Annotated in this window: 103 protein-coding genes, 2 tRNA genes and 1 pseudogene (1 of these 106 running past the window's edge); 75 read left to right on the top strand and 31 right to left on the bottom strand. The window is 63.5% G+C overall.

What is annotated here, in order from left to right:
- On the top strand, positions 1-1,831 hold the 3' portion of the coding sequence (gene nrdE, locus B0E55_RS27860) for a class 1b ribonucleoside-diphosphate reductase subunit alpha (RefSeq protein ID WP_029255087.1). It extends 353 nt beyond the left edge of the window; 1,831 of the gene's 2,184 nt are visible here — the last part of the coding sequence; its start codon lies off the left edge, out of view; its stop codon occupies positions 1,829-1,831.
- Positions 1,832-2,013: 182 nt separating this feature from the next.
- On the opposite strand, the gene B0E55_RS31725 is transcribed toward nrdE, so the two are convergent.
- The 3 genes from B0E55_RS31725 to B0E55_RS27845 form a co-directional block, all read right to left on the bottom strand.
- Complete coding sequence (locus B0E55_RS31725; RefSeq protein ID WP_155250626.1) at positions 2,014-2,187, bottom strand: hypothetical protein; 174 nt, start codon at positions 2,185-2,187, stop codon at positions 2,014-2,016.
- A gap of 144 nt (positions 2,188-2,331) precedes the next feature.
- Positions 2,332-2,544 carry a hypothetical protein gene (locus tag B0E55_RS27850; RefSeq protein WP_080910895.1) on the bottom strand — a complete coding sequence of 71 codons (213 nt, stop codon included), beginning with the start codon at positions 2,542-2,544 and terminating at the stop codon, positions 2,332-2,334.
- Positions 2,545-2,556: 12 nt separating this feature from the next.
- Positions 2,557-3,474: an SPFH domain-containing protein gene (locus B0E55_RS27845; protein ID WP_080910894.1), complete on the bottom strand. Its 918-nt coding sequence runs from the start codon at positions 3,472-3,474 to the stop codon at positions 2,557-2,559.
- Between the two features lie 170 nt (positions 3,475-3,644).
- Here B0E55_RS27845 and nrdF point away from each other — a divergent pair, with 170 nt between their 5' ends.
- Entirely contained in the window at positions 3,645-4,610 is a 966-nt protein-coding gene (gene nrdF, locus B0E55_RS27840) for a class 1b ribonucleoside-diphosphate reductase subunit beta (protein WP_003944744.1), read from the top strand.
- Between the two features lie 75 nt (positions 4,611-4,685).
- Here nrdF and B0E55_RS27835 read toward each other — a convergent pair whose 3' ends face one another.
- The 3 genes from B0E55_RS27835 to B0E55_RS27825 form a co-directional block, all read right to left on the bottom strand.
- The gene (locus B0E55_RS27835; protein WP_080910893.1) at positions 4,686-5,159 is read right to left on the bottom strand and encodes an NUDIX hydrolase; all 474 of its coding nucleotides are present in this window, start codon (positions 5,157-5,159) and stop codon (positions 4,686-4,688) included.
- Positions 5,160-5,225: 66 nt separating this feature from the next.
- Positions 5,226-6,320, bottom strand: coding sequence for an iron-siderophore ABC transporter substrate-binding protein (locus B0E55_RS27830; RefSeq protein WP_080910892.1), 1,095 nt, complete (start codon positions 6,318-6,320; stop codon positions 5,226-5,228).
- Positions 6,321-6,369: 49 nt separating this feature from the next.
- Positions 6,370-7,365, bottom strand: a complete 996-nt coding sequence (locus B0E55_RS27825; protein ID WP_080910891.1) for an ABC transporter substrate-binding protein — start codon at positions 7,363-7,365, stop codon at positions 6,370-6,372.
- A gap of 349 nt (positions 7,366-7,714) precedes the next feature.
- Here B0E55_RS27825 and ctaD point away from each other — a divergent pair, with 349 nt between their 5' ends.
- The 4 genes from ctaD (at position 7,715) to yczE (ending at position 12,438) form a co-directional block, all read left to right on the top strand.
- Positions 7,715-9,505: an aa3-type cytochrome oxidase subunit I gene (gene ctaD, locus B0E55_RS27820; RefSeq protein WP_020907234.1), complete on the top strand. Its 1,791-nt coding sequence runs from the start codon at positions 7,715-7,717 to the stop codon at positions 9,503-9,505.
- Positions 9,506-9,621: 116 nt separating this feature from the next.
- A complete protein-coding gene (gene serB / locus B0E55_RS27815; RefSeq protein ID WP_020969288.1) occupies positions 9,622-10,842 on the top strand; it encodes a phosphoserine phosphatase SerB in 1,221 nt (406 codons plus the stop codon).
- Positions 10,839-11,606 carry a peptidyl-tRNA hydrolase gene (locus B0E55_RS27810; RefSeq protein WP_080910890.1) on the top strand — a complete coding sequence of 256 codons (768 nt, stop codon included), beginning with the start codon at positions 10,839-10,841 and terminating at the stop codon, positions 11,604-11,606. Before serB ends, B0E55_RS27810 begins: the two co-directional genes overlap by 4 nt.
- A 37-nt stretch (positions 11,607-11,643) precedes the next feature.
- Entirely contained in the window at positions 11,644-12,438 is a 795-nt protein-coding gene (gene yczE, locus B0E55_RS31990; protein WP_029255092.1) for a membrane protein YczE, read from the top strand.
- Here the strand turns inward: yczE and glgX are convergent.
- Positions 12,351-14,393: pseudogene (gene glgX, locus B0E55_RS27800) on the bottom strand (glycogen debranching protein GlgX); the annotation flags it as partial. The gene yczE and the pseudogene glgX overlap by 88 nt on opposite strands.
- A 51-nt stretch (positions 14,394-14,444) precedes the next feature.
- On the opposite strand from glgX, the gene B0E55_RS27795 reads away from it, so the two are divergent.
- From B0E55_RS27795 to B0E55_RS27775, 5 genes are read left to right on the top strand one after another with little or no spacing between them, the layout of a single operon-like run.
- On the top strand, positions 14,445-15,266 hold the full coding sequence (locus B0E55_RS27795; protein WP_003944728.1) for an ABC transporter ATP-binding protein: 822 nt from the start codon (positions 14,445-14,447) through the stop codon (positions 15,264-15,266).
- 56 nt (positions 15,267-15,322) lie between these two features.
- Entirely contained in the window at positions 15,323-16,141 is an 819-nt protein-coding gene (locus B0E55_RS27790) for an NUDIX hydrolase (RefSeq protein WP_080910888.1), read from the top strand.
- A 10-nt stretch (positions 16,142-16,151) separates the two neighbouring features.
- On the top strand, positions 16,152-16,931 hold the full coding sequence (locus B0E55_RS27785) for an enoyl-CoA hydratase/isomerase family protein (protein ID WP_003944701.1): 780 nt from the start codon (positions 16,152-16,154) through the stop codon (positions 16,929-16,931).
- A 53-nt stretch (positions 16,932-16,984) separates the two neighbouring features.
- Positions 16,985-18,001: a class I SAM-dependent methyltransferase gene (locus B0E55_RS27780; RefSeq protein WP_003944733.1), complete on the top strand. Its 1,017-nt coding sequence runs from the start codon at positions 16,985-16,987 to the stop codon at positions 17,999-18,001.
- Between the two features lies 1 nt (position 18,002).
- Entirely contained in the window at positions 18,003-19,160 is a 1,158-nt protein-coding gene (locus tag B0E55_RS27775; protein ID WP_080910887.1) for a THUMP-like domain-containing protein, read from the top strand.
- Position 19,161: 1 nt separating this feature from the next.
- Here B0E55_RS27775 and B0E55_RS27770 read toward each other — a convergent pair whose 3' ends face one another.
- Positions 19,162-20,469, bottom strand: a complete 1,308-nt coding sequence (locus tag B0E55_RS27770) for an outer membrane protein assembly factor BamB family protein (RefSeq protein WP_080910886.1) — start codon at positions 20,467-20,469, stop codon at positions 19,162-19,164.
- A 137-nt stretch (positions 20,470-20,606) separates the two neighbouring features.
- Between B0E55_RS27770 and B0E55_RS27765 the strand changes: the two genes are divergently transcribed.
- On the top strand, positions 20,607-21,371 hold the full coding sequence (locus B0E55_RS27765) for an acyltransferase (protein ID WP_080910885.1): 765 nt from the start codon (positions 20,607-20,609) through the stop codon (positions 21,369-21,371).
- 97 nt (positions 21,372-21,468) lie between these two features.
- A complete protein-coding gene (locus B0E55_RS27760) occupies positions 21,469-22,104 on the top strand; it encodes a maleylpyruvate isomerase family mycothiol-dependent enzyme (protein ID WP_019747902.1) in 636 nt (211 codons plus the stop codon).
- Positions 22,105-22,114: 10 nt separating this feature from the next.
- On the opposite strand, the gene B0E55_RS27755 is transcribed toward B0E55_RS27760, so the two are convergent.
- From B0E55_RS27755 to B0E55_RS27745, 3 genes are read right to left on the bottom strand one after another with little or no spacing between them, the layout of a single operon-like run.
- The gene (locus B0E55_RS27755) at positions 22,115-23,359 is read right to left on the bottom strand and encodes a glycosyltransferase family 4 protein (RefSeq protein ID WP_020969294.1); all 1,245 of its coding nucleotides are present in this window, start codon (positions 23,357-23,359) and stop codon (positions 22,115-22,117) included.
- Positions 23,356-24,891, bottom strand: a complete 1,536-nt coding sequence (locus B0E55_RS27750; RefSeq protein WP_080910900.1) for a 1,4-alpha-glucan branching protein domain-containing protein — start codon at positions 24,889-24,891, stop codon at positions 23,356-23,358. Before B0E55_RS27750 ends, B0E55_RS27755 begins: the two co-directional genes overlap by 4 nt.
- A 29-nt stretch (positions 24,892-24,920) precedes the next feature.
- Complete coding sequence (locus tag B0E55_RS27745; RefSeq protein ID WP_044479608.1) at positions 24,921-25,715, bottom strand: class I SAM-dependent methyltransferase; 795 nt, start codon at positions 25,713-25,715, stop codon at positions 24,921-24,923.
- Between the two features lie 271 nt (positions 25,716-25,986).
- On the opposite strand from B0E55_RS27745, the gene B0E55_RS27740 reads away from it, so the two are divergent.
- The 9 genes from B0E55_RS27740 (at position 25,987) to B0E55_RS27700 (ending at position 35,775) form a co-directional block, all read left to right on the top strand.
- Entirely contained in the window at positions 25,987-26,787 is an 801-nt protein-coding gene (locus tag B0E55_RS27740; RefSeq protein ID WP_019747906.1) for an electron transfer flavoprotein subunit beta/FixA family protein, read from the top strand.
- A gap of 48 nt (positions 26,788-26,835) precedes the next feature.
- Positions 26,836-27,792 (top strand): electron transfer flavoprotein subunit alpha/FixB family protein, encoded by a 957-nt coding sequence (locus B0E55_RS27735; protein ID WP_003944698.1) that lies wholly within the window; start codon positions 26,836-26,838, stop codon positions 27,790-27,792.
- Positions 27,793-27,926: 134 nt separating this feature from the next.
- Entirely contained in the window at positions 27,927-28,763 is an 837-nt protein-coding gene (locus B0E55_RS27730) for a GNAT family N-acetyltransferase (RefSeq protein ID WP_080910884.1), read from the top strand.
- Positions 28,763-29,662, top strand: a complete 900-nt coding sequence (locus B0E55_RS27725; RefSeq protein WP_080910883.1) for a lysophospholipid acyltransferase family protein — start codon at positions 28,763-28,765, stop codon at positions 29,660-29,662. Before B0E55_RS27730 ends, B0E55_RS27725 begins: the two co-directional genes overlap by 1 nt.
- 52 nt (positions 29,663-29,714) lie before the next feature.
- The gene (locus B0E55_RS27720; RefSeq protein WP_019747909.1) at positions 29,715-30,944 is read left to right on the top strand and encodes a cysteine desulfurase family protein; all 1,230 of its coding nucleotides are present in this window, start codon (positions 29,715-29,717) and stop codon (positions 30,942-30,944) included.
- The gene (gene mnmA / locus B0E55_RS27715; RefSeq protein ID WP_003944736.1) at positions 30,944-32,056 is read left to right on the top strand and encodes a tRNA 2-thiouridine(34) synthase MnmA; all 1,113 of its coding nucleotides are present in this window, start codon (positions 30,944-30,946) and stop codon (positions 32,054-32,056) included. The genes B0E55_RS27720 and mnmA overlap by 1 nt, the downstream gene beginning before the upstream one ends.
- A complete protein-coding gene (locus B0E55_RS27710) occupies positions 32,053-33,075 on the top strand; it encodes a methionine synthase (protein WP_042951487.1) in 1,023 nt (340 codons plus the stop codon). Before mnmA ends, B0E55_RS27710 begins: the two co-directional genes overlap by 4 nt.
- Before the next feature lie 82 nt (positions 33,076-33,157).
- Positions 33,158-35,239 (top strand): NAD-dependent DNA ligase LigA, encoded by a 2,082-nt coding sequence (gene ligA / locus B0E55_RS27705; protein ID WP_232252717.1) that lies wholly within the window; start codon positions 33,158-33,160, stop codon positions 35,237-35,239.
- A 47-nt stretch (positions 35,240-35,286) separates the two neighbouring features.
- Positions 35,287-35,775, top strand: coding sequence for a GNAT family N-acetyltransferase (locus B0E55_RS27700; RefSeq protein ID WP_080910881.1), 489 nt, complete (start codon positions 35,287-35,289; stop codon positions 35,773-35,775).
- 13 nt (positions 35,776-35,788) lie between these two features.
- Here the strand turns inward: B0E55_RS27700 and B0E55_RS27695 are convergent, their stop codons facing one another.
- Entirely contained in the window at positions 35,789-36,439 is a 651-nt protein-coding gene (locus B0E55_RS27695) for a hypothetical protein (RefSeq protein WP_020969299.1), read from the bottom strand.
- Between the two features lie 301 nt (positions 36,440-36,740).
- Here B0E55_RS27695 and gatC point away from each other — a divergent pair, with 301 nt between their 5' ends.
- Positions 36,741-37,040: an Asp-tRNA(Asn)/Glu-tRNA(Gln) amidotransferase subunit GatC gene (gene gatC / locus B0E55_RS27690; protein ID WP_003944747.1), complete on the top strand. Its 300-nt coding sequence runs from the start codon at positions 36,741-36,743 to the stop codon at positions 37,038-37,040.
- The gene (gene gatA / locus B0E55_RS27685; protein WP_021343887.1) at positions 37,037-38,515 is read left to right on the top strand and encodes an Asp-tRNA(Asn)/Glu-tRNA(Gln) amidotransferase subunit GatA; all 1,479 of its coding nucleotides are present in this window, start codon (positions 37,037-37,039) and stop codon (positions 38,513-38,515) included. Before gatC ends, gatA begins: the two co-directional genes overlap by 4 nt.
- A gap of 57 nt (positions 38,516-38,572) precedes the next feature.
- Here gatA and B0E55_RS27680 read toward each other — a convergent pair whose 3' ends face one another.
- Positions 38,573-39,973 carry an alpha/beta-hydrolase family protein gene (locus tag B0E55_RS27680; protein ID WP_080910880.1) on the bottom strand — a complete coding sequence of 467 codons (1,401 nt, stop codon included), beginning with the start codon at positions 39,971-39,973 and terminating at the stop codon, positions 38,573-38,575.
- Entirely contained in the window at positions 39,970-40,644 is a 675-nt protein-coding gene (locus B0E55_RS27675) for a hypothetical protein (protein WP_080910879.1), read from the bottom strand. Before B0E55_RS27675 ends, B0E55_RS27680 begins: the two co-directional genes overlap by 4 nt.
- Positions 40,645-40,808: 164 nt before the next feature.
- Between B0E55_RS27675 and B0E55_RS27670 the strand changes: the two genes are divergently transcribed.
- From B0E55_RS27670 to gatB, 4 genes are all read left to right on the top strand, one after another.
- Entirely contained in the window at positions 40,809-42,083 is a 1,275-nt protein-coding gene (locus B0E55_RS27670; RefSeq protein ID WP_060938659.1) for a sensor histidine kinase, read from the top strand.
- A gap of 9 nt (positions 42,084-42,092) precedes the next feature.
- Positions 42,093-42,755, top strand: a complete 663-nt coding sequence (locus tag B0E55_RS27665) for a response regulator (protein WP_007729374.1) — start codon at positions 42,093-42,095, stop codon at positions 42,753-42,755.
- Positions 42,756-42,870: 115 nt separating this feature from the next.
- Entirely contained in the window at positions 42,871-43,902 is a 1,032-nt protein-coding gene (locus B0E55_RS27660; RefSeq protein WP_019747919.1) for an ATP-dependent 6-phosphofructokinase, read from the top strand.
- Between the two features lie 25 nt (positions 43,903-43,927).
- Positions 43,928-45,439: an Asp-tRNA(Asn)/Glu-tRNA(Gln) amidotransferase subunit GatB gene (gene gatB / locus B0E55_RS27655; RefSeq protein WP_019747920.1), complete on the top strand. Its 1,512-nt coding sequence runs from the start codon at positions 43,928-43,930 to the stop codon at positions 45,437-45,439.
- 89 nt (positions 45,440-45,528) lie between these two features.
- On the opposite strand, the gene B0E55_RS27650 is transcribed toward gatB, so the two are convergent.
- Positions 45,529-46,575, bottom strand: coding sequence for an NAD(P)-dependent alcohol dehydrogenase (locus tag B0E55_RS27650; protein WP_019747921.1), 1,047 nt, complete (start codon positions 46,573-46,575; stop codon positions 45,529-45,531).
- Positions 46,576-46,714: 139 nt separating this feature from the next.
- On the bottom strand, positions 46,715-47,845 hold the full coding sequence (locus B0E55_RS27645) for a PQQ-dependent sugar dehydrogenase (protein WP_080910878.1): 1,131 nt from the start codon (positions 47,843-47,845) through the stop codon (positions 46,715-46,717).
- A 90-nt stretch (positions 47,846-47,935) separates the two neighbouring features.
- Here B0E55_RS27645 and B0E55_RS27640 point away from each other — a divergent pair, with 90 nt between their 5' ends.
- On the top strand, positions 47,936-48,763 hold the full coding sequence (locus tag B0E55_RS27640) for a DoxX family protein (RefSeq protein WP_019747923.1): 828 nt from the start codon (positions 47,936-47,938) through the stop codon (positions 48,761-48,763).
- Between the two features lie 68 nt (positions 48,764-48,831).
- On the opposite strand, the gene B0E55_RS27635 is transcribed toward B0E55_RS27640, so the two are convergent.
- The 3 genes from B0E55_RS27635 to B0E55_RS27625 form a co-directional block, all read right to left on the bottom strand.
- Positions 48,832-50,367 (bottom strand): amino acid permease, encoded by a 1,536-nt coding sequence (locus tag B0E55_RS27635; protein WP_020907256.1) that lies wholly within the window; start codon positions 50,365-50,367, stop codon positions 48,832-48,834.
- A gap of 806 nt (positions 50,368-51,173) precedes the next feature.
- The gene (gene ilvD / locus B0E55_RS27630) at positions 51,174-53,015 is read right to left on the bottom strand and encodes a dihydroxy-acid dehydratase (protein WP_080910877.1); all 1,842 of its coding nucleotides are present in this window, start codon (positions 53,013-53,015) and stop codon (positions 51,174-51,176) included.
- A 72-nt stretch (positions 53,016-53,087) separates the two neighbouring features.
- Entirely contained in the window at positions 53,088-53,609 is a 522-nt protein-coding gene (locus tag B0E55_RS27625; protein WP_042951494.1) for a PH domain-containing protein, read from the bottom strand.
- 266 nt (positions 53,610-53,875) lie between these two features.
- On the opposite strand from B0E55_RS27625, the gene B0E55_RS27620 reads away from it, so the two are divergent.
- From B0E55_RS27620 to B0E55_RS27575, 10 genes are all read left to right on the top strand, one after another.
- Positions 53,876-55,816: an acetolactate synthase large subunit gene (locus B0E55_RS27620; RefSeq protein WP_019747929.1), complete on the top strand. Its 1,941-nt coding sequence runs from the start codon at positions 53,876-53,878 to the stop codon at positions 55,814-55,816.
- The gene (ilvN, locus tag B0E55_RS27615; protein WP_003944718.1) at positions 55,813-56,316 is read left to right on the top strand and encodes an acetolactate synthase small subunit; all 504 of its coding nucleotides are present in this window, start codon (positions 55,813-55,815) and stop codon (positions 56,314-56,316) included. The genes B0E55_RS27620 and ilvN overlap by 4 nt, the downstream gene beginning before the upstream one ends.
- A 53-nt stretch (positions 56,317-56,369) precedes the next feature.
- Positions 56,370-57,371, top strand: a complete 1,002-nt coding sequence (gene ilvC / locus B0E55_RS27610; RefSeq protein WP_198538460.1) for a ketol-acid reductoisomerase — start codon at positions 56,370-56,372, stop codon at positions 57,369-57,371.
- 250 nt (positions 57,372-57,621) lie between these two features.
- Positions 57,622-59,214, top strand: a complete 1,593-nt coding sequence (gene serA, locus B0E55_RS27605; protein WP_003944758.1) for a phosphoglycerate dehydrogenase — start codon at positions 57,622-57,624, stop codon at positions 59,212-59,214.
- A gap of 74 nt (positions 59,215-59,288) precedes the next feature.
- The gene (locus B0E55_RS27600; RefSeq protein WP_080910875.1) at positions 59,289-60,302 is read left to right on the top strand and encodes a 3-isopropylmalate dehydrogenase; all 1,014 of its coding nucleotides are present in this window, start codon (positions 59,289-59,291) and stop codon (positions 60,300-60,302) included.
- 84 nt (positions 60,303-60,386) lie between these two features.
- Positions 60,387-61,160 (top strand): fumarylacetoacetate hydrolase family protein, encoded by a 774-nt coding sequence (locus tag B0E55_RS27595; RefSeq protein ID WP_019747932.1) that lies wholly within the window; start codon positions 60,387-60,389, stop codon positions 61,158-61,160.
- Between the two features lie 389 nt (positions 61,161-61,549).
- Positions 61,550-62,710, top strand: a complete 1,161-nt coding sequence (locus tag B0E55_RS27590) for an alkane 1-monooxygenase (protein ID WP_080910874.1) — start codon at positions 61,550-61,552, stop codon at positions 62,708-62,710.
- 73 nt (positions 62,711-62,783) lie between these two features.
- Complete coding sequence (gene gltX, locus B0E55_RS27585; RefSeq protein WP_080910873.1) at positions 62,784-64,259, top strand: glutamate--tRNA ligase; 1,476 nt, start codon at positions 62,784-62,786, stop codon at positions 64,257-64,259.
- A gap of 156 nt (positions 64,260-64,415) precedes the next feature.
- Positions 64,416-64,487: transfer RNA gene (locus B0E55_RS27580), tRNA-Gln, on the top strand.
- A gap of 95 nt (positions 64,488-64,582) precedes the next feature.
- Positions 64,583-64,655: transfer RNA gene (locus B0E55_RS27575), tRNA-Glu, on the top strand.
- 139 nt (positions 64,656-64,794) lie between these two features.
- Here the strand turns inward: B0E55_RS27575 and B0E55_RS27570 are convergent.
- The 3 genes from B0E55_RS27570 to B0E55_RS27560 form a co-directional block, all read right to left on the bottom strand.
- A complete protein-coding gene (locus tag B0E55_RS27570; RefSeq protein WP_007729345.1) occupies positions 64,795-64,992 on the bottom strand; it encodes a DUF5302 domain-containing protein in 198 nt (65 codons plus the stop codon).
- An 89-nt stretch (positions 64,993-65,081) separates the two neighbouring features.
- Positions 65,082-65,579 carry a pyridoxamine 5'-phosphate oxidase family protein gene (locus B0E55_RS27565; protein ID WP_021333071.1) on the bottom strand — a complete coding sequence of 166 codons (498 nt, stop codon included), beginning with the start codon at positions 65,577-65,579 and terminating at the stop codon, positions 65,082-65,084.
- A gap of 55 nt (positions 65,580-65,634) precedes the next feature.
- A complete protein-coding gene (locus B0E55_RS27560; RefSeq protein WP_007729342.1) occupies positions 65,635-66,336 on the bottom strand; it encodes an IclR family transcriptional regulator in 702 nt (233 codons plus the stop codon).
- 178 nt (positions 66,337-66,514) lie between these two features.
- Between B0E55_RS27560 and leuC the strand changes: the two genes are divergently transcribed.
- The 3 genes from leuC (at position 66,515) to B0E55_RS27545 (ending at position 69,417) form a co-directional block, all read left to right on the top strand.
- The gene (gene leuC / locus B0E55_RS27555) at positions 66,515-67,936 is read left to right on the top strand and encodes a 3-isopropylmalate dehydratase large subunit (RefSeq protein ID WP_019747936.1); all 1,422 of its coding nucleotides are present in this window, start codon (positions 66,515-66,517) and stop codon (positions 67,934-67,936) included.
- Between the two features lie 28 nt (positions 67,937-67,964).
- On the top strand, positions 67,965-68,573 hold the full coding sequence (gene leuD, locus B0E55_RS27550; protein WP_019747937.1) for a 3-isopropylmalate dehydratase small subunit: 609 nt from the start codon (positions 67,965-67,967) through the stop codon (positions 68,571-68,573).
- 157 nt (positions 68,574-68,730) lie between these two features.
- Positions 68,731-69,417 carry an HU family DNA-binding protein gene (locus tag B0E55_RS27545; RefSeq protein WP_020907264.1) on the top strand — a complete coding sequence of 229 codons (687 nt, stop codon included), beginning with the start codon at positions 68,731-68,733 and terminating at the stop codon, positions 69,415-69,417.
- 165 nt (positions 69,418-69,582) lie between these two features.
- Here the strand turns inward: B0E55_RS27545 and B0E55_RS27540 are convergent, their stop codons facing one another.
- Genes B0E55_RS27540 through cofC form a run of 3 tightly spaced genes read right to left on the bottom strand, consistent with a single transcriptional unit; the run spans position 69,583 to position 73,571 of the window.
- A complete protein-coding gene (locus B0E55_RS27540; protein WP_019747939.1) occupies positions 69,583-70,509 on the bottom strand; it encodes a bifunctional NUDIX hydrolase/histidine phosphatase family protein in 927 nt (308 codons plus the stop codon).
- Between the two features lie 17 nt (positions 70,510-70,526).
- Positions 70,527-72,770: an RNA degradosome polyphosphate kinase gene (locus B0E55_RS27535; protein WP_003942685.1), complete on the bottom strand. Its 2,244-nt coding sequence runs from the start codon at positions 72,768-72,770 to the stop codon at positions 70,527-70,529.
- A gap of 51 nt (positions 72,771-72,821) precedes the next feature.
- Positions 72,822-73,571, bottom strand: coding sequence for a 2-phospho-L-lactate guanylyltransferase (gene cofC, locus B0E55_RS27530; protein WP_080910872.1), 750 nt, complete (start codon positions 73,569-73,571; stop codon positions 72,822-72,824).
- Between the two features lie 126 nt (positions 73,572-73,697).
- On the opposite strand from cofC, the gene B0E55_RS27525 reads away from it, so the two are divergent.
- The 3 genes from B0E55_RS27525 (at position 73,698) to B0E55_RS27515 (ending at position 77,023) form a co-directional block, all read left to right on the top strand.
- Positions 73,698-74,696, top strand: a complete 999-nt coding sequence (locus B0E55_RS27525) for an NAD(P)H-dependent glycerol-3-phosphate dehydrogenase (protein WP_019747941.1) — start codon at positions 73,698-73,700, stop codon at positions 74,694-74,696.
- Positions 74,693-75,844 carry a cystathionine gamma-lyase gene (locus tag B0E55_RS27520; RefSeq protein ID WP_080910871.1) on the top strand — a complete coding sequence of 384 codons (1,152 nt, stop codon included), beginning with the start codon at positions 74,693-74,695 and terminating at the stop codon, positions 75,842-75,844. Before B0E55_RS27525 ends, B0E55_RS27520 begins: the two co-directional genes overlap by 4 nt.
- A 72-nt stretch (positions 75,845-75,916) precedes the next feature.
- The gene (locus tag B0E55_RS27515) at positions 75,917-77,023 is read left to right on the top strand and encodes a D-alanine--D-alanine ligase family protein (protein WP_024487352.1); all 1,107 of its coding nucleotides are present in this window, start codon (positions 75,917-75,919) and stop codon (positions 77,021-77,023) included.
- Here B0E55_RS27515 and B0E55_RS27510 read toward each other — a convergent pair whose 3' ends face one another.
- A complete protein-coding gene (locus B0E55_RS27510; protein ID WP_080910870.1) occupies positions 77,024-77,716 on the bottom strand; it encodes a DUF3515 domain-containing protein in 693 nt (230 codons plus the stop codon). It abuts the gene before it with no gap.
- Between the two features lie 89 nt (positions 77,717-77,805).
- Here B0E55_RS27510 and B0E55_RS27505 point away from each other — a divergent pair, with 89 nt between their 5' ends.
- From B0E55_RS27505 to B0E55_RS27495, 3 genes are read left to right on the top strand one after another with little or no spacing between them, the layout of a single operon-like run.
- Entirely contained in the window at positions 77,806-78,807 is a 1,002-nt protein-coding gene (locus B0E55_RS27505; protein WP_080910899.1) for a thiamine-phosphate kinase, read from the top strand.
- 9 nt (positions 78,808-78,816) lie between these two features.
- Complete coding sequence (locus B0E55_RS27500; RefSeq protein WP_007729328.1) at positions 78,817-79,338, top strand: gamma carbonic anhydrase family protein; 522 nt, start codon at positions 78,817-78,819, stop codon at positions 79,336-79,338.
- Positions 79,338-80,009, top strand: a complete 672-nt coding sequence (locus B0E55_RS27495; protein WP_020907272.1) for a uracil-DNA glycosylase — start codon at positions 79,338-79,340, stop codon at positions 80,007-80,009. The genes B0E55_RS27500 and B0E55_RS27495 overlap by 1 nt, the downstream gene beginning before the upstream one ends.
- 66 nt (positions 80,010-80,075) lie before the next feature.
- Here the strand turns inward: B0E55_RS27495 and B0E55_RS27490 are convergent, their stop codons facing one another.
- Together B0E55_RS27490 and rpmB are read right to left on the bottom strand one after the other, a co-directional pair.
- The gene (locus tag B0E55_RS27490) at positions 80,076-80,870 is read right to left on the bottom strand and encodes an enoyl-CoA hydratase-related protein (RefSeq protein ID WP_019747947.1); all 795 of its coding nucleotides are present in this window, start codon (positions 80,868-80,870) and stop codon (positions 80,076-80,078) included.
- A 131-nt stretch (positions 80,871-81,001) separates the two neighbouring features.
- Positions 81,002-81,193 (bottom strand): 50S ribosomal protein L28, encoded by a 192-nt coding sequence (rpmB, locus tag B0E55_RS27485; protein WP_003942669.1) that lies wholly within the window; start codon positions 81,191-81,193, stop codon positions 81,002-81,004.
- A gap of 333 nt (positions 81,194-81,526) precedes the next feature.
- Between rpmB and B0E55_RS27480 the strand changes: the two genes are divergently transcribed.
- The 24 genes from B0E55_RS27480 (at position 81,527) to trmD (ending at position 109,874) form a co-directional block, all read left to right on the top strand.
- Positions 81,527-83,236, top strand: coding sequence for a DAK2 domain-containing protein (locus B0E55_RS27480; RefSeq protein ID WP_020907273.1), 1,710 nt, complete (start codon positions 81,527-81,529; stop codon positions 83,234-83,236).
- Between the two features lie 73 nt (positions 83,237-83,309).
- On the top strand, positions 83,310-85,571 hold the full coding sequence (gene recG, locus B0E55_RS27475) for an ATP-dependent DNA helicase RecG (RefSeq protein WP_029255116.1): 2,262 nt from the start codon (positions 83,310-83,312) through the stop codon (positions 85,569-85,571).
- 120 nt (positions 85,572-85,691) lie between these two features.
- Positions 85,692-89,096 carry a pyruvate carboxylase gene (locus tag B0E55_RS27470; protein ID WP_080910869.1) on the top strand — a complete coding sequence of 1,135 codons (3,405 nt, stop codon included), beginning with the start codon at positions 85,692-85,694 and terminating at the stop codon, positions 89,094-89,096.
- Positions 89,093-89,659 carry a 16S rRNA (guanine(966)-N(2))-methyltransferase RsmD gene (gene rsmD, locus B0E55_RS27465; RefSeq protein WP_003942746.1) on the top strand — a complete coding sequence of 189 codons (567 nt, stop codon included), beginning with the start codon at positions 89,093-89,095 and terminating at the stop codon, positions 89,657-89,659. Before B0E55_RS27470 ends, rsmD begins: the two co-directional genes overlap by 4 nt.
- Positions 89,656-90,150: a pantetheine-phosphate adenylyltransferase gene (gene coaD / locus B0E55_RS27460; RefSeq protein ID WP_003942776.1), complete on the top strand. Its 495-nt coding sequence runs from the start codon at positions 89,656-89,658 to the stop codon at positions 90,148-90,150. Before rsmD ends, coaD begins: the two co-directional genes overlap by 4 nt.
- 131 nt (positions 90,151-90,281) lie before the next feature.
- Positions 90,282-91,043: a DivIVA domain-containing protein gene (locus B0E55_RS27455; RefSeq protein ID WP_003942696.1), complete on the top strand. Its 762-nt coding sequence runs from the start codon at positions 90,282-90,284 to the stop codon at positions 91,041-91,043.
- A gap of 189 nt (positions 91,044-91,232) precedes the next feature.
- Positions 91,233-91,793, top strand: coding sequence for a YceD family protein (locus tag B0E55_RS27450; RefSeq protein ID WP_080910868.1), 561 nt, complete (start codon positions 91,233-91,235; stop codon positions 91,791-91,793).
- Between the two features lie 2 nt (positions 91,794-91,795).
- Positions 91,796-91,978: a 50S ribosomal protein L32 gene (gene rpmF, locus B0E55_RS27445; RefSeq protein ID WP_007729318.1), complete on the top strand. Its 183-nt coding sequence runs from the start codon at positions 91,796-91,798 to the stop codon at positions 91,976-91,978.
- Between the two features lie 19 nt (positions 91,979-91,997).
- On the top strand, positions 91,998-92,771 hold the full coding sequence (gene rnc, locus B0E55_RS27440) for a ribonuclease III (RefSeq protein ID WP_019747952.1): 774 nt from the start codon (positions 91,998-92,000) through the stop codon (positions 92,769-92,771).
- Between the two features lie 8 nt (positions 92,772-92,779).
- Complete coding sequence (mutM, locus tag B0E55_RS27435) at positions 92,780-93,649, top strand: bifunctional DNA-formamidopyrimidine glycosylase/DNA-(apurinic or apyrimidinic site) lyase (RefSeq protein ID WP_019747953.1); 870 nt, start codon at positions 92,780-92,782, stop codon at positions 93,647-93,649.
- Positions 93,650-93,690: 41 nt separating this feature from the next.
- Complete coding sequence (locus B0E55_RS27430) at positions 93,691-94,143, top strand: OsmC family protein (RefSeq protein WP_020907278.1); 453 nt, start codon at positions 93,691-93,693, stop codon at positions 94,141-94,143.
- Positions 94,143-95,066, top strand: a complete 924-nt coding sequence (locus B0E55_RS27425) for an SMP-30/gluconolactonase/LRE family protein (RefSeq protein WP_080910867.1) — start codon at positions 94,143-94,145, stop codon at positions 95,064-95,066. The genes B0E55_RS27430 and B0E55_RS27425 overlap by 1 nt, the downstream gene beginning before the upstream one ends.
- A 5-nt stretch (positions 95,067-95,071) precedes the next feature.
- Complete coding sequence (locus B0E55_RS27420; protein WP_019747956.1) at positions 95,072-95,356, top strand: acylphosphatase; 285 nt, start codon at positions 95,072-95,074, stop codon at positions 95,354-95,356.
- A gap of 26 nt (positions 95,357-95,382) precedes the next feature.
- Complete coding sequence (gene smc, locus B0E55_RS27415; RefSeq protein WP_020907282.1) at positions 95,383-98,970, top strand: chromosome segregation protein SMC; 3,588 nt, start codon at positions 95,383-95,385, stop codon at positions 98,968-98,970.
- A gap of 42 nt (positions 98,971-99,012) precedes the next feature.
- Complete coding sequence (gene ftsY, locus B0E55_RS27410; RefSeq protein ID WP_029255121.1) at positions 99,013-100,476, top strand: signal recognition particle-docking protein FtsY; 1,464 nt, start codon at positions 99,013-99,015, stop codon at positions 100,474-100,476.
- A 247-nt stretch (positions 100,477-100,723) separates the two neighbouring features.
- Positions 100,724-101,983 (top strand): ammonium transporter, encoded by a 1,260-nt coding sequence (locus tag B0E55_RS27405; protein WP_042450902.1) that lies wholly within the window; start codon positions 100,724-100,726, stop codon positions 101,981-101,983.
- 56 nt (positions 101,984-102,039) lie between these two features.
- The gene (locus tag B0E55_RS27400; protein ID WP_003942772.1) at positions 102,040-102,378 is read left to right on the top strand and encodes a P-II family nitrogen regulator; all 339 of its coding nucleotides are present in this window, start codon (positions 102,040-102,042) and stop codon (positions 102,376-102,378) included.
- Positions 102,368-104,875 (top strand): [protein-PII] uridylyltransferase, encoded by a 2,508-nt coding sequence (locus B0E55_RS27395; protein WP_069146078.1) that lies wholly within the window; start codon positions 102,368-102,370, stop codon positions 104,873-104,875. The genes B0E55_RS27400 and B0E55_RS27395 overlap by 11 nt, the downstream gene beginning before the upstream one ends.
- Before the next feature lie 115 nt (positions 104,876-104,990).
- The gene (gene ffh / locus B0E55_RS27390) at positions 104,991-106,568 is read left to right on the top strand and encodes a signal recognition particle protein (protein WP_003942713.1); all 1,578 of its coding nucleotides are present in this window, start codon (positions 104,991-104,993) and stop codon (positions 106,566-106,568) included.
- A 3-nt stretch (positions 106,569-106,571) separates the two neighbouring features.
- Positions 106,572-107,654, top strand: a complete 1,083-nt coding sequence (locus B0E55_RS27385) for an amidohydrolase family protein (protein ID WP_080910866.1) — start codon at positions 106,572-106,574, stop codon at positions 107,652-107,654.
- A 209-nt stretch (positions 107,655-107,863) separates the two neighbouring features.
- Positions 107,864-108,334: a 30S ribosomal protein S16 gene (gene rpsP, locus B0E55_RS27380; protein ID WP_003942818.1), complete on the top strand. Its 471-nt coding sequence runs from the start codon at positions 107,864-107,866 to the stop codon at positions 108,332-108,334.
- Positions 108,331-108,573 carry an RNA-binding protein gene (locus B0E55_RS27375; RefSeq protein WP_003939023.1) on the top strand — a complete coding sequence of 81 codons (243 nt, stop codon included), beginning with the start codon at positions 108,331-108,333 and terminating at the stop codon, positions 108,571-108,573. The genes rpsP and B0E55_RS27375 overlap by 4 nt, the downstream gene beginning before the upstream one ends.
- Positions 108,574-108,587: 14 nt before the next feature.
- Complete coding sequence (gene rimM / locus B0E55_RS27370) at positions 108,588-109,160, top strand: ribosome maturation factor RimM (protein WP_020907286.1); 573 nt, start codon at positions 108,588-108,590, stop codon at positions 109,158-109,160.
- Between the two features lie 9 nt (positions 109,161-109,169).
- The gene (gene trmD, locus B0E55_RS27365) at positions 109,170-109,874 is read left to right on the top strand and encodes a tRNA (guanosine(37)-N1)-methyltransferase TrmD (protein WP_019747962.1); all 705 of its coding nucleotides are present in this window, start codon (positions 109,170-109,172) and stop codon (positions 109,872-109,874) included.
- Here trmD and B0E55_RS27360 read toward each other — a convergent pair.
- The gene (locus B0E55_RS27360; protein WP_046378394.1) at positions 109,871-110,446 is read right to left on the bottom strand and encodes a dihydrofolate reductase family protein; all 576 of its coding nucleotides are present in this window, start codon (positions 110,444-110,446) and stop codon (positions 109,871-109,873) included. The two genes, trmD and B0E55_RS27360, sit on opposite strands and share 4 nt — an antisense overlap.
- Before the next feature lie 68 nt (positions 110,447-110,514).
- Between B0E55_RS27360 and B0E55_RS27355 the strand changes: the two genes are divergently transcribed.
- Positions 110,515-111,093 (top strand): TetR/AcrR family transcriptional regulator, encoded by a 579-nt coding sequence (locus tag B0E55_RS27355; protein ID WP_019747964.1) that lies wholly within the window; start codon positions 110,515-110,517, stop codon positions 111,091-111,093.
- 5 nt (positions 111,094-111,098) lie between these two features.
- Here B0E55_RS27355 and B0E55_RS27350 read toward each other — a convergent pair whose 3' ends face one another.
- Together B0E55_RS27350 and B0E55_RS27345 are read right to left on the bottom strand one after the other, a co-directional pair.
- Positions 111,099-111,545: a GtrA family protein gene (locus tag B0E55_RS27350; protein ID WP_020969332.1), complete on the bottom strand. Its 447-nt coding sequence runs from the start codon at positions 111,543-111,545 to the stop codon at positions 111,099-111,101.
- Positions 111,542-113,740: a hypothetical protein gene (locus tag B0E55_RS27345; RefSeq protein WP_080910865.1), complete on the bottom strand. Its 2,199-nt coding sequence runs from the start codon at positions 113,738-113,740 to the stop codon at positions 111,542-111,544. The genes B0E55_RS27350 and B0E55_RS27345 overlap by 4 nt, the downstream gene beginning before the upstream one ends.
- A 172-nt stretch (positions 113,741-113,912) precedes the next feature.
- Between B0E55_RS27345 and B0E55_RS27340 the strand changes: the two genes are divergently transcribed.
- Positions 113,913-114,899: a glycosyltransferase gene (locus B0E55_RS27340; RefSeq protein WP_019747967.1), complete on the top strand. Its 987-nt coding sequence runs from the start codon at positions 113,913-113,915 to the stop codon at positions 114,897-114,899.
- Positions 114,889-115,343 (top strand): aminotransferase class I/II-fold pyridoxal phosphate-dependent enzyme (locus tag B0E55_RS27335; RefSeq protein ID WP_133053452.1); only part of this gene is annotated, 455 nt, incomplete at its 3' end. The genes B0E55_RS27340 and B0E55_RS27335, both read left to right, overlap by 11 nt.

The following is a 115,343-nucleotide window of genomic DNA, read 5'->3' as shown; positions in this document are numbered from 1 at the left end:
ATTCAAGTACTACACCTCCTACACGCTCAAGACCTTCGACGGTAAGCGCTACCTCGAGCGTTTCGAAGATCGTGTCTGCATGGTTGCGCTCACCCTGGCCGCAGGCAACGAAGACCTGGCCGTCGAACTCGTCGACGAGATCATCGCCGGACGCTTCCAGCCCGCCACCCCGACGTTCCTGAACTCGGGCAAGAAGCAGCGCGGTGAGCCCGTGTCCTGCTTCCTGCTTCGTATCGAAGACAACATGGAGTCCATCGGTCGCTCCATCAACTCGGCACTGCAGCTGTCCAAGCGTGGTGGCGGAGTTGCCTTGCTGCTCACCAATGTTCGTGAGCACGGCGCACCGATCAAGAAGATCGAGAACCAGAGTTCGGGTGTCATCCCGATCATGAAGCTTCTCGAGGACTCGTTCTCCTACGCCAACCAGTTGGGTGCGCGTCAGGGCGCCGGCGCCGTGTACCTGCATGCGCACCACCCCGACATCTACCGCTTCCTCGACACCAAGCGTGAGAACGCCGACGAGAAGATCCGCATCAAGACGCTCTCTCTCGGCGTCGTGATCCCGGACATCACTTTCGAACTGGCGAAGAAGAACGAGGACATGTACCTGTTCTCGCCGTACGACGTCGAGCGCATCTACGGAGTTCCGTTCTCCGACATCAACGTCTCCGAGAAGTACTACGAGATGGTCGACGACAAGCGAATTCGCAAGTCCAAGATCAAGGCTCGCGAGTTCTTCCAGACCGTCGCCGAATTGCAGTTCGAATCGGGCTACCCCTACATCATGTTCGAGGACACGGTGAACCGGGCAAACCCGATCGAAGGCAAGATCACTCACTCGAACCTGTGCTCGGAGATCCTGCAGGTTTCGACGCCTTCACTGTTCAACGACGACCTGTCCTACTCGAAGGTCGGCAAGGACATCTCCTGCAACCTGGGTTCGCTGAACATCGCGAAGACCATGGACTCGCCCGACTTCGCCAAGACCATCGAAGTGTCGATCCGCGGATTGACGGCAGTGTCCGACCAGACACACATCTACTCGGTGCCATCGATCGAGCAGGGCAACAACGACTCTCACGCCATCGGCCTCGGTCAGATGAACCTGCACGGATACCTCGCTCGTGAGCGGATCTTCTACGGCAGCGAAGAAGGCATCGACTTCACGAACATCTACTTCTACACCGTGCTGTTCCACGCACTGCGTGCGTCGAACAAGATCGCCATCGAGCGCGGCTCGTACTTCAAGGGTTTCCCGGAGTCGAAGTACGCCTCGGGTGAATTCTTCGACAAGTACACCGACCAGGTCTGGGAGCCGGCAACCGACAAGGTTCGCGGACTCTTCGCCGATGCGAAGCTGCACATCCCCACCCAGGACGACTGGCGTGAGCTGAAGGCTTCGGTTCAGAAGCACGGTATCTACAACCAGAACCTTCAGGCCGTCCCGCCGACCGGCTCGATCTCGTACATCAACTACTCCACCAGCTCCATCCACCCGGTGGCGTCGAAGATCGAGATCCGCAAGGAAGGCAAGATCGGTCGCGTCTACTACCCGGCGCCCTACCTGACCAACGACAACCTGGAGTACTACCAGGATGCCTACGAAATCGGGTACGAGAAGATCGTCGACACCTATGCTGCGGCAACGCAACACGTCGACCAGGGCCTGTCGCTGACGCTGTTCTTCAAGGACACCGCCACCACCCGCGACATCAACAAGGCGCAGATCTACGCGTGGCGTAAGGGCATCAAGACGCTGTACTACATCCGTCTGCGTCAGATGGCACTCGAAGGCACCGAGGTCGAGGGCTGCGTTTCCTGCATGCTGTAGGTCGCACACAAGATTTCCTGCGACGGAATCATCTACGGAGCAGAGAAAACGAGGGGCTCGATCGCGTCAACGATCGAGCCCCTCACGCCCCGACAAGCGAGGCACCTCTGGAAGAGGTCTTCAGCTTATACGAGTTTCGAATCGTTCCTGTTCGTGGGACGAGCTCGGTCGGGGCAGAGCCTTTAGGAGGCACTGGCAATGACCGGAAAAGTAAATCGCAGCACCATCTCGGGCCGATTCATCAGCAACGCAGCTGCTGCGCGTTGGCCTGCAACGACGGTCCGTGAATCGGTTGGCAACGGAACATCGAATGCCATAGCGGTGACTCGATCGAGTTCGACCGGAAGGTTTGTCACCAGCCGAAATGGTGATGGAAATCCTCGCGGCACGATGCGGCAGCGTGTCTAAGTGATGACGGTGGGCGGGGCGACTGTTCCCCGCCCACCCATCGCGTTTGTGCTCTTCCGTAGCGAAAATGCGAATCGGGGATCATTCGATTGCTACGAGGGCGGGCGGCCTGGACCGTGCATCTTGCTGGCGTTCTTCGGCATTCGACCGTGCTCGGTGAGTGCGCACCGAAGGAGAAACTCGATCTGGGCGTTGGTACTTCGGAGATCGTCGGCGGCCCAGCGGGCAAGAGCGTCGTGCACCGCTGGGTCCAACCGAAGCAGGATCTTCTTACGCTCCGATCTCGGAGCTGGATCCGTGGCCATGTGGCCTTTCCTTTACTGGTAGAGCGAACCGGTGTTCAGCACCGGTTGTGCGTCGCGGTCGCCGCACAGCACGACCAGAAGGTTACTGATCATTGTGGCCTTGCGTTCCTCGTCGAGTTCGACGACGTGCCTTTCCTCGAGCTGCTTGAGTGCCATGTCGACCATGGACACCGCGCCTTCGACGATTTGCTTGCGGGCGGCGATCACTGCACCCGCTTGCTGGCGCCGAAGCATTGCGCTGGCGATCTCGGGTGCATACGAGAGCCTGTTGATGCGTGTCTCGATAACTTCGACACCCGCCGCACGCACGCGGGCGTGAACCTCCTCCGACAAGGTGGTGGTGATGATATCGGCGTTCTCGCGCAACGAGACTCGGCCTTCGGCGTCGTACGGGTAGCTGCCGGCGATATGGCGGACTGCCGCCTCGGTCTGCACCGAGACGAACTCCTCGTAGTCGTCCACCTGGAATGAGGCGAGCGCTGTGTCGGCAACTTGCCAGACGACCACCGCCGAGATCTCGATGGGATTTCCGTCGGCGTCGTTCACTTTCGCCTGACCGGTCTCGTGGTTTCGTATGCGCGTCGAGATCGATCGACGGACCGTCAGCGGATTTGTCCATCGCAGGCCCGGCGTGCGCAGGGTGCCGCTGTACGAGCTTCCCAGGAGTTGAAGGACTCGGGCTTGATTCGGTTGCACCAAGGTCAGGCCCATCAGCAGGGGGAGTGACGCGATGAACAGCACCACACCGACCGGAATCAGGGCGAAGAGTCCCAGAACTCCGCCAACGACGGACAGCGCGATTCCGGCCAGGAAGAGAAGTACGCCGCCGAGGAGCATCCAGCTGCCGGACAGGTCCCAGCCTGGGCGTTCGGCGATCGTTGTGGTGGCGACTCCGGTCGGTTTCTCGGCCACGGTGGGTGTGCTGGTCATGCGGGACTCGCTTTCCATCGGTAAGTGATATTTAATTGATATCACATTTTTTGTACTCGTGGAGGGGCGCGTGCGACACATGTTGTTGTGTTGGCATCGCGGACCCGACACAACGGGTAGTGTTCAGGCAAGCCAACATTCGGCAGTATCTCTCTCGCTAGGTAGGAATTATGGTCAAGCTGGTCAGTCGCGTTTCCGCCATCAACTGGAATCGCGTCCAGGACGAGAAGGACGCCGAGGTATGGGATCGCCTCGTCAGCAATTTCTGGCTGCCCGAAAAGGTGCCGGTCTCCAACGACATCCCGTCCTGGGGAACGCTGACCGCGCAGGAGCAGCAGCTCACCATGCGCGTCTTCACGGGCCTGACGCTGCTCGACACCATCCAGGGAACGGTCGGCGCCGTCAGCCTCATCCCGGACGCGATCACTCCCCACGAAGAAGCGGTGTACACCAACATCGCCTTCATGGAATCGGTGCACGCGAAGAGTTACAGCTCGATCTTCTCGACGCTGTGCTCCACCCCGGACATCGACGACGCGTTCCGCTGGTCGGAGGAGAACCCCAACCTGCAGCGCAAGGCGCAGATCGTTCTCGACTACTACAACGGCGAGTCGCCGCTCAAGCGCAAGGTCGCCTCGACGCTCCTCGAGAGCTTCCTCTTCTACTCCGGCTTCTACCTGCCGATGTACTGGTCCTCGCGAGCCAAGCTCACCAACACCGCAGACCTCATCCGCCTCATCATCCGCGACGAGGCCGTGCACGGGTACTACATCGGCTACAAGTACCAGAAGGGCCTCGAACAGCTCACCGAGGCCGAGCGTGAAGAGCTCAAGAACTACACGTTCGAGCTGCTCTTCGAGCTCTACGAGAACGAGGTCGACTACACGCAGGACCTCTACGACGGCGTCGGCCTGACCGAGGATGTCAAGAAGTTCCTGCGCTACAACGCCAACAAGGCGCTCAACAATCTCGGCTACGAAGGCCTCTTCCCGAAGGACGAGACGGACGTCAATCCGGCTATCCTGTCGGCACTTTCACCGAATGCGGACGAGAATCACGACTTCTTCTCCGGCTCGGGAAGCTCCTACGTCATCGGCAAAGCCGTCAACACCGAAGACGACGACTGGGATTTCTAGAGCGACCCTGCACCCAACGAAGCCCGACTCCTGCACACGCGGGAATCGGGCTTCGGTCGTCGATGGGGGAGTGGGTCAGCGCAGAAACCACGCTTCCGGCTTGTCCAGCAATGCTTTTGCGAGGCGCAGACGCGAGGTTTCCGTCATGTCTGAAGGCAATTCGCTCGGCGCGAACCACGCGACCTCGAGGTTTTCGTCGTCCGCCACGTGTGCATCTCCGCCGGTCCACCTGGCCAGGAAGCAGACGTCGAGGTACTGAGTCACGTCACCATTGGGGTACGTAATGGGTTCTGTGACATCGACACTCGTGATCCGAATCAATTCGGCGTCGACGCCGGTTTCTTCCTTCGCCTCCCGCACCGCCGCCGCCGACGGTTCCTCGCCGGGCTCGAGAACGCCGGACACGACGGCCCACTGACTGTTGTCGGCGCGGCGGGTGAGCAGGACCCGGCCGTCGTCGTCGCGGATCACGACGCTCACGCCGGACAGCCAGAGCGGCGCATGACCGACCTTCTCGCGCAAAGCGACAATGAATTCCGGGATCGGCATGATCAGAACCCGACCGTCACAGTTGTGGCGAGCCGCCTCGCATGTGGGAGTAGTGGTTCGTTCCAGTCAGCTCGCATATCCGTTCAAGGTTCCCTTCAAGTCCGCCAATACGGCACGGGCGGCAGTCATCCCGTTTCCGTTCCAGATTTCGTCTTCAGCGACGAACACACGCCGGTCGGTGGCGGCGGCGAGGTCCTGCCACTGGTCGCTCTTCATGATCTCGGTGCCGTAGGTACGGCCGTTCGGCCCGCCGAAGAGTACGTAGATCAAGTCACCTTCGGCGGCGCTGAGATCGTCGGCCGGAATCGGTGCTGTGGTCGCATCGGTCAATCGCTGCGCCGGTGGGCGCCGGACGCCGACGTCGCTGAGGATCTGTCCGGCGAAGGATGCGGGACCCTCGATCTGCAGGTCCTTCGAACCGAACCGAACCACTGATGCCTGCGTCTGTGATGCATTCAATGCGTCGCCGAGCTGCACGACGTCCTGCTGGTAGCGGTCCAGCTCCGTCGCAGCCGCGGACGAACGGCCAAGTGCCTGGCCGGCGAGGGCGAACTGCGCTTTCCAGTACACGGGATCCGAGCCGGCGAACACGGTGGGGGCAATGGCGTCGAGTTGCCCGTACAAACCGTCGGACGCCGGACTGGACCCGAGGATCAAGTCCGGCGCGGCGGCCTTCACGGCGTTGACGTCGGGTGCGCTCACGGGGCCGACGCTCGGAATCTCCGAGATGCCGAAACCGAGGTACGACGGTTGAGGCGAGTCGACACCGGTCGCGGCGCCCACTACCCGCTCCCACAGACCGAGGGCGCACACGGCGTCCATCGAGACGCTGTCGAGGACCACGATCCGTTGGGGATCGGAAGGAACCTCAGTTTCACCCGCAGTGTGTACGACTCGACGCTTCACCCCGGGGCCCGCTCCCGGGTCGGCTTGCGTCGGCGTCGGGCACGCGGTGGCGGTGTCGCGTTCGATACCCATCACGCCGGCACCGGCGATCGACGTAGTGGTCCGGACGATAGTGCTCGCGGGATCGTCCGACGAGCCGGACGAGCAACCACCGAGGACGAGCATCGTGGCAGCGATCCCCAGGATCGAGACACGACGAATGGACGTGCGGGCGGTCGTGTGTGAGAGAACAGACGTGCGTGAGAGAACAGACAAGTCGACGGCTTCCTGTGTGAGCGGGCGCCGTTCAGGTTAGCTGTTCGACTCAGCTGTTCTGCTTGTCCACCTCGAACGTGTCCGAGAGGTCGTCGAGGATCATGTGGGCGCCCTGGATGCTGACCGGCGACATCCAACGTGAATCGTCCACGTCGACCTTGCGTCCTCGAAGGGTCTGCCACAGCGGGCTCTCGAGGAACGGCTTCGCAGCTTCGGCGCTCTTGCCCTCGGCGTCTTGCCAGGTGCTGATGAAGATGACGTCCGCGTCGGCTTCGTTGATCAGCTCGGGGCTGATCTTCATCATGATGTTTCCGGCATCGGCGGGGTCAGGTCCCTGGTTGTTCGGGCGCTTCAATCCGGCGTCCTGAAGGACGATGCCGCTGAACGAGGTGGTGCGGTAGAGGCGTGCCGTCGGTTCACCGGCGAATCGGACTACCGAGATGACCGGGTTGTTCGCCTTCTCGTTGATTTCCTTGCCGACGGTGGCTGCGCGGGTTTCGTACTCGGTGATCTTCGCCTCGGCCAGTGACTCCTTGCCCAGCGCTTGACCGACCAGGCGGATGTTGTCCTTCCACGTCGGGCCGGTCGTCTGAGTGAAGACGGTGGGTGCGATTGCGGACAGTTGTTCGTAGTTCTTCCCGTCGCGGACCTCGGCGGAGATGATGAGGTCCGGCTGCAGTGCGGCGATCTTCTCGAGGCTTGCACTGCTGACCGTGCCGACCGAGACGGCGTCCGCGGCGAATTCCTCCCGGGAGGATCCGAGGTAGTCGGGCAGACCGGGCTCGCGGTAGTCGACGTAGCCGACGAGCGGGGATTCGAGGAGAAGGACGGCGTCGGTGAAGCTGTTGTCGAGCGCGACGATCCGCTGGGGTGCTGCCGGGATTTCGGTGCTTCCACGGAAGTGTTCGATCGTGCGGGGGAATGCGCCCGACTCGGTCGAGGTGGTGGTTGCAGCGGGCTCGTCGTTACTCGAGCAGGCTGGAACGACCAAGGCGATCGAGGCTGCGACGGCTACCAGCGCGGCGCGGCGGGGAAAGAATTTCACTGAATACTCCTGAGGTGAGTTAGGCGAGGGTGACCTTATCAGTGGAGGAGATGGCCGAAAACGGACACCGGCCGAATTCTTCGACGGGTACGACACGCCGATTCGGATGTGGGTTCGGACTCCCGAGGGAACATAAACCGCAGGTCGTTCGTTTGGTGCCCCCAAAAACGGATGCTCGAGTACGACGCAGAGTAGGACCGGGTCGCGGTGCCTCGGAGTCACGGTCTACGATTCGATGAGCGCAAGCCAGAAGCCGTTGTCCGCAGCCCGGGCGACGGACCCTGCGGGCGCAACCAAGGGCTCTTTGACGGAGTCTGCGGAGCGACCAAAGGCACATTCAGGAGGATCAGTGACTGCCGTAGCGCCCCAGCCAGTCCCCACGATAGCGCCGGCCAGGCCTTACCCGCCGCGGCAGGGACCCAAGGGCTCATTCATTTTCAAGATGATCACGACCACCGATCCCAAGGTGCTCGGAATCATGTACTTGGCGACTTCCATCGCCTTCTTCCTCATCGGTGGCCTCATGGCACTGATGATGCGTGCCGAACTTGCTGTACCCGGCATGCAGTTCCTTTCCAACGAACAGTTCAACCAGCTGTTCACCATGCACGGCACGATCATGCTGCTGCTGTACGCGACCCCGATCGTCTTCGGCTTCGCGAACTACATTCTTCCGCTCCAGATTGGTGCACCTGACGTCGCGTTCCCGCGTCTGAACGCGTTCAGCTACTGGCTGTACCTGTTCGGCGCGATCATCACGACGGCCGGTTTCGTCACGCCCGGTGGCGCAGCAGACTTCGGTTGGACGGCATACACGCCGCTGACCAGCGCGCTGCACAGCCCCGGCGTCGGTGCCGACCTGTGGGTCTTGGGTCTGGCTGTCGCCGGCCTCGGCACCATCCTCGGTGGCGTCAACATGGTCACCACCGTGATTTGCCTGCGCGCACCCGGTATGACCATGTTCCGCATGCCGATCTTCACCTGGAACATCTTCATCACCAGCATCCTGATCCTGCTGGCGTTCCCACTGCTGACCGCTGCATTCATGGGCCTGTTCGTCGACCGCCATCTCGGTGGACACATATTCGACCCGGCAACGGGCGGTGTGCTCCTGTGGCAGCACCTGTTCTGGTTCTTCGGTCACCCCGAGGTGTACATCATCGCGCTGCCGTTCTTCGGCATCGTCTCGGAGATCTTCCCGGTCTTCAGCCGTAAGCCGATCTTCGGCTACAGCGGCCTGGTGTACGCAACGTTGGCCATCGCCGCTCTGTCGATCGCTGTGTGGGCTCACCACATGTACGCAACAGGCGCTGTTCTCCTGCCGTACTTCTCGTTCATGACATTCCTGATCGCTGTGCCGACAGGTGTGAAGATCTTCAACTGGATCGGAACGATGTGGAAGGGGCAATTGACCTTCGAATCGCCGATGCTGTTCTCGATCGGCTTCCTGATCACCTTCCTCTTCGGTGGTCTGTCGGGCGTCATCCTCGCGAGCCCGCCGCTCGACTTCCACGTCACGGACAGCTACTTCGTCGTCGCCCACTTCCACTACGTGGTCTTCGGTACGGTCGTGTTCGCCACGTACGCCGGTATCTACTTCTGGTTCCCGAAGATGACCGGCCGCATGATGGACGAGCGCCTCGGCAAGTGGCACTTCTGGACCACGTTCGTCGGCTTCCACGGCACGTTCCTCGTCCAGCACTGGCTCGGTGCCGAAGGTATGCCGCGTCGTTACGCCGACTACCTGCCCTCGGACGGGTTCACGGTTCTGAACTCGGTGTCCACGATCTTCGCGTTCGTACTCGGTGCCTCGACGCTCCCGTTCATCTGGAACGTCTTCAAGAGTTACCGCTACGGCGAAGTGGTCACCGTCGACGATCCGTGGGGCTACGGAAACTCGCTCGAGTGGGCGACAACTTGCCCGCCGCCGCGTCACAACTTCACCGAGTTGCCGCGCATCCGCAGCGAGCGTCCGGCCTTCGAGCTGCACTACCCGCACATGGTGGAGCGGATGCGCGCAGAAGCGCACGTCGGCCCCGGTCACGGTGGGAAGAACGCCAGCACCGTGCTCGAAGATGCTCGTCACGAGCCGCTCACAGTCGGGGACGAAGGCGACCCCGGTACCGACAGCCGCTCCTGAGCGAAGTAACACACTGAAGTAATCAGCGAAGGCCCCGCCCGAGTAACGGGTGGGGCCTTTCGCTTGGCACAATAGTGACGATCAAGACGCGAACGAAGAAACGATCGGAGTTTTCGGTGGGTGCCTCTGACACCACTGTTCTGGTGACTGTGACCGGGCCGGACCGCCCTGGCGTCACCTCGGTACTGTTCGCGGCGCTGTCGCGGCACGATGTGCGTCTACTCGACGTGGAGCAGGTGGTGATTCGAGGTCGACTGACACTCGGCGTCATGGTGGCCTGCCCGAACGATCCCGAAGCCCTTCAGGAAGAGCTCGAACAGGCGATGGCGACGGTCGGAATGAACGTCGACATCGAAATCGGTGCCGATCCAGGTCGACCTGCAGTGTCCACTCACGCGGTCGTTGTTCTCGGCAGCCCCGTCAATGCCCGCGCAATGCGCTCGGTGGCACGCGAACTCGCGAAGCAGGGCGCCAATATCGACTCCATCCGTGGTGTCGCCGACTATCCGGTCACCGGCCTCGAACTCAGCGTCAGCGCAGCCGATACTGTCGACGGCGACGCGAAGCTTCGTACCGGACTCGCCGAGGTCGCCGCTCTCGAAAACGTCGACATCGCAGTCGAGCGCGCAGGACTGGCTCGCCGGGCCAAGCGTCTGATCGTGTTCGACGTGGACTCGACGCTCGTTCAGGGCGAGGTCATCGAGATGCTCGCCGCGAAGGCCGGTGTCGAGGACGAGGTCCGCGCCGTCACCGAAGCTGCGATGCGCGGCGAGATCGACTTCACCGAATCACTGCACCAGCGTGTGGCGACACTGGCCGGTCTCGACGCCTCCGTCATCGACGAGGTGGCAGAGAGCATCGAACTGACGCCGGGGGCGCGCACCACGATCCGCACCCTGCGCCGCCTCGGATTCCACTGCGGTGTGGTGTCCGGCGGTTTCCGCCAGGTCATCGAAGGCCTCGCACACGAACTCGAACTGGACTTCGTGCACGCCAACACCCTCGAGATCGTCGACGGCAAGCTGACCGGACGTGTGATCGGTGAAATCGTCGACCGCGCTGCGAAGGCCGTCGCGTTGCGCAAGTTCGCCGATCAGGTCGGTGTGCCGATGGAACAGACCGTCGCCGTCGGTGACGGTGCCAACGACATCGACATGCTCAACGCCGCGGGACTGGGTGTGGCGTTCAACGCCAAGCCCGCGTTGCGGGAGGTCGCGGACGCGGCTTTGTCGCATCCCTTCCTCGATGCTGTGCTGTTCATTCTCGGTGTGACCCGCGACGAGGTCGAGGCTGCGGACGCCGTCGACGGTGGCGTACGACGCGTACCGATTCCATGAGTTCCGATCCAGCAGTCAGTTCCGATCCCGATTCTCGCTGGCGCGAGCGCCACGCGGTGTTGGCCGCTGGGTACGGTGGGCGAGACGATCCCGCGGATCCGGCACTGGTGTTGGCGATGCCGATCATTCTCCACATCCCGAAGGCAGACCCGCCGAAGCGCACTGCACTGCTCGAGGCCGCCGCAACGGCGGCAGTGGCGCTGTGCCTGGACGAACGCGTCGGGTTCACCGAAGACGGGGAGCCCGGCCCGTGGCACGAGGACTATTCGGCGTGGGTGGGTGCCCGGATCCGGAAAGTGTCTCGCCGAGCGCGTGGAGCCCAATGGCTCGCCGCGCAAGAGGTACCGGGAATCACCGTCGACGTGGATGGCGCCCAGGCGCGGGCTCTGGTTCCCGGGCCGGTCGGAGAACTGGACCCGCGAATCAAGAAGTTGCAGATCGGTGGCACCGACCTGGAGCACGACGAGCCTGGCCAGCCCGAGCCCGGTCTTCCGGTGCTGTGGATCGACTCGGAGCTCGAGATGACGGTAGGCAAGGCGTCGGCACAGGTAGGGCATGCCTCGATGTTGTTGGCAGCGGCCATGTCCGAGAAACAGTGCTGGGTATGGGCGCAGAACGACTTTCGCTGCTCGGTACGCGACGCAAGTCCGAAACAGTGGGCCGAGGCAGTAGACCGATTGAAGCGGTCGGAGGCTGTCGCGGTTCGTGATGCGGGCTTCACGGAAGTGGCACCAGGCTCCATGACAGTCATCGCGGTTCCGTAGAGACCTAACCGACCAGTCCAGTATCGACAACTTGGCTATGGATGAACAGTCCAGTGGCCTTCAAGATGGTCGAGTGTTGATACGGAGATTCGCCTCGCTGTTCGTTGGTCTGTGGTTGTACGGCTTCTCGATGGCCATGATGATCACAGCCGGCCTCGGACTGGACCCCTGGGATGTGTTCCATCAGGGCGTGGCCGAGCATGTTTCGCTCAGTTTCGGCGTGATCACTGCGATTACCGGTGCGGTGGTACTGCTGCTCTGGATTCCGATCCGTCAGCGGCCAGGGTTCGGCACGGTCGCCAATGTCGTGGTCATTGCAATCTCGGTGGATACTTCACTGGCCTTCTTGCCGGTCTTTGATTCCATGCCAGTTCGCGCCGCGATCATGGTCGCGGGAATCCTCCTCAACGGACTGGCCAGCGTTCTCTACATCGGGGCAGGCATGGGGCCGGGTCCCCGCGACGGGTTGATGACAGGACTGGTGGCGCGCACCGGCTTGTCGGTCAGGCTCGTGCGTACCAGCATCGAAATCGCGGTCCTCGCTACCGGATGGCTCCTCGGTGGAACGGTTGGCGTCGGAACAGTGTTGTACGCCTTCGGGATCGGGCCGACGATTCAATTACTGATCAAGGTGCTGCCGGATTCCATGACAGCAGCGGTTACCGGCGGACGTGTCACGGAACGTAAGGCCAAGACCGTGGGTCCGGTCAATGAGATCTCCGTGCCGACGGGAACTTCGGCCGTGGAGGCAGGTTCGCCGGTCGGTGACGCCGAATCGAACGATGCAGTCAATGTGCCGTCGAACCATTCCGGAGTGCCGACGGTGACCTGAACCGGTCCACCGGAATGCAGGATCAGGAGCCAACTGTCGTCACCGAGTGGGCGCCCGGTCCGAGTGTGAGACCGAACGTCGGCTCCGTCGATCCAGGCCTGCAGCGTTCGGTGACTCTCGTCGTACCATGCGGTGTCGTCGAACTCGACGCCGGCAGCGTCGAACCAGACGAGGTCCGGGTGCTCCAGTCTTCTTCTGCCTTCGAAGAATTCGGGCTGACGCAACGCCGGTGCCGCTCGGCGTAATCCGAACGCTCGGGAGACGAACTGCACCAACGACTGATCGGCCGCCGTCCAGTCCAGCGCCCACGAATCGGCTGGGGAGGCAAGTGTGGGAACACAATACGCGTTGTTGTTTCCGCCGAGACTGTGGCCGAACTCGTCTCCGGCGGAGAGCATCGGTGTGCCTGTCGACAGCACGAGCGTGGCCAGTAGCGCCCGTACATGACGTGCCCTGGCGTCCTGAATCTCGGGATCGGTGCTGGGGCCTTCGATTCCGTGGTTGAACGAATCGTTGTGATCGGCGCCGTCACGATTGTCTTCACCGTTGGCTTCGTTGTGCTTGTGGTTGTACGCGACCAGATCGGCGGCGGTGAACCCGTCGTGCGCTGTGACGAAGTTGATCGACGCCCATGGGCGACGGCCGCTGCCGGCAAAGATGTCCTCGGAACCGGCGAGGCGCGACGCGACCTTCCGGACGCTGGAGCCGCCGTTCCAGAACTGGCGAATAGTGCTGCGGTACTTGTCGTTCCATTCCGACCATTGGAGTCCGAAGTTTCCGACCTGGTAACCGTCGGCAGTGGCATCCCACGGTTCGGCGATGAGCTTGCACCGGGTCAGTACCGGATCGGAGGAGATGGCCGACAAGATGGACGCCCGCTGGTCGAAGCCGCCGCCGCGCGGCCTACCCAACGCGCTCGCGAGATCGAATCGGAAGCCGTCGACACCCATTTCGGTGGCCCAGTAACGGAGGCTGTCAGTGATCATGCGGACGGCGATGGGGGAGCAGGCGTCGACCGTATTGCCGCACCCGGTCAGGTCGATGTCGCGGCCGTCGCCGTCGAGAAGGTAGTAGCCGGGGCCGTCCAAACCTCGCCAGCTGACGCTGATTCCGTCGACACTCTGCTCGCAGGTGTGGTTGTAGACGACGTCGAGGATGACCTCGATGCCTGCCGCGTGTAGTCCGTCGACCATGATCCGGAACTCGGTGACTTCGCCGCCCGGAGTTGCCGCGTATCCGGGATGCGGGGCGAAGTACGACGCCGTCGAGTATCCCCAGTGGTTGCGCATCCCTCGCTCGCGGACGCTCTGTTCGGTCAGAAACGCCTGTACGGGAAGCAGTTCCACGGCGGTGACGCCGAGTGAGACGAGGTGATCGATCACGGCCGGTGCCGTCAGGCCGAGGTACGTTCCGCGGTGGGCGGCGGGTACTCCTGGATGACTGGCGGTGTACGCGCCCACATGCAGTTCGTAGATCACGCTTTCCTCCCACGGCGTCTCGAGGCGGGCTCCGGCGGGCACGAGGCCGGGAGTCACCACGGACAGCGGCACGTGGCCGAGCGAGTCGAGGGTAGACGGGTCGCCGAAAGGATCGTCGGCGTACGACAGGAGGGCACGGTGGTCACCGAGTTCCCCCTCGATGCGGCACGCCCACGGATCGATGAGCAGCTTGTGTGGGTTCAGTCTCAGTCCGGCGCGCGGATTCCACGGGCCGCTTGCCCGAATTCCGTATCGCTGCCCCGCACCGATCGCGGCGATGATCCCGTGCCAGATTCCGTACGTGTGTTGCCGGAGTTCGACGCGATCTTCGTTTCCGTCCTGGTCGATCAGGCAGATCTGGACGCTCGACGCAGCTGGTGCGTGGACCGCGAACTGGGTTCCGGAGTCCACGATGTTGGCGCCGAGTGGGAACGGAGACCCGGGCGTCGGGGTGCGAGTTTCGATGAGAGGCGACACGCAAGATGATCCTGCCGTGAACGGCCGGAGAATGTGCGGGAAGATGTTCGGGTGCCGCTACCTGATCCAGATCTGCTCATCGATTTCGACAACGTACTCATCCGTCGGGGAGGGTCCACTCTGGTGGGGCCCGTCACCTGGAAAGTGGAGCTGGACGAGCGATGGGTGGTGCTCGGACCCAACGGTGCCGGCAAGACCTCGCTGCTGCGCATCGCGGCCGGTGAGACTTTCCCGACCAGTGGTTCTGCCCACCTCCTTGGCGAAGTTCTCGGCAAGGTCGACGTCAACGAGTTGCGCCCGCGAATCGGTTTGTCCTCGTCGTCGTTGGCGAACCGCGTGCCCGGCGACGAGAAGGTCAGCGACCTAGTCGTGTCGGCGGGCTACGCCGTTCTCGGTCGGTGGCGCGAGGAGTACGAATCCATGGACACCTCGCGCGCTGTGGAGATGCTCGAAAGCCTCGGCGCCGAGCACCTGGCGGATCGCACGTACGGGACGCTTTCCGAAGGCGAGCGCAAGCGCGTCCTCATCGCGCGAGCCTTGATGACCGATCCCGAACTACTTCTCCTGGACGAGCCCGCCGCCGGGCTAGATCTCGGTGGCCGTGAGGAACTTGTGGCCAGACTCGCCGAACTGGCTGCCGATCCGGACGCCCCGGCTACCGTGCTGATCACCCATCACGTCGAGGAAATTCCGCCAGGATTCACTCACGCACTCCTTCTCAAGGAAGGGGAGGTCGTCTCTCAGGGCCTTCTGGACGACGTCATCACCGCCGAAAATCTGAGCGCGGCATTCAGCCAGTCCATCAGCCTCGACAAGGCGGACGGCAGATACTTCGCACGACGTGCGAGGCCGTCCGGGGCTCATCGCGCGTGAGCTTCAGTGGGACCTGAAATGCGGCCCAGATCACAGATCGCGTAGGTTCGCGAAGCATGGCTAACGAGAATGCAAACGCTGTCCCCGAGCCCAAGGATGCGTCGACCGTCATCTTGGTGCGCGATGCCGAATCCGGGATCGAGATCTTCCTGCTTCAACGAGTACAGGGGATGGCGTTTGCCGGGGGCATGACGGTCTTCCCCGGCGGAGGCGTCGACAAGTCCGATGCGACGGCAGAGGTCGAGTGGGCCGGACCGTCGGTCGAGTGGTGGGCCGAGCGGTTCAGCACGGATGTGGCTCGGGCGAAGGCTCTCGTCTTGGCTGCGGTGCGGGAAACGTTCGAGGAGTGCGGCGTTCTGCTCGCCGGACCGACCGCGGACACCGTCGTCGCGGACACGGCCGGCTACGCACAGGACCGAGTAGCTCTCGAAAAGCACGAGCTGTCGTTCAGCGATTTCCTGAAGAAGGAGAACCTGGTCCTGCGAACGGATCTGCTGCGGCCGTGGGCGAACTGGATCACGCCGGTGGGCGAGACCCGCCGCTACGACACGCGCTTCTTCGTCGCAGCGTCACCGACCGGACAGATCGCGGACGGGGTCACCTCCGAGGCCGCCGAGGTGCGTTGGCAGAGCCCGCGGGACGCGCTGGCGCATTGGCGGGAGGGTGGCAGCATCCTGTTGCCGCCGACGTGGAGTCAGCTGACCGAATTGGCCAAGTTCAGTTCGGTGGCGGAGATACTCGCAGCCGAGCCGGAGATTCCCGTCATCCTGCCTACGTTGATCACCGACGAGGAGACTCTGCGCGTCGAGTTCCCGAATCAGGACGGTTACTACGTCGCCGGGCCGCATCCGTGGTCGGTCAAGGCGGCAAAGTAACCTCTCGATCATGGCTGAATTTGTGACTCTCGAGGTTTCCGAAGGCATCGGCACCATCCGTCTGGCGCGCCCGCCCATGAACGCTCTGAACCGTCAGGTCCAGGACGAGTTGGCTGCTGCCGCACACGCTGCGACCGTCGACAAGGCAGTCAAGGCCGTCATCGTCTACGGCGGCGAGAAAGTCTTCGCAGCCGGTGCCGACGTCAAGGAAATGGCCGAGATGGACTATGGCCAGATCCGTGACGCCATCGGTGGCATGCAGGCCGGACTCGGCGCCGTGGCGTCCATCCCGAAGCCGACCGTTGCCGCGATCACCGGATACGCACTCGGTGGCGGACTCGAAGTTGCACTCTCGGCCGATCGCCGGATCGTCGGAGACAACGCCAAGCTCGGAGTTCCGGAGATTCTGCTCGGAATCATTCCCGGTGGCGGCGGAACGCAGCGCCTGGCTCGTCTGATCGGACCGGCCAAGGCCAAGGATCTGGTCTTCACCGGCCGTTTCGTCGGGGCTGACGAGGCGTTGGCCATCGGTTTGGTCGACGAGGTCGTCGCTCCCGACGACGTGTACACCGCCGCTCGCACGTGGGCCTCGCAGTTCGTCGGGGGAGCGTCACGTGCGTTGGCTGCTGCCAAGGCAGCCATCGACGAGGGTCTGAACACCGACCTGGAATCCGGGCTCAAGATCGAGCAGCATCTGTTCGCCGGATTGTTCGCGACCAAGGATCAGGCGATCGGCATGGAGTCGTTCATCGCCAACGGTCCGGGCAAGGCCGAGTTCACGGGCGAGTAGGCTCCCCTAAACTAGAACTTGTTCATCTCTTACCAGCGAGTAGGATAGCCGCCATGACAGCCAGCCCGAATGACGACGCAACCGTCACGCCGCCCGCCGCTACCGACACCTCGGTAGTCGACCCCGCGCCGCGGCCGCACGCCACGGCCGAAGAGGTCGAGGCCGCTCGTAAGGACACCAAGCTCGCCCAGGTGCTCTACCACGACTGGGAAGCCGAAACCTACGACGACAAGTGGTCCATCTCGTACGACGAGCGCTGCATCGACTACGCACGTGGTCGTTTCGACGCCGTCGCGGGCGATCAGCCGCTCCCGTACGAGCGCGCCCTCGAACTGGGTTGCGGCACCGGATTCTTCCTCCTGAACCTGATGCAGGGTGGAGTCGCCAAGACCGGTTCGGTCACCGACCTCTCGCCCGGCATGGTCAAGGTCGCACTGCGCAATGCAGAAAGCCTCGGCCTTCCGGTCGACGGCCGTGTTGCCGATGCCGAGACCATTCCGTACGAGGACAACACCTTCGACCTGGTCGTCGGCCACGCCGTGCTGCACCACATTCCCGACGTCGAGAAGTCGCTGCGCGAGGTCCTTCGTGTCCTCAAGCCCGGCGGCCGTTTCGTCTTCGCCGGTGAGCCCACGACTGTCGGTAACTTCTACGCCCGCTGGCTCGGCCGCGCGACGTGGGAAGCAACCACACGCGTGACCAAGCTGCCGTTCCTGGCAGATTGGCGTCGCCCGCAGGAAGAGCTCGACGAGTCCTCTCGCGCAGCAGCGCTCGAAGCAGTCGTCGACATCCACACGTTCGACCCCACCGACCTCGAGAACATGGCGAAGTCCGCGGGAGCCGATCAGGTCCACGCTGCCACCGAGGAATTCGCCGCGGCGCTTCTCGGATGGCCGGTCCGTACCTTCGAAGCAGCTGTTCCGCCGGAGAAGCTCGGTTGGGGCTGGGGACGTTTCGCTTTCGGTGGTTGGAAGACGCTCAGCTGGGTCGACGAGAAGGTGCTCCGCCACGTCGTTCCTCGCGGATTCTTCTACAACGTCATGATCACCGGCGTGAAGCCCGGCAACTGAATTGGGTTATGACTTCACCCTCGGCGACGTCGACTATCTCGGAAGTGATTCCGGCGTAGCTGCCTTGGCCGAGGTGGATCAGCTCGAACTGTCCACGCGTACGCGTCTGGCCGACATCGGCCGGGCGCGTACGCGTTTCGGTGATCACATGCCTGCGCTCGTGGACACCGTCCTGCTTCGACGCAAGGCCGCTTCGAAACTGCCCGGCAGTGATCAGTGGTTGTTCACGGACGACGCGATGCAGCAGGCCACTCCCGGTGTTGTGGCGGCGCACCGCGCGCAGCGTCTGATCGGGCGCGACGTCCACGACGTGACGTGCTCAATCGGCGCCGAACTGCATGCCTTGACCGGAGTTGCGCATCGCGTGATCGGCAGCGACATCGATTCCGTTCGCCTGGCGATGGCACAGCGCAATGTGCCGAGCGCAGCGTTGTTGCGGGCCGACGCGCTCCGCCCGACGACACGCGACACCGTCGTACTGGCGGACCCCGCCCGGCGATCGGGCGGTCGCCGCACTCACGATCCGGCAGCGTTGATGCCGCCGCTACCGGACCTCGTCGAGGCGTACTCCGGCCGTGATCTCGCGGTGAAGTGTGCTCCCGGACTCGATTTCGACAATCTGGGCTGGGACGGGGAAGTCGAGGTCGTCTCGCTCGACGGCGGCGTCAAGGAAGCATGCCTGTGGTCGACGGGACTGGCCGAGTCCGGCGTCACGCGTCGAGCTTCGGTGCTTCGCTCCGACGGGAGCGGGTGGGCGATCACCGACGCCGAGGACGACGTGATTCCGGAGCAAGCTCCGGGGGAGTGGATCATCGACCCGGACGGAGCGGTAGTGCGCGCAGGCCTCGTGCGCCACTACGCGGCCAGACACGGCCTCTGGCAGCTCGATCCACGCATCGCTTATCTGACCGGTGACAGCGTCCCTGAGGGAGTTCGCGGATTCCGGATCCTCGAGCAGATCAAGTACTCGGAGAAACTGCTCAAACAGACACTGTCCAAGCGGGACTGCGGTGTGGCCGAAATTTTGGTGCGAGGAGTCGACGTGGACCCGGCAGTGCTGCGTCCACGGCTCAAGCTCAAGGGCTCGCGTGCACTGAGCGTCGTGATCGTGCGGATCGGACGATCGGCGTCGGCCTTCATCTGTGAGGCTTCCCGCTAGCTCACTTGAAGACGAACAGCTCACCGATTGCGCTGGGCGTCAACACTTCGCCCTTGGGGCCGATCGAGGTGCCGACGGTGAAGCCGACTGCTCCCGGCAACGTGTCCTGATCCACCGTCTCACCGGTTTCGGTGTCGAAGGTGATCAGGCTCAGTCCGTTCTCACCCTCACGGACGACGGTGTATCCGGTGTTGCCGGCGGTCTGCGCCGGAACACCCAGTTGCAGAAGGTCTTTACGTTCCCAGGCCAGTTCGGCGTGATCTCCCTCGTCGCGCACGGCAAGGAGGTGGCCCTTGTCGCCGCCGGCGGGAATGATCAAACCGTCGTCGGACGTCGAGGCACTACCGGCCGAGTTGAAGCCGATGTCGTAACTCCACCTGGTGTCACCGGTTTCGGCGTTCACTGCCCAGAGAGATCCGTTGTTGTCGGTGGCGTACACGGTCTTGCCGTCCTTCGACAGGTCCGGGCTCGACGCCGTTCCACCGGGAAGCGCGTCGGTGGACCACTCGCGGGTGATGGACGGATTGTCGCCGCCCGTGTACTTCATGGCGACCAGATCGGCTGCCCGAGAACTGGGTCCGTAGAAGGTGAAGTAGAACTTGCCGGTGCCCAGGTCCACTGCCGGCGTATTGGCCACCGGGCAGCCGGACGTGCCGAGGAAGCACTCGTTCAAACCCTTGTTGTCGGGAATGAGTTCTGCATTTGCGCCCTGGTCGATCGACGGCGGCGGGATCAGGTCGAACGACGGAACCACTTTGGCGCCGGTCTGCGGGTCGAGCACGTTGATCTGACCCAATTGGGTGATGAACAACAGGTTTCCGTCGCCGGTGAACTGCGACGAGAGAGGAGTGCCCACAACGAGCGTGCGCCAACGCAATTGACCAGTCTCGGTGAAGGACATCATCGCGCCGCTCTCACCGACGTAGACATTGGTGGCCGTGTCGACGACGGGAGTCGAGGCGACGACTCCGTCGTTGAGTCGAGCGCACCACTTCTTGCGACCCGTATCCATCTGGAACGAGAAGAGATTGCAGCCGTTCTCGGTGCGGGCGGTGACGAAGCTCTGGCCGTTCGCGGCCACCGAGGCGTACGCGGCAACCGGACCGCCGAGAGGGCGTGACCATGCGAACTCGACATCGCGTGATCCGGTGACCGGGCTCGTGTCGCTGTTGCGGGCGTCGGCATGCATGGCCGGCCAACCCGCCGACGCGTACCGGTCCACCCGTCCGTCGTCGCTGCCGCAACCGGCGATCAGGGCCGCAGCGATCGCCGTCGACACCATCACGGACGACCGTAGGACCCGCCGCATCACAATCTCCCTGCCTTCACTTGATCAAGAGCCCTCGGTAACTGCACAAGCCCGGACCAGAGACTATCCCGACCGGGGCAACGTGACGGGGCACACCCCGAGGGTCGGTGAGTCGGCCCCACGTAGGCTGAACACTCATGACGAGCATGTGGGGCGCACCGTTGCGCACTCGATGGCGGGGATCACGCCGAGGCGACAGCGATCAGGCCAAGTTCTTGACGGTCGATTCCCTCAAATGGGTTCTGGCGAACAAGGCGTACACACCCTGGTATCTGGTGCGGTACTACCGTCTCGTCAAGTTCAAGATGGCCAACCCGCACGTGATCCTGCGTGGCATGGTGTTCCTCGGCAAGAACGTCGAAATCCATTCGACCCCCGACCTGTCCCGCCTCGAGATCGGGCGCTGGGTACACATCGGCGACGGCAACGCGATCCGTTGCCACGAAGGTTCGCTGCGCATCGGCGACAAGGTCGTCTTCGGCAAGGACAACGTCGTCAACACCTACCTCGACATCGAAATCGGTGCGTCGACGCTCGTAGCCGACTGGTGCTACATCTGCGACTTCGACCACCGCATGGACGACATCAACACACCGATCAAGGACCAGGGCATCGTCAAGGGCCCCGTCCGTATCGGCCCGGACACCTGGGTGGCAGCGAAGGTCACCGTGCTGCGAAATACCCGCGTCGGACGCGGTTGTGTCCTCGGTGCGCACGCCGTCGTCAAGGGAGACATCCCGGACTACAGCATCGCGGTCGGCTCGCCCGCGAAGGCGGTCAAGAACCGCAAGTCCGATTGGGAAGCCGGCGCAGCCGATCGTGCAAAGTACATCGCGGCACTCGAGGACATCGCACGCAAGAAGGCTGCTGCGGACGCTGCCGACGCGTCGTCGGCGTCGTAGCTCACTTTTTGGCAGAACCAGCGATTACTTTCGGCGCCGCCACCGGTCTGTATCGGTATCGGCGCCGAAAGTCTGCGCCGGTGAAAGGAGTGCCGACATGAGCGAACAGACACCCGAATGGGTCGTGGCGCAGCGCCGCGAACTGGTGGGATTTCTCGAAGGCCTGAGCGCGGAGCAGTGGAACGCGCCGACCCTGTGCGACGGGTGGCGGGTCCGCGAAGTGATCGCGCACATCACCATGCCCTACCGATACTCGGCGCCGCGATTCGTCGTGGAAATGGTCAAGTCACGCGGAAACTTCAACAAGATGTCGAATCGGCGAGCGCTCGCCGACGCGTCGGAAGTCGGTGAGCAACAACTGCTTGCCTCGCTTCGCGACAACGTCGCACACCCGTGGAAGCCGCCGGGCGGTGGCTTCGAGGGCGCACTCTCACACGACGTGATCCACGGTCAGGACATTCGCGTGGCACTCGGCGACGACTACGTGGTGCCCGAAGACCGGCTCACTCGTGTGCTCAGCGGACTCTCGCCCAAAACCGTGAAGTATTTCGGAACTGACCTCGACGGCGCTCGGTTGCGCGCCGACGACCGAGACTGGACGTACGGTGCCGGCGCCGAGGTTCACGGAGCGGCGCAGGACTTGTTGCTGGTGTTGTGTGGCCGGATGTTGCCACCAGGCCATCTGCTCGGGGATGCGAGTTCTCGCTTCACCGCGCCCCTCCCGACCCGCTGAGGTCAGCGCTTCAGCGACCAGGGAGCGGCCGCTCGGGAATCTGCGGCCGCGCCAACGGCTGCCGCACCCGACGCTTTGCGCCCGCGTAGACGTGAGCAGTCTCCTCGGCGACCTGATGCCAGTCGAAGTCCGACGTCAGGCGTGCCCGGGCGGCCACTGCCCGTTCCTGCGCCCCGGCGGGATCGTCGAGAACTTCGCGGACCGCCGAGGTGAGCCCGGCGATGTCACCCGGTTGGAACGACATCCCGGTCACCCCGTCGACGACGGCTTCGCCCAGTCCGCCTGCGGTGGACGTGATCAGCGGAGTGCCGGCTGCCGCCGCTTCGAGGGCGATGATCCCGAACGGCTCGTAGCGCGACGGCAGGACGATGGCGTCCGCTCCGTGCAGCCAGCTGAGCAGTTCCGTGTGATCGAGGTTGCCGAGAAAGTCCACTGCCCGCGCGACGCGATGTGTGCGAGCCTGTTGGTAGAGCCAGGTGAACTGGGTGCCTTCGCCCGCGATCGCGAGGGTCGTGCCGGGGTGGCTACGACGGATTCGGGGGAGTGCCGCGATAGCGTCCTGCACACCCTTCTCGTATTCCAGGCGGCCGACGAAGAGGAGTTTCGGCGGCCCTGACCGCGGTCCACGTTCGCGAAAGCTCCACGTGGTCACGTCGATTCCGTTGCGGATGACAGTGATCGGCGGCAGCGTCGGACCGTAGAGTTCGGTCACTTCTTCCTGCATGGACGCCGAACAGGTTATGAGAGAGTCGGATTCGTTTGCCAGCCACCACTCGACCGAGTGGACCTGGCGGTTGATGCGTCCGGAGATCCAGCCGCTGTGGCGACCCGCCTCGGTGGCGTGAAGCGTTGAAACCAGTGGGACGTCATAGAATTCGGCCAAGGCGATCGCCGGATGTGCGACCAGCCAGTCGTGTGCGTGCACGACGTCCGGTTGCCAGCCCTCGCCCACTCCTGGCTTGTGCAGCGCCATCCCGGCACGGACCATCGCGTGACCCATCGCGAGGGTCCACGCGAGCATGTCCTCGCCGAAGACGAAGTGTGCCGGGTCCTCGGCCACTGCGACGACCAGTACGCCTTCGGAGATGTGCGTGACCGTCGGGTGCGTCGACGCATCGGTGCCGGAGGGGCGGCGCGAGAGAACCACGACTTCGTGGCCTGCAGCCGCAAGCTCGGTGGCGAGATGGTGGACGTGTCGGCCGAGGCCGCCGACAACGACCGGTGGGTACTCCCACGAGACGATGAGAATCTTCACGACGCGCTCCCGTTCACCAGTTCTGTGTCAGGCAGACGGCGAGCATCCAGCCCCGGGAACAATCCGTCGGCGCGATTCCAGCCGTCGGCCAGCCGCTCGGCCACGGCATCGCGGCCGGAAACGAGCGCTTCGGAGATTTCCCGGGTCGCGTGGGCGTGCTTGTGTGCGCGTTCGCGGGCGTACCCCGCGGCCGAATCCTTGCTCACCATGAATGCCCAATCGCTCGAAACTGTCATCAGTGTCTCGCGAAGGACCTGATCGTTGACCCGGTTTCGCAGTTCCGGTCGGCCGGGTGCGTTGTCGCGGCCGCGAGACTTGTCCACGGTGGTGAGGGCGGTATCGACCACCTCGGAGTTCAGTTGCACGAGGTCGGACACCTGATCGCCGGCCCATACGCGCCAGTCCTTGCCCGATCCCCAGGACGAATCCTCGAGCTGAACGGGTTCGCCGACGTATCCCGATTCCTTGGCGTCGGCGAGGGTGCCGACGCGAATTCCGGCTTCCGGAAGCGCGCGCAGGAGCTTCTCGAGCCACTGCGGGCCTTCGTGCCACCAGTGCCCGAACAGTTCGGTGTCGAATGCTGCGACCACGAGGGCGTCGCGGCCGATGCGGGTGGATTCACTGCGCAGACGCGCCCGAACGGTTTCGACGAAGTCGGCGACATGCTTGTCGACGGCGGCGGCGGCGAGTTCGGGGTCGTACGGCAACTTGTCGGCGGAGTCGACGGTCCGGCCGGTGACCCGCGAGGGCTTGAGACCCGTCTCGTGGTCGTAGGTGTGGAAATCGCGGTAAGCAGCGTGACCCGGATATCCGGATTTCGGGGACCAGACGCGGTAGCTGACCTGCAGGTCGCGGCCGAAGGCAACCACGTCGGATTCTCGAACCGGGCGACCGAGGGACGTGTCGCCGCGCAAGGCGGGACCGTCGACCATGAAGTGGGTGACACCCGCTTCGGCGTACCCGCGCTCCATGCCCGGGGTGTACCCGCACTCGGGCCCCCAGATCCCGGTCGGAGTGTGGTTCCACCGGGCATGCGCGTCGGCGAGACCTTCGCGGAGGGAGAACGCACGCAAGCGAGGGTCGAGCAGCGGCTGGAACGGGTGGGCCAGCGGCCCGCCGAGAAGCTCGAAGGCCTCGCGGTCGATGAGGTCGCGGAACACGGGTGAGGCGCCGTGCTGCCAATGAGTCTCGAAATCTTCGAGAGCCGCTGCGGACGCTCGGTGTTCGCGCGCTCCGAGTTCGCGGTGCGCTGCGTCCGGCATGCCGGCGGCCTCGTGTGCACGGATCTGCCAGTTGCCGAGCCAGTGATGCATACCGGCGAGGCAGTGGGGATCGTCCAACTGGGCCGCGAGCACCGGCGTGATTCCCAGCGTCAGCAGGTGCGATCGGCCCTCGTCGGCCAGGCGTCGTAGCGCGGCGGCGAGCGGAATGTACGACGCAGCCCAGGACTGGTAGATCCATTCCTCGCCGACGGGCCATCTGCCGTGGTTGGCGAGCCACGGCAGATGGGAGTGCAGAACCAGGGCGAACATCCCCGGTTCGGTGACGGGTGTTGCGTTACTCACTCGCCGGATTCCTTCACGGCAGTTTCTTTCACGGCGATAGCGACGAGGTCGAGGCTGTCGTCGATGTCGGGTTCGCTGATGCTGAAGTCGTCGACGGTGATGCCCTCGACGTCGCGGGTGAGATCTTCGGGCCAGGGCTCACCGGCCAACGCGCGGTCGATCTGCGCGTTGATGAACGATCCGCCGTGCTTGGCGTCGAGTTCCTTCAGGCGTGAACCGTGGTGGACGCCGGTCATCAACTGAACGCGGAATCCGGCGTCTTCGAGCAATTCGGTCATTTCGGCGGCGTTGAGCTCACGAGTGTGGAAAGGGTTGAGCGGCGTGTCGCGGCCGGGGGAGAACGTGATCCGGTTGGGGGTACTGATCAGAAGTTCACCGCCGGGAGCGAGAACTCGGAAGCACTCGCGCAGGAACTGACCCTGATCCCACAGGTGCTCGATAACCTGGAAATTGACGACGACGTCAACCGAGTTGTCGGCCAGTGGAAGCTCGGCGAGATTGCCGTGGAGCATCTCGACGCGGGGGTAGCGCGCACGAACGTGTTCGACCGCGGAGACGTCGTAGTCGAGGCCGGTAACCTTCGTTGCGACGTCCGCAATCATGTTGGCGCCGTAGCCTTCTCCGGATCCGGCCTCGAGGACTCGGCGGTCCGTGCAGCGCTCCAGAAGTGCGCGGTACACCACTTCGTGGCGTCGGAACCAGTAGTTCTCCTCGGGGATTCCTGGCACGGTTCGTTCGCCCGTCAAGGGCAGGGGTGCGTCCTCGTGGTTGCTGACACTCGTTTCACTCACCCGTGCGAGATTAGTGCCATCCGAGTAGAACGTGTTCGCCGTGGTCCAGATCACTGCTGTCAATTCCTGTTCGTGCCGTTATGGTGGACGAGGTTCCACGTTAAGTTACCCACCGGTAACTTAACGTGGGGTAATCTAACGCACAGCCGACGTGAACCGAGAAATTCGCCCGTGGGGAGACCTGTCGGACTCTCTTTTCGGACGCTCGGACTGCGCGAGCACCACAGACGATTTATCAGGTGAATTACACACAGGAGGTCGACGAAGACCCATGACGAATATCGTTGTTTTGATCAAGCAGGTCCCCGACACATGGTCCGAGCGCAAGCTGACCGACGGCGACTACACGCTTGACCGTGAAGCCGCTGACGCAGTCCTCGACGAGATCAACGAGCGCTCCGTCGAAGAAGCACTCCTCATCAAGGAAGCTCAGGGCGGTGAGGTAACGGTGCTGTCCGCAGGTCCCGACCGCGCCACCGACGCTATCCGCAAGGCTCTGTCGATGGGCGCCGACAAGGCCGTCCACATCAACGACCCGGCACTGCACGGCTCCGACGCGATCCAGACCGCATGGACGCTCGCTGCTGCTCTCGGACAGATCACCTTCGAGAACGACGAGCCTGCCGACCTGATCATCGCCGGCAACGAGGCCACCGACGGCCGCGTCGGCGCTGTTCCGGCCATCATCGCCGAGTACCTGGGCATCCCGCAGCTCACGCAGCTGCGCAAGGTCGTCGTCGCCGACGGCAAGATCACCGGTGAGCGCGAGACCGACGAGGGCGTCTTCGGCCTCGAGGCTTCGCTGCCCGCGATCGTCTCGGTCACCGAGAAGATCAACGAGCCGCGCTTCCCGTCCTTCAAGGGCATCATGGCCGCGAAGAAGAAGGAAGTTCTCGTTTACACGCTGGCCGACCTCGGAGTCGACCCGGAGACCGTCGGAGTTGCCAACGCCGGCACCACCGTGACGTCCTCCACCCCGAAGCCCCCCCGTACCGCTGGTGAGCGCATCGCCGACGAGGGAGACGGTGGCACCAAGATTGCCGCTTACCTCGTCAGCAACAAGGTCATCTGATCGCGCCCTTCTAGACATCCAGCAGAAGAACTCAGGGAGAGTTAAGTCATGGCAGAAGTACTTGTGCTCGTAGAGCACGCAGAGGGTGCGCTGAAGAAGGTCAGCACCGAACTCATCACCGCTGCACGCGCACTCGGTGAGCCGTCGGCAGTTGTCGCCGGCCCCGCGGGCACCGCAGCAAAGCTCGCCGACGCTCTGGCAGCAGCCGGAGCCGAGAAGATCTACGTCGCCGAGTCCGACGACATCGACGGCTACCTCGTCACCCCCAAGGTCGACGTTCTCGCCGCTCTGGTCGAGTCCACCAGCCCGGCAGCAGTCATCACCGCAGCCGGCACCGAGGGCAAAGAGGTTGCCGGTCGTCTGGCCGCACGTCTGGGCTCCGGACTGCTGACCGACGTCATCGAGATCAAGGCTGACGGCACCGGCGTCCACTCCATCTTCGGTGGCGCGTTCACCGTCGAAGCCAAGGCCAACGGCGACGTTCCCGTCTACTCGGTTCGTCCGGGTGCAGTCGAGGCTGCTCCGCAGGCCGGCGCAGGCGAGCAGATCACCGTCGAGGTTCCGGCTCAGGACGAGAGTGCCGTCAAGGTCACCTCGCGTGAGCCCATTGTCGGCGGCGACCGCCCCGAGCTCACCGAGGCGTCGGTTGTCGTCTCCGGTGGACGTGGCGTCGGCAGCGCGGACAAGTTCTCCGTCGTCGAAGAGCTGGCCGATTCCCTCGGTGCTGCAGTCGGTGCTTCGCGTGCCGCTGTGGACTCGGGTTACTACCCCGGACAGTTCCAGGTCGGTCAGACCGGTAAGACGGTCTCCCCGCAGCTGTACATCGCGCTCGGCATTTCCGGTGCCATCCAGCACCGCGCCGGCATGCAGACGTCCAAGACCATCGTCGCGGTCAACAAGGACGAAGAGGCACCCATCTTCGAGATCGCCGACTTCGGCATCGTGGGCGACCTGTTCAACGTCGCACCGCAGCTCACCGAAGCTGTGAAGTCCCACAAGGGCTAAAAAGCACAAACTGCTGTGCGCCTTTATCAACCCCCGCGGTTGATAAAGGCGCACAGTGCTTTATTCACCCGGCCTGCATCGGCATGTCACTTCGTCGATACCGAGACGCCGTTCGCGCTCGATAAACCTTGCGCATGACAATTACGTCAGTCCTTCGCTCCGCGAGTGACAATCTCGGCCGTGAAGTCGCCCAGCCGAGATATTCCCTGATCGTCTCCTCCGACCGCGAGCATCGTGTCGCAGCGCAGCGCCTTCGATACCGAGTGTTCGCCTCCGAGCCAGGCTTCTCCCTCCCGGCCTCGGCCGGGGTCTTCGAACTCGACGCCGACGGCTTCGACGAATTCTGTGATCATCTACTCGTTCGTGACAACATCACCGAGGAGTACGTCGGCTGCTACCGAATGCTGCCGCCGGATTCCGCTGCGGCGGCGGGTGGGTATTACACCGCAACCGAATTCGACATCTCCGCGCTCGATCCGGTGGCGAACAGGATCGTCGAAATGGGTCGCGCGTGCGTCGATCCCGCGCACCGCACCGGATCCGTCCTCAGCCTGATGTGGTCGGGCATTCTGCACTACCTCGAACTGACCGGATACGAGTGGGTGATGGGCTGCGTCTCCGTGCCCATCTTGCCGAGCCCCGATTCAATTGCCGGCGCCGATGTCCGCGGCGTCCGTGACTTCGTGATGAACAAACACGCCAGTCCGGGGTCGCGGCGGGTGACGCCACGAAACCCGGTGGTCCTCGGCGGTCTGACGCTCGACGAGATTGCCGCACCGGAACGCGTGACGATGCCGCCGTTGCTACGTGGCTACTTGCGGATGGGCGCGATGATCTGCGGGGAACCTGCTCACGATCCCGAGTTCGGTGTAGCCGATTTTGTTGCGCTGCAAGGCCTTCACTCCGCCAACAAGCGCTATCTGGAACGGCTGCGATCGGCGGCCGCCGCACACGAATCGGGGATCGGCTGATGACCGCGACGGTGCCGTACTGGGTGCCGACGAGCCCCTGCGGCGACGGGTGCCTACCTACGGACGCACCCGGTGTGTCGAGTATCACCGTGATGGCCCGCGGGGTCATGGTCGGCGCCGCACTGGTGACTGCGCCGGTGCTCTCCGCCGGCTGGCTGCTCCCGCGCACCTGGCGTACGGAGATGCAACGCGGATACTCGCGCGCGTTGCTGCGTTGTCTGGGAATGAAGCTCACGGTCGACGATCAGCGGTTGGGGCGCGCCGAACCGGCGGGCGTGATGGTTGTCGCCGGTCACGTGTCGTGGACCGACGTCCTCGTCGCGAGTGCCGTTGCCCCGGCCAACTTCGTCGCCCGTGCCGACCTGCTCGACTGGGCAGTGCTCGGTGGTCTCGCGCGCCGGATGCGCGTAGTGCCCATCGATCGCGCCCGACTGCGTGAACTTCCCGGAACCGTCGACGTCGTTCGCGAACGACTTCAGCGTGGTGTCCGCGTAATGGTGTTTCCCGAGGGAACGACCTGGTGCGGGCGGGCGTACGGAGGTTTTCGCCCGGCAATGTTCCAAGCTGCCGTCGACGCCGAATGCCCGGTTCAGCCGATGGCGATCCGCTACGAGAACGCCGACGGTTCCCTGTGCACCGGACCGTGCTTTGTCGGCACCGAAACTATCGGTCAGTCCATCGGTCGGATCCTGCGTCAGAAGAACGTCGAGGTGAAGGTCAGGCTGGCTCCGCTCGAGGAGGCAGGGGAGTGTCGAGTCGACCTCGCGCAGCGATGCGAGAGAGCCGTACGTGGCGTCGAAACCATCGATTTGGCAGCTCACGACATCTTCGACCCCGCACCGGAACTCGTGACACAAGCCGTGGGACAAATCGATACCTCCCCGGCAATGACCGCTTAGCCTGCTGAGCGAGGCTGGGCGAACTCTCGTGCTGGGCTATCCTTGTCAAGCCATGACTCTGCCTGCACACAGTGCCCACGCCGGATTTCCGGTGTACCTCGATCATGCCGCCACGACTCCGATGTCGGCAGCCGCTATCGAGGCGATGACCGATACCTTCAAAACCGTGGGCAACGCGTCCTCGCTTCACGGTTCCGGCCGTGCGGCCCGGCGCCGCGTCGAGGAGTCGCGGGAATCGATCGCTGCCAGCCTGGGTGCGCGGCCTTCGGAGGTCATCTTCACCTCCGGCGGAACCGAGAGCGACAATCTCGCGGTCAAGGGCATCTACTGGGCTCGCCGTGACGCCGATCCGCGACGCACTCGCATCCTGGCCAGCTCCGTCGAGCATCATGCGGTGCTCGACGCCGTCGAGTGGCTCGAGCAGCACGAGGGCGCGCGCGTGACGTGGTTGCCGGTCGACGAGAACGGTGTCGTTGACCCGCAGACCTTGCGCGACGAGCTTTCCGTCCACGCCGACGAGGTAGCACTCGTTACGGTGATGTGGGCCAACAACGAGGTCGGCTCCATCATGCCGATCGTGGAGTTGGCGGAGATTTCGGCTGAGTTCGAGATTCCGATGCACAGCGACGCGGTTCAGGCCGTTGCGCAATTGCCGGTCGATTTCGCGGCGAGCAAGTTGTCCGCGCTGAGCATCGCGGCGCACAAGTTCGGTGGTCCGCACGGCGTCGGCGCACTGCTGCTCGGACGCCAGGTTCCGTGTGTGCCGCTCCTTCACGGCGGCGGACACGAACGTGATCTGCGTTCGGGCACTCCGGATACTGCGGGCGTTGTCGGGATGGCTGCGGCGCTGCGCGCAAACGTCGAGAACTTCGATTCCAGCACAAGGGAATTGGCGCAGTTGCGTGACCGTTTGATCGACGGAGTCCTGGAGATTCTTCCCGAGTCGGTGCTCAACGGCCCGACCGGATCCGATCGGCTTCCCGGTAACGCGCACTTCACCTTCCCCGGCTGCGAGGGCGATTCGTTGCTGATGCTGCTCGACGCCGCCGGTATCGAATGTTCCACCGGTTCGGCCTGCACCGCCGGTGTGGCCAGAGCCAGCCATGTCTTGATCGCGATGGGCGTCGAATCGCCCGTCGCGCGTGGCTCACTGAGATTTTCGCTCGGACATACGTCGAGTGTCACCGATGTGGACGCGCTAATCGCTGCGCTTCCACAAGTAGTAGAGCGCGCTCGGGCCGCCGGTCTTGCCGGTGCCGGTTCGCGTGGAGGGGATCGCTGATGCGAGTACTCGCAGCCATGAGCGGAGGTGTCGACTCCGCTGTCGCCGCCGCCCGCGCTGTTGCCGCCGGACATGACGTCGTCGGCGTTCATCTTGCGCTGTCCACGGCGCCGGGTGCATTGCGGACGGGTTCGCGTGGATGCTGCTCGAAGGAAGATGCCGGCGACGCCAGGCGCGCTGCCGACGTCCTCGGAATACCCTTCTACGTCTGGGATTTCGCCGATCGCTTCAAGGAAGACGTGATCGACGACTTCGTGGCGTCGTACGCAGCGGGTGAGACCCCCAATCCGTGCCTGCGGTGCAACGAGAAGATCAAGTTCACCGCACTGGCCGACCGTGCGGTCGCTCTCGGCTTCGATGCCGTGGCGACCGGTCACTACGCGCGCCTCGAAGACGGCGTCCTACGCCGGGCGGTCGACGCGGACAAGGACCAGTCGTATGTCCTCGGTGTGCTGACGGCCGATCAGCTTTCGCGAGCGATGTTCCCGATCGGTGACACACCGAAAGAACAGATCCGCGAGGAAGCCGCCGAGCGCGGTCTGGCTGTGGCGAACAAGCCTGACAGCCATGACATCTGCTTCATCCCGACCGGCGATACCCGAGCATTCCTGGGTGCGCGCATCGGCGTTCGTCCGGGAAGCGTCGTCGACGCCGATTCGGGTGAGGTCCTCGCTGCACACGACGGCGTACACGGCTTCACGATCGGACAGCGCAAGGGCCTCGGCGTCGAAGGTCCCGCAGGTGACGGCCGTCCGCGGTACGTGACCGCGATCGAGCCCGAAACCGGAACGGTGCGAGTCGGTTCGGCCAAGAATCTCGACGTCTGGGCCATCTCGGCCCAGCGCGCGATCTGGACCTCGGGCCAGGCGCCGGAAGGCCCCGTCGAGTGCATGGTGCAGGTTCGTGCGCACGGCGGACTGGCGCAGGCCGTCGCCGAGGCCGTCGACGACGGTACTTCGGGCGGCGGCATCTCCATTTCGTTGCGCGAACCACTGACCGGCGTCGCGAAGGGCCAGGCCGTCGTGCTGTATCGCCCCGACAGCGAACTGGGCGACCAGGTTCTCGGCAGTGGCACCATCTCCGGCACCGAATCCGAGCCGAACACACTGTGACACAGCAGGTTTCCATCGGTGGCCTCGTCACCGGAATCGGATCCTGGCCGGGCACGGACGCCCGCGAAAGCGCCGCAACCATCCTTGGTGAACTGGGCGGTTTCCCACACCTGGTGGAGTTGCCGAGCCGCGGTCTCGGCGCTGACATGGTCGGCCGAGCAGGCGCGATTCTGGTCGACATCAACCTCGACGCCTCGACCCGCGCCTATCGCGTCGTGCCTCGGCGGGGCAACGTCGCGAAGCGAGCCGAGGACTTCCTGAATCAGGATCTCGACGCACTCGAGGAAGCCTGGGAATCGGCCCGTCTGGTCGGCGGAGACCACGTGATCAAGCTTCAAGCTGCCGGCCCGCTGACACTCGGCGCCGAGATCGAGGTTGCAAACGGTTCGCGAGTTCTCGTCGACCGTGGGGCACTCCGGGACATCGCCGAATCACTTGGTGAGGGGCTCGCGCGCCACGCCGCCGAGGTCACTCGTCGTACCGGTGCCCGAGTGGTGATCCAATTGGACGAGCCGCAGATCGCGGCAGTGCTGGCCGGTTCACTACCCGGGCGCACCAAGATGGAGAGCGTTCCGGCTCTGCCGGAACCCGAGGCGCTCGCCGTTCTCGACTCGACGATCAGCGGTTGCGGATTGCCCACAATCGTCCACAGTTGCGGCGCCGACATGCCGTGGGATCTGATGAGGCGAAGCCAGGCGTTCGGCGTGAGTTTCGACATGTCGCTCATCGGCTCACGTGATCTGGACGGCATCGGCCAGTTGTTCGACGCCGGCAAGGAATTGGCGCTCGGTCTGGTTCCTTCCGCCCCGCCGGAAAAGCCGGTGACGTGGAAAGAATGCGCGATGCCGGCCGTCACCCTGCTCGATCGTCTCGGCTTCTCGCGTGAACTCCTGCAGAACCAGGTCGCGGTAACCCCAAGCTGTGGTCTTGCGAGTGCGAGCCTCGAGTGGAGTCGAGCCGCCCTTCGACTGTGCACAGACGTCGGCAAGGCATTGGTGGACGATCCGTCGGCGTTCTGATGTGTCGCGTTCTGACGTGGAGTCGTGTGGTGTGTCGGTGTGAACCGATAATCTTCTAGCTGTGACTGAAACCGCGGATGCAATGCAGCCAGCGCCCAACGAGGCGCGCGAGCAGTGGACGGAGCTGGCCGAAGAGGTACGCCAGCATCAGTTCCGCTACTACGTTCGTGACGCGCCCGTCATTTCGGACGGTGCATTCGACACATTGCTCGGGCAGCTCAATGCTCTCGAAGAGCAGTACCCGGATCTGCGAACTCCCGACTCTCCGACGCAACTCGTCGGCGGCGGATTCGCGACGGACTTCACGTCCGTCGATCACCTCGAGCGGATGCTCAGCCTCGACAACGTCTTCGACGAGTCCGAACTCCGCGGATGGATCGCCAAGGTAGAGCAGGAAACCGGGCCGGAACTGCACTATCTCTGCGAAGTGAAAATCGACGGTGTCGCGCTCAATCTCGTCTACGAGAACGGCAAACTCGTGCGTGCCGCAACCCGCGGGGACGGTCGTACGGGCGAGCTGGTCACTCTCAATGCCCTGACGATCAACGACATCCCGGAGCGGCTCACCGCCACGGACGAATACCCGATTCCAAGCTTGCTCGAGGTGCGAGGAGAGGTGTTCTTTCGCCTCGAGGACTTCGCGGCACTCAATGCCTCCCTCGTGGAGGAGGGTAAGGCGCCGTTCGCCAATCCGCGCAACTCTGCGGCGGGCTCCCTGCGTCAGAAGAATCCTGCCGTCACCGCGCGTCGTCGCCTCGGCATGATCTGCCACGGGTTCGGGCGCATGGAAGGTTTCGAGCCGGCTTCGCAGTACGACGCCTACGTGGCCCTCGCCGCCTGGGGGCTGCCGGTGTCCACGCACACCTCGCGGGTGGTCGGCGCCGACGCCGTGGTCGAAAAGATGAAGTACTGGGGAGAACATCGCCACGACGTCGAGCACGAGATCGACGGGTTGGTGGTCAAGGTCGACGAGATGTCGTTGCATCGACGTCTGGGCACCACGTCTCGCGCACCGCGGTGGGCGATCGCATACAAGTACCCGCCGGAAGAGGTCACGACCAAGCTCCTCGACATCCGGGTCAGTGTCGGCCGCACGGGTCGCGTGACGCCGTTCGCGTACATGGAACCCGTCACGGTGGCGGGTTCCACTGTGTCCTTGGCCACCCTCCACAACGGCTCGGAGGTCAAGCGCAAGGGTGTGCTGATCGGCGACACCGTGGTGTTGCGCAAGGCTGGAGATGTCATCCCCGAGGTTCTCGGTCCCGTGGCAGACGTTCGTGACGGTACCGAGCGCGAGTTCGTCATGCCGACGCATTGCCCCGAGTGCGGCACGTTGTTGGCACCCGCGAAAGAGGGCGACGTCGACGTGCGATGCCCTAATCAGCAGTACTGCCCGGCGCAGTTGCGCGAGCGTGTGTTCCACGTCTCGGGGCGCGGAGCATTCGACATCGAGGTGCTCGGTTACGAGGCCGCGACCGGACTGCTGGAGGCGAAGGTCATCGGTGACGAGGGCGATCTCTTCTCACTCGACGCCGAGAAACTGATCGAGGTTCCGATCTTCCGCACCAATGCGGGAGCGCTGTCTGCCAACGGAAAACGCTTGCTGGCCAACCTGGATTCGGCCAAGGACAAGCCGCTGTGGAGAGTGCTTGTGGCACTGTCGATTCGGCACGTCGGCCCCACTGCCGCGAGGGCGTTGGCTGGCGAATTCGGTTCGCTGCAACGTATTCGGGAAGCGTCGGTCGACGAGTTGGCTGCAGTCGACGGTGTCGGATCCACAATCGCCGCCGCTGTCGTGGAGTGGTTCTCCGTCGACTGGCACCAGCAGATCGTCGACAAGTGGGCTTCGGCCGGAGTGCGTATGGAGGACGAGCGAGACGACTCGATTCCGCGCAATCTCGAGGGTCTCTCGATCGTCGTCACCGGTTCGCTCGAGACGTACTCGCGAGATCAGGCGAAGGAAGCGATTTTGGTGCGCGGCGGTAAGGCGGCTGGGTCGGTCTCGAAGAAGACTGCGTTTGTCGTCGTCGGTGAAGCGCCCGGTTCCAAGCATGACAAGGCAGTCGAATTGGGTGTGCCGGTGCTCGACGAAGACGGCTTCCGGCGGTTGCTCGAAGATGGCCCGGATGCGGTTGCTCCCACCGATTTGGACGAATCAGAGTGACTTTGTCCGATTTCTGAGATTGGTGTGCTGGGTGCGATAGTGACGCCATGATCGAGATTCGTGAAGTTCTACCGGCTGAGTTCGAGACCGTCGGGGAACTGACTGTGCAGTCGTACGTGGGTGGCGGATTTGTCGCCGGCGGATCGCCGTACGCGGAGCGCCTGCGAGACACCGCAACTCGGGTGGAGCAGGGGCGGGTGCTGGTTGCCGTTCTCGGCGAAGAGGTCGTGGGTTCTTTGACGATCGCCGAACCCGGCACGCCCTTCGCGGATGTTGCGCAGAACGGCGAACTCGAGTTCCGCATGCTCGCGGTCTCGCCGCAGGCTCGGGGATCGGGCGCCGGAACCGCATTGGTTCGCGCAGTGATCGCCGAAGCCTACGACCGAGGCGATCACTCGGTGGTCATCTCGACGCAGCCCGAGATGGTCGATGCTCGTCGCATCTACGACCGCAACGGGTTCGTCCCCGATCCCGAGCGCGCGTGGGAGCCGATTCGCGGTATGGAGCTGACGGTCATGGTTCGCGGTCTGGCCTGATTACCCGGCCTGGTCAGCCCAGCACTGTCGCGACGATTCCGGCGAGATAGCCGAGGCGGGCTATCTCCGAAGGGCGAAATTCGGGTCCTCCGGGACGACCGAGCATGAGGACACGATTGCCGGAGCCGAGCGGTGCGGCAGCGAGGCTGGTGTTCATCTCTCGCCAGACGTCCGGAACCCAGTCGGCCTCGCCGTCGAGGGCGGTGGGCTTGTCCAGTGGCATCCACGGAATGTCGGTGGCATGGGTTTCCGGCGCGCCGGCGCTACCGACGACGCGGTACGCACCGTGCTTGCCGATGTCCGCGACGACGCACCAGCCGACTCGCAGTACACGCGGCGCGCCGTCGACGAGGACCTGTAGTCGATCGTTTCGGGCTGTCGCAACGGAATCGATGAGTTCGAGCTCACGATGGGTGTCGAGAATCCCGGCGTAGGGGCGGATCGAATCGACCAGCACGTCGGGCAGATGCTCGGCAGCGGTGATCAAGGTGTCGGGCAGTGCGCCCGGTTCGACGTCGACCACGAGGTCGTCGATGGCAAAACCGTCGCCTCGCTCCACGACGTCGAGGGAGAGGATGTCTGCGCCCACGGATCCGAGAGCTACGGCGAGCGCGCCGAGGCTGCCGGGTCGGTCGGGCAGTTGGACGCGAAGCAGGTACGACACGTGCGTGCCTTTCGCTGATCGGTTCTCGCCCGGATCACGTCGACCCGGGCCACACCCATCTTTGCACTTGCTCAGCACGCGTTGGTGGGCGCCGCGGCGGGGTCACACCGGGTGCACATGCTTGTCACACGAGCGAAACACGAGGTGGATTCGACGTGGCGGTGGACACAGTAGGCGTGCGTACCGGTCGACACAGCAGGCGTGCTTACAGGGACACAGCAGGCGTGCTTACAGGTCTGTCGCGGCGAGCAACTAGGCTGGACCGGCAATGTTCACGTCCTCTTCCGAAAGGGGCCCCGCGGTGCCTGCCATCTCCCGTGACGAGGTCGCGCACCTCGCGCGGCTGTCCAGACTCGCCCTGTCCGATGCCGAACTCGACGAGTTCGCCGGTCAGTTGGATTCGATTCTCAACCACGTCAAGGTGGTCACCGAGGTTGCGGCCGACGACGTCCCGCCCATGGCGAACCCCAATGCCGTCACCAACGTGACGCGCCCCGACGTGATCGTGCCCGGGTTGACCCCCGAGCAGGCATTGTCCGGAGCACCCGCAGTCGAACAGGATCGCTTTGCGGTTCCGCAGATCCTTGGAGAGGGCGAATGACCGATCTGACCACGCTGGACGCCGCTGAGCTGGCCGGCAAGATCCACTCGCGTGAGGTGTCCTCGGTAGAGGTCACGCAGGCGCATCTCGACCGCATCGCTGCCGTCGACACCGAGTACCACGCCTTCCTGCACGTTGCCGGCGAAAAGGCTCTCGAAGCCGCCGCAGCAGTGGACAACTCGCTCGCAGGCGGAAACGAACCCGCTTCGGCACTCGCCGGCGTCCCGATCGCGTTGAAGGACATCTTCACCACGACGGACATGCCGACCACCTGTGCGTCGAAGATTCTCGAAGGCTGGGTTGCGCCGTACGACGCGACCCTGACGAGCAAGCTTCGCGCTGCGGGCATCCCGATCCTCGGCAAGACGAATCTCGACGAATTTGCGATGGGCTCCTCCACGGAGAACTCCGCATTCGGTCCGACGCGTAACCCGTGGGATGTCACCCGCATCCCCGGCGGATCCGGTGGTGGTAGCGCTGCAGCGCTCGCGTCCCGTCAGGCCCCGTTGGCCATCGGCACCGACACCGGCGGTTCGATCCGTCAGCCCGCTGCGGTCACCGCGACGGTCGGAACCAAGCCGACGTACGGAACTGTCTCGCGCTTCGGGCTCGTCGCGTGCGCCTCCTCGCTCGATCAGGGTGGCCCCTGTGGTCGCACCGTGCTCGACACCGCTCTGCTGCACGAGGTCATCGCCGGGCACGATCCGCGTGACTCCACGTCCATCGACGCCCCCGTGCGTCCGGTGGTCGCTGCGGCACGTGAAGGTGCAGTCGGCGACCTGCGCGGCGTCAAAGTCGGTGTGGTCAAGGAACTTCACTCCGACAGCTACCAGCCCGGCGTCATCGCTTCCTTCGACGCTGCTGTCGAGCAACTCAAGGCTTTGGGCGCCGAAGTTGTCGAGGTTTCGTGCCCGAGCTTCGAGCATGCGCTCGCGTCGTACTACCTGGTGCTGCCCAGTGAGGTCTCGTCCAACCTGGCCCGCTTCGACGCCATGCGCTACGGACTGCGGGTCGACGAAGGCAACATGAGTGCCGACCAGGTCATGGCGGCAACCCGCGCCGCCGGTTTCGGCCCGGAGGTCAAGCGCCGCATCATGATCGGTACTTACGCACTGTCCTCGGGCTACTACGACGCCTACTACGGTTCGGCGCTCAAGGTTCGTACCCTCATCGCACGCGATTTCGACAAGGCCTACGAGAAGGTAGACGTACTGGTCTCGCCGACCAGCCCGTTCACGCCGTGGAAGTTGGGGGAGAAGGTCGGCGATCCGTTGGCCATGTACCTCTCCGACCTGTGCACGCTGCCGACCAACCTGGCCGGACACTGCGCGATGTCGGTGCCATCGGGTCTGTCCGCGGACGACAACCTGCCGGTGGGCTTGCAGATCATGGCGCCCGCCATGGCTGACGAGCGCCTCTACCGTGTCGGTGCCGCGTACGAAGCTGCTCGCGGCCCGATTGCAACTGCAGTCTGACCTGTTTGCTGTGCGCCTTTATTAACCCCCCGCGGTTAATAAAGGCGCACAGCAGTTTCAGGAGCAAGTCCCCAAAGCTGTTCCCTGATCGGTTCCGTAGCGGTGGCCGTGACCGGCGGGTACACCGAGCGAACCGAGCATGTCGACGGTGGTCTGCAAGAACGTGACGCCCGGGATCCACTGCGGGATCGGGCCGTCTTGCACGGCACGGCTCAGATCCGGCTTCTGCGTCGCGAGGGCGGGGGACCACCACACCACTGGGTCGGACGTGTTCGCTAGGACGGTTGCGCCGTCCGTCCGTGTCGCGCCGGCCGGGGGACCGGCCCACAACACGTCGCACGGGACGGTGGCACTGCTCTCGGTCAGAGCCTCTGTCAGTGCGGCGCTGCCGCCGACGGCGCCGAGGCTCTGTCCGTAGAGGAACAGGTCCGGTCGCTCTTCGGCAGGCATCGCGGCAATGTGGCTGCCGACAGCTGTGAACAGGGCGGTGGCTGATTCTTCGGCGTCGTCGCGGCTGAACAGGAATGTCGCCCAACTGGGTGCGTCGGAGTATTGCTGCCCGACTATCGCGACGTCTCCGCCGAACCGTTGCTCGATACCGTCGACTGCGTGGGTGTCGATCCAGCCCGAGCCGGTCGGAACGGCCACCACGACGCTGTTGCGGGCGAAGCCGCCGACGCGATCGAGTTCACTCACGGCGAGAGCGGCACGCGATGCGGTATCGGGTGCGGAATCCACACCGGCGTAGACGCGCACCGAGTCTTCACCTGCAGCGATGAATTTGCGTCCCTCCGCGCCCATCGAGGTCCACGAGATGAGCGATTCGGAGCTGCCTGTCGCAGAGGCCGAAAGTGGCTGTGTCAGAGCGGTGTCGATGTACGCGTTGGACTTGTCGAACGAATCGGCGAGGCCGTTCCAGACGGCGGGACCGACGACCAACTGCACGCCGAGGACTCCCATGACCAGTGCGCCCACGCTCCGCGCGAAACCCATCCACCGCAGCGCCTTCGAAAGTCCGACCCCGAGGCCCCAGAGTGCAAGGGCGGTCAGCGAGGCAATGCACCCCGCCTCCACCCAGTGGATCAGCCCGGCAGGCGGTACGCCCATCGCTGCTCGCAGCGAGTTCTGCCAACCGGCGGCGGCGAACATCGCAACTGCGGTGCCGGCAGTCGACAACCCGAACGCGGTGATGCGCCAATGACGTTCGTCGAATCGGGCCTTGACCCGGTCGGGGACGAGCCGACGGGCTACCGCGGAGAACGCCCACATCGCCAGTAGCCCGACCGCGACGAGCAGACCGCTGAATACCCCTTGGAGTACGGCTGATCTCGGCAGGAGTCCGGGAGCTAGCGAGATGGCGGACGTCGCTGCCACGGCGACGCTCGTGGACACCCGGGGGAGTGCGAGCGCCCCGACTCGGGCGAGGACGGGGGTCCGTGACGCATTCAGAACGCTCATGCTGCAATCGCTTTCGGGGAGAAGGAGAACTCGTTCGACGGATCGAGGTGCCGCGATCGCATCAGGGTGAAGCCGAGGGCGGAAACTGCCAGAACTCCGGCCGTGCCGTAACCGAACCCCGATTCTGCGACTGGTGTCAGATAGCCTTGGCGCCAAGAGTTTCCGTTCACAGCAGTGACTGCTACATCGGCCATCGCGAAGCAATACCCACGTGAGAGAAAGGACGTACGGTCTTCACAGGCCGCATGCATTCGCTCGTCGAGCTGACCGTCGAGGACCTGACGGGCCCACGGCCCCAGTTCCGTTCCGTGCGAATGCGCGTAGCGGAGTAGGTCGTACCCGAGATCGTGTGCTCTGCAGGCCGAGTCGAATTCGTCGGGAAGCGGAATCGGTGACGAGCAGTCGCCGTGGGGGTTGGCGAGGTATCCGTTGACGACGGTAGGCGTGTAGCCGGCAAATGCGGCGAAATCCGACGGGATGGTGGTCGCAGCATCAGAGGCATCCGCGGTAGTCACAGTGGCGATCGCCCTGGATGCGTTCGAATTCTCGGTGCGCGGCGGCTCGGCTCCGCTCGCTCCGGCAGTGACGGTGATCGCTGCCGTTGCCGCCAGCGCCAGGGCAGCCCAGGTGCCGGCGCTTCGAGAGAGGTCTTTCACTCGTGTGATCCGCATGCCGTTCACGCTATGAACGGACAATCCTGGCGGTCATCGCTCTGGAGAGGGGTTCTCCGACGTGCGATCGGGTGAGAATTCCCTCCCCTGTGATACCTCGGAGGTAGGGGGATCTCACTCTGCAGTATGAGGACTTTCGGGGTTCGCCTTCATAGGCTTGACGGGTGATCAAGGTCCGAAGGAAGAACAGAGGCGCACCGGGTGTGCCCGCGCCGACATACACCACTGCCGGGTCGGTGCTGTCCGGCCTCGACGGGGCGGTCGTACATTCGGAGAAGGTGCGCCGGGCAACCAGTTTCGTGGCCCGCGGTCAGTTCTGGAACATCGTCATCGTAGTGATCACTCTGATCCTCTATTCGATTGCCTGGCCGACACTGCAACTGACGCATCATGTTTCGCCGCCGATCATGCCGTTCGTCGCCGCGTTGGCCGCCTTTCCGTTTGTCCTGATCCGGATCAACGCTCCATTGGGGTGGGCGGTGTCGGCGGTGTCGGCACTGATCATCCCGTTGGTGTTCGACAACACGACTGGTTACGACTACCCGTGGCAGGTCGTCCACATCATCGTGCTGATGTCGTTGCTCGCCGCGGTGAGTCTGCGGGCGCCCATTCAGGTTGTCGGCGTCGCCTGGATCGCCACGGTGCTGCTTTTCCTCGGCAACGCTCCGGGAAGCGACGGAGCCGGTTGGGCTGTCGGATTGAGCGCGCTGGTGGTCTTCTGCCTGCTGATCCGCTGGTTGGTTCTCTCTCGTCGTCAATTGGCCAAGCAGGAAGAAGTCAGTGAACTCGAGCGCACTCGGCGAACGATCCTCGAGGAGAAGGCGCGGATCGCCCGCGACTTGCACGACATCGTGGCCCACCACATGTCGATGGTGGTCGTGCAAGCGCAGAGTGCGCCGTACCGACTCGATGCGGTCACTCCCGAGATCCGGACCGAATTCGAATCGATAAGTGAGACAGGGCGAGCAGCGCTCAACGAGATTCGTGGTCTCCTCGGAGTGCTGCGCAGCGACGGTGACTCCGTGGTGACGGCCCCGCAACCGGGCGTCGATCAATTAGACGACCTGCTGCTCGGCAGTACCCGTGCCGGACTTCCGGTGTCGTGGCGAGTCGACGGAGATCGAGCGTCGGTCTCGGAATCCACGGGCCTTGCGCTCTACCGGATCATTCAGGAGTCGATTACCAATGCGGCCAGGCATTCACCAGGCGGACCCATCGAGGTCGCCGTGGCGTTCGGCCCGCAATCGGTGAGCGCGCTCGTGAACAACGGGCCTTCGCCACTGGGTGGCAATCAGCACTCGGCGTCGGAAACCACTGGTGGCAACGGAATACGCGGAATGCGTGAGCGGGCTTCGGCGGTGGGCGGCATGCTGTTGGCAAACCGGCGCGAGGACGGAGGGTTCGAGGTCCGGGCCGAGTTGCCGTCGATGCCCGCCTAGGCTGTCCGAGTGCCCATCACAGTATTCATCGCAGACGACCAGGCGATGGTTCGACAAGGGTTCGGAGCCCTACTCTCCGCCCAGCCCGACATCAGCGTGATCGGCGATGCGCCGGACGGCAAGATCGCCGTCGCCGAGGTCGCGCGATTGCGTCCGGATGTGGTGTTGATGGATGTTCGTATGCCCGAGATGAACGGACTCGACGCTGCCCGCCAGATTCTGTCCGCCGGATGGGAACCGCCGGTGCGAGTCCTCATGCTCACCACTTTCGACATCGACGACTACGTCTACGAGGCCCTGAGCGTCGGAGCGAGCGGGTTCATGCTCAAGGACGCACCGGCTGAGGAACTGATTCGGGCGGTGCGCGTCGTCGCCGAAGGGCAGGCCTTGCTGGCGCCGACGGTGACGCGTCGCCTGATTGCCGATGTGACCAGCCGGCGGGCCGCACCGCGCGCACGGCCCGCAGCGCTCGATGCGCTGACCCCGCGTGAGCGCGAGGTCCTCGAACTGATCGCCCGCGGATTGTCCAACGTCGAGATTGCCGAGCGGCTGTTCGTCGCCGAGCAGACCGTCAAGACCCATGTCGGGAAGGTGCTGTCCAAGCTCGATCTGCGCGATCGCGCCCAGGCAGTCGTGTTGGCGTACGAAAGCGGGCTCGTCACGCCGGGTTAGTGGCCCAGTGCGGCGCGGCGTTGCGGCTCGGCAACGCCGCTATCCTGCGGCAATACGGTGACTGGGGGAAGATGGACACCAAGATCCACAATCCGGTCACGAGAGGTGCTGCACTATGCGAATCGGAATCCTCACGGGCGGCGGCGACTGCCCGGGCTTGAACGCGGTCATCCGCGCCGTCGTACGTACGTCGGCCGGTCGTTACGGCAGTACCGTGGTCGGATTCCGGGACGGCTGGCGAGGATTGCTCGAGGACCGCAAGGTCCCGCTCGACTCCGATGACCGCATCAACCGCATCCTCACCCGCGGCGGCACGATCCTCGGCACCGCTCGCGTGAACCCCGACAAACTCCGTGCGGGCCTCGATCAGATCAAGCAGACCCTCGACGACAACGGGATCGACGTCCTGATCCCGATCGGCGGCGAAGGCACACTCACCGCGGCCAGTTGGCTTTCCGAGAGCGGCGTACCCGTGATCGGTGTGCCCAAGACGATCGACAACGACATCGATTGCACTGACGTGACTTTCGGTTTCGACACCGCCTTGGCTGTCGCCACCGACGCCATCGACAGACTCCACACCACGGCTGAATCGCATCAGCGCGTCATGCTCGTCGAGGTGATGGGCCGGCACGCGGGCTGGATCGCGCTGCAAGCCGGACTGGCGTCGGGGGCACACCTGACTCTGGTTCCGGAACAGCCGTTCGACGTCGACGAGGTGTGCGCGATGGTCAAGAAGCGCTTCCAGCGCGGCGACTCCCACTTCATCTGCGTCGTCGCTGAAGGCGCGATGCCCGACCCCGCGTCGATGACCCTGCGCGAAGGTGGCATCGACGAGTTCGGCCACAAGATCTTCACCGGCGTCGCGCAGCAGCTCGGAAACGAGATCGAGCGCCGCATCGGCAAGGAAGTTCGCACCACCGTCCTCGGACACATTCAGCGCGGCGGCACCCCGACGCCGCACGACCGCATCCTCGCCACTCGCTTCGGCGTTCATGCCACCGACGCAGCTCACCGCGGAGATTTCGGTCAGATGGTCGCGTTGCACGGAACGTCCATCGACCTTGTTCCGCTCGCCGAGGCGACCCGCAAACTCAAGACGGTGCCCAAGGAGCGCTACGAGGAGGCAGCCGCATTCTTCGGCTGAGCCGCAGACGCATAAACTGATCACCATGACTGCTGTCGATGCGCCCGACATCCTCGATTACGACGAAGTACTGACCAAGTACGAGCCTGTGATGGGTATGGAGGTGCACGTAGAACTCGGCACCGCGACCAAGATGTTCTGCCCGTGCCCCACCGAGTTCGGTGCCGAACCCAATACCCAGGTGTGCCCGGTCTGTCTGGGCATGCCCGGTTCGTTGCCGGTGGTGAACGCAGCCGCTGTCGAGTCCGCGATCCGGATCGGCCTTGCGCTCAACTGCTCCATCACGCCTTGGGGCCGATTCGCGCGCAAGAACTACTTCTACCCGGATCAGCCGAAGAACTACCAGATTTCCCAGTACGACGAGCCGATCGCAACCGAGGGATATCTCGACGTGATCCTCGACGACGGGACGACGTGGCGTGTCGACATCGAGCGCGCGCACATGGAGGAGGACACCGGTAAGTCCCTCCACGTCGGTGGCGCTACGGGCCGTATCCACGGTGCGAGCCACTCACTGCTCGACTACAACCGTGCGGGTGTGCCGCTGGTGGAGATCGTCACCAAGACCATCCACGGTGCCGGTGAGCGCGCTCCCGAGGTTGCCCGCGCCTACGTGACGGCGCTTCGTGATCTGCTCAAATCACTCGACGTCTCGGACGTGCGGATGGATCAGGGATCGATGCGCTGCGACGCCAACATCTCGCTGATGCCGATCGGCGCCAAGGAACTCGGAACGCGTACCGAGACCAAGAACGTCAACTCCCTCAAGAGCGTCGAGGTCGCAGTTCGCTACGAAATGCGCCGTCAGGCAGCAGTTCTCGACGCCGGCGGCGAGGTCATCCAGGAGACCCGCCACTTCCAGGAAGCCGACGGCACCACCGCCGCCGGACGCCGCAAGGAAACGGCCGAGGACTACCGCTACTTCCCGGAACCGGATCTCGAGCCTGTTGCTCCGAGCGCCGAGTGGGTCGAAGAACTGCGCGGCACCTTGCCGGAGCTTCCCTGGATTCGCCGCGCGCGGATCCAGAAGGACTGGGGAATCTCCGACGAGGTCATGCGTGACCTCGTCAACGCCGGCGCCATCGATCTGGTGATCGCGACCACCGAGGCCGGTGCTTCGCCCGAGGCAGCGCGCTCCTGGTGGCTGTCCTACCTGTCGCAGCAGGCCAACACCCGCGGCGTCGAACTCGGCGCTCTGCCGATCACCCCGGCGCAGGTTGCGCAGGTCGTAGCTCTCATCGACAGCGGCAAGCTCAACAACAAGGTCGCTCGCCAGGTCGTCGATCACGTCCTCGACGGCGAGGGTGACCCGGAGCAGGTTGTCGCGGCCCACCCGGAGCTGGTCGTCGAACGTGACGAAACCAAGCTCAAGGCAGCCGTCGACGAAGCACTCGCAGCCAACCCTGACATCGCGGACAAGATCCGCAGTGGCAAGGTCCAGGCCGCCGGAAAGATCGTCGGCGACGTCATGAAGGCCACCCGAGGACAGGCAGACGCGGCTCGTGTGAAGGAACTTGTCATCGAGGCGTGCAGCTAGCGCACACTGAATTTCTGACACTGATGCCCGGCCGAATCGAATTCGGCCGGGCATCAGTGTTTTTCCGCTGTCGTTCTACCGCTGTCGGTCTACAGACCAGGGACCACAACCGCACGGCCGCTGAGCGTTCCGGCAGCCAGTCGTCGATACGCTTCGGCACCGTTGTCGAGACTGAAGGTCTCCACCGCGATGTCGAAGATGCCGGCGTGGGCGAGGTCGATCAATTCGATCAACTCGTTGCGGGCACCCCAATAGGGAACTGTCACCGAAGCCTCGTAAGGACTTTGGAAGAACCCGACTTTGGCGTGGGCCTGGCCGTCCCCGATCCCGACGATCGTGACGTCTGATCCGACGCCGGCGACAGCCATCGCGGTGTCGATGGTGGGCTGGTAGCCGACGAAGTCGAGAACCAATGCGGCGCCTTGACTTCCAGTGATCTTGCGGACGTTCTCGGCCGCGTCCTTGTCGGACAGAACCACTTCGTGAGCGCCTACCTTGGTTGCCAGTTCGAGCTTGTCCGCGCTCACGTCCAAAGCGATGACCGTTGCCGCCGAGAGGTGACGGAGGAGCTGAATAGCGACGTGGCCGAGACCGCCGGTACCAATGACAACCGCGAACGAGCCTCCGCGAAGTTTCGGCAGAGAACGCTTGATCGCGTGGTACGGCGTCAGACCGGCGTCGGTCAGCGGCACCGTCTTGACCGGGTCGAGGTCACCGATCGGGACAAGGTGGCGAGGAGAATCGACGATCATGAACTCGGCCAACGCGCCGGGTGCACCGAGACCGGGAGGATTGATGCCGAGTTCTTGGGCGCGAGAGCAATAGTTCTCGAGTCCTTGTGAGCAGTGCCAACAGTTGCCACAACCCCAAGGCCCGTAGACGACGACATTGGTTCCGATGTCGAGACCTTCGACACCCTCGCCGACGGCGGCGACCTTGCCTGCGCCTTCGTGGCCGAGCGTGAGCGGAAGGCCGTAGGTGTACTGCTCTTCGGGCAGGCTCATGATGAAGTCGTCCGAGTGGCAGACGCCGGCAGCGGTGACTTCCAGGAGCACTTCACCTGGACCGGGCTCGGGTTTGGGAATTTCCGTGAGTTCGGGTTCCGCGCCGATTCTCGTGTACTGGATTGCCTTCATTCCGACTCCTTTGTCGTGGTTGGCCAACCGCTCCTGGCACAAGCGGGGTGTTTAGCCCCGCTAACAAAAGAGTACGCATCTGTGCATGTTCGGTCACGCGATCCGTGACCGAACAGACATGCTGCTCGGCGATCTCAGGTCAGTCGATCCCGCCGCTGCCACTCGGCATCGGGATCTTGACCACCTTGTCGTCGTTCGGCCCCGGCTCACCCGCGGTCTTGTTGATCGTGCTCGCCCACATCAAACCGTCGGATCCGAGCGCCAAACCGCCCAGTTGGCCGTACGTGTCTTTCGCCACTGCCGACGGCGCGGTGGTGATCGCTCCCGTTCCGGGGTCAGCGGCCAATGCGGAGATCGCTTTGCCGGCCCCCAACGCGACAGCTACCACTCCCTGCACCGCAATGCACCCCCCGACGCCGGGCCGGTCGGGCCAGGTCCAAGCGGGCGACGTCACTGTGCCGTCGGAGCCGACGCGTTGGAGGCGATCTTCGAGAGTGGTTCGGTCGGTGACCCAGGTCGCGATGCCTGGATCGACACACACGCCGCCGCCGTTCCCGATTCCGGACAGAACAACTTCCGGGCGAGGCGGCGCAGCGTTTGGCGTCAACGATCGGACTCGCAACAGTTTCCCCGCCAACGAGCCGGGATCCTGAGCAACCGCAGGGTTGCCGGTATCGCCTGTCAGGACCATGAGCTGGTCCGGGGCCGCGAACTCGAGTGATCCGCCGTTGCCGCTTGCACCGCGCGGGATTCCGCCGAGGACCTCCTTGGCGGTGTCACCGGGAGCAATGCGGACCACCCGGTTGTCGGTTCCGGTGGTGACGTAGGCATAGATCAGGTTGTCTTCGACAAATGTGGGGGAGAGGGCGATGTCGAGCAGTCCGCCGTCGCCGCTGCCGTCGACGTCGATTTTGGCAACCTCGACCGGTGTCGTGTTGGGGGCTACCTGCATGATTCGGCCGGTTCGCCGTTCGGCCACCAGTCCGGAGTTTCCGTCCGGGAGTGTGACGAGGCCGCCGGTGGTGTCGAGACAGGTTGCGATCACGGCGGTGTCGGCGTCCTGACACGGACCGAGGGGGCCGGTCCGCGGCGCCGGCGGCGTGGTCGACGGCGGTGGGTTCTCCGGCTGCACTTCGGCGCTTGCCTGGTTGGTCGGTTCGGGTGTGAACGGCGAGGCAGTCGATTCGTCGAAGTCCGCGCAACCTGCGAGCAACGATGTCCCGAGCACCAGAGCCAGTGCGCCCAGCGCTGCATGCCTACCCGTAGTCATGCCCAAGACGTTACGTAACCCACGGCAGATGCCGCCACGCCGGACCAAGGTTCCCCGTCGAGTTCGTGAATCGGTCATAGGCTCACCTACGTGACTGACGAGCGAAAAGATCCCAGCGAGTTGTCGGATGCGGACAAGCCGACGGGCAACGTGTCCAGTCCGTATGACTCGCCCACCGAACAATTTCCGACGGTGAGCGCCAAGAATCCGTTGCCGCGGACCGACGACGATCTCGATTTCGGTTCCACGAACGCCAACTCGCTGACCGAACAGATACCGACATACCGAGCGCCGGGCGCGGATCAGCCGACAGTGGCTCTCGAGCGAGAAACGGCGTACGACGCTCCGATCACCGCCGTCCCCACCGCCGAAGCCGTGGCAGGGACCACCGAGACTCCGCGGGGCCGAGGCACTCTCGACCTCGGTTTGCTTGCACTGCGTTTGGCCGTCGGCGGAACGGCACTGGTGCACGGTCTGCAGAAGTTGACCGGTATCTGGAACGGGCCGGGTCTGGGCGGTTTCGAGACGATGCTGGCGGATGCCGGGTTCCAGCAGGCGAAGTGGATGGCGATCCTCGGCGCCGTCGGTGAGGTCGCAGGTGGCGCCCTCCTGATCCTGGGGTTGCTGACTCCCGTTGCGGCAGCATCGGTTCTGGCCGTGATGATCAATGCGTGGGCGCTGCGTCAGGCGAGCGCACCTGGACTGGAGTACTTCGCCCCGGCCGGTACCGAGTACGAGATGCTGCTCGGAATCTGTGCGGGCGTCATCATTTTGACGGGTCCTGGCCGTATTTCGCTCGACGGTCGTCGTGGCTGGGCAACCCGCCCGTTCGTCGGATCGCTCGTGGTCTTGATCCTCGGCATCGCTGCCGGCGTCTGCACTTGGATCTTCCTGAACGGTGCCAATCCGCTCATCTGAAACTCGCGCCGTCGAACAAACGAACCGCCGCTCTCCGAATCGGAGAGCGGCGGTTCGTCTGTGAAGGATCAGTCCTTGACGAGTACCGGGTCGGCGTTCGCGGACGGGATGGCTGTTCCGTCCTTGAGCTTGCGACCGAGGACCGACTTGCGGTGACCGTAGGCGAAGTACACGACAACACCGATGGCCATCCAGACGAGGAACCGGATCCAGGTCTCGACCGAGAGGTTGAGCATCAGCCATCCGCAGGCGAGCACGGCGACGATCGGCACGAAGGGCACCAGTGGGACGCGGAATCCGCGCGGCAGGTCGGGGCGGGTGCGGCGTAGGACGATGACACCGACACAAACCAGGACGAATGCGAACAGCGTTCCGATGTTGACCATCTCTTCGAGCGTGCCCATCGGGAAGAAGGCTGCCAGGACGGCGACGATGCCACCGACGATCAACGTGATGCGCATCGGGATGCCCTTGGCGTTGGTCTTGGCCAGGCTGCGCGGCATGAGGCCGTCACGGGACATTGCGAAGAGGACGCGGGTCTGGCCGAGCATCATGACCATGACAACTGTCGTGAGGCCGGCCAGGCCACCGAAGTTGATGGCGGTTTGTGCCCAACCGATTCCGTTGGCCTCGAATGCGGTTGCGAGGGTGGCGCTGGAATCGCCGACCAGAGGACTGCCGTCCTTGAGTTCGGTGTACTTGACCATGCCGGTCAGGACGAGTGTGACGGCAACGTAGAGAACGGTGACGATGGCGAGCGAGCCGAAGATTCCGCGTGGCAACGACTTCTGCGGGTTCTTGGTTTCCTCGGCCGTGGTGGCGACGACATCGAAGCCGATGAAGGCAAAGAACACGAGGCTGGCTGCGGCGAGCAATCCGTAGGCGCCGTAGCTACTTCCGCCTGCACCGGTCAGCCAGGAGAACAAGGTCTGATGGATTCCGCTTGCAGAGCTCTCGGATCCTTCGGACGGCGGGATGAAGGGAGAGTAGTTCTCCTTCTTGATGTAGAACGCGCCCACGACGATGACGAGCAGGACTACTGCGATCTTGATCGCGGTAATGATCGCGGAGACTCGCGAGGAAACCTTGGTGCCGATCGCGAGAATCAGGGTGATCGCGCCGATGATGAGCAGTGCGCCCCAGTCGAAGCTGATCGACCCGATGTGGGCGGTGGTGCTGCCGCTCGCCCCGATGACGTTGCCGAGGTACAGCGACCAACCCTTGCCGACGACGGCGGAGGCGAGAGCAAACTCGAGGATGAGGTCCCAGCCGATGATCCAGGCTGCGAACTCACCGAACGTCGCGTAGGAGAACGTGTATGCGCTGCCTGCGACTGGAACGGTGGAGGCGAACTCCGCGTAACACAGCGCGGCAAGGCCACAGGCGATCGCAGCGAGAACGAATGCCAGTGAAATCGAGGGTCCTGCGACATTGCCTGCGGTTCGAGCAGTCAGCGTGAAGATGCCTGCGCCGATGACGACGGCGACTCCGAATACCGTGAGGTCCTTCGCGGTCAGTTCCTTCTTGAGCTTTGTCTCAGGCTCGTCGGTGTCCGCGATCGATTGCTCGACGGATTTGGTGCGCCATATGCCGACTCCGGGCATGTATTGCTCCTTGGTTGTTTCCCGTCGACCTTGTGGGTGGCGGGCGGTGGCTGACTGTCGTCGTTGTGATGTGCGTCTCAGCGACCTGATGAGGGAACCACTGGTGAGCGCCGTGTGCAAGTCAGCTCGCTCGAACTGACCGAAATGATCACCTGACTGAAAGTCATCCCCCCTCATGTATCTGAATTGATCAGCTGGTGTCTGGAACCCTACGTCCAAGTGAATTCGCTCACGAGCCGGACGCGCGATTCAGTCTGAAATGTCTGATAGCTCATATCGTTCCGTTCGTGCTCCGCGTGTCGGCCGACTATTCGGTACCTGTCGGTCGGTCTTGTGGTCGATGAGTCTCACCGTTGCGGTACGTCCGTACCAGAATGATGTATATGTGTAACCGCGCAAGACGGCTGACAGGCCACTGAACTCACTACGACGCAGTGGCGTTCGGTGGTGGTACTCCGACGTCTCTCGACGCTTCCGGACTCGACCGGATGTGCGACATCGCGGAATTCCGTATGGGCGAGGACCTTTCATCCGTTCTCGTGTGAATGAGGTCCCTGGACGCTGCGCCGGCTCAGGTTTCCATGCGCAAGTCCTACGTGTCGGCGTGGTTGTCGAAGGTGCTGCCGACGATGCGTACCAAACCGACGGGATGATCGGATTGGTTTGTGGTGCATGCTCGTACAACACCGGAGGAAGGTTTTCGCGAGGATCTGGCGTGGATCTGATCCCGATTCATCTCGCGCGCTGACAGAAAAGATCCCCGGCCGAAAAGCGGCCGGGGATCTTTTGTCCGTTCGTGGCAGAACTTACGGAACGTAGCGAACCGCGCCCTTGTCCGCCGACGTTGCCAAGGCGGCGTAGGCGCGTAGGGCTGTCGTCACGGTGCGCTGACGATCGACCGGCTGCCACGGGCGCTCGGAGGCCTCCATCTTCGCGCGTCGCTCGGCGAGGACGTCGTCGTCGACCAGGATCTCGAGCGTGCGCGAGGCGACGTCGATGCGGACCTGATCGCCGTTCTGGACGAGTCCGATGACTCCGCCTGCGGCAGCCTCGGGGGAGATGTGACCGATGGACAGTCCGGAGGTTCCGCCCGAGAAACGACCGTCGGTGATCAGTGCGCATTCCTTGCCGAGGCCTGCGCCCTTGAGGAAGGCGGTGGGGTGCAGCATTTCCTGCATGCCGGGGCCACCCTTGGGGCCTTCGTAACGCACGACGAGAACGTCGCCGGCTTTGATCTTCTTCTGCAAGATGACCGAGACGGCTTCTTCCTGAGATTCGACGACCAGCGCCGGGCCCTGGAAGGAGAACAGTTCCTCGTCGATGCCGGCAGTCTTGAGGATTGCGCCGTCGAGTGCGATGTTGCCGCGCAGGACAACCAAGCCGCCTTCGACGGTGTAGGCGTTCTCGACGTCGCGGATGCAGCCGCCGGCCGCATCGGTGTCGAGGGCAGACCAACGGTTGTCCGTGGAGAACGGTTCGATGGTGCGCACGCCGCCGGGAGCCGCGTGGAAAAGCTCGATTGCCTCGTCGGTTGCCTTGCCGGAGCGGATGTCCCAGTCGTCGAGCCACTGGTCGAAGCTCTTGGTGTGCACGGTGGACACGTCGGTTTCGAGGAGTCCGCCGCGGCGAAGCTCACCGAGCAGCGCGGGGATTCCGCCGGCGCGGTGGACGTCCTCCATGTGGTAGTCCGAGTTGGGGGAGACCTTGGACAGGCACGGCACCTTGCGGCTGATCGCGTCGATGGTGTCGAGGTCGAAGTCGACCTCGCCTTCCTGCGCCGCAGCCAGCGTGTGCAGGACGGTGTTGGTGGAGCCGCCCATGGCGACGTCGAGAGCCATTGCGTTGCGGAACGCTGCCGGGGTCGCGATGTTGCGCGGCAGTACCGACTCGTCGCCGTCGCGGTAGTACTTGAGGGCAGCCTCGACCACGGTGGTGCCCGCACGAGAGAAGAGTGCGTGACGAGCCTTGTGAGTTGCCAGCGTGGAGCCGTTGCCCGGCAATGCGAGGCCGAGGGCTTCGGTCAGGCAGTTCATGGAGTTGGCGGTGAACATGCCCGAGCACGAGCCGCATGTCGGGCACGCGCTGCGCTCGACCTCGTCGAGGGCTTCGTCGGACACGGCATCGTTGGCAGAGGCCGAGATCGCGGTGATGAGATCGGTGGGGGCTTGGGCCACGCCGCCGACGACCACTGCCTTGCCTGCTTCCATCGGACCGCCGGAGACGAACACGGTCGGGATGTTCAGACGCATCGCGGCGTTGAGCATGCCGGGAGTGATCTTGTCGCAGTTGGAGATACACACCAGTGCGTCGGCCGTGTGGGCGTTTGCCATGTACTCGACCGAGTCGGCGATGATCTCGCGGCTCGGGAGCGAGTACAGCATGCCGCCGTGGCCCATTGCGATGCCGTCGTCGACTGCGATGGTGTGGAACTCGCGAGCGACGCCGCCGGCCGCACTGATGGCCTCGGCAACGATCTCGCCTACGTTCTTGAGATGCACGTGTCCGGGTACGAACTGGGTGTACGAGTTCGCTACGGCGACGATCGGCTTTCCGAAGTCGGAATCCGTCATTCCTGTGGCGCGCCACAGGGATCGGGCTCCGGCAGCATTACGTCCGATGGTGGTGGTGCGTGACCTCAACGGGGGCATGGGCGTGTTCCTTATGTGATCGTTGCTGGTCCACTCAAATAGAAGCGAGGGCCTTCCAACGCTACTCGCGTGTTACGGGCGCTTCTCTTCGGGCTGGTCCTGTGAGTTCTCGGCGACCTCGGATTCTGCTTCTGCTTCTGCAGCTGCTTCTTCCTCTTCGGCTTCCTTGGCGGCGAAGGCTTCTGCCGCCGATGCATAGGGATCTGTGATGCGGCCGCCGCTGGCGATCGCGATCTCGGGAAGCCTGACGAAGCTGACCGCAGGCAGGGTCACCTCGGTTCCGTCGGTGAGTTCCGCGCGCGCCCAGCTGCGCTTCGGGAAGCGGAAACCCTTGACGTCGTCCCAGGCGAGGGTGCGCTTGGAGAACGTCGAGCGGACCTCGAGGCCGTCAGGGCTGACGGTGGTGCGCAGTCGCGCGACGAGATAGACGGCGATGATCGGAAGGATCAGCAACCAGCTGAAGGCGACGGGCCACCCGAAGATCGGGAAGCTGACCGCGAACAGGAGGAACGCGCACGCCATGTAAGCGAGCTGCGAAATGCGGATGACGTGCCGAAGTGGTTTCGGCGTGTGGGATGATTGAACCGGTGGCACGGGCTGCTGCGAAGTTGACACCTCTACATCTTCGCATTGCAGCCGATGTATCTCAGATTCTGGGACGGTCGACTCACCAAGTTTGCCGTTCGCGACTAGCGCCTCTACTGTCGAGTGCGTGAAACAGAATGAGTTGCTCGTAATCGGCCGGCGCGTCGTCGCCTGAGTCGATTTTTCAACTCACCAGATAACGACGCGCCACCCTCGCTCAGCAGATGCTGACGGGGGTTTTTTGTTGCCCGGAGCCAGAATCAGAGGATTTCCCAGTGAGCGCACCAACAGCACGGCCTCAACCCACGCCGCGCAAGTCAGGGACACCGAGCCCGACAACCGCGGCTGCCGCAACCCAGACGGCCAACCGTCGCCAGCTCCCGCCTGAGCGGGTAACCGGCGCCCAGTCTGTGGTTCGAGCCCTCGAAGAGCTCGAGGTCGACACGGTATTCGGCATTCCCGGCGGTGCCGTGCTCCCGGTTTACGACCCACTCTTCGATTCGGTCAAGGTCCGCCACGTGCTCGTGCGCCACGAGCAGGGTGCAGGCCACGCTGCCACCGGTTACGCCCAGGCGACCGGCAAGGTCGGCGTCTGCATGGCTACCTCGGGTCCCGGTGCGACCAACCTGGTCACGCCACTGGCCGACGCGCAGATGGACTCCGTTCCGATCGTCGCGATCACCGGACAGGTGGCGCGCTCGCTGATCGGTACCGACGGCTTCCAGGAAGCCGACATCTCAGGCATCACGATGCCGGTCACCAAGCACAACTTCCTGATCACCGACGCGATCGACATCCCGCGCATCATGGCCGAAGCCTTCTACCTCGCGGCCAGCGGTCGCCCCGGCGCCGTCCTGGTCGATATCCCCAAGGACATCCTGCAGTCGCAGACCACGTTCTCGTGGCCGCCGGAGATGCGTCTGCCGGGCTACCGCCCGGTCACCAAGCCGCACGGCAAGCAGGTTCGTGAAGCTGCACGTCTGATCGCCGACGCGAAGTCGCCGGTTCTGTACGTCGGTGGCGGCGTCATCAAGTCGGACTCCTCGCCGGAGCTGCTCGAATTGGCAGAGCTGACCGGTATCCCCGTTGTCACCACGCTGATGGCCCGCGGCGCGTTCCCGGACAGCCACGACCTCAACTGCGGTATGCCGGGAATGCACGGCACCGTTGCCGCAGTCGCCGCTCTGCAGCGCAGCGATCTTCTGATCACCCTCGGCGCGCGTTTCGACGACCGCGTCACCGGTCAGCTGAATTCCTTCGCGCCCGATGCCAAGGTCATCCACGCCGACATCGATCCGGCCGAGATCGGCAAGAACCGGTACGCGGACGTCCCGATCGTGGGCGACTGCAAAGAGGTCATCACCGAACTCATCGAGGCTATCCGTGCCGACATGGCCACGGGCACCACGTTCGAACTCTCGGAATGGTGGGCGTACCTGAACGACATCCGTCGTACCTACCCGCTGAGCTACGACCGTCCCACCGACGGTCAGCTGAGCCCGGAGTACGTCATCCAGACCGTCGGCAAGCTCGCCGGACCGGATGCCATCTACTGCGCCGGCGTCGGCCAGCACCAGATGTGGGCCGCGCAGTTCGTCGGTTACGAGAAGCCGCGCACGTGGCTCAACTCGGGCGGGCTCGGCACCATGGGGTACGCGGTTCCCGCAGCCATGGGCGCCAAGATGGGCATGCCCGACACCGAGGTGTGGGCGATCGACGGCGACGGCTGCTTCCAGATGACCAATCAGGAACTCGCAACCTGCGCACTCGAAGGTATCCCGATCAAGGTTGCCCTCATAAACAACGGCAACCTCGGCATGGTGCGTCAGTGGCAGACACTCTTCTACGAAGAGCGCTACTCCAACACCAACCTCGGAACGCACGGCGCCATCCGCATCCCGGACTTCGTCAAGCTCGCAGAAGCATTGGGCTGCCACGGAATTCGTGTCGAGCGCGAAGAAGATGTCGAAGCTGCGATCCGTGAGGCGCAGTCCATCAACGACAAGCCTGTCGTGATCGACTTCATCGTCACCGCTGACGCACAGGTGTGGCCGATGGTCGCTGCCGGAACGAGCAACGACGAAATCATGGCGGCCCGGGGCATCCGGCCGCTGTTCGACGACGACGAGGCAGTTGCCGAGCCCGCCGTCATCCACGAAGCCATGTCACGCGAGCAAGCCGGACCCGCCGCGGGCACAGGGGAGGATCAGAAGTGAGCACCAGTCACACCCTCAGTGTTCTCGTCGAGGACAAGCCAGGCGTGCTGGCCCGCGTCTCCGCACTTTTCTCCCGCCGCGGATTCAACATCGAATCCCTTGCGGTGGGCGGAACCGAGATCCCCGAGATCTCACGTATGACCATCGTCGTCACGGTCGACGAGTTCCCTCTCGAGCAGGTGACGAAGCAGCTCAACAAGCTGATCAACGTCATCAAGATCGTCGAGCAGGACGGTGAAGCATCCGTCGCTCGCGAGCTCGTGCTCATCAAGGTGCGCGCAGATGCAAGCGTGCGCACGCAGGTCATCGAAACGGTGAACCTGTTCCGCGCCAAGGTGATCGACGTCTCCCCGGAGTCCGTCACCATCGAGGCGACCGGTACTCGGTCCAAGCTGGATGCACTGCTGCGGATGCTTGATCCGTACGGTATCCGGGAGATCGTTCAGTCCGGGGTCGTGGCAGTCGGTCGAGGGCCGAAGTCGATCACGGCCACCCGCTAGTACTTTTAGACACGTAAAAATCCAAGGAGAGGTTGAGAACTGTGGCAGTCGAGATGTTCTACGACGACGATGCCGATCTGTCGATCATTCAGGGCCGCAAGGTTGCTGTGATCGGCTACGGAAGCCAGGGCCACGCCCATTCGCTGAGCCTGCGTGACTCGGGCGTCGATGTGCGCATCGGCCTCAAGGAGGGCTCCAAGTCCCGCGAAAAGGCGCAGGAGCAGGGCCTGACAGTCGGTACGCCGGCCGAGGTTTCCGAGTGGGCCGACGTCATCATGGTGCTCGCACCTGACACCGCTCAGGCCAGCATTTTCAAGGGCGACATCGAGCCGAACCTCAAGGACGGCGACGCGCTGTTCTTCGGTCACGGCCTGAACATTCACTTCGACCTGATCAAGGCTCCGGAGTTCGTCACCGTCGGCATGGTTGCCCCCAAGGGACCGGGCCACCTGGTGCGTCGTCAGTTCGTCGACGGCAAGGGCGTTCCCGCGCTCATCGCCATCGACCAGGATCCCAAGGGTGAAGGCCAGGCTCTCGCTCTGTCCTACGCCAAGGGCATTGGCGGAACCCGCGCAGGCGTCATCAAGACCACGTTCAAGGAAGAGACCGAGACGGACCTCTTCGGCGAGCAGGCTGTGCTCTGCGGCGGCACCGAGGAACTGGTCAAGACCGGTTTCGAGGTCATGGTCGAGGCCGGCTACGCACCCGAGATGGCGTACTTCGAGGTTCTGCACGAGCTCAAGCTCATCGTCGACCTCATGTACGAGGGTGGCATCGCCCGCATGAACTACTCGGTGTCCGACACCGCTGAGTTCGGTGGATACCTCTCCGGCCCGCGCGTCATCGACGCCGACACCAAGGAGCGCATGAAGGCGATCCTGGCCGACATCCAGTCCGGCGAGTTCACCCGTCGTCTGGTTGCCAACGTCGAGAACGGCAACACCGAGCTCGAAAGCCTGCGCAAGGCCAACGCCGAGCACCCCATCGAGGTCACCGGCAAGAAGCTGCGCGACCTGATGAGCTGGGTCGATCGTCCGATCACCGAAACCGCGTAATTCGTAGTTTCACGCTCCACGTCTCCACTGGCCTGATGTCGCGCCGGTTCAATTACGTTGAACCAGCGCGGCATTGGGCCGGAGTCGTTTTCCGGGCCGGCTGAGTCCGGATTCATATTCCATCGAGAATTCGCCCGCGAAAGTGTCCACTATGTGGTATCGCCTACCGCGTTGTGGATTCGAAGTGAGCGCGCACTAAACTATCGGTGGTTAAACCACCTTCACACCCACCTAATCAGGGAGTTTGCACGTGAGCCAGCCTGGCCGTCCCGTTGTTCTGATCGCCGACAAGCTCGCGCCGTCCACAGTCGAGGCGCTCGGTGACGGTGTGGAGGTGCGTTGGGTCGACGGACCCGACCGCCCGGCGCTGCTCGCCGCGGTACCCGAGGCCGACGCGATTCTCGTCCGTTCCGCCACCACCGTCGACGCCGAGGTTCTGGCCGCAGGCACCAAGCTGAAGATCATCGGCCGCGCCGGTGTCGGCCTGGACAACGTCGAGATCCCCGCAGCCACCGAGCGCGGCGTGATGGTCGTCAATGCACCGACCTCCAACATCCACTCGGCAGCCGAGCACGCAGTTGCTCTGCTCATGTCGACCGCTCGCCAGATTCCCGCAGCAGACAAGACCCTGCGTGAGAACACCTGGAAGCGAAGCAAGTTCAACGGCGTCGAGATCCTCGGCAAGACCGTCGGCGTTGTCGGACTCGGCCGCATCGGCCAGCTGTTCGCGCAGCGTCTCGCCGCGTTCGAAACCACCATCATCGCGTACGACCCCTACTTGCCCGCAGCTCGTGCAGCGCAGCTCGGCATCGAACTGGTCACCATCGACGAGCTCGTCGAGCGCGCCGACTTCATCTCCGTGCACCTGCCCAAGACCAAGGAAACGGCCGGCCTGATCAACGCCGAGCGTCTCGCCAAGGCCAAGGACGGCGTCATCATCGTCAACGCCGCCCGCGGTGGTCTGATCGACGAAGACGCGCTCTACGACGCACTGGTCTCCGGCAAGGTCCGCGGCGCCGGTCTCGACGTGTTCAGTACCGAGCCGTGCACCGATTCCAAGCTCTTCGAGCTCGACAACGTCGTCGTCACCCCGCACCTCGGAGCATCGACGTCCGAGGCTCAGGACCGCGCAGGCATCGACGTGGCGAAGAGTGTTCTCCTCGCTCTGGCGGGCGAATTCGTTCCCGAGGCTGTCAACGTCTCCGGCGGCCCCGTCGGAGAAGAAGTTGCTCCGTGGCTCGAGCTGGTCCGCAAGCTCGGTCTCCTCGCTGCGACGTTGTCGCCCGAAGCTGTGCAGACCGTGCAGGTTGTCGCCACCGGCGAGCTGTCTGCCGAAACCGTCGACATCCTCGGCCTGGCTGCACTGCGCGGCGTGTTCTCCGCCAGCAGTGACGAGGCCGTCACTTTCGTCAACGCTCCGGCACTGGCCGAGCAGCGCGGCGTGACCGTATCGGTCGAGAAGCACTCCGAGGCTCTTGCTCACCGCAGCGCGGTCGAGGTTCGCGCAGTTGCCGCGGACGGCACGGTCACGTCGGTCACGGGCGCACTCACCGGTCTGCAGCAGGTCGAGAAGATCGTCAACATCAACGGACGCAGCTTCGACCTGCGCGCCGAGGGTCACAACATCGTTGTTCACTACAGCGATCGCCCGGGCGTTCTCGGTGTCCTCGGCACCGTTCTCGGTAACGCGGGCGTGGACATCCTCGCCGCAGCACTGAGCCAGGATGCCGAAGGCGAAGGCGCAACGGTCATCTTGCGCGTCGATCGCGTCGTCGGAGACGCCGAGGTCGAGGCTATCGTCTCGCAGCTCGACGCTCGCGTCGCCCAGGTCGACCTTTCCTGATTGTTTTTGCTGTGCGCCTTTATTAACCGCCCGCGGTTAATAAAGGCGCACAGTTCTACTGAGATGAGGACTCCATGAAGCTTGCGGTCATTCCGGGCGACGGAATCGGTGTCGAGGTCACAGCCGAAGCACTCAAGGTGCTCGCCAAGTTGGTTCCGGGTCTGGAAACCACCGAATACGATCTCGGTGCCCGTCGCTACAACGCCACCGGCGAGTTGCTCCCGGCGGACGAGCTGGACCAGATCCGCCAGCACGACGCAATCCTGTTGGGCGCCATCGGTGATCCGCGGATCGTCGCACCCGGCATCCTCGAGCGTGGTCTGCTGCTGAACATGCGTTTCCAGCTCGATCATCACGTGAATCTTCGCCCCGCACAGCTGTACCCGGGTGCGCTGTCGCCATTGGCCGCCCAGCCGGAGATCGACTTCGTCGTGGTTCGTGAAGGCACCGAGGGCCCGTACACCGGTAACGGTGGCGCCATTCGCGTCGGCACCGATCACGAGATCGCGACCGAGGTGTCGATCAACACCTGGTTCGGCGCCGAGCGTGTTGTTCGTTATGCATTCGCGTTGGCGCAGACACGTTCCAAGCACCTCACCTTGATTCACAAGACCAACGTGCTCTCCAACGCGGGCGCAATCTGGACGCGTGCGATCGAGACAGTCGGGGCCGAGTACCCGGACGTCGAGACCGCGTACTGCCACATCGACGCTGCCACCATCTACATGGTGACCGACCCGTCGCGGTTCGACGTCATAGTGACGGACAACCTCTTCGGTGACATCATCACCGACCTGGCCGGTGCGGTGACCGGTGGAATCGGTTTGGCCGCAAGTGGAAACATCGACGCGTCTGGTACCAACCCGTCGATGTTCGAGCCCGTTCACGGCAGTGCTCCGGACATCGCCGGCAAGGGAATCGCAGATCCCACCGCCGCGATCCTCTCTGCCGCACTGCTTCTTCGCCATCTCGGACGCGAGGACGACGCCGCTCGCGTCGAGGCTGTGGTCGCTGCCGACCTGGCTACCCGCGGTGAAGGCCCCATCTCCACGACGGAGATCGGCGACCGGATCACTGCAGCGCTGTAAGGATTTCTTTCACGAGACTGACGCGCGTAAGCCTTTCGGCTTGCGCGCGTCAGTCGTTTCCGGCACCCCGATAGACTGGCCAGTATGCGTCTTGGTCGAATTGCCAGTCCCGATGGTGTTGCGTTCGTCAGTATCGAAGGTGAAGAGGATGCCCTCGTCGCCAAGGAAATTGCGGAGCACCCGTTCGGGAACCCCACCTTTACCGGCCGTAGTTGGCCGCTTGCCGATGTTCGTCTGCTGGCTCCGATTCTCGCCAGCAAGGTGATCTGTATCGGCAAGAATTATGCAGATCACATCGCGGAGATGGGCGGCGAGGCGCCGGCTGATCCGGTGATCTTCCTCAAGCCCAATACGTCCATCGTCGGCCCGGGCGCCCCGATCGTCTTGCCTCCGACGTCCAACGAGGTGCATTTCGAGGGTGAACTCGCGGTGGTCATCGGTCAGCCTTGCAAAGCCGTACCCGCGGCGAAGGCGTTGAGCGTGGTCCTTGGCTACACGATCGCCAACGACGTATCGGCGCGAGATCATCAGCGTCACGACGGGCAATGGACGCGCGCGAAGGGCCACGACACCTTCTGCCCGCTCGGTCCGTGGATCGAAACCAGCCTCGATGCGTCCGACGTCGACATCAAGACCGAGGTGAACGGTCAGGTCAAGCAGGACAGCAGCACCGCCTTCCTGCTTCACGACATTCCGAAGATCATCGAGTGGATCTCGGCGGTGATGACCCTCCTGCCCGGCGACGTCATCCTCACCGGCACCCCCGCCGGAGTCGGCCCGATCGTCGACGGCGATTCCGTGTCGGTCACGGTCTCGGGGATCGGCACGCTCACGAACCCGGTGACCGCCAAGAACTGATCTGACCCGGTTCGTCCGTCATGTGACTACGGAGGCCCCATCCCCACCGGATGGGGCCTCTGTCGTGGTGTGAGTCGAGAGGTGTCTGTCAAAGAAAAGTTGCAAGATGGTAACTAACGCCGGATGGCCGATTGGGATTGCCTTCCGGTTCGAGGTAATCAGGCCCTGGGACTGACCTGCGGGTTTCATGAGCCAGGCGAAGCTTCACCCATGACCCTCCTGGCGTTATGTCTGATTTGGTGAGGTTGGGAGGGTTCGCCTCGCGGTTTGCTGCCGCGGCTCGTAACAGACCAAATTCCCTGAAATGTAACGCTGAGCAGTAGGGTGGCCGATAACTGGATAGAAGCCGATGGGGCAATCGAGTGGATTGCGCAGAAACGTGGTGATACATGACGACCTTCGCGGAAGCATCCCGGACAGCGGCAGCGCACGCGCGGAACGGGCAGCGGCCGGTGTGGCGAGACAAGAAGCGCTACCTGTGGCCACTGGGTTTGCTGGTTCCTCTCAGTCCGTTCGCTGCGTGGTTTCTGGTCGACAAGTTCAGTCTCGGGCTCTTCTGGGCCATCGGGGCCTGGCTCATCGTGATCGTCATTCCCCTGATCGATCTACTGGCGGGCGAGGACGGTAACAGCCCACCGGACGAAGCGATCCCTGAATTGCAAGAGGATCGTTTCTACCGCTGGTGCACGTATCTGTTCCTGCCCCTCCAATACGTCGGTCTCGTGTTCGTCGCCTGGTGCTGGGTGAATGCGCCGATGGCGGCGGGGGAGAAGTTCGCGCTCGCGATGACTGCCGGCGTGGTTGCCGGTGTGGGGATCAACGCGGCGCATGAATTGGGGCACAAGAGCGAAAAGCTCGAGAAGTGGCTCGCGAAAGTAGCGCTGGCACAGTCCTTCTACGGCCATTTCTACGTCGAGCACAACCATGGTCACCACGTCCGTGTCGCGACGCCGGAGGATCCGGCCAGTTCGCGATACAAGGAAAACTTCTGGTTCTTCTTGCCGCGCAGTGTCATCGGCGGCCTGCGCTCGGGATGGCGGATCGAAAGCGCTCGCCTGCAGCGTCAAGGCAGACGGACGTGGAGCTATCGGAACAACATCCTGAACGCGTGGGCGATGAGTGTTGTCCTGTTCGGCAGCCTGATCGCGGTGTTCGGGTGGGAAATCGCACCGTGGCTGGCCGTTCAGGCGATTGCCGGATTCACGTTCCTCGAGACCGCCAACTATCTCGAGCACTACGGCTTGCTACGTGCGAAGCGGACTGACGGCTCGTACGTTCGCTGCTCGCCCGAGGACAGCTGGAACAGCGACCACGTCGTCAGCAATCTGTTCCTCTATCAACTTCAGCGTCACAGTGACCATCACGCGAATCCGCGTCTGCGGTACCAGAGCCTGCGCAGTGCGGCCGAAGCGCCGCAACTTCCAGCGGGTTACGCGGTCATGATCGTGTGCGCGTGGGTGCCGCCGCTGTGGCGAAAGGTCATGGACAAGCGACTACTCGCCTACTACGACGGTGACATGACACGTATCAACGTCTTGCCGGGTAAGTGATCGGCGGGATGGAGGAAGCGCTGCGGGACTAACCTGTAGTACGACCATCCATCATCGCCGAGCCAAGTGAGCCATGACCAACAGCGAAGTACGCGTCCGTTTCTGTCCGTCACCCACCGGAACCCCGCACGTAGGTTTGGTGCGCACCGCCTTGTTCAACTGGGCATTCGCACGACACCACGGCGGCACGTTCGTGTTCCGTATCGAAGACACCGATGCGCAGCGCGACAGTGAAGAGTCCTACCAGGCCATCCTCGACGCCCTCCGCTGGTTGGGGCTCAATTGGGACGAGGGCCCGGAGGTCGGTGGGCCGCACGCACCGTATCGCCAGTCCGAGCGTCGCGACCTGCATCTCGACGTTGTTGCCAAGTTGCTGGCCGCGGGCGAGGCCTACGAGTCCTACTCGACCAACGAAGAAGTGGAAGCCCGACACAAGGCGGCCGGACGCGACCCGAAGCTCGGATACGACAACTTCGATCGCGACCTCAGTGACGAGCAGCGCGCTGTCTACGTCGCCGAGGGGCGCAAGCCGGTCGTCCGCCTCCGGATGCCCGATCACGACCTGACGTGGAACGACCTGGTTCGCGGTGAGACCACGTTCAAGGCAGGCACCGTTCCGGACTTCGCGTTGACTCGCGGGAACGGTATTCCGCTGTACACGCTGGTCAACCCCGTCGACGACGCGTTGATGAAGATCACCCACGTACTGCGCGGTGAGGACCTGCTGTCCTCGACCCCGCGTCAGCTCGCGTTGTACGAGGCTTTGATCCGCATCGGTGTCGCCGATTTCACACCGTCGTTCGGGCACCTGCCGTTCGTGATGGGTCAGGGCAACAAGAAGCTTTCCAAGCGCGATCCCGAGTCCAACCTCTTCATTCACCGCGATCGGGGCTTCATTCCCGAGGGACTGCTGAACTACTTGGCTCTGCTCGGATGGAGCATTGCCGACGATCACGATGTCTTCTCACTCGACGAGATGGTTGCGGCCTTCGACGTTTCGAAGGTCAACTCCAACCCTGCCCGCTTCGACCAGAAAAAGGCCGACGCGATCAATGCCGAGCACATTCGCTTGCTCCAGCCGGCCGACTTCGCGGCCCGCCTGAAGTCGTTCCTGGTGGAGCACGGCCACATCAGCGCCGACGTCGATGAAGCCACGTTCACTGTTGCGGCGGACCTCGTGCAGACGCGCATCGTCGTCCTGTCCGACGCGTGGGATCTGCTGAAGTTCCTGTTCGTCGACGAGGCGTCGTTTGCTCTCGATCCGGCCGCGGCGGCAAAGAACCTGAAGGAAGACGCTGGTCCGGTTCTGGATGCGTCTCTTGCGGCACTCGAGGCAACCTCGGAGTGGACTGCGGCCAGTATCGAGGAAGCACTCAAGAAGGCCCTCATCGAGGATCTGGAGCTCAAACCGCGTAAGGCCTTCGCTCCGGTTCGGGTCGCGATCACCGGCTCTCACATCAGCCCTCCGCTGTACGAGTCGATGGAATTGCTCGGTCGTGAGGTCTCGATTGCTCGGTTGCGCGCCGGTAGGGCAGCGGTAACCGCCTAGATCGGACGGTCTTCCGGCCGAAAATGAAGCAAAAACCTCCCGTGACCATACGATTTGGTATTTGGGGCAGGGGTACTGGTAATCTTCTTTTCGGCCGGAGACGAGCCGCCGAGCACAACAGCGAAGCGAATCGGGCAAGGCTGGTGAGCAAGACCTTGGGGTATGGTGTAATTGGCAACACAGCGGTTTCTGGTACCGCCATTCTAGGTTCGAGTCCTGGTACCCCAGCGGAAATCCGGTCGATTTTGTGGCCGGACTCAGACAAGCTAAGCTTGCTGAGCATCCAAGAGCAAGACTGAATACCACGTTTAAAAGCGTGTCCTGGCCCCGTCGTCTAGCGGCCTAGGACGCCGCCCTCTCAAGGCGGTAGCGCGGGTTCGAATCCCGTCGGGGCTACAAAGGAAAGACCCTCCGATCATTGATCGGAGGGTCTTTTCGTATGTGCCGGAAATGTCTCCGGCGATGCGAAAAACGATCACCCCCAGTCGAATTCGACTGGGGGTGATCGTCATCTCACTCTGTTGTCCGCGATCGGCTATCCGCTCTTGCGGCGGAACTCTCGCTTGTGATCGGCCGGGCCATGCGTGTTGTGGACCTTGGACTGTCCGTCGCGATGGTCGGTCGATTTGGCGTTCTGATGATTCTTCCGTTCGAGGGCTTCACGGAACTTTCGTTTGGTTTCCTCCGATTGGGATTCGGGTTCCGACGGGGTGTTGCTGTCGAGATCGCTCATATGCTCACTCCTTGTTGTTGGGCCTGTTGGTGAAACTACGCCGGCCCGAATTCGAAAGCTCGTGAATTTCGCTTCACGAATCTCGGGGTCTACGGCGATGGTGCAGTAGAACCGGAAAGAGGCATCGCCGGCATCCCGAGCTTGCGGTGATCCCACGAACGAGTTCGATCGGGAACGAACCGTACCGCGACGCGCTTGTGGAGCATCGCGTCGACGGCCGGGCGGAGATCTTCCGTGTACGGGCCCGTGTATCGCTCCCAGACACTGATTCCCACGGCAAAGAGAGCTTCCGGATCCTCGACGATCACTCCGGTGCCCTCCATCGAGACTCCTCGCAGCGTGTCGTACGTCAGACCGTCTTCGATCAGGACGGACATACGGGTGTCCCGGCGAAGATTGACCGCCTTCTGCGACTTGGCTTTGGTTTCGAACCAGATTTCGCCGTCGACTATCGCGAACCACATCGCGATCAGGTGAGGCATTCCGTCGGCGCTCAACGTCGCCATCGTTGCCGTACGGCTCTTTTCGACGAAGCTCGAAATTTCGGCCTCGGTCATCGTGATCTGACTACGCTGCTTTCCTGCCATGGTCGCGTCGTACTCCTACGTGCTCGAGGATCTGAAGGCCTTACTGTGTCACGAATTACAGACGCTTGTGGAGCGCTTCGGCAGCTGCGAGAAGGTCCGCCGCCCAGCGGGCTCCCGGTCGTCTACCCATCCGATCGATGGGGCCGGAGACCGAAATCGCGGCAATGACAGCGCCTGCCGAGTCTCGGACGGGAGCCGCGACGCTGGCGACACCCGGCTCACGTTCGGCTGCACTCTGTGCCCAGCCGCGCCGGCGAACCTCGAGGAGCACTCGTTCGCCGAACGACGCATCGGCGAGAACGGTCCGTTGGGTTTGTGGATCTGCCCATGCGAGAAGGACCTTGGCGCCGGAACCGGCATTCATCGGCAGCCTGGCCCCGACGAGAACTGTGTCGCGAAGGCCCGTGGGCGGTTCCATCGACGCGACGCAGATGCGTTGGGTGCCTTCCCGGCGGTACAGCTGGACGCTTTCGCCGGTGATTTCGCGAAGGCGGGGGAGGATGAGTCCGGCCGCAGCAATGAGTGGATCATTAGCGGTGGCAGCGAGTTCGGCGAGTCCGGGCCCTGGGCACCACTGACCATCCGAGTCGCGTGTGAGGAGTCGATGGACTTCGAGACCGACGGCGAGTCTATGGGCGGTCGCGCGCGGCAAACCGGTTCGTGCACAGAGTTCGGTGAGGCTGCACGGTTCCTCAGCTACTGCATGAAGAACGCCCATTGCTTTGTCCAGGACGCCGATGCCGCTATGCTGTCTCATAGGTCGATACCAGTTTCTCGCATAGTGGGATGATAGCGCATTTCCTGGTGGACTAGCGCATTTACTGAGGGGCTAGTGCATTTCCTAGGGGCAGCCTGCATCTGCTGCGAGGGCTGGGGACCTACTTCACGCGCGGCGGGCCAGCCCGTAGTCCGCCGACGCGAGGCTACGTACAGAGGTGGAAGACATGGCACAGAAAGCACGCACTCTCGCCGAGAAGGTGTGGGACGACCACGTTGTCGTGAAAGGGGAGGGGCAGGATCCCGACCTCATCTACATCGATCTCCACCTCGTTCACGAAGTGACGAGCCCGCAGGCCTTCGACGGACTTCGCTTGGCAGGACGCCCGTTGCGCCGTCCCGACCTGACGATCGCCACCGAGGACCACAATGTTCCGACGATCGACATCGACAAGCCGATCGCCGATCCCGTGTCCAAGACTCAGGTCGACACCTTGCGCCGAAATTGCGAAGAATTCGGAGTTCGCTTGCACCGCATGGGCGATCTCGATCAGGGCATCGTGCATGTGGTCGGACCGCAGCTCGGCCTGACTCAGCCGGGAACCACCGTGGTGTGCGGCGACAGTCATACGTCGACGCACGGCGCATTCGGTGCGCTCGCAATGGGAATCGGCACCAGCGAGGTCGAGCACGTGATGGCGACGCAGACATTGTCGTTGCGCCCCTTCAAGACCATGGCGATCACGGTCGACGGCGAGCTGCCTCCTGGCGTCACGAGCAAGGACTTGATCCTGGCAGTCATCGCCAAGATCGGCACCGGCGGCGGCCAGGGCTACGTCCTGGAGTACCGCGGCGAGGCCATTCGCAAACTGTCGATGGAAGCTCGTATGACCATCTGCAACATGTCGATCGAGGCCGGAGCCCGTGCGGGCATGATCGCACCGGACGAGACCACTTACGAGTTCATAAAGGGCCGTCCGCATGCACCGTCGGGCGCAGAGTGGGACGAAGCCGTCGCCGCGTGGGAGTTGCTCAAGACCGACGAGGGCGCCGAATTCGACAACGAGGTCCACATCGACGCAAGCGCATTGACGCCTTTTGTCACGTGGGGAACCAATCCGGGACAGGGTGCACCGCTCGGTGACCGTGTTCCCGATCCGGAACTGATCGTCGACGAGAGCGAGCGTCAGGCTGCCGAGAAGGCGCTCACCTACATGGGTCTCGACGCCGGCATGGCGCTTCGGGATGTTGCTGTCGACACCGTCTTCGTCGGTTCGTGCACCAACGGACGCATCGAAGATCTGCGCGCGGTGGCCGAGGTGCTCGAGGGTCGCCATGTGGCAGAGGGCGTTCGGATGCTCATCGTTCCCGGCTCGATGCGGGTGCGTGCTCAAGCCGAAAGTGAAGGTCTCGGTGAAATCTTCACGGCGGCAGGGGCCGAATGGCGCCAGGCCGGTTGCTCGATGTGCTTGGGAATGAACCCTGACCAGCTTGCTCCCGGCGAGCGTTCGGCATCGACGTCCAACCGGAATTTCGAAGGCCGACAGGGTAAAGGCGGTCGGACCCATCTGGTTTCCCCGCTCGTCGCGGCTGCCACTGCGGTCCGCGGAACGCTCTCGGCACCGGCCGATCTGGTCTGACCCACTTACCATCTCGAGGAGAATTTCGATGGAATCCTTTACCACGCACAAGGGTATCGGCGTCCCGCTGCGACGCTCGAATGTCGATACCGATCAGATCATCCCTGCCGTGTACCTGAAACGGGTGACGCGCACGGGATTCGAGGACGGGCTGTTTGCAGGCTGGCGCACCGACCCCAACTTCATTCTCAATCTGGCTCCGTACGACAAGGGAAGTGTCCTCGTAGCCGGTCCCGATTTCGGCACGGGCTCTTCGCGTGAGCATGCCGTGTGGGCTCTCTCCGACTTCGGATTTCGGGTCGTCATCGCTTCCCGGTTCGCCGACATTTTCCGCGGGAACGCCGGAAAAGCCGGTCTCGTGGCGGCACAGGTCGAGCAGAGCGACGTCGAATTGCTCTGGAAGTTGCTCGAAGAGCAGCCCGGACTGGAATTGACAGTAGATCTCGAGAATCGGACCGTGAGCGCCGGAACTACGGTGGTGCCGTTCAATATTGACGACTACACACGGTGGCGTCTGCTGGAGGGTCTCGACGACATCGGACTGACATTGCGGCAGGTAGAAGCGATTTCCGAGTTCGAAAAGTCAAGGCCTTCATGGAAACCGACTACCCTTCCAGCCCGAATTTCGCAGGGCTGAACCGAAATCCGCAACTCCGCGCGGGAAGAGAAATAGGTCACCATTTCGCAGTCACGTTGAATGAGAATTGGCGTGGCACATAGACTCTTGCCGTTATCAGGTTTACCGTGGTTCTCAGTCGGTCCGACGGTGGACCACAATTAGCGGAGGAATTTCAATGAACAAGGCAGAGCTCATCGATGTTCTGACTGAAAAGCTGGGTTCGGACAGGCGCACAGCGACCGACGCAGTGGAGCACGTCGTGGACACCATCGTCCGCGCCGTCCACCGTGGCGAGAGCGTGACCATCACCGGCTTCGGAGTCTTCGAGCAGCGTCGTCGTGCAGCACGTGTTGCACGCAACCCGCGTACGGGCGAGACCGTCAAGGTCAAGCCGACGTCGGTTCCGGCTTTCCGTCCGGGTGCGCAGTTCAAGGCTGTTATCGCTGGTGGACAGAAGCTTCCGGCCACCGGCCCGGCAGTCAAGCGTGGTGTAGCAGCACCGGCCACCAAGGCTGCAGCCAAGAAGGCTGCTGCCAAGAAGACCGCAGCCAAGAAGGCTCCGGCAAAGAAGGCTCCGGCCAAGACCGCAGCCAAGAAGACGGTTGCCGCGAAGGCTCCCGCCAAGAAGGCTCCGGCCAAGACCGCAGCCAAGAAGACGGTTGCCACCAAGGCTCCCGCCAAGAAGGCTCCGGCCAAGACCGCAGCCAAGAAGACGGTTGCCACCAAGGCTCCCGCCAAGAAGGCTCCGGCCAAGACCGCAGCCAAGGCACCGGCCAAGAAGGCTCCGGCCAAGAAGGCTCCGGCCAAGACCGCAGCCAAGAAGGCTCCGGCCAAGAAGGCTCCGGCCAAGCGCGGAAAGTAGTCGCGTTCGGGTGAAAAACCCGATGCCGTAAGACAAAGAGGTGCAGCCGCGGATCTGATCCGCGGCTGCACCTCTTTTTGCTGTCTGGGAGAAGTGTGAATTCTCCTGTGTTTCAGTGCTTTGCAAAACTACCGAATCGAACTGGGGCCGGTTGGTCCAAATCCCTCAGGAGTTGGCGACTTTGGGGAGCGGGCTGTCGAGGTGATCGGCGGCGACGAGGCGGCCGTCGAGGAACGAGAGCACCCAAGTGCTCGCCTTACGGTTGCGTGCAGAGGGCAGTGTTACACCGGCCGTATCAGCCCACCAGCGCATCAAATCGGGGATGACGCCTCCTTGGCTGCAGATCACGGGAGTGCCCTCCAGTGCGGCGATCTGCAGCGCACGTGCCCGAGCGGCGTCGGGATCGGCCTCGTAACCTTCTTCGGTCAGAAGAGGTTCCGTCGAAATCTCGACACCCAATGCCTCCGCCAACGGCATTACGGTGTCGATGCAGCGCGTACGGTCAGCCGCGAAAACCGAATCGGCTCCGAAGATTTTCAGCTGTTCGACCAAGGCGGCGGATTGCTCTTTGCCCTTGGCGTCGAGTGGACGCAAATTGTCGTCGCCCTTGTACCGCTTACGGCTTCCAGCCTTTGCGTGGCGGACGAGTAATACCGTTTTCGTATCAGGCCGAATGGAAACGAAGCGGCGAAGAATCATTCGATCCATCGGGTAGGAAAGATGATCGGCGACCTCGGCGACCGGAAGCCAATAGAGAACATCTACTTCGTTATTCGGCCCGAAATCTCCGTCGACTGCTTCGGCCGACCAGTATTCGACTCGTTTGAGTTTGCGATGTCCCGGGATCGGGTACGTCACGCCACCGAGGTGCCTTCCGAAACGTCCGGTGATCGAGGTCTCTTCGCGGACCTCGCGAACTGCTGCGGTCAAGAAGGTCTCGCCTGGATCGAGCTTTCCTTTGGGGAATGACCAGTCGTCGTACTTCGGTCGATGTACGACGGCGATCTCGATGGCGGAAGGATCCTGGGGAGCCTTCCGCCACAGAACCGCGCCTGCGGCAAAGATGTTGGCTTTGACCGGCTTGTCGCTCATGGTGTGATCCGAGCCCGTCAAGACCCGCTGGCGGTGCGGCTGCGCATCAACGACTGTTGATGCTCACGTACGTCCTCACCGCGTTCGGGTGCAGCGACCCAACTGCCGTCCGGATGCAGTACCCAGCAGCGAGTTCGCGGATCGAGAGCGGAATCGAAGATGTCACCGAGTTGCTTCGACAGTTTCGGATCCTTGACCTGCACCATGACCTCGACGCGGCGATCGAGGTTGCGGTGCATCATGTCTGCGCTGCCGATCCAGAATTCGTCGGCCGAGCGGAAATGGAACATTCGCGAGTGTTCGAGGAACCGCCCGAGAATGGAACGTACTTCGATGTTTTCGCTGAGGCCCGGAACACCCGGCTTGAGCGCGCAGATTCCGCGGACCACGATCTCGACGGGGATACCGGCCTTGGACGCGCGGTACAACGCGTCGATGACCTGCTCGTCGACCAATGCGTTGGCTTTCAAGCGGATACCGGCATCGCGGCCTGCGAGCTTGTGAGCGATCTCGTTGTCGATCCGCTCGATGATCCCGCGGCGAACCCCGTACGGCGCAACGAGAAGGTTGCGGTAGCTCGTCTTTCGGGAGTATCCGGTCAGCGAGTTGAAGAGGTCGGTGAGGTCAGCACCGATCTCCGGTGCTGCGGTGAGCAATCCGACGTCCTCGTACATGCGCGCGGTCTTCGGGTTGTAGTTGCCGGTGCCGATGTGGCAGTAGCGACGAATTGTCGAACCTTCGCGCCTGACGACGAGGCAGGTCTTGCAGTGAGTCTTGAGACCGACGAGACCGTAGACGACGTGAACGCCGGCCTGCTCGAGTTTGCGTGCCCACTTGATGTTGGCTTGCTCGTCGAAGCGCGCCTTGATCTCCACGAGGGCAACAACTTGCTTGCCGGCCTCGGCGGCGTCGATCAGTGCGTTGACGATGGGGGAGTCGCCCGAAGTTCGGTACAGGGTCTGCTTGATCGCGAGCACCTGCGGGTCGGCCGCGGCCTGTTCGATGAAGCGTTGAACGCTGGTGGAAAACGAGTCGTAAGGGTGGTGGACGAGCACGTCGCCCTCGCGCAGGGTCGAGAACACACTCTTCGGTGTCTCACGCTCGCCGAACGCCGGATGCGTCGCCGGGACGAACGGCGCGTCCTTGAGTGCTGGGCGGTCGACGGCGTAAACCTGCCAGAGGCAGGACAAGTCGAGGAGCCCGGAAACCTCGATCACGTCGGCCGGATCGACGTCGAGTTCACGCAGAAGCAGTTCGAGCATGTGCTCGGTCATGTCGTCGGCAACTTCGAGGCGAACGGGCGAACCGAAACGACGACGCGCCAATTCACGTTCGAGTGCCTGCAGCAGATCCTCGTCCCGATCCTCTTCGACCTCGAAATCAGCGTTGCGTGTGATTCGGAAGGCGTGATGTTCGACGATTTCCATTCCGGGGAACAGCACGTCCAGATGAGCCGAAATCAGTTCTTCCATCGGGAGGAACGAATCGATGGTGGACGAAGACGTCGTGCTCTTGACTCGCACGAACCGGCCGACGTTGTCGGGAACCTTGACGCGAGCGAAGTGTTCGCCGCGGGTGACGGAGTCCTTCACTGTCACGGCGAGGTTGAGGCTCAGTCCGCTGATGTAGGGGAACGGGTGGGCGTGATCGACTGCCAACGGCGTCAGTACCGGGAAGACCTGCTCGTGGAAATGCGCCGAGAGCCGGCCGTGATCGTCGGCGCTGAGGTCGGCCCATCGAACAATTGAAATGCCTTCTGCCGCCAGGGCAGGGCGGACCGAGTCGAGAAACACGTGTGCGTGCTTGTCGGCGAGTTCCTGGGTGCGACGCGCAATGAGCGCCAATTGTTCGCGTGGGGAGAGGCCGTCGGCGGACCTGACCGACAGTCCCGTCTCGTCGCGGCGCTTGAGTCCGGCGACCCGGACCATGAAAAATTCGTCGAGATTGGAAGCGAAGATGGCGAGGAACTTTGCGCGTTCGAGCAACGGCAGTGACTCGTCGGCAGCCAATGCGAGAACACGAGCATTGAAATCGAGCCAGCTGAGTTCGCGGTTTAGGTAACGATCCTCGGGAAGTCCGACGAGCAATTCGGGTAGCTCTGCCTTGGTAGCTGCAGGGGGAGCGCCCGGGATGTTGGTGGCGACCGCGACGGCCTGAGATCGCGGCGAGGTGGCCGCGCCGTTCTCGTGCCGGCCGGAGCTGTGGTCTCCGTCCGACTGGTCTTCGGAAATACGGTTTTCGAGTGCTTCGCCATTGCTCACTCGTCGATCATCCCCCACAATCGCGCGGTCCGACAATCGATGAAAGAAAATTCATCGACTGTTCGACGGCGTGGCCTTGAGTCTGGTCAACGAAGCCAATGTCGCGGGGCCTACTCCCAGTGCGCGCACGGTGTCGAGATCGGCGTGGGTATCGACGTCGGTGCGCAGTCCCGGCCATTGGCCGTTGAGTGGACGAGCACCTGAATTAGTATGTCCCCGTGCGGATTCCGGACCGAATCGGGGGTCGAGCGCACTCTCGCCACACGCAAACAATGCGGAAGTGCCGGTGCCGTGGTGATCGACGACGACTGAACGTCCACCGCTTCGGGCGGCGGCCACGGCCTCCGTCAGTTCGCTCGGTCGCATCGCGGGCAAGTCGGCTTGCAGCACAACGAGGTCGACCACTCCGCGTTTGGCGCGGATATCGGCGGCCGCTGCACTCAACGCTGCGTTGAGGGTTTCCTCCGCGCGCGGTGAGGCGCCGTTGGTCAGCGAGATGTGGGGAGCTGGATCGGCGTAGACCGTCACGCCGACGGAATACGCAAGAGCGGCAACGGTCGGGTCTGGGGTGACCACCGTGACGGTGTCGATGGCAGAGACGGCGGCAACGGTCGCGAGGGTGTCGTGAAGCATGGCCAACACGAGGTCTGCACGCGCGTCCGCGTCGAGTTCGCCCGCGAGCCGGGACTTGGCCGATCTCAAGGACTTGACGGCCACTATCGCATGCATGGGGCGTTCGATCTCCGTGCGCGCATGCGGTGTCTCCACGACGTGTGGGTACGGGGGTTCCGCGCTGTCCATCCCTCGATCTTGCCAGTCATCACGCTCGGTGTCCGCGGCTGCCCACCGCAGTGCACCACAGGCGATACTCTGTGCAGACGATTTTTCTGGCGGCGACCCGCTTCGCCGGGTAGACGGGGTGAGCGTGTGAGTAAGGCAGCTGTATTGGGCGCAGGTTCGTGGGGAACAGCGTTGGCCAAGGTGATGGCCGAGGCCGGAACCGACGTGACGATGTGGGCCAGGCGTGAAGAGGTCGCGAAGCGCATCGACACCACACACGAGAACAGCGACTATCTGCCGGGCATTGCTTTGCCTTCGTCGATTCGCGCGACCCACCACCACGAGGAGGCGATGGCAGGCGCTGACTTCATCGTGCTGGCGGTTCCCTCGCAGTCGCTACGGGGAAACCTGGAGCAGTGGAAAGGCTCGATCGGACCCGATGCGACTCTGCTGAGTCTGGCCAAGGGAATCGAGACCGGGACGCTCATGCGCATGAGCCAGGTCATCGTGTCGGTGACCGGCGTGGAACCGGGGCGCGTCGCGGTGCTCTCGGGCCCGAATCTTGCACACGAGATCGCCAGCGGGCAGCCAGCGGCCACGGTGATCGCCTGCTCGGATTCCTCGCGTGCCCTCGCTCTCCAGGATGCTTGCGCTACCGGCTATTTCAGGCCGTACACCAACTCCGACGTCATCGGTTGCGAGATCGGTGGCGCGTGCAAGAACGTGATCGCGCTGGCCTGCGGCATGGCCGCCGGTAGTGGATTCGGCGACAACACGGTTGCCAGCATCATCACCCGTGGTCTCGCCGAGACGATTCGGCTCGGTGTCGCGCTCGGCGCCAAGGCGTCGACGCTTGCAGGCTTGGCGGGCGTCGGTGACCTGGTCGCGACCTGCACGTCCGAGTTGTCGCGAAACCGGACGTTCGGAGAGCGACTCGGACGGGGCGGGTCGATGGAATCGGCACAGAAGGCAACCAACGGTCAGGTCGCCGAGGGCGTGAAGTCGTGCACGTCGGTACGCGCACTCGCTGCCGGCTACGACGTGGAGATGCCGTTGACCGACGCGGTCCATCGGGTGTGCCACGAAGGCATGGCCGTCAGCGATGCGATCGGTCAGTTGCTCGGACGCCGGACGAAGCCGGAATGAGTGAAATCGGTGTGAGTGACTTCGAGGGTTACGGGGATTCGACGCGCAGTGTGAGCGCCGTTGCGCGCGAACACGCTGTGGGACAGCCCATGCAGATGGGCCCGATATTTGCTGCGCCGTACCAACTTTCGGTGGACGAAGGCTCTGAGTCCGATACCTATGCTCGAGCATCGAACCCGGGTTGGCGCGGACTCGAATCGGCGCTCGCGGCGCTCGAAGGGGCGGACCACGCACTCGTCATGGGTTCGGGGATGTCTGCGATCACAGCGACCTTGCGCAGCGTGCTCGTCGCCGGGGATACCGTCGTCGTGCCCTCGGACGGGTACTACCAGGTGCGGTTGTACGCGAACGAACGCCTGGCGCCGTTGGGAATCACCGTTCATGAAGTCTCGACCCTGCAGATGGGCGACGCGAGCTTCGCGGATCTGCTCGACGCGTCACCGGGTCGCGTGGTCGTCGTCGCCGAGACGCCGTCCAACCCGGTGCTGGACGTGGTCGACCTTCGCGCGCTCGCCGACGTGTGTCACCGATCGGGCACGCTGCTGATCGTCGACAACACGACTGCGACACCGCTGGGGCAGCGCCCGCTCGAATTGGGTGCCGACATCGTGGTGGCCAGCGGTACCAAGGCACTCAGCGGGCACAGTGACCTCCTGATGGGTTACGTCGCAACCTCCGATGCGGCGGTGAGTCAGCGGATCGAGCGTGAGCGACTTCTTTCGGGAACGGTGCTCGGCCCCTTCGAGACGTGGCTTGCGCACCGGAGTCTCGGCACGGCAGGCCTGCGATTCGGGCGTCAGTGCGACAACGCGCTGGCGCTTGCCGAGATGTTGGTAGGTCACAAAACAGTCCGGTCCGTTCGCTACCCCGGCCTTCGCGGTGACCCGTCCTACGCAACGGCATCCGGTCAGATGAAACGATTCGGCGGACTGGTGAGTGTCGAACTGGATTCGGCTCAAGCATTCCACTCGTTCGTCGAAGCGAGCGCGCTCGTCACGGCCGCCACCAGCTTCGGCGGGATCCACACGACGGCGGATCGCCGTGCGCGCTGGGGCGATCCGGTCAGTGCGGGTTTTGTCCGAATCGCTTGTGGCATCGAGGACACCGCCGATCTCCTGGCTGACATCGAGCGCGCGCTCGACGCGTGAGCGGACCACGTCGTTGATTTCCGGCCCGGCCCGATCGCGTGCCGAAGTCGATTCGGCGGTACGGTTTGACGCGTGAACAGCAGCCGTACCCGCGTGGCCGTGATCTTCGGTGGCCGGAGCAATGAGCATTCAGTGTCCTGTGTTTCCGCCGGAAGCGTCCTGAGCAACCTCGACCCGGATCGGTACGACGTCGTACCGATCGGCATCACCGTCGACGGTTCCTGGGTCCTCGGGTCGAGCGACCCCAGCTCCCTCGCGATCAGCGGGCGCGCGTTGCCGTCGGTCGACAAAGACGGAACGTCGGTGGTCCTCAGCGCGGACCCCACCCGCGAGGGCGAGGTCATCTCCTTCGACGGCTCCGACGCCGGTGCTGTGCTCGCGTCGGTCGACGTCGTTTTCCCCGTTCTGCATGGGGCTTACGGCGAAGACGGCACCATTCAGGGATTGCTCGAACTTGCCGGGGTTCCGTATGTCGGACCCGGAGTCCTGGCCAGCGCCGCCGGCATGGACAAAGAGTTCACGAAGAAGCTTCTTGCCGCTGAAGGACTTCCCGTCGGAGTGCAGGTCGTGCTTCGACCGGGAATCGCAACGCTGACCGAAGAGCAGAAGGCGGAGTTGGGCCTTCCCGTGTTCGTGAAGCCCGCTCGTGGTGGTTCGTCCATCGGCATCACCCGGGTGAGCAATTGGGACGGTCTGGACGGGGCGATCGCTCATGCGCGCCTGCACGATCCCAAGGTGATCGTCGAAGGCGCGATCATCGGCCGTGAGGTGGAATGCGGCGTCCTCGAATTCCCGAACGGCGACGTCAAGGCGAGTGTGGTCGCTGAGATCCGGATGCCGGATTCCGACACCGATTCGGACGCGTTCTACGACTTCGACACCAAGTACCTCGACGACGTCTGCGAATTCGACATCCCCGCGAAACTCGACGAGTCGGTGAGCGACCAGATCAGGGAGCTTGCAGTCCGCGCGTTCAAGGCACTCGATTGCCAGGGACTCTCGCGGGTCGATTTCTTCGTCACGGCTGACGGCCCGGTGATCAACGAGATCAACACGATGCCTGGGTTCACTTCCATCTCGATGTATCCGAAGATGTGGAACGCCACCGGAATCGATTACCGCACTTTGATTTCGACACTGGTCGACACCGCCATCGCTCGCGGTACCGGACTTCGCTGATCAGGGAACCGCGACCGGCGCCGGGTCGAGGGGCTTCTGTTCGAGAGTCGCCGTGATGGTGTCGGAGATCTCCTGAATCGGCGTCGGGCCGGTCCCGTCGGGGATCGTGATACCGATGTACTCACCGCGGTCTACGGCAAACCAAGTGCTCGCAGCCAGACCGACGTCGGTTCCCGAGACCTGGAACCATTGGACACCGTTCACAACCTGTAGTGCTGCAGCCTGGTCGAACTCGGTCGGACGGTCGAGCCCGCAGCGCAACACGATCGGCTCACCTTCGCTGCGCTGCCAAGCTGCCGCTCCAGCCGGAGCGGGGTCAACCAACTCGGCTTTCGTGAAGTCGTCGATCTTGTCGGGGAGCGCACCGAGGAGGGAAACGCAGGCCTCCGACTCCGCTGCCGGTGCCGGTACGGGTCCCAGCGCTACCGGCGAGAGTTCAGGGTTGTTTCCCGCTACGACGGCCGCGATCACCACTCCGACGATCAGGGCTACCGGGAGCGCGATGGCGGTGGCGATCAGCGCCGGACTGCGGCGCTCGGACGGATCGTTGTCGCTATCGGGGTCGATGTCGGCGTTGTCTGCGGTGGAGGTGTTTTCTGCCATGCTCAGTTCTTCGCTCGGGTCCTGGTCCAGTCGATCAGCGGTCTCGTCACTTCTGAGGGCACGTCGGTGAATCGGTAGGATTGCCGACACACGCGTGAGCTTGCAGAAGCATTCACGACCACAGCTAGAAGGTACCGCAGGCCGCTTACGAGCGAATTGCGTCGGCATTGGAGACACTCATCGCATCATCGGGGTTCGGGTCAGAGCACACTGTCGAGCAGGTGGGGGAGTTCGACGTGATCGCGCGATCTCTGGTCGGCCGAATCCAACCGGTCACCACCGAATTGGGGCCGGGTGACGATGCCGCGATCGTGACGTCCGGAGACGGCCGTGTGGTTGTCTCTTCCGACATGCTGGTCGAAGGTCGGCATTTCCGAATGGATTGGTCTTCGCCACGCGACATCGGCCGAAAGGCAGTGGCACAGAACGCTGCGGATGTCGTCTCGATGGGAGCGCGGCCGACGGCATTCACCGTGTCTCTGGGGTGCCCGCCTTCGACTCCGGTCGACGTGATCGACGCAATCTCCGCGGGAATCTGGGACGCGGCAACCGATCTGGGGGCCGGTGTGGTCGGCGGTGACCTGGTCCAGTCGCCGGTGGTCGTGGTGTCGGTGACCGTGCTCGGCGATCTCGGTGGCCGTCCGGCAGTTCTGCGTTCGGGAGCAAAGATCGGTGACAAGATCGCGGTCGCCGGGTTGTTCGGTTGCTCGGCAGCAGGGTTGGCTCTACTGCTCGACGAAGCCGTATTGCTCGACGAAGCCGAAAGCTTTCCAGACTTGCTTGCCGCTCATCGTGTTCCGAATCCGCCGTATCAATCGGCATGGGACGCCGCAGAATCAGCACATTCCATGACGGACGTATCCGACGGATTGATCGCGGACCTTCGACATCTCGCAGCGGCCTCGCACGTGCGGTTCGACATCATCTCGGCCGCGGTTCCCACCTCACTCGATGTCGCATCGGCGGCCGAGGCGCTCGACGTCGATCCGCTGGACTGGATCCTCTCCGGTGGTGAAGATCACGGATTTGCAGCAACTTTCGGGCCTGAGGTCGAGATTCCGTCGGGTTGGACTGTGATCGGTGAGGTTGTGGCCGGTTCCGGCGTGAGCGTCGACGGTTCGCTTCGCGAGAGCGGTGGGGGCTGGCACAGCTTTTCGACCACCGGCACCACCGCGGTATAGGTTGCTTTCATGGCTGTATATGCACTTGGAGACAGAGTTCCGGACATTCATCCGGACGCATACGTTCACCCGGACGCGGTGGTGATCGGCGCCGTGACTCTCGCGGCGGGCACCTCGATCTGGCCGCAGGCGGTATTGCGTGGTGACTACGGAACCATTTCGGTGGGAATCGGATCCAACATCCAGGACGGAACTGTCATCCATTGCACCGCCATCGATGCGACCGTCATCGGTTCCGGTTGCGTCGTGGGCCACAACGCGCACATCGAGGGGTCGACCATCGAGGACCACTGCCTGATCGCATCGGGATCCGTGGTTCTCAACGGAACGGTGATCGGGACGGGGTCGATCGTCGCCGCGGGTGCGGTGGTGGCCAACAAGATGCAAGTTCCCCCGCGCAGCATGGCACTCGGTGTGCCCGCCAAGGTCCGTGCGGGATACGAAGTTCCGCTCGGCCACCTCGACGGAAACGTCAAGATGTACGCAGCCAATGCGGCGTACTACCGCGACGCGTTGCGCAGGCTCGACTGATGGCGCCGCTTGCAGAGATCGTCGATCCAGGGTGGGCGCGGGCACTCGAACCGGTCTCGGAGCAGATCTCCGCGATGGGTAAGTTCTTGCGCGAAGAGATCGCTGCGGGACGGGAGTATCTGCCTGCGGGAGAGAACGTCTTGCGTGCATTCACGAACCCGTTCGACGACGTTCGGGTGCTCATCGTCGGTCAAGATCCCTATCCGACGCCCGGTCATGCTGTCGGGTTGAGCTTTTCGGTTGCCCCGGACGTGCGGCCGGTTCCACGAAGTCTCGGTAATATCTACAAGGAGTATCACCAGGATCTCGGGTTGCCGATACCGCCGAACGGCGATCTGACGCCGTGGTCGAAACAAGGTGTGCTGCTTCTCAATCGCGTACTCACCGTGCAGCCGGGTCAAGCCGCTTCTCATCGTAAGAAGGGCTGGGAGCCGGTGACCGAGCAGGCTATCCGCGCTTTGGTGGCGCGGTCGTCACCGATGGTGGCGATCTTGTGGGGTCGTGACGCGGCCACTCTCGCGCCGATGCTGGGCGACACACCGATCATCGAATCAGCGCACCCGTCACCGCTTTCGGCTTCGCGCGGCTTCTTCGGTTCGCGCCCGTTCAGTCGTGCGAACGAACTCTTGACCGGACTCGGGGCCGACCCGGTCGACTGGAATCTGGGCTGATCGAACTGCGCCTGCACTCACCTGGCATGCCGAACGTCGTGACACGACATTCGGCATGCCAGCTGACTAGGCCTGCTTTGCGGAAGTGAAATCGGGGCGACGCTTGTCGACGAATGCGTCGACACCCTCGCGCCCGATCGGGCTGTTCGCCGCGAGGGCGATGGACGCAGCCTCGGCGTCGAGTTGCTCGGCGAGCGAGTTCGTCCGTGACGAACGCAGCAGCGCTTTGATTCCCGAGTACGACGTGCTCGGCCCGTTGGCCAAGGCGCGTGCGAGGCGAGCTGCCTCTTCCTGGACCTCGTCGTCGCCGACGAGTCGGGTGAGGATCCCCAGCCGGACGGCTTCGTCGCCACCGATCACCGAATCGTTGAGAAGAATCTCGCGAGCGCGTGCCACGCCGACGATGCGGGGGAGTGTCCACGACATTCCACCGTCCGGGGTGAAACCGATGGAGGGGTACGCGGGGCGGAGCTTGGTGCCGGTGCCGCCGATTGCGACGTCGGCGAGGCAGACCAGGCTCATTCCGGCGCCGGCAGCCCATCCGTGGACCCCGGCCACCACTGGAGCGGTCGCGGCGTCGAGCGCGCGAACGAACACGTGGAAGACACGGGCAACCTCGGCGACGTACTCGCCGCGGTCAGGGGCTGCGGCGAACGCACGGACGTTGCCGCCGGCACAGAAGTTTGCGCCTTCGCCGACCAGAAGGATGCTCCCGATGTCGTTTCCGACTGTCTCGAGCGCCTGCGCGCCCTGAACCAGTCCTTCGTCGTCGAGGGAGGTGCCGTTGGCGGCGGTGGAAATGGTGATGCGGAGTACGCCCTCGTCGAGGGTCACTTTGCTCAGGTCATCGATGGAAGTCACTCAACGCACATTACGGGTGTCGGACAGCCATACGAAACACGGGGACACATAGATACAGACACATAGAAACAGCTCTGCCCCCGTCACCGAAGTGACGGGGGCAGAGCCTGCAATAGTTTGTGCTCGGGCAATCAGCCCCGAGCGACCTTGCCTGCCTTCAGGCAGGAGGTGCACACGTTGACCTTACGGGTGTTACCCGGGGCAACCTCGGTACGAACAGACTGAATGTTCGGGTTCCAGCGACGATTGGTACGCCGGTGCGAGTGCGAGACCGACTTACCGAAGCCGGGCCCCTTGGCGCATACGTCGCAGACGGCAGCCATAGTCGCGAACTCCTTGTTAGAAATGAATATTGAAGTGGTTACCCTACACGGTAGGGCAGCCAGAATTACAATCCGAATATACTCGACTTCGAACCGATCCTTGACCGCTCACTGTGCAGTCGAACGTGAAAACAGTCAATCAGCAACAAACAAAGTGCAGCATTATTTCGTGTAGCCCGTTCGAGGCAACCGTGTAAGAGTAACCGCTTCCGGCCCGAATGGCCAAACCGCCCGGTAATGACGGTTGCGCAGAAGCGTCGGACTACCCTCGACTGCACCGATCACCGATCTCTTTTTCATCGTCAGTCTGTCCATCGTGGAGGGGAACCGTCAGTGGGGGAAGTGCAACGCGTCGCCGAAGAAGCGGAATCCGTCGCGGACGGACATCTGCTGCGGCGCTGGGCCCGCCGGGCGGTCGACAGCCTCCAGAAACGTCGCGGTGAGATCAACAGCCTCAACGTCTTTCCCATCCCTGATTCGGATACCGGCACCAACCTGTTGTTCACGATGCGGGCCGCGCTCGATTCCGCCGAGACGATCGAGGACGACGTCCGCAGTGCCGGCCGCGTCGCGAACGCGCTGGCTCGGGGCGCGGTGTCCGGTGCACGCGGTAATTCCGGAGTGATCCTCTCCCAGGTGATCCGGGGTATCGCGGAGAGCGTTCAAGGCGAGCACATCGACGGCCGGAGCTTTGCGAACTCACTGACCACGGCGACGGGACTGGCTTCTCGGGCTGTCTCCGATCTGGTGGAAGGCACCATCGTCACGGTTCTGCGCGCGTCGGGTGAGGCAGCGCAGGAGTGCGTCGACACCAAGACGCCGAGCGGCGAGGACCTTGCTTCCGTGGTTGCCGCCGCTGCCGATGCGGCTGCGATCGCGCTGAACAAGACCCCGGAGCAACTGGACGTTCTGGCGTCGGCCGGGGTGGTCGATGCCGGGGGATTCGGTCTGGTTCTGATCCTCGACGCTTTTGTCGAGGTGGTGACCGGGAAGTCGCAGGTTCGCGAGGATCTGGGGACGCCGGACCCGAGGTCGAGCGCAGTTGTCGACGTCAGCGCATTCGATCACGATTGGGCTCACAAGAGCCCGATCGAATGTGGTGATCACTCGGAACAGGATTTCGAGGTCATGTACCTCGTCGACGACTCGGACGACGATCGCATGACGGCGCTGCGCACGCGGCTGTCCGTCCTCGGAGATTCGACGGTCATCGTCAGCGACGGCTTCGGTGGCTGGTCGGTGCACGTGCATTGCTGCGATGCCGGTGCAGCCGTCGAAGCCGGCCTCGAAGCCGGGAAGGTCCACGGTATTCGCATCAGCAGTTTTCTCGTCGACGAACGCGACCAGTTGGTGGCACGGGCGGAGAGGCGATTCCCGGGTGCCGGTGCCCGCGGCGTTCTGGCCGTCGTTGCCGGTGAGAGTGCGGCGGCGTTGTTCGAGAGTGAGGGTGCGACGGTTCTTCGGTGCGACGACGCGCCGGTGACACGTGCGCAACTGCTCGGCCGCATTCGTCAGATGGAGCGAAGTGAAGTTCTGGTGCTGCCGAACGGAGCCTTGACGGCTCAGGAACTGGTCGCAGTCAGTGCCGCTGCACGCGATCCGCTTCACCAGGTTCTGCTGCTGTCGACATCGTCGATGGTTCAGGGCTTGGCCGCACTTGCCGTTCACGACGCTCAACGCAACGTCGCCGACGACGGCTTCACGATGTCCGAGGCGGCGGCTGCGACGCGCTGGGGATCATTGCGAATTGCGGTCGAGCGTTCGCTGACGTACGTCGGGACGTGTGATCCGGGTGACGCGATCGGTCTGATGGGGCACGAGGTGGTGCTCATCGGTCCCGACGTCGCGGAGTCGAGTGCGCGACTGGTCGACCTCGCGCTCGGATCCGGTGGCGAACTCGTGACCCTACTCATGGGCGCCGACGCGCCGGACGACCTGGCCGGGCAGCTCGAGGCGCACGTCATCGCGCACCATCCGGGCGTCGACGTGCTCGTCTATCAGGGTGATCAGCCGGGTGACCTGTTCCAGTTGGGTGTGGAGTGATCGAACCGGGTCTGTCGGTGACTACTGATATACGAACACATGTGCTTACCGCGACACTGTGCTGGAGGAACTGATGGCGACGCTCGCCGACCCACTCGATCGGCTGCTGGGAAAGAAGACCGCGGACGCGCTCGACGAGGCATTCGAGATTCGGACGGTCGAGGACCTGCTGCGTCACTACCCACACCGGTACGCGTCGGCAGGCAAGGAACTTGCCGAGAAGGAGCCGCCCGAAGGTGAGCACATCACCATCATCGCGCGGGTGGCGTCGGCGGCGGTCGTGAAGATGAAGAACCGTCCGGGGCAGATGTTGCGAGTATCGCTCGCGACTGATTCGCAGACCGTCGACGTCACGTTCTTCAACCCGCAGAAGGTGCGGCACGTCATCAAGCCCGGCGTGCGCGCGATGTTCTCCGGGACGGTGAAGTACTTCCGCGGCAAGTGGTCTCTCACCCACCCGAGCTACCTGATTCTCCCGGAACCTCGTGTCGGCGAGGAGGATTCGGTAGTGCCCCTCGCATCCATCAAGGGGGCCGGTGACCTTGCCGGTCTGGCTCGCGCAAACCAGGATCCCGGCGCCGAACTCGATCTGTCCGTCTTCGACCGCGCATTGATCCCGCTGTACCCGGCGACCCGCGAGGTCGAGAGCTGGACCATCATGCGGTGCGTGCGGCAAGTGCTCGATCAACTCGATCCGATCGAGGAGCCGTTGCCCGCCGAGACTCGGGCCGAGCACGGATTCATCGGTTTGGACGAGGCACTGCGAACCGTTCACCTCCCGGATACCAAGGAGGACATCGAACGATCTCAAGATCGTCTGCGTTTCGACGAGGCGCTGTCTCTGCAGTTGGTTCTCGCGATGCGTCGTCACGACAATTCCGAGCGTGTGGCGCCGGCCTGCGCTCCGGTTGCCGGCGGGATCGCGGATCAGTTCGAGGAGATGCTCCCGTTCACTCTGACGGAGGGACAGCAAGCAGTCGCGGAGGAGATCTCCAGCGACCTCGCCCGCCCACACCCGATGAGCAGGCTTCTTCAGGGCGAGGTCGGGTCAGGCAAGACCATCGTGGCTCTGCGCGCGATGCTGCAGGTCGTCGACGCCGGTTATCAGTGCGCGTTGCTCGCACCGACCGAGGTCCTGGCAAATCAGCACGCGCGATCACTGCGCAAGATGATGGGCCCGCTGGCCGCAGGCGGTGAACTCGGTTCGGCCGAACATTCCACCCGTATCGCCCTTCTGACCGGCTCGCTGCCGGTCGCTGCGAAGCGCGCAGCGCTGCTCGAAGCCGTGACCGGCGACGCCGGGATCGTCATCGGTACCCATGCGCTCATCCAGGACAACGTGGAGTTCTTCAACCTCGGCATGGTTGTCGTCGACGAGCAGCACCGCTTCGGCGTCGAGCAACGTGATCAGTTGCGATCACGAGCGCGTGAAGGTCTGAGTCCGCATCTGCTGGTGATGACGGCAACGCCGATTCCGCGAACCATCGCCATGACGGTGCTCGGCGACCTCGAGGTCTCGACCCTGCGGGAACTACCGCGTGGGCGAACCCCGATCAAGAGCAGCGTCGTGCCCGCGAAGCAGAAGCCGCAGTGGGTGGATCGCGCATGGGAACGAATCCGTGAGGACGTTGCCGCTGGTCGTCAGGCGTATGTCGTGTGCTCACGCATCGGCGACGGTGAGCAGGGTGCAGGTGAGGACCAGTTCACCGAGGAGAAGCAGCCCGAGACCAAGTCGGCAGTCGACGTCTTCGAAGAGCTGTCGAGTGGCCCGCTGGCCGATCTGCGAGTCGGGTTGCTGCACGGTCGACTGCCTTCCGACGAAAAAGACGTCGTGATGAGCGCGTTCAACGTCGGTGACATCGACGTCCTCGTCTGTACGACTGTCGTCGAAGTCGGTGTGGACGTTCCGAATGCGACGGTGATGGTGATCGTCGACGCCGAGCGGTTCGGCGTCAGTCAGCTCCACCAACTACGTGGACGAGTCGGTCGAGGCAAGCACCAGGGACTGTGCATCCTCGTCACCGGAAGCAATCCCGGCGGACCGGCGTACGAGCGGCTCTCGGCGGTGGCAGCGACCAACGACGGGTTCGAACTGGCGCAACTCGACCTCGCGACCAGACGTGAAGGAGACATCCTCGGTGCGGCGCAGTCGGGCACAACCTCGAATCTGAGACTGCTTTCCCTCATGGCCCACGGAGACATCCTCGAGTCCGCCAGGGAGTTCGCTCAGGGAATCGTCGACTCCGATCCGTCGCTCGAGGATCATCCCGCCCTCGCTTCCATGGTGACCGCTGCCCTGGACTCCGACCGGATCGAGTACCTCGAGAAGTCGTGACGGGTATGACGACAAGCTGAAATCGAATAGCGCGAGGACCGCCGGGTTGGTTTCTCGATTCAGTCCGAAATATGAGACTCCGCATGTAGACGCAAGATGAAATCGGGGTAGTTTTCTCGAATGTTCTCCAAAGTGCTCGTCGCGAACCGCGGCGAAATTGCGATCCGTGCCTTCCGCGCCGCCTACGAACTAGGTGCCGGAACCGTCGCGGTGTTCCCGTACGAGGATCGGAACTCGATCCACCGTCTCAAGGCAGACGAGAGCTACCAGATCGGGGAGAAGGGTCACCCCGTTCGGGCGTATCTCTCAGTCGAGGAAATCGTCGCCGCCGCCAAGAGTGCCGGAGCCGACGCCATCTACCCCGGTTACGGCTTCCTTTCCGAGAACCCGGATCTGTCGGCGGCGTGCGCCGAGGCAGGCATCAAGTTCGTCGGCCCGTCCGCCGAGATCCTCGAGTTGACCGGTAACAAGGCTCGGGCCATCGCAGCGGCAAAGGCCGCCGGTCTCCCCGTGCTCGCGTCCTCGGAGCCGTCAGCGGACATCGACGAGTTGCTCGCGGCCGCCGAGGACATGACCTTCCCGATCTTCGTCAAGGCCGTTGCAGGCGGCGGTGGACGCGGAATGCGTCGCGTTGCGGAGCGCTCACAGCTCAAGGAATCGATCGAAGCCGCAGCGCGCGAAGCGGAATCGGCCTTCGGCGATTCGACGGTCTTCCTCGAGCAGGCCGTCATCGACCCCCGGCACATCGAAGTGCAGATCCTCGCCGACGAGCAGGGCAACGTCATCCACCTCTTCGAGCGTGACTGCTCGCTGCAGCGTCGCCACCAGAAGGTGATCGAGCTTGCTCCGGCGCCCAATCTCTCGGAAGAGTTGCGCGCCAAGATCTGTGCCGACGCCGTCGCCTTCGCGAAGGAGATCGGGTACACGTGCGCGGGCACCGTCGAGTTCCTCCTCGACAAGCGCGGCAATCACGTCTTCATCGAGATGAACCCGCGAATTCAGGTGGAGCACACCGTCACCGAAGAAGTGACGGACGTGGATCTGGTCCAGTCGCAGCTCAAGATCGCGTCCGGTTCTACGCTTGAAGAACTTGGTCTGTCACAGGACACGATCAAGCTTCGCGGCGCGGCGCTGCAGTGCCGCATCACCACGGAGGATCCGGCCAACGGATTCCGCCCGGACACGGGCCGCATCACCGCGTACCGCACCCCGGGCGGAGCCGGTATCCGCCTGGACGGCGGCGCCACGCTCGGAGCCGAGGTCGGCGCGTACTTCGACTCGATGCTGGTCAAGCTCACCTGCCGTGGTCGTGACCTCGAAGCCGCTGTCGCGAGGGCTCGCCGCGCGGTCACCGAGTTCCGCATTCGTGGCGTCTCGACCAACATCCCGTTCCTGCAGGCGGTTCTGGACGACCCGGACTTCCGTGCCGGACGCGTGACGACCTCCTTCATCGAGGAACGTCCTCAGCTGCTGACTCTGCGTTCTTCGGCAGACCGCGGCACGAAGATCCTGACCTACCTCGCGGATGTGACGGTCAACAAGCCTCACGGTGAGCGGCCCTCGGCGGTGTACCCGCAGGACAAGCTGCCCAAGATCGATCTCTCGACGCCTCCTCCTGCCGGTAGCCGTCAGCGACTGCTCGAACTCGGACCCGAAGGTTTCGCGAAGGCACTGCGTGAGCAGAAGGCCGTCGGCATCACCGACACCACCTTCCGTGACGCGCACCAGTCGTTGTTGGCCACGCGAGTTCGAACCAGCGGACTGCTCGGAGTAGCCGGGCACGTTGCGCGGTTGACGCCGGAACTGCTCTCGATCGAAGCCTGGGGCGGCGCGACCTATGATGTGGGACTTCGCTTCCTGCACGAGGATCCGTGGTACCGGCTCGCCGCACTCCGCGAGGCGATCCCGAACATCTGCCTTCAGATGCTTCTTCGCGGCCGAAACACCGTGGGCTACACGCCGTATCCCGAAAAGGTCACGCGCGCATTCGTTCAGGAAGCCACCGACACCGGTATCGACATCTTCCGAATCTTCGACGCGCTCAACAACGTCGACCAGATGCGGCCCGCCATCGACGCGGTGCGTGAAACCGGAACGGCCCTCGCGGAGGTTGCGCTGAGCTACACCGGTGATCTGTCGGATCCGAACGAAACTCTGTACACGCTCGACTACTACCTGAAGTTGGCCGAAGAGATCGTTGATGCCGGCGCTCACGTGCTCGCGATCAAGGACATGGCAGGCCTGCTGCGCGCTCCGGCAGCTACCAAGCTGGTGACGGCGCTACGCAGCAACTTCGATCTGCCGGTTCACGTTCACACGCACGACACTCCCGGTGGACAGTTGGCCACGTACTTCGCAGCGTGGCAGGCGGGCGCCGACGCAGTCGACGGTGCTTCCGCGGCACTGGCCGGAACCACCAGCCAGCCTGCGCTCTCGGCCATCGTCGCCGCTGCCGCGCACTCCGAGTTCGACACCGGACTGAACCTGCAGAACGTGTGCGACCTCGAGCCGTACTGGGAGGCGCTGCGAAAGGTGTACGCGCCGTTCGAATCCGGACTGCCGGCGCCGACGGGTCGCGTGTACACGCACGAGATTCCGGGCGGCCAGCTCTCCAACCTCCGGACGCAGGCCGTTGCTCTCGGTCTCGGCGACCGGTTCGAAGAGGTCGAAGCCAAGTACGCCGACGCAGACCGCATGCTCGGGCATCTCGTGAAGGTGACGCCGTCGTCGAAGGTCGTCGGCGACCTCGCGCTCCATCTTGTCGGTGCCGGCGTGCCTTCGGAGGAGTTCGCCGCAGATCCGGCGAAGTTCGACATTCCCGACTCCGTGGTGGGCTTCCTGCGCGGTGAACTCGGTACGCCTCCCGGTGGTTGGCCGGAACCGTTCCGCAGCAAGGCACTCGAAGGACGTGGCCAGGCCAAGCCGGAAGCGACGTTGTCCGCTGAGGACGAGGTGCTGCTAGAGGGCTCGTCGAAGGACCGTCAGGCGACGCTGAACCGTCTGCTGTTCCCCGGCCCGACAAAGGAATTCCTCGAACACCGCGAGAAGTACGGTGACACGTCGCGGCTTTCGGCGAACCAGTTCTTCTACGGTTTGCGGCGCGGCGACGAGCACCGGGTCGAGTTGGCTCCCGGCGTGGAGCTGATCATCGGTCTCGAGGCGATCTCCGAGCCCGACGAGCGCGGCTACCGCACTGTCATGTGCATCCTGAACGGCCAGCTGCGCCCGGTCTCGATCCGCGATCGCTCCATTGCCAGTGACGTACCGGTGGCGGAGAAGGCCGACAAGAACAACCCGGGCCACGTGGCTGCACCGTTCGCGGGCGTCGTGACGCTCGCGGTCAAGGAAGGCCAGAAGATCGAGGCCGGCGACACCGTGGCCACGATCGAAGCGATGAAGATGGAAGCGGCGATCACCTCGCCGCGCGCCGGCGTCGTCTCGCGGATCGCGATCAGCGCCGTCCAACAGGTCGAGGGCGGAGACCTGCTGGTAGTCGTCTCGACGGGGGAGAGCGCCGCAGAGTGACACGCATCATCTCGGGACTCGCGGGCGGTCGACGCCTGCGAGTCCCGCCGAGCGGCACCCGTCCGACGTCGGATCGGGTTCGTGAGGCGCTGTTCAGTGCTCTCGAAGCGCGCATCGATCTCGAAGGGTGCGCGGTTCTCGACCTCTTTGCGGGTTCGGGTGCTCTCGGCCTCGAGGCGCTCTCGCGGGGAGCCGAGCACGTTGTTCTCGTGGAATCCGATGCCAAGGCTGCTGCCGTCATCAAGGCGAACATCGGCACTGTCGCGTTGCCGGGGGCGACGGTTCGCGCCGCTCCGGTTGCGGCCGTGGTCTCGGGTCCGAGTGCGCGTGAATACGACATCGTGATCGCGGACCCACCGTATGCGGTAACCGACGAGGCCGTCGTGTCCATGCTCGCTGATCTGCAGGCCAACAAATGGGTGGGGGAGGGCACGATCGTGGTACTCGAACGATCGTCGCGCTCGCCGGAGACCGTGTGGCCTCAGGGCTACGAGCCGATCAAGGCCAAGAACTACGGTGAAGCCCGCATCGAGCTGGCCACCTGCTACGGTCTGGACTCATGACTGGCGCCGTCTGCCCCGGATCCTTCGACCCTGTGACCAACGGTCACCTCGACGTAATCGGAAGAGTTGCTGCGCAATTCGACGAGGTCGTGGTCACCGTGCTGATCAACAAGAGCAAGCGTGGCATGTTCACGATCGACGAGCGGATCGAGATGCTCGAAGACGCGACGAGCCACCTGCCCAACGTTCGCGTCACGTCGTGGCACGGATTGTTGGTCGACTACGCGAAACAAGAAGGCCTCAGCGCGATCGTCAAGGGTCTGCGCGGCGCGAACGACTTCGATTACGAGCTGCAGATGGCTCAGATGAATCAGAAGCTCACGGGCGTCGACACGCTCTTCGTTGCCACGAACCCGACCTACAGCTACCTGTCGAGTTCTCTGGTGAAGGAAGTTGCGACCTTCGGCGGCGACGTCTCCGACATGCTCCCGGCCAAGGTGCATTCTCGGCTACTCGCGCGTATCGCCGAACGAGCAGCCGAAAACAGCTGATCCCCGACACACCGACCACGACGACACCCCGTTGGCCGTTCTTCCGGCAAACTTGGACAGGAACGGGCACAGGTCCGAGTGGACCGGTGACGATGTGGGCCGATTTCGGCCGGTAGAGATTGGGGTTGCTTGTGTACCGCGTATTCGAGGCACTGGACGAACTGGTCGCAATTGTCGAAGAGGCGCGCGGTGTTCCCATGACCGCAGGGTGTGTTGTGCCTCGCGGTGACGTACTCGAGCTACTCGACGACGTCCGGGACGCAATTCCGAGTGAGCTGGACGACGCTCAGGACGTCCTCGATCATCGCGACAAATTGGTCGGTGACGCGCGAGCAAACGCCGAGAAGACGGTCAGCAGCGCCAATGCCGAGGCAACCTCGACTGTCGAGAACGCACGCGACGACGCCGACCGGATTCTGTCCGATGCCAAGGCTCAGGCCGATCGCATGGTTGCCGAAGCACGCGCGCACGCCGATCAGTTGGTCGAGGACGCCGAAGCAGAAGCGGAACGGACCGTCACCGACGGCCGTCGTGAGTACGAGGCCGTCACCGGACGGGCGCGTGCCGAGGCCGATCGGATGATCGAGTCCGGCCAGGCCTCGTACGAACATTCAGTGGCGGAGGGAACGGCGGAGCAGGCTCGTCTGGTGTCGCAGACCGAGGTTGTCCAGTCAGCTCACGCGGAATCCGCGCGAGTGATCGACGCCGCTCATGCCGAGTCCGACAGGATGCGTTCGGAGTGTGACCTGTACGTGGACACCAAGTTGGCCGAGTTCGAAGAGTTCCTCACCGGAACGGTTCGATCGGTCGGGCGTGGTCGTCAACAGCTTCGAACGGGTTCGGGAGTCCCCGACTACCAGGACGACGATCGTCGTTCGGAGCGTCGTCGCTAGAGCGAACGAGACAGTCGAGGGTGGGTCGTCCGATATGGGGCGGCCCACTTTTTCGTGGACGGAATTGGGATTTGCGTTGTAGCTGCCGTATTGTGGAGTGGTTGCCCATACCAGTTTCAACAGTTAGGTGAGTTCTCTTTGTCAACGCATCGTCGTAGTTCGTCGCATCAATCAAGTGATGCGGGATTTTTGCTGGACACGGTCAAGCTCGGTCGTCGTCCAGGGTCGATGCGTACCGTCGAGAGAACAATTCAGTCCCCGAACCGTATCGGTCTCGATCTGATCGCGATCGAAGCGGGCGCGGACATAGATCTCGATCTTCGTCTCGAAGCAGTGTCCGAAGGCGTTCTCGTCACCGGAAACGTGCACGCACCCACCAAGGGTGAATGCTCGCGGTGCCTTGAACCTTTCACCGACACCGTGGACATCTATCTCACGGAGTTGTTCGCTTACCCGGACAGCGCCACCGAGGAGACGACGGAAGAGGGAGAGGTCTACGCGGTCGAAGACGACGAAATCGACCTCGAACCGGTCATCGTCGATGCAGTCGGTCTGGCGCTTCCGCTCCAGCCTCTGTGCAGTGACGATTGCCTGGGATTGTGCTCAGAATGTGGCATTCGCCTGGCGATTGCGGAATCTGGGCATGGGCATGACATACTTGATCCTCGCTGGGCTGGTCTCGCGGCCAAATTTGGCGTGGAATCAAACACCAGCGAAAATCTTGTGATCACCGAAGCCGAGGAGAAGTAGAAGTGGCTGTCCCCAAGCGCAAAATGTCGCGATCCAACACGCGGTCGCGTCGTAGCCAGTGGAAGACCACTGTGCCCACCCTCGTTACCTGCCCCAACCGTGGCTGTGGCGAGCAGACCCTTCCCCACATCGCATGCCCGTCATGCGGTACTTACAAGGGCCGCCAGGTAACCGCTGCTGTCTAGTTCTCCCCGGAGAAAGACTATGACGAGCGAAAATACAGTTTCAGCCGCCGGCGGCGAGGGCAATCACGACAAGCTCCTCGCCGCTGTCGGCGTAGATATAGAGCCCGGTCTTCTGACCCTGGCTCTCACGCACCGCTCGTACGCGTACGAGAACGGCGGTCTGCCCACGAACGAGCGCCTCGAATTTCTCGGGGATTCCGTTCTCGGCGTCACGGTGACCGAAAATCTTTATCTGTCCCACCCGGACAAATCCGAAGGTGATCTGGCGAAGATTCGTGCCAGCGTGGTCAACATGCATGCACTCGCCGAGGTTGCCAGGACTCTGGGTGAAGGTGGACTCGGAGCTCACCTGCTGCTGGGTAAGGGCGAGGAAATGACGGGCGGCCGTGACAAGCCGTCCATCCTCGCCGACGGTATGGAGTCGATTCTCGGCGCCATACACCTGCAGCACGGCATCGATACTGCGAGACGTGTTGTTCTCGATCTGTTCGACGATCTACTCACTCGCGCACCGCTTCTCGGCGCGGGTCTGGATTGGAAGACGAGTCTGCAGGAACTGACCGCAGAACACGGTGCCGGAGTTCCCGTCTACGAGATCACCGCTACCGGACCCGATCACGACAAGGAATTCACGGCCACAGTTCTCATCAGTGGCAAGCCCTTGGGCGTCGGTGTCGGTCGTTCCAAGAAGGAAGCCGAGCAGAAGGCAGCAAGTTCGGCATGGAAGACGATGTCGGAGAATGCCGCTGCTAGCGCAGTCGCTGCTGACAACCCGTCTGATCTCGCCGGCTGAGTTCACTCTTGCCTGAGCTTCCCGAAGTCGAAGTCGTTCGCCGCGGCCTACAGTCTCATGCTGTAGGTGCGGCGATCGAGGCCGTCGAGGTCCTCCATCCCCGCGCGATCAGGCGCCACATTCTCGGTTCCGAGGACTTGATCGGCCAACTCACCGGGCAGACCATCGCTTCGGCAGAGCGTCGCGGCAAGTATCTGTGGCTGGTTCTCGAGCCTGCCGGTGTCGGACTGGTGGTTCATCTCGGGATGAGCGGACAGATGTTGGTCCAACCCCCGACAGTCGACTGGGAAAAGCACCTACGCATTCGGTTGGCCCTCGATTCCGGGGCTGATCTTCGATTCGTCGACCAGCGGACCTTCGGTGGCTGGTCGATTTCACCCCTCGTCGAGGTCGACGGAACGATGCTGCCCGAGTCGGTGGCGCACATCGCTCGCGATCCCATGGATGCTGCGTTCGATCTCGAATCCGTCGTGAAAGTCCTGCGGGGCAAGCACACCGAGATCAAGCGGGCGATTCTCGACCAGACAGTGGTCTCCGGAATCGGAAACATCTACGCCGACGAATCATTGTGGCGTGCAAAGATTCACGGCAACCGAATCGCCGAATCGCTCACCAGGCCCAAACTTCGAGAACTGTTGACCGCGGCGCACTCGGTGATGGGCGAGGCGCTCGATCAGGGCGGTACGTCCTTCGACGCGCTGTACGTGAACGTCAACGGGGAATCGGGCTACTTCGACCGGTCGCTGTCGGCGTACGGGCAGGAGAATCTTCCGTGCCCGCGATGCGGCGCGCCGATCAAGCGTGAGAAGTTCATGAATCGATCGTCGTTCAGTTGCCCGCGGTGTCAGCCGACCCCGAGGGCACGGCGAATCGCCTAGGTCTCCGCCCCTTCGGTTCGGCGGAGTGGCAAGATTGCGTCATGGCTGAACAGACTCCAGACAACACTGCAACCGCCCCAGCTCACACGGAGCTTTGGGTCGAACGCACAGGAACCCGCCTCTACACCGGCAAGAGTTCGCGCGGCGCAGAGGTTCTCATCGGCTCCGAATCGGTGCCAGGAGTCTTCACGCCCGGCGAACTCCTCAAAATTGCACTGGCTGCATGCACCGGGATGAGCTCAGACTTCCCGATCTCTCGCCGCCTCGGTGACAACTACGACGCGACGGTCCGAGTGTCCGGTGCCGCCGATCGTGAAAACGAGGTCTACCCGCAGCTCGACGAGGTTCTCGAACTCGACCTCAGTGAGTTGGATGCCGAAGCGCAGCAGCGCCTCATCACTCTCGTCGAGCGTTCCGTCGACAAGGTGTGCACGGTCGGGCGCACTCTCAAGGCCGGAACCAAGGTCACGCTGTCGTTCGACACGGAAGCCTGATGTCCCGCGCCGGCAGTGTTGTCGCTGCGATCGCACTGGGTTCCGTTGTGGCGGTGAGTGCTCCGGCACAGGCCTCGGTCCCGGCCGACGGCTCGGACGGTGGTTGCGGCAAATGGACGTCGAGCGTCGTGACGACTGGTGCCGGAATGCTCGAGAATCTCGAATTCGACGGCAGCGGATCGATGGTGTTGTCGCAGTCGGCTCTGATCGGGCCGGGTGCACTGCTGAAAGTGGCGCCGGACGGAACACGGACAACTTTGGTCGGTGACGTCACCGGTCCTGGCGGGCTGGTCGCGCGTGACGGTTCCGTGTACTTCACCACGGGCAACTCGACTGTCTCGGGTCTGTTCGGAATCGCCGACGGCAGCCTTCGTAAGGTCGACGTCGCAGACGGATCGGTGACTACGATTGCCGACGGTCTGGTGATGCCGAACGGGCTTGTGCCACTGGACGGTAACCGTTTCCTCACAGCTCGCACCCTGACCCGGCCGGGGCTCACGGTCATCGACAGTGACGGAACCAGTTCGATCGTTCGTGAGGATCTCGGCACCGTCGACGGCCTCGCACGCTCCGGTTCGACGATCTACGTAACGACCACTTTCGACATGGTGACCGCGGTCCACGTCCTCGACGCACACGATCTGGGCGGGCCGGTGCGAACGATCACGCTCCCCGGGTTCGGTCCGGCAAACATGGCGGACGATCTGACCGTCGGACCGGACGGCGCGTTGTACGTCGCATTCAATGCCGGCGGCAAAGTTGTTCGCGTCGATCCGGATTCGGGATCTTCGTGTGAGATCGCCTCGGGTCTGCCGTTCACATCCGCGGTGAAGTTCGGTGCCGGCCCGGGCTGGGACCCCAACTCGATCTACACCGCCGGTTTCCTCGGCGACGTCCACCGTCTCGAACGTGTGGCGGGCTGAACGTCATGACTGAGACACCGCCTGTGCGACTGACGGCGTGGGTTCACGGATATGTTCAGGGCGTCGGGTTCCGGTGGTGGACCAGGGCCCGCGCCCTCGAACTCGGGTTGATCGGATATGCGTCGAATCAGCGTGACGGTCGAGTGCTCGTCGTGGCGGAAGGCGAACGCACGCAGCTCGAGAGATTGTTGGAGTTGCTTCGCTCGGGAACAACACCGGGCACGGTGGATCTCGTGGTCGACAGCTGGGACCCCGCCAGGGGCGACCTGACAGGGTTCGTCGAACGCTGACCGGTTTGGCGGTAAAGTTTCCCCCCATGCACCTCAAGAGTCTGACACTCAAGGGATTCAAATCCTTTGCGTCGGCAACGACTCTTCGGTTCGAGCCGGGGATCACCTGTGTCGTCGGGCCGAACGGCTCGGGTAAATCCAACGTCGTCGATGCGTTGACCTGGGTGATGGGCGAGCAGGGCGCCAAGGCTCTGCGCGGCGGCAAGATGGAAGACGTCATCTTTGCCGGCACCTCCGGCCGCGCGCCGCTGGGCCGCGCCGAGGTGACCTTGACCATCGACAACGCCGACGGCGCGCTCCCGATCGAGTACTCCGAGGTGTCGATCACGCGCCGGATGTTCCGCGACGGCGCGGGGGAGTACGAGATCAACGGCTCGTCCTGCCGTCTGATGGACGTCCAGGAACTGCTCAGCGACTCCGGTATCGGCCGCGAAATGCATGTCATCGTCGGGCAGGGACGGCTCGCCGCGATCCTCGAATCCCGCCCCGAGGATCGACGCGCCTTCATCGAAGAAGCCGCGGGAGTCCTCAAACATCGCCGCCGCAAGGAAAAAGCGGTACGCAAGCTCGATTCCATGCAGGCCAATCTCGCTCGACTCAGTGACCTCACCGCGGAACTGCGTCGGCAACTCAAACCGCTGGGACGCCAGGCCGAGGTTGCTCGGCGAGCACAGACGGTCCAGGCTGACCTGCGTGATGCCAAGATGCGGCTGGCCGCTGACGACCTGGTGACCCGTCGAACCCAACTGAACGACCAGGCGCAGGACGAGAAAGCGGCCCGCGAACAGCACAACGAGGTGGCGTCCGCGCTCGACGAGGCCAACCTCGAACTCGGGCGCCAGGAGCAAGCTCTCGCTCGTCTGACTCCGGGATCGGAAGCGGCAGCGCAGAGTTGGTTCCAGCTCTCCGCGCTTGCCGAACGAGTCAACGCCACCGTGCGCATCGCCCGCGAGCGTGCACGACATCTCGACTCCGAACCCGTCGGCAACCGCGGCCAGGACCCGGACGAGATGGAAGCGCGCGCCGAACGTCTTGCGGCCGAGGAGGCCGAACTCCTCGAAGGCGTCGAAATCGCGCGAGCGGCGTCGGAAGCTGCTCGGGACCAGCTGGCAGCCACCGAAGATGCTGCAGCAGAAGCGGAACGGGCGCACATGGCGGAAGTTCGTGCCGTCGCCGACCGCCGTGAAGGTCTTGCTCGACTCTCCGGTCAGGTCGACACTTTGCGTACCCGCGTCGAATCCGTCGACGCGGAAGTTTCGCGACTGACCGAGGCCATCGACGAGGCTCGTCTGCGTGGGGATGCCGCACAAGCCGAGTTCGACACGGTGCAGGAAAGCATCGGGGACCTCGACGCCGGTGAAGTAGGCCTCGACACCAATCATGAACGCGCCGTCGAAGCTCTCGAGATGATCGACGCACGTGTCGAAGAACTTCGTGAGGAAGAAAAGACGAGCGGGCAACGCATAGCTTCGCTCCGTGCGCGCGTCGAGGCACTGTCGATGGGCTTGCAGCGCAAGGACGGTGGCGGCTGGCTGCTCGAACATCGGCGCGACGACGGCATCACCTCGCTGGTCGGATTGATTCACGTCGAGCCCGGCTACGAAGCTGCCATCGCTGCCGCGATGGGGCCGGCGGCGGACGCCGTCGTGGCGCAGTCGCTGGACTCGGCTCGCTCCGCTGTTGCAGCGCTGGCCGATCAGGACGGTGGGCGTGCGTCGCTGATCGTGAGCGGTGAACCGGTGATCAAACGCGAGGCCGAGATCGCACCGGGCAGTCGTCCTGCCGTCGACGTCATCGACTGCCCTGACGAGTTGCGTGCGGGGTTGACCGCAATACTCGATGGCGTTGTCCTGGTCGAGACTCTCGAGGACGCGATTCGAGTTGTTGCTGACCACAAGGGAATTCGTGCAGTGACGCGTTCCGGCGATCTGCACGGTTCGGGGTGGATGATCGGTGGCTCGGATCGGCAACCCAGCACGCTGGAGGTACAGGCGGCGATCGACGCGTCAGCAGCGGAACTGGCGGCAACGGAGAGCCGATCCGAGGAACTCGACGCGGCGCTGTCCGGCGCTCTGGCCGAACAGGCCGCTCGACGCGAGACCGCGGAGCAGACTTTGGCCGCGCTCAACGAGTCGGACGCTGCCATGTCCGCCATTTACGAGCAGTTGGGCAGATTGGGGCAAGCAGCACGAGTCGCCCACGCGGAATCCGAGCGGTTGACCGCCCAGAGAGTGCGTGCCGAGGAGGGCCGCGGTGAGTCGCTGACAAAGCTGGCGGACCTGGAAGAACGTCTGCGTGTGGCCGAAACCGACGGCAGTGCACCGGGACACGGTGCGGAATCGACCGCTGCCGATCGCGAAATGGCCGCAGCAGCGCTGGCCGAAGTGCGCATAGTCGAAATGGATGCTCGCCTTGCCGTGCGCACCGCCGAAGAACGTGCGGAATCCGTACGCGGAAAGGCTGATTCGCTTCGCCGCGCCGCTGCTGCCGAACGAGAGGCACGAATTCGCGCCGAGCGGGCTCTGCGCGCCAGAGCGCACGCTGCGGAGGTTGCAGCTGCCGTCGCCGAGTCGGGGCAGCGCGTGGCGGCCGAACTCGAGGCCGTCGTCGCTGCAGCTCTTGCTCATCGCGACGAGTTGGCTCGGGCCCGCTCCGAGTGCACGGCCAAGCTGGATCAGGTCCGCGAGATCGTCCGGGCACTGACCGGACAGCTCGCTTCACTCACCGACGCCGTCCATCGCGACGAGGTTGCGAAGGCTCAGGCAGCGCTGCGCATCGAACAACTCGAGGAGTCGATCCTCGATCAGTACGGTATCGGCCTCGATGATCTGATCGCCGAGTACGGACCCGACGTCGAACTGCCGCCGACCGCTCTCGAAATCGAGGAGTACGAGCAGGCCAAGGAGCGCGGCGAGCAGGTAACCGCCCCCGCTCCGCTTCCGTACGATCGTGCGACTCAGGAACGGCGCGCGAAGCGGGCGGAGAAAGACCTCGCCACCCTCGGCAAGGTCAATCCGCTGGCGCTCGAGGAATTTGCAGCTCTCGAGGAGCGGTACACCTTCCTCTCCACTCAGCTCGAAGACGTCAAGACCGCACGCAAGGACCTTCTTGCTGTGGTCGCAGACGTGGACGCGCGAATTCTGCAGGTGTTCACCGAGGCCTATGCCGACGTCGAGCGGGAGTTCGTGGGCGTGTTCGAGAAATTGTTCCCCGGGGGAGAAGGACGACTGGTTCTCACCGATCCGTCGGACATGCTGACCACAGGCATCGAAGTCGAGGCGCGTCCGCCCGGTAAGAAGGTCAAGCGGTTGTCGTTGCTGTCGGGCGGCGAGAAGTCCTTGACCGCGGTGGCCATGCTGGTCGCGATCTTCCGGGCACGCCCGTCCCCGTTCTACGTGATGGACGAGGTCGAGGCGGCGTTGGACGACACCAACCTGCGGCGGCTGATCGGACTCTTCGAACAATTGCGGGAGAAGTCGCAGTTGATCGTGATCACTCACCAGAAACCGACGATGGAAATCGCCGACGCGTTGTACGGAGTCAGCATGCGCGGCGACGGCATCACCACCGTGATTTCGCAGCGACTTCGCGGTCAAGACATGGCCTCGACGTAAGCCCTGCTCACTTTCCGGGTCGGAGCCTGAAACAATGGGCCGGTGACTACCCAGGCTTGGATCATCATCGCGGCTGTAGCGGCCGTACTACTCGTCGTTCTCGTTGCCGGATTCCTGCGCTACCGCAAGGGGCAGGTCTCGCTGAAGGCGCCCGAGACGAAGCCGGAGCTCGGCACCCCCGAGAAGGACAAGTCAGGCGGCTACAAGGCCGGTGGCGGGTTCAACTTCAGTCAAGGCTCGACGGCAACGGCGCCACCTCCGGTGGTTCCGACGCCGCCGGTCGCGGAGAAGCCGCCTGTCGTCGAAGAACCTGTCGTCGAAAAACCGATCATCGAAGAACCTGTTGCGGAGAAGCCGGCCGTCGTCGAGGAGCCGGTTGTCGAAGAACCCGCTGTTGTCGAGGAACCGGTTGTCGAAGAGCCGGTAATCGAAAAGCCGGTCGTAGAAGAACCACCAGTAGCAGAACCTGTTGTCGAAGAACCTGTCGTTCCCGAACCTGCAGTCGTACCCGAGCCCGTCGTAGTTCCCGAACCCGTCGTAGTTCCCGAACCTGTCGAGCCTGCACCGCGCGTGCTGGACGAGATCGACCCGACCGAGGGTCGGCTGGACCGACTGCGCGGGCGCCTCTCCCGCTCGCAGTCAGCAGTCGGCAAGAGCTTGCTCGGCCTACTCGGTGGCGGCGATCTCGACGAGGACTCGTGGGAAGAAGTCGAGGACACCCTTCTCATCGCAGACCTCGGCTCCGCGACCACGGAAAAGGTCGTCACGAAGCTTCGTGAGCAGATGGCGGCCCGCAGCGTCCGGACCGAGGCTGCCGCCCGCGCCCTTCTGCGTGAGGTGTTGATCGCCGAGCTGCGTCCCGAACTGGACCGCTCCATCCGCGCGTTGCCGCACGATGATCACCCGGCTGTTCTGCTCGTCGTCGGCGTCAACGGAACCGGCAAGACCACCACCACCGGCAAGCTGGCTCGCGTGCTCGTCGCCGACGGTCGTCGCGTCGTGCTCGGCGCCGCGGACACGTTCCGCGCGGCCGCTGCTGATCAGCTCCAGACGTGGGCCGAGCGTGTCGGCGCTGAAGTTGTTCGTGGCAAGGAGGGTGGCGATCCCGCTGCGATTGCCTTCGACGCGGTCTCACGGGGCATCGCGGACGGCGTCGACGTGGTCCTCATCGACACCGCCGGCCGTTTGCACACCAAGACCGGTCTGATGGACGAGCTCGGCAAGGTCAAGCGGGTCATCGAGAAGAAGGCGTCGGTCGACGACGTTCTGCTGGTTCTCGATGCGACGGTCGGCCAGAACGGACTGGCGCAGGCTCGAGTGTTCGCGGAGGTCGTGGACATCACCGGCGTCGTACTGACCAAGCTGGACGGAACTGCCAAGGGCGGAATCGTCTTCCAGGTTCAGCATGAACTGGGTGTGCCGGTGAAGTTGGTCGGTCTCGGTGAAGGTGCCGACGACCTGGCGCCCTTCGAGCCGGGTGCATTCGTCGACGCCCTCCTGGGCTGACGCCCCCGTGCGCCTTTTTGGTAGCGCGAACTACCGAAAAGGCGCACAGGGTCGGTAGAACCCCCTGGCGAAACCTGTTTGCAACAAAGTTGGGCAATTGGTTCACGTCTGCGAAACGCGACAGCGCCATGGACGAAACACCAGCCCAGCACTCTTCTCCTTAACGACGTGCTGCCCGGCACGTGCGACTAGGAGGTAGTAAGTGAGTACCGACGATTTGTTGGCGAACTCCGGTAACGCCGCATGGATGCTGATGGCTGCATCTCTGGTCTTGCTGATGACACCCGGCCTCGCTTTCTTCTACGGCGGGATGTCTCGGTCCAAGTCCGTCCTGAACATGATGATGATGTCCTTCGGGGCCATGGCCGTCATCGGCGTCATCTACGTTCTGTGGGGATGGTCGATGTCCTACGGCACCGAGAACATCGGGGGCATTTTTGCCAACCCGTTCGAGTTCTTCGGCCTCAAGAACAGCATCACCGATGCTGACGGCAACTTCATCGCCGGCGCGTGGGGCTACCCCAATGTCATCGACATCGCGTTCCAGGTGACATTCGCGATCATCACCACCGCCCTTATCAGCGGTGCCCTGGCCGAGCGGGTCAAGTTCGGCACCTGGCTGCTGTTCTCGGGTATCTGGGTCACCGTCGTCTACTTCCCCCTCGCACACATGGTGTGGGGCGGCGGACTCCTCTCGGGCTCCGAGGACGGCATCGCGGCAAAGCTCTTCGGCACCACGGTCAACGACGACGGAGTCACCGTCGCCAACGTCGCTCCGATCGACTTCGCCGGTGGCACAGTCGTTCACATCAACGCGGGTATGGCCGGTCTGGTCCTCGCCCTCATCGTCGGCAAGCGTCTCGGCTTCGGCAAGACCGCCTTCCGTCCGCACAACCTGCCCTTCGTGATGCTCGGCGCAGCACTTCTCTGGTTCGGTTGGTTCGGCTTCAACGCCGGCTCGGCATTCGCCGCCGACGGTAACGCCGGTCTCGCCTGGGTCAACACGACCACCGCGACGTGTGCCGCAGTCCTGGCCTGGCTCGCCACCGAGCGTATTCGTGACGGTCACGCCACCAGCCTCGGCGCAGCTTCCGGTGCGGTCGCCGGTCTGGTCGCCATCACCCCTGCTGCCGGTGCGCTCAACCCGGTCGGTTCCATCTTCCTCGGCGCCGTAGCCGGCATCCTGTCCGCTCTCGCAGTCGGCCTGAAGTTCCGCTTCGGCTTCGACGACTCGCTCGACGTCGTCGGTGTGCACCTTGTCTCCGGCCTGTGGGGCACGATCGGTATCGGATTCTTCGGCACCGCAACCGGCCTCTTCTACGGCGGCGACTACAAGCAACTGGTGGTTCAGATCGTGATCGCACTCGCAGCACTCGTCTTCACCGGCGTTCTGACGACGATCATCGGCTTCGCACTCAAGCCCCTGGGCTGGCGAATCTCGGCCGAGGACGAGGCACGCGGCATCGATGAGACCGAACACGCAGAGACCGCATACGACCTCGCGTGATCAGCACGTGATTAAAGTGAATTCAGGCACTTCAGAGTTTGGAAAGGGATGAGCACATGAAGCTGATCACAGCAATCGTCAAGCCGTTCACGCTCGAGGACGTCAAGACCGGACTCGAGCAGGCCGGAGTGCTGGGTATGACAGTCAGCGAAGTTCAGGGCTACGGCCGACAGAAGGGCCACACCGAGGTGTACCGAGGCGCGGAGTACTCCGTGGACTTCGTACCCAAGGTCCGGGTCGAGGTCGTCGTCGACGACGCGGCCGTGGACAAGGTGGTCGAGGTGATCGTCGAGGCCGCTCGCACCGGCAAGATCGGTGACGGCAAGGTGTGGGTCTCGCCAGTCGAGTCGGTCATCCGGGTTCGCACCGGGGAACGCGGTGGCGATGCACTCTGACCCGAAAGGGTCCGAGAACTTCGGCCCTGGTTCCGTCGCGAAAGCGACGGGGCCAGGGCCGGTCTCGTCAGGGGGATCCGACGAAGCTGCGGACCTGGCCCGCGCACGCAAGGCCCTACTCACCGGAGGCGTCAAGAACAGGAGGCTCGACGCCCCCTCACTGCGACATGCACTGGTCGATCTGCACGAATTCTGGTTGACCACCAAGGGGACCGAACTGGGCATCAAACCGGATTGTGGGTTTGCCATCGTCGCCGTGGGTGGTCTGGGCCGACGCGAACTGTTGCCGTATTCCGATCTCGATCTGATTCTGCTGCACGACGACATGGACCCGGCAGTCGTGGCCCAGGTTGCGGACAGCCTGTGGTACCCGCTGTGGGACGCGCACATCAAACTCGACCACAGCGTGCGGACGCTTCCGCAGGCGCTTCAGGTTGCGGCCACCGACATGACGGCGGCACTTGGAATGCTCGAAGCACGCCACATTGCCGGCGACGTGGAGCTGAGCAACCTGTTGATCAGTGGTGTCCGTCGACAGTGGCGCATGGACATCCGCAGCCGATTCGACGAATTGATCACCCAGACCCGTACGAGGTGGGAGCGCAGCGGCGAGATCGCCCATCGCGCCGAACCGGATCTCAAGAGCGGCCGTGGCGGGCTGCGTGACGTCCAACTGCTCAACGCCCTGTCCATCGCGCAATTGACCGACGGGATGCCAGGGCTGGGACCCAACTCGCCCGGCGGCGGTCTGGCACTCGCGCACAGGCGGTTGCTCGACGTGCGCACCGAACTTCACCGCGTTGCCGGTCGCGCCCGCGATCAACTGCGAGCGCAGGACGCCGACGAAATCGGTGCGGCGCTGCGGATCGGTGATCGATTCGATCTGGCCCGCCTTCTCAGTGAATCGGCGCGCACCATCAGCTATTCGGTGGACGTCGGTATCCGTACCGCCGGAAACTCCTTGCCCCGGCGTGGTTTGTCGCGGCTGCGTCGCGCGCCGGTGCGGCGACCACTGGACGAGGGTGTCGTCGAGCATGCCGGCGAAGTTGTCCTGGCGCGCGATGCGAGGCCGAAGAAGGATCCCGGTCTGGTGATGCGGGTCGCGGCAGCGGCGGCCACCAACGGCATGCCGATCTCCGCGTCGACGCTCAATCGACTGGCCGACAATGCCCCGGAACTGCGTGAGCCGTGGCCGAAAAATGCGGTCAACGATCTCTTGGTCGTGCTCGGTTCGGGATCGCGTGCCGTTCCGGTGATCGAGGCGATGGACCGGACCGGGCTCTGGGGTCGACTCCTGCCGGAGTGGGGGACCATTCGCGATCTTCCGCCGCGCGACGCCGTCCATACGTGGACGGTGGATCGCCACCTGGTCGAAACCGCCGCGTATGCAAGCGGATTCACCACTCGCGTCGCTCGGCCGGATCTGCTCATGCTCGGTGCGTTGATCCACGACATCGGGAAGGGGCGAGGGGGAGACCACAGCGTCGTCGGTGCCGAATTGGCCACCGCGATCGGAAATCGCTTGGGGCTCTGGCCTTCCGACGTCGCGACGTTGACGGCGATGGTGCGCTATCACTTGCTGCTGCCGGAAACGGCGACCCGTCGCGACCTCGACGATCCGGCAACGGTTCAGCGAGTGGTCGACGCACTCGAAGGGGACGGGACGCTTCTCGATCTCCTGCATTCGTTGGCGGAGGCGGATTCGCTGGCCACCGGGCCTGGCGTCTGGGGCGACTGGAAGTCGTCTCTGATCGGTGAGCTCGTGCGTCGTTGCCGTTTGTTGATGGCGGGGGAGGAACTCCCACAACCCGATCCACTCGCTCCCGAGCAGTTGGCCATTGCCGAGGATGGCGGGGTTCACGTCTCGCTCGTACCGGCCGAGAATCCGCACACCTACGTCGTGACCGTCATCGCGCCCGACGCGCCCGGGCTGCTGTCTCGGGCCGCCGGCGTTCTGGCGCTGCAGTCGTTGCGGGTGCATTCCGCTTCGCTGGGGTCGCATGCGGGTTCGGCGGTCAATTCGTTTGTCGTCACACCGAGGTTCGGCACACCGCCGCAGGCGGTGCTGCTCAGGCAGGAATTGATCCGCGCTTCGGCCGGTGAACTGAATCTGCTCGAACTTCTCGACGCCAAGGACGAGGAGGCACGGGCAGAGCAGTGGGACGACCCGATCCAGACAAACAAGGATTCGGCGGTTCCGGTGCTCTATTCGCAGGCACCGCCGCGGGTCATCTGGTTCGACGCGCCCGGTGACGGTCACGCGATCCTCGAATTGCGTACCGAAGACCGCGTCGGCCTGCTTTGCCGACTGGCCGCAGCACTCGAACACAGTGGTGCCGACATCCGGTGGGCGAAGGTCGCCACGTTGGGTTCCTCGGTGGTCGACGCGTTCTGCCTCGACTTCGGTGAGGCCGATACCCGCGCGGCGCGAGAGCGCGTCGAGGAGGCGGTGCTGGCGGTGGTTCCGGTGCCACAACCGAAGAAGAAAGAGGATTGACTGACCGGTTTCGGCAGTTACGCCCGCATCGGCTGGGATCGGTGCGGGCGTAGCGGCTAGGCTGGTGCCCGAGAATATCCACGGCTAACTCGCACGACCTTCAGGAGCGCACTCGGTGTTCGAATCCCTTTCCGACAGATTGACCGGATCTCTCAAGGATCTGCGTGGCAAGGGTCGTCTGTCCGGCGCCGACATCGACGCTACGGCCCGCGAGATCCGCCTTGCCCTGCTCGAGGCCGACGTCGCGCTTCCCGTAGTGCGCAGCTTCATCGCCAAGATCAAGGAACGCGCCAAGGGCGCCGAGGTCTCGGGTGCACTGAACCCGGCTCAGCAGGTCGTCAAGATCGTCAACGAAGAGCTGGTCGAGGTTCTCGGCGGCGAAACTCGTCGACTCCAGTTCGCCAAGACTCCGCCGACGGTCATCATGTTGGCCGGTCTGCAGGGTTCCGGTAAGACCACGCTGGCCGGAAAGTTGGCCAAGTGGCTCAAGGACCAGGGGCACACGCCCCTCCTCGTTGCCTGCGACCTTCAGCGTCCCGGCGCCGTCACTCAGCTTCAGATCGTCGGTGAGCGTGCGGGCGCGGCAGTCTTCGCGCCGCACCCCGGTACCTCCATCGGCGGTGGCGAGAACGCCCTCGGCGTTTCCGCAGCCGACCCCGTCGAGGTCGCCCGCGCCGGCGTCGAGGAAGCCCGCAACAAGCACTACGACGTCGTGATCGTCGACACCGCCGGTCGCCTCGGTATCGACTCGGAGCTGATGGCTCAGGCCGCCGGTATCCGTGACGCCGTCAACCCGGACGAGACCATCTTCGTCCTCGACGCCATGATCGGTCAGGACGCGGTCAGTACCGCCGACGCGTTCCGTGAGGGAGTCGGCATCACCGGTGTCGTCCTCACCAAGCTCGACGGCGACGCCCGCGGTGGTGCCGCACTGAGCGTCCGCGAGGTCACCGGCCAGCCGATCCTCTTCGCGTCCACCGGCGAGAAGCTCGAAGACTTCGACGTCTTCCACCCCGATCGCATGGCCAGCCGGATCCTCGGTATGGGCGATGTCCTGAGCCTCATCGAGCAGGCCGAGCAGGTTTTCGACGCCGATCAGGCCGAAGCGACCGCAGCGAAGATCGGTTCCGGTCAGCTCACCCTCGAAGACTTCCTCGATCAGATGATGGCCGTCCGCAAGATGGGCCCGATCGGCAACCTCCTCGGCATGCTGCCGGGTGCCGGCGGCATGAAGGACGCGCTGGCCAACGTCGACGAGAAGCAACTCGATCGCATTCAGGCCATCATCCGCGGTATGACGCCGGCCGAGCGCGACGATCCGAAGATCATCAACGCCTCACGCCGACTGCGCATCGCGAACGGTTCGGGCGTCAAGGTTTCCGACGTCAACCAGTTGGTGGATCGCTTCTTCGAAGCCCGCAAGATGATGGCTGCCATGGCCGGCCGTATGGGCATGCCCGGCGCGCGTAAGCAGGTTCGCAGCAAGAAGGGCAAGAAGGGCAAGAAGGGCGGCAAGGGCCCGACGCAGCCCAAGATGCGCGGAGGATTCCCCGGCATGGGCGGATTCCCGGGTATGCCCGGCGGAATGCCGGCCGGTATGCCCGACCTGTCGAACATGCCCAAGGGTCTCGATCAGTTGCCGCCCGGACTGGAAGGCATCGATCTTTCCCAGCTCAAGCTGCCCAAGAAGTAGTCGGTGGCTGCGCTTCATCTGCGGGGTATCGGTCTGCCCGATGCCGAGCCGATCGAATTGTGGATCGTCGACGGGCTGATTTCCTTCGAGGCGGTGTCCGGTGCGGAGACGATCGTCGAATCGGGTTGGATCACACCGGGTCTCGTGGATGCGCATTGTCACGTCGGTATCCGCTACGGCGGTGGCGGGGGCGAAACCGTCGACGGCTTGCTGGAGCAGGCGAAGACCGAACGTGACGCGGGCGTGCTGTTGCTCCGCGACGCCGGATCACCGGTCGACACCAGATTCATCGACGAGCGCCTCGATTTGCCGCGAATCATTCGCGCAGGTCAGCACATCGCGGCACCCAAGCGGTACATCCCGGGCTTGCCGGTCGACCTGGACGACGAATCTCAGTTGCCGGCCGAAGTAGTGCGTCAGGCACGCGCTGGTGACGGCTGGGTCAAGCTCGTCGGCGACTGGATCGATCGTTCCGTCGGCGATTTGGCTCCCTTGTGGAGCGACGAGATCCTGGTCGAGGCCATCGCTGCCGCCCACGCCGAAGGCGCAAAGGTCACCGCTCACGTTTTTGCCGAAGACGCTTTGCCCGGCCTGATCAACGCCGGTATCGACTGCATCGAGCACGGCACCGGATTGACGGACGCGACCATCGAGTCGATGGTCGCGCACGGCACGGCCCTGGTTCCGACGCTGATCAACATCGCTACTTTCCCCGAGATCGCGGACTCCGCCACGCGATATCCGATCTACGCGGCGCATATGCGCGATTTGCACGCTCGTCGGCACCAGACAATCGGTGCCGCTCACGAGGCCGGGATTCCGATCTATGCCGGAACGGATGCCGGCGGTTCGATCAGGCACGGGCGGATCGCCGACGAGATCGCCGAACTCGAAGTTGCCGGATTGACAGCTCACCAGGCGTTGGGCGCAGCCAGCTGGGATGCGCGGAGTTGGTTGGGTGCCCAGGGCATCGAAGAGGGAGCGCCCGCCGACCTGGTGGTTTATTCCGAAGATCCGCGCGGAAACCCCGATGTGCTCGCGAAGCCGATGCGTGTGATCCTCCGCGGCACTCCCGTGAGTGGTTAGGGAGTCCCTGCACTCTCGAAGCGCGCACAGGGTGGTTTCCGAACGAGCCCACCCATCTGGCACAATGGACCATTGTTCGTCGCAACCGGTTACGTACCGCTGCGACGGTCACAGGATAGAGGCAAAACCGGGCTCACAAATCGTGTGGGTCGCTGAATTGCACGTGACATGCGCAGCACTGTTGTGCGCGCTGAAGGAGAACTGCAGCTGTGGCTGTCAAAATCAAGCTCACCCGCCTCGGCAAGATCCGCAACGCTCAGTATCGCGTTGTCATCGCCGACTCGCGCACCCGTCGTGACGGCCGTGCGATCGAGACCATCGGCAAGTACCACCCCAAGGAAGAGCCCTCGCTGATCGACATCGATTCCGAGCGCGCTCAGTACTGGCTGTCCGTGGGCGCACAGCCCACCGAGCCCGTCGAGGCACTCCTCAAGATCACCGGTGACTGGCAGAAGTTCAAGGGCCTGCCGGGCACCGAAGGCACCCTGCGCGTCAAGGAAGCCAAGCCCACCAAGCTCGAGCTCTTCCAGGCTGCGCTCGCGCAGGCCGAGAACGAGCCGGTTGCAGAAGCAATCACCCCCAAGAAGAAGAAGGCTGCAAAGGCTGACGAGGCCAAGGCAGAAGACACCGCGGCTGACGCCGAGGCTCCCGCTGCAGACGCCGAGGCTGCTGACAAGTGAGTGCCGTCGTCGCTGATGCGGTAGAGCATCTCGTGCGTGGCATCGTCGCCAATCCCGACGATGTGCGTGTCGAGCTGATCACCGGACGTCGGGGACGGACCGTCGAGGTGCATGTGCACCCCGACGATCTCGGCAAGGTCATCGGTCGGGGTGGTCGCACGGCGACCGCTCTGCGGACCTTGGTCTCCGGCATCGGTGGCCGCGGTATCCGTGTTGATGTCGTCGACACCGATCAGTAGACGGCAGTAAACAGGTGGAACTCGTAGTCGGTCGTGTCGCGAAGTCGCATGGCATCAAAGGTGAATTGGTAGTCGAGGTTCGTACAGACGAGCCCGAAGATCGTTTTGCCGTAGGTTCTGTGCTGCGTGGGCGCAAGCCGCGCGAGTCCACACTGAAGTCGTACACAGTGGAAGCCGCCCGGGATCATTCCGGGCGGCTTCTGCTGCGCCTCGAAGGCGTCAGTGACCGTGGCGACGCAGATGCGTTGCGCGGCACACTGTTTGTCATCGACAGTTCCGAACTCGAGCCTTCGGATGATCCGGACGAGTTCTACGACCACGAACTCGAAGGACTGAAGGTCGTCCTCACGGACGGTACCGAGGTCGGTTCGGTCATCGAGGTATTGCATTCCGCCGCAGGCGAATTGCTTTCGATTCGTCGTACCGGCGAGACGTCCGGTGAATTGCTGATCCCGTTTGTCGCCGCCATCGTCACCTCGGTGTCGATTGCCGACGGCGTCGTGATGATCGAGCCTCCCGAGGGACTGCTCGACCCGGATTTCGGCGACAAGTCGAACAGCGATAATTCGAACTCAGACAACGACTGATCGTTTGTCATGCGTCTCGACGTCGTCACCATCTTTCCCGAGTATCTCGAACCGCTTCGTGCTGCCTTGCTGGGCAAGGCAATCGAACGTGGCTTGATCTCGGTCGACGTCCACGATCTTCGGTCGTGGACCCATGACGTACACAAAGCCGTCGACGATTCCCCGTACGGCGGCGGACCCGGCATGGTCATGAAACCCACCGTCTGGGGTCCGGCACTGGACGACGTGATCGGTCGCTCCGATTCTTCCGGCCCGGATGATGCCGAGACGATCCTGGTGGTGCCGACTCCCGCCGGCGTCCCGTTCACTCAGGCGACCGCACATCGCTGGGCCACCGCAAAGCACCTTGTCTTCGCCTGCGGCCGATACGAAGGTATCGACCAACGCGTCTTCGATGACGCCGCCAAGCGGGTTCGCGTCGAAGAAGTCAGTATCGGCGATTACGTTCTGATCGGCGGTGAAGCAGCCGTGCTGGTGATGGTCGAGGCTGTTGTGCGACTGATGCCCGGTGTTCTCGGCAATCAGCTGTCACACCAAGAGGATTCGTTCTCCGACGGGCTCCTCGAAGGGCCCAGTTACACTCGCCCCGCCGTGTGGCGTGATCTCGAGGTTCCGCCTGTTCTGCTCTCCGGAGATCACGCGAAGATCAAAGCGTGGCGCCATGAGCAGTCGCTGCAGCGCACGGCCGAGCGTCGACCGGATCTACTTCCTTAGGTATTTCTCTTCAACCAGGTGATGCTTGCGCCGTCGTCGAGCGATTCGGTTGCAGTCGGTGTGAACAGTGTCGGCTCGAAGTTACCTCTGATCAGCGGTATGCCCGCGCCGGCGACAACCGGATACCTTTTGACGATCAACTCGTCGATCTCCGGTAGTAGTTCGCCGGCGAGAGTTCCGCCGCCGCACAGCCAGATATCTTGTCCTTCTTCCTCTTTGAGGGATCTGACGACCGCACGTGGATCGGTGCGAACGATGGTGACCGCGGGATCCTCGGCGTCAGGGAGGGTGCTGGAGACGACGAACTGGCGCAGGTGCGCAAAAGGGCTGGTCACGCCGAGGCTCAGCCCGGGCTCGTAAGAGCCGCGGCCCATGACGACCGTGTCGAAGGTTCTGTTGGGTGCGTCCTCGATTCCGAGAGCGGGCCGCACATGCGTTGGCACGGTCTCGGGATATCGATCGCATATCCAGGCCGTGATCTGTTCGGAAACCGGGAAGAAATCGAATTCGCCGTCTGGTCCCGCGATGTAGCCGTCGAGGGAAGCTCCCACGTAGTACACAAGCTTTCGCATGAAACGCTCCGTTCGTAGTACTATGTTCGTAGTGGTTTAACCTAGGGTCGTGTCAGGAGTGATGTCAAGTGCGAAAGAACCCGGAACGACGGCTTGCCCTGATCGACGCGGCAATCGAGGTGTTGGCCCGAGAGGGTGCTCGAGGCTTGACTTTTCGAGCCGTCGACACCCAGGCAGCCGTGCCGAACGGGACAGCGTCGAACTACTTCTCCAATCGCGACGACCTACTCACGCAGGCCGGTGGCCGGATCTACGAGCGACTGATTCCGGACGACCTCGAGGGATTGATCGATCCCGTCAACGGCACCGATCGTGAGCGACTGGTGACGCTCATGCTCGACGTGGTCGAGCGGGTCACCTCGTTTGGAGCGGGTTTCCTCGCACTCATGGAGTTGCGGCTGGAGGCGGTGCGTCGTCCGGACCTGCGAGCGGTCCTGACCGTCCGCATCCGAGAAGACTTCGATCTGAACGTAGCCAATCATCTGGCGTCGGGCGTGCCGGGTGATGCGATGACCGTTCGCCTGCTCTATTTGTCGCTGAACTGGCTCGTACTGGATCGACTGACATTGCCGAACCTGTTCGGGGAGGAAGATATTCGTACGATCGTCGAGGCCGCGGTGGATCGAGCGCTACCCCGCGAATCGTAGAAGGGTCAGTGCCGCTCGGCAGGTTTGCGGCGGAACGAGAAGTATCGATGACCGAAGAAACTCACCCCGGCAACGATCAACATGACAACCGCCTGGGCGGGAAGCGGCGGGGCATGCAGAATCGACACCGCGATCGTTCCGAGTATCAGATTCAGCACGAGGCCACCGGAATTGACGACGATGAACGCGCCCAGGTCGCGTGCCACATGTCCGCGGACGCGGAAAACCAACGTCCGATGCAGAACGAAAGCGATGAGCACGCTGATGGAGTACGCACCGATCACAGCCACTTGATACAGATCCTTGTTGTCGAGGATCAGTGACCAGATCACGAAGAGCCCGTATCCGATCGCCGTATTGGCCACTCCGACAATGGCAAACGCGATGGGTTGATGCTTGACCACCCGCAGCAGTGGGCCGGGGTTCTCGGGTGATGCGATGTCTTCGGTCATGAAGACTCGGTTTTCACGGTGTTGATCCGGTCCTTGCGTCGTGTCCGCAGATACATCCACTCGAGCACGCCGAGGCCGAAGATTCCGGCGACCATCGAAGCGCCGCCGACCTTCCATCCCGGGGGTCGCCACGTGAGGACAAGTTCAGCGTCCTTCGTCCCGGCTGGGATGTCCACGGTGACAAAGGACTTCGCGACGACGTCGATCGGGACAGGCTGACCGTCGAGGCTAGCTCGATACCCGGGCCAGCCGAGCCGTGCGAACACAACCTTGCCGCCGGTCTCCGAACTGACACGAAGGGTGCTCGACATGTTCGACTCGGCGGTCGAAACAGCTTCGACGCCACGGGTATCGGCGATGCGGCCGTTTCGTGTCGAGACGGGCCCGTCGACGCGTTCGAGCACGGAGATGTAGTTCTCGTGACCGGGGTAGTCCACCCATGTCCACCCGTCGGGGGCCGGGCTCTTACGTGCGTCGGGGTAGAGGGCGTTCTGCAGTACGACGCGGTCCACCTTCATCAGGTCGACGATGGTGCGGCCGGTGGTGGGTTCGACGGTGAATGCCCGTCGGAAGGCGTCGGGGCAGACGCTCATGTCCCAGCGCATGCAGAGCAGATCACCGAAGTAGAAGTGCCCGTTGGGGGTGTAGCCGCTGGTGTAGGTCAGTTCGAGGTCTTTGGGGTAGTTGCCGAAAGCCAGGGAACCGTACGCTCCGTCGAGGGTTTTGTCCCCGGGTGCGATGAGTGCACGGTCGCCCAGTTGCAGTGTCGTGCCTTCGAAGTCGGGGAAGGCCTCTTTCATCTCCGAGCGGGATTCGGGCAGATCCCAGCTCATCGGGGTTGGTTGCGCGGCCCGAACCTGGGCGTAGGCGATGGGGGAGACCGCGGCGATTGCCAACAGGCATGCGAGCGCGGTGCCCTTGGTGCGGCCCAGCCACACCATCGCAGCGCCGAGTGCGGCAACGACCAGGGCTGAGATCACATGCCATTTCGCGAGCCCGGGAGCTGCCGAGGCGGACCTGATCAAAAGCAGGCCCACGAGGATTCCCGCTGCAACGCAGCGTCCGCGCAACTTGTCGGTCGTGGCGTAACGCCCGAGCAGGATGCACACCAGAAGCAGGAGTCCGATGGCCACCATCGGAAGCACGCGCGCGGGCCACCGCAGTGGGCCGATCGTGCTCGGCCCGGCAGTCCACATGAGGACGGCGACCGTGAAGATCCCGACGGCGGTCAATTCGCGTGCCGCGGCGCGTGCCTTGCCCCAGTCGATGAACGCCAGAGCCGGAATGAGGAACCACGCGACGTAGACCATCGGCATGGTCTGGATGTATCCCCACCACGAGGAGAACGCGGGCATCGTGCTCGGCAGGCTCGCGTTCAGCGATTCCGACCAGGGAACGGCAAGGAAAGCGTCGTTCTTGACTTCGGATGCACCGCGCCAGGTGACGTCGGCGGTGAGCAGGCTCGGCAGATACGTCGCGAGACCGGCGAGGGCGGCACAGGCAGACACCGCCAGAAGCCGCAGCGACGGCAGCCAACGCCGCTGATAGACAACTTCGCCGATCGCGACTGCGACGATCATCAAGCCGGATTCGACTGCGGGGAAAACATATTGGACCGACATCGCGAGATACAAGAACACGAAGGTCGGGATCGGACCGCTCTTGCCTCTGGCGTAGCGGATTGCCGAGGCCCACGCCTGCACCATCCAGGCAGTGCCGGTGAAGGCTGTCATCCAACTGGCCGAGTCGAAGAAGAGGAGGAAACCGGTGAACGGAATCGAGACTCCGGCGACCGCAGCCCACGTGGGCTTCGAGCCGTACTCCAGGCAGATCCGATAGACGCCCAGCGCAAGGATGATCGCGAAGATCAATTTCACGATCGTCGCGTACAGCGCCAGGTTGTCGAAGGACGGTGCGATCAGGTCGATCAGAAGTTGTGGCGGATTGAGAAGGCCCGCTTCCTCGATCGCGTAGTTGCCCGCCATCCAGTTCTCGGGGACGAGTACCGGTAGGTGTCCTTCTCGCAGGCTACGGCCGAGCATGACCCACAGCGGCGCGTACTGGGACTCGGTGTCGTCGGTGTAGAAGTGACGAGCGTTCGCGAGCACCACGGCCAGGTAGCCGGCGATGACACCGACCGCCGTGACGGCGCCCCACTTGTACACGTCTGCCCGGGCGAGAGTGCGAGTTTCCACCACGAGTTCCAGACCTTAACAGGGCAGGTGGGGCGCGCGGAGACGCGAGCGCATCACGCGCCGTCGGCATCCGAAGTCCGGACATCTCTGCGTGTTAAAGTTCGCGACGGTGTGGGCCCGATCGTGCCTGTCTCTCGGCGCCAGTCGAGCCCCCTGAAGGGAGTGGAAGCGAGTGCACTCGATTTCCGTCGTAGTGCCCGTTTATCAGGGCGAAAAGACGATCACGGCGCTCGTCGAGGAGTTGGACGGCCTGTGCGCACCGAGTTCGACGCCCGGTGGAGCGCAGTTCACCGTCGACGAGATCGTGCTGGTTCACGACAACGGTCCGGACCGTTCCGACGTCGTGTTACTCGAATTGGAGCGCCGTTTCGATCAGGTGCGTGTCGTGTGGCTCAGTCGCAACTACGGCCAGGACGCGGCGACTATCGCCGGTATGGCCGTTGCACGTGGCCAGTGGATCGTGACGATGGACGAAGACGGCCAGCACGACCCGGTGCACATCGGGGCTTTCCTCGACACCGCGCTGACGGAGCGATCCGATCTCGTGTATTCCAAACCCACGAACACCCGCCCGCATGGATTCTTGCGGAACCTGACCTCGCGCGGTGCAAAGATCGTCTTGGCGACGGTATTCGCGTTCCCTGATTCGACGAGATTCGAAAGTTACCGCCTGATCCGAGGTGACATCGGCCGACAGTTGGCCGGCGTCGCCGCCAACGGCGTGTATCTGGACGTCGCGCTGACGTGGGTCGTCGGCAATACCGCCACGGCGCCGGTGACACTTCGAGCGGAAGGCCGCGAGGAATCGGGGTACAACTATCGCCGTTTGTTCTCGTTGTTCTGGAAGATGGTGTTGTGTAGCGGAACCCGCGGTCTGCGGCTGGTGAGTCTGCTCGGGGTCACCCTGGCGTCGGCCGGTGTGATCATGGCTGCGGTGATCTTCGTCCAAGCCATGACCGGTGACAACAACGACCCGGAAGGATGGGCGTCGATCATCATGGCGCTGCTGGTCTGTTCGGGTGCGATCCTGTTCTCGCTCGGTCTCATCGCCGAATACCTTGGCGTGGCACTGCACGTCCTTGTCGGAAAGCCGCTGTATCTGACAGTCGATTCACCGCGCCCCGGAACCTCGATCGATCGGCGTAGTCGTGAGCACTGATCGCATCATCTTCTCCCGCCCCTATCGGGCATCGAACGAATTGTCGAATCTGGCAACGGTTCTGGAGTCCGATCACATTCACGGTGACGGACGTTTCACCAAGTCCGCGACTGCAGCGCTCAAGGCGATCACCGGATCCACGCATGCTCTGCTGACCACCTCGTGCACGCACGCACTCGAATTGGGTGCGCTGCTACTCGAATTGGGCCCAGGTGACGAGGTAATAGTTCCGAGCTTCGCGTTCAGTTCGGCGGCAACCGCCGTCGCGTTGCGCGGTGCCACTGTTGTTTTCGTCGACATCGATCCGAGTACCGGCAATATCGATCCCGACTGCGTCGCAGCGGCGATCACGGAACGCACGAAAGCTGTACTGGTCATGCATTACGGCGGAGTCGCCGCCGACATGGAACCTCTCCTCGACCTCGCGGAACTCCACGGCGTCGC

The sequence above is a fragment of the Rhodococcus sp. 66b genome (assembly GCF_002076325.1).
Classification (GTDB): Bacteria; Actinomycetota; Actinomycetes; order Mycobacteriales; family Mycobacteriaceae; genus Rhodococcus_F; species Rhodococcus_F erythropolis.
The sequence above is the reverse complement of the archived record's forward strand: the minus strand, read 5'-3'. Positions and strand labels throughout refer to the sequence as shown.

What these genes read in the sequence shown, in the direction of transcription:
- smc (WP_020907282.1), top strand. Translation starts at nt 95,383, where the DNA reads ATGCACCTCAAGAGTCTGACACTCAAGGGATTCAAATCCTTTGCGTCG.
- B0E55_RS27540 (WP_019747939.1), bottom strand. Translation starts at nt 70,509, where the DNA reads ATGAGCGACAAGCCGGTCAAAGCCAACATCTTTGCCGCAGGCGCGGTT.
- B0E55_RS27730 (WP_080910884.1), top strand. Translation starts at nt 27,927, where the DNA reads ATGACAATTACGTCAGTCCTTCGCTCCGCGAGTGACAATCTCGGCCGT.
- coaD (WP_003942776.1), top strand. Translation starts at nt 89,656, where the DNA reads ATGACTGGCGCCGTCTGCCCCGGATCCTTCGACCCTGTGACCAACGGT.
- ilvD (WP_080910877.1), bottom strand. Translation starts at nt 53,015, where the DNA reads ATGCCCCCGTTGAGGTCACGCACCACCACCATCGGACGTAATGCTGCC.
- rnc (WP_019747952.1), top strand. Translation starts at nt 91,998, where the DNA reads ATGACGAGCGAAAATACAGTTTCAGCCGCCGGCGGCGAGGGCAATCAC.
- B0E55_RS27725 (WP_080910883.1), top strand. Translation starts at nt 28,763, where the DNA reads ATGACCGCGACGGTGCCGTACTGGGTGCCGACGAGCCCCTGCGGCGAC.
- gltX (WP_080910873.1), top strand. Translation starts at nt 62,784, where the DNA reads ATGACCAACAGCGAAGTACGCGTCCGTTTCTGTCCGTCACCCACCGGA.
- leuD (WP_019747937.1), top strand. Translation starts at nt 67,965, where the DNA reads ATGGAATCCTTTACCACGCACAAGGGTATCGGCGTCCCGCTGCGACGC.
- yczE (WP_029255092.1), top strand. Translation starts at nt 11,644, where the DNA reads ATGGATGAACAGTCCAGTGGCCTTCAAGATGGTCGAGTGTTGATACGG.
- rpmB (WP_003942669.1), bottom strand. Translation starts at nt 81,193, where the DNA reads ATGGCTGCCGTCTGCGACGTATGCGCCAAGGGGCCCGGCTTCGGTAAG.
- B0E55_RS27740 (WP_019747906.1), top strand. Translation starts at nt 25,987, where the DNA reads ATGACGAATATCGTTGTTTTGATCAAGCAGGTCCCCGACACATGGTCC.
- B0E55_RS27765 (WP_080910885.1), top strand. Translation starts at nt 20,607, where the DNA reads ATGACGAGCATGTGGGGCGCACCGTTGCGCACTCGATGGCGGGGATCA.
- B0E55_RS27560 (WP_007729342.1), bottom strand. Translation starts at nt 66,336, where the DNA reads ATGAGACAGCATAGCGGCATCGGCGTCCTGGACAAAGCAATGGGCGTT.
- B0E55_RS27400 (WP_003942772.1), top strand. Translation starts at nt 102,040, where the DNA reads ATGAAGCTGATCACAGCAATCGTCAAGCCGTTCACGCTCGAGGACGTC.
- B0E55_RS27595 (WP_019747932.1), top strand. Translation starts at nt 60,387, where the DNA reads ATGCGTCTTGGTCGAATTGCCAGTCCCGATGGTGTTGCGTTCGTCAGT.
- B0E55_RS27650 (WP_019747921.1), bottom strand. Translation starts at nt 46,575, where the DNA reads ATGAAGGCAATCCAGTACACGAGAATCGGCGCGGAACCCGAACTCACG.
- B0E55_RS27785 (WP_003944701.1), top strand. Translation starts at nt 16,152, where the DNA reads ATGGCTGAATTTGTGACTCTCGAGGTTTCCGAAGGCATCGGCACCATC.
- B0E55_RS27360 (WP_046378394.1), bottom strand. Translation starts at nt 110,446, where the DNA reads ATGCGAAAGCTTGTGTACTACGTGGGAGCTTCCCTCGACGGCTACATC.
- mnmA (WP_003944736.1), top strand. Translation starts at nt 30,944, where the DNA reads ATGCGAGTACTCGCAGCCATGAGCGGAGGTGTCGACTCCGCTGTCGCC.
- B0E55_RS27495 (WP_020907272.1), top strand. Translation starts at nt 79,338, where the DNA reads ATGGCGCCGCTTGCAGAGATCGTCGATCCAGGGTGGGCGCGGGCACTC.
- B0E55_RS27350 (WP_020969332.1), bottom strand. Translation starts at nt 111,545, where the DNA reads ATGACCGAAGACATCGCATCACCCGAGAACCCCGGCCCACTGCTGCGG.
- B0E55_RS27750 (WP_080910900.1), bottom strand. Translation starts at nt 24,891, where the DNA reads ATGTTCGCCCTGGTTCTGCACTCCCATCTGCCGTGGCTCGCCAACCAC.
- B0E55_RS27680 (WP_080910880.1), bottom strand. Translation starts at nt 39,973, where the DNA reads ATGAGCGTTCTGAATGCGTCACGGACCCCCGTCCTCGCCCGAGTCGGG.
- B0E55_RS27780 (WP_003944733.1), top strand. Translation starts at nt 16,985, where the DNA reads ATGACAGCCAGCCCGAATGACGACGCAACCGTCACGCCGCCCGCCGCT.
- B0E55_RS27600 (WP_080910875.1), top strand. Translation starts at nt 59,289, where the DNA reads ATGAAGCTTGCGGTCATTCCGGGCGACGGAATCGGTGTCGAGGTCACA.
- B0E55_RS27850 (WP_080910895.1), bottom strand. Translation starts at nt 2,544, where the DNA reads ATGGCCACGGATCCAGCTCCGAGATCGGAGCGTAAGAAGATCCTGCTT.
- B0E55_RS27565 (WP_021333071.1), bottom strand. Translation starts at nt 65,579, where the DNA reads ATGGCAGGAAAGCAGCGTAGTCAGATCACGATGACCGAGGCCGAAATT.
- B0E55_RS27425 (WP_080910867.1), top strand. Translation starts at nt 94,143, where the DNA reads ATGTCCCGCGCCGGCAGTGTTGTCGCTGCGATCGCACTGGGTTCCGTT.
- trmD (WP_019747962.1), top strand. Translation starts at nt 109,170, where the DNA reads ATGCGTCTCGACGTCGTCACCATCTTTCCCGAGTATCTCGAACCGCTT.
- B0E55_RS27660 (WP_019747919.1), top strand. Translation starts at nt 42,871, where the DNA reads ATGCGAATCGGAATCCTCACGGGCGGCGGCGACTGCCCGGGCTTGAAC.
- B0E55_RS27420 (WP_019747956.1), top strand. Translation starts at nt 95,072, where the DNA reads ATGACTGAGACACCGCCTGTGCGACTGACGGCGTGGGTTCACGGATAT.
- B0E55_RS27810 (WP_080910890.1), top strand. Translation starts at nt 10,839, where the DNA reads ATGAGTTCCGATCCAGCAGTCAGTTCCGATCCCGATTCTCGCTGGCGC.
- ilvC (WP_198538460.1), top strand. Translation starts at nt 56,370, where the DNA reads ATGTTCTACGACGACGATGCCGATCTGTCGATCATTCAGGGCCGCAAG.
- B0E55_RS27700 (WP_080910881.1), top strand. Translation starts at nt 35,287, where the DNA reads ATGATCGAGATTCGTGAAGTTCTACCGGCTGAGTTCGAGACCGTCGGG.
- B0E55_RS27835 (WP_080910893.1), bottom strand. Translation starts at nt 5,159, where the DNA reads ATGCCGATCCCGGAATTCATTGTCGCTTTGCGCGAGAAGGTCGGTCAT.
- B0E55_RS27760 (WP_019747902.1), top strand. Translation starts at nt 21,469, where the DNA reads ATGAGCGAACAGACACCCGAATGGGTCGTGGCGCAGCGCCGCGAACTG.
- B0E55_RS27430 (WP_020907278.1), top strand. Translation starts at nt 93,691, where the DNA reads ATGGCTGAACAGACTCCAGACAACACTGCAACCGCCCCAGCTCACACG.
- B0E55_RS27845 (WP_080910894.1), bottom strand. Translation starts at nt 3,474, where the DNA reads ATGACCAGCACACCCACCGTGGCCGAGAAACCGACCGGAGTCGCCACC.
- B0E55_RS27590 (WP_080910874.1), top strand. Translation starts at nt 61,550, where the DNA reads ATGACGACCTTCGCGGAAGCATCCCGGACAGCGGCAGCGCACGCGCGG.
- recG (WP_029255116.1), top strand. Translation starts at nt 83,310, where the DNA reads ATGGCGACGCTCGCCGACCCACTCGATCGGCTGCTGGGAAAGAAGACC.
- B0E55_RS27395 (WP_069146078.1), top strand. Translation starts at nt 102,368, where the DNA reads ATGCACTCTGACCCGAAAGGGTCCGAGAACTTCGGCCCTGGTTCCGTC.
- B0E55_RS27675 (WP_080910879.1), bottom strand. Translation starts at nt 40,644, where the DNA reads ATGCGGATCACACGAGTGAAAGACCTCTCTCGAAGCGCCGGCACCTGG.
- B0E55_RS27570 (WP_007729345.1), bottom strand. Translation starts at nt 64,992, where the DNA reads ATGAGCGATCTCGACAGCAACACCCCGTCGGAACCCGAATCCCAATCG.
- B0E55_RS27790 (WP_080910888.1), top strand. Translation starts at nt 15,323, where the DNA reads ATGGCTAACGAGAATGCAAACGCTGTCCCCGAGCCCAAGGATGCGTCG.
- gatB (WP_019747920.1), top strand. Translation starts at nt 43,928, where the DNA reads ATGACTGCTGTCGATGCGCCCGACATCCTCGATTACGACGAAGTACTG.
- B0E55_RS27645 (WP_080910878.1), bottom strand. Translation starts at nt 47,845, where the DNA reads ATGACTACGGGTAGGCATGCAGCGCTGGGCGCACTGGCTCTGGTGCTC.
- B0E55_RS27470 (WP_080910869.1), top strand. Translation starts at nt 85,692, where the DNA reads ATGTTCTCCAAAGTGCTCGTCGCGAACCGCGGCGAAATTGCGATCCGT.
- B0E55_RS27635 (WP_020907256.1), bottom strand. Translation starts at nt 50,367, where the DNA reads ATGCCCGGAGTCGGCATATGGCGCACCAAATCCGTCGAGCAATCGATC.
- ligA (WP_232252717.1), top strand. Translation starts at nt 33,158, where the DNA reads ATGCAGCCAGCGCCCAACGAGGCGCGCGAGCAGTGGACGGAGCTGGCC.
- B0E55_RS27735 (WP_003944698.1), top strand. Translation starts at nt 26,836, where the DNA reads ATGGCAGAAGTACTTGTGCTCGTAGAGCACGCAGAGGGTGCGCTGAAG.
- B0E55_RS27720 (WP_019747909.1), top strand. Translation starts at nt 29,715, where the DNA reads ATGACTCTGCCTGCACACAGTGCCCACGCCGGATTTCCGGTGTACCTC.
- B0E55_RS27545 (WP_020907264.1), top strand. Translation starts at nt 68,731, where the DNA reads ATGAACAAGGCAGAGCTCATCGATGTTCTGACTGAAAAGCTGGGTTCG.
- B0E55_RS27405 (WP_042450902.1), top strand. Translation starts at nt 100,724, where the DNA reads ATGCTGATGGCTGCATCTCTGGTCTTGCTGATGACACCCGGCCTCGCT.
- cofC (WP_080910872.1), bottom strand. Translation starts at nt 73,571, where the DNA reads ATGGACAGCGCGGAACCCCCGTACCCACACGTCGTGGAGACACCGCAT.
- nrdF (WP_003944744.1), top strand. Translation starts at nt 3,645, where the DNA reads ATGGTCAAGCTGGTCAGTCGCGTTTCCGCCATCAACTGGAATCGCGTC.
- gatA (WP_021343887.1), top strand. Translation starts at nt 37,037, where the DNA reads ATGACCGATCTGACCACGCTGGACGCCGCTGAGCTGGCCGGCAAGATC.
- B0E55_RS27500 (WP_007729328.1), top strand. Translation starts at nt 78,817, where the DNA reads ATGGCTGTATATGCACTTGGAGACAGAGTTCCGGACATTCATCCGGAC.
- B0E55_RS27520 (WP_080910871.1), top strand. Translation starts at nt 74,693, where the DNA reads ATGAGTGAAATCGGTGTGAGTGACTTCGAGGGTTACGGGGATTCGACG.
- B0E55_RS27770 (WP_080910886.1), bottom strand. Translation starts at nt 20,469, where the DNA reads ATGCGGCGGGTCCTACGGTCGTCCGTGATGGTGTCGACGGCGATCGCT.